Annotated in this window: 108 protein-coding genes, 2 tRNA genes, 1 pseudogene and 1 riboswitch (1 of these 112 cut by a window edge); of the genes and pseudogenes, 39 read left to right on the top strand and 72 right to left on the bottom strand. The window is 38.7% G+C overall.

Annotated elements, in window-relative coordinates; all coding sequences use genetic code 11:
* Positions 1-54 precede the first annotated feature (54 nt).
* Positions 55-744, top strand: a complete 690-nt coding sequence (gene aqpZ / locus I8T81_RS01360; RefSeq protein WP_004705093.1) for an aquaporin Z — start codon at positions 55-57, stop codon at positions 742-744.
* Positions 745-966: 222 nt separating this feature from the next.
* Here the strand turns inward: aqpZ and I8T81_RS01355 are convergent, their stop codons facing one another.
* The 3 genes from I8T81_RS01355 to I8T81_RS01345 form a co-directional block, all read right to left on the bottom strand.
* Positions 967-1,209: a hypothetical protein gene (locus I8T81_RS01355; RefSeq protein WP_000476056.1), complete on the bottom strand. Its 243-nt coding sequence runs from the start codon at positions 1,207-1,209 to the stop codon at positions 967-969.
* Between the two features lie 44 nt (positions 1,210-1,253).
* A complete protein-coding gene (locus I8T81_RS01350; protein ID WP_004705089.1) occupies positions 1,254-1,853 on the bottom strand; it encodes a LysE family translocator in 600 nt (199 codons plus the stop codon).
* A 98-nt stretch (positions 1,854-1,951) separates the two neighbouring features.
* The gene (locus I8T81_RS01345) at positions 1,952-3,034 is read right to left on the bottom strand and encodes a DNA/RNA non-specific endonuclease (RefSeq protein WP_039251040.1); all 1,083 of its coding nucleotides are present in this window, start codon (positions 3,032-3,034) and stop codon (positions 1,952-1,954) included.
* A 255-nt stretch (positions 3,035-3,289) separates the two neighbouring features.
* Between I8T81_RS01345 and I8T81_RS01340 the strand changes: the two genes are divergently transcribed.
* Positions 3,290-3,700: a hypothetical protein gene (locus I8T81_RS01340; protein ID WP_198071959.1), complete on the top strand. Its 411-nt coding sequence runs from the start codon at positions 3,290-3,292 to the stop codon at positions 3,698-3,700.
* Between the two features lie 55 nt (positions 3,701-3,755).
* Here the strand turns inward: I8T81_RS01340 and I8T81_RS01335 are convergent, their stop codons facing one another.
* Positions 3,756-5,633, bottom strand: a complete 1,878-nt coding sequence (locus I8T81_RS01335; protein ID WP_004705082.1) for a potassium transporter Kup — start codon at positions 5,631-5,633, stop codon at positions 3,756-3,758.
* A 117-nt stretch (positions 5,634-5,750) separates the two neighbouring features.
* Here I8T81_RS01335 and I8T81_RS01330 point away from each other — a divergent pair.
* Positions 5,751-5,840: transfer RNA gene (locus tag I8T81_RS01330), tRNA-Ser, on the top strand.
* Between the two features lie 78 nt (positions 5,841-5,918).
* On the opposite strand, the gene I8T81_RS01325 is transcribed toward I8T81_RS01330, so the two are convergent.
* From I8T81_RS01325 to I8T81_RS01310, 4 genes are all read right to left on the bottom strand, one after another.
* Positions 5,919-6,260: a DHCW motif cupin fold protein gene (locus I8T81_RS01325; protein WP_100192327.1), complete on the bottom strand. Its 342-nt coding sequence runs from the start codon at positions 6,258-6,260 to the stop codon at positions 5,919-5,921.
* 164 nt (positions 6,261-6,424) lie between these two features.
* Positions 6,425-6,997, bottom strand: coding sequence for a hypothetical protein (locus tag I8T81_RS01320; RefSeq protein WP_191001011.1), 573 nt, complete (start codon positions 6,995-6,997; stop codon positions 6,425-6,427).
* Positions 6,998-7,049: 52 nt separating this feature from the next.
* Positions 7,050-7,829: a hypothetical protein gene (locus tag I8T81_RS01315; protein ID WP_198071958.1), complete on the bottom strand. Its 780-nt coding sequence runs from the start codon at positions 7,827-7,829 to the stop codon at positions 7,050-7,052.
* A gap of 141 nt (positions 7,830-7,970) precedes the next feature.
* Entirely contained in the window at positions 7,971-8,528 is a 558-nt protein-coding gene (locus I8T81_RS01310) for an NAD(P)H-dependent oxidoreductase (protein ID WP_198071957.1), read from the bottom strand.
* Between the two features lie 116 nt (positions 8,529-8,644).
* Between I8T81_RS01310 and I8T81_RS01305 the strand changes: the two genes are divergently transcribed.
* The 3 genes from I8T81_RS01305 (at position 8,645) to I8T81_RS01295 (ending at position 9,666) form a co-directional block, all read left to right on the top strand.
* Complete coding sequence (locus tag I8T81_RS01305) at positions 8,645-8,980, top strand: winged helix-turn-helix transcriptional regulator (protein WP_005300806.1); 336 nt, start codon at positions 8,645-8,647, stop codon at positions 8,978-8,980.
* A 27-nt stretch (positions 8,981-9,007) separates the two neighbouring features.
* On the top strand, positions 9,008-9,226 hold the full coding sequence (locus I8T81_RS01300; RefSeq protein ID WP_005066974.1) for a DUF6500 family protein: 219 nt from the start codon (positions 9,008-9,010) through the stop codon (positions 9,224-9,226).
* 77 nt (positions 9,227-9,303) lie between these two features.
* Complete coding sequence (locus I8T81_RS01295) at positions 9,304-9,666, top strand: hypothetical protein (RefSeq protein WP_198071956.1); 363 nt, start codon at positions 9,304-9,306, stop codon at positions 9,664-9,666.
* A 34-nt stretch (positions 9,667-9,700) separates the two neighbouring features.
* On the opposite strand, the gene I8T81_RS01290 is transcribed toward I8T81_RS01295, so the two are convergent.
* Positions 9,701-10,015, bottom strand: coding sequence for a winged helix-turn-helix transcriptional regulator (locus I8T81_RS01290; protein ID WP_000654309.1), 315 nt, complete (start codon positions 10,013-10,015; stop codon positions 9,701-9,703).
* Between the two features lie 111 nt (positions 10,016-10,126).
* On the opposite strand from I8T81_RS01290, the gene I8T81_RS01285 reads away from it, so the two are divergent.
* Both I8T81_RS01285 and I8T81_RS01280 read left to right on the top strand, forming a co-directional pair.
* Positions 10,127-10,543: a carboxymuconolactone decarboxylase family protein gene (locus tag I8T81_RS01285; RefSeq protein ID WP_198071955.1), complete on the top strand. Its 417-nt coding sequence runs from the start codon at positions 10,127-10,129 to the stop codon at positions 10,541-10,543.
* A 101-nt stretch (positions 10,544-10,644) separates the two neighbouring features.
* A pseudogene (locus tag I8T81_RS01280) lies at positions 10,645-10,862 on the top strand (DUF6500 family protein).
* Positions 10,863-10,928: 66 nt separating this feature from the next.
* On the opposite strand, the gene I8T81_RS01275 reads toward I8T81_RS01280, so the two are convergent.
* The 3 genes from I8T81_RS01275 to I8T81_RS01265 are packed head-to-tail and all read right to left on the bottom strand — an operon-like array spanning position 10,929 to position 13,304.
* A complete protein-coding gene (locus tag I8T81_RS01275) occupies positions 10,929-11,810 on the bottom strand; it encodes a hypothetical protein (protein ID WP_198071954.1) in 882 nt (293 codons plus the stop codon).
* Positions 11,794-12,945, bottom strand: a complete 1,152-nt coding sequence (locus I8T81_RS01270) for a DUF2515 family protein (protein ID WP_087605998.1) — start codon at positions 12,943-12,945, stop codon at positions 11,794-11,796. The genes I8T81_RS01275 and I8T81_RS01270 overlap by 17 nt, the downstream gene beginning before the upstream one ends.
* Complete coding sequence (locus I8T81_RS01265; protein ID WP_002052154.1) at positions 12,942-13,304, bottom strand: hypothetical protein; 363 nt, start codon at positions 13,302-13,304, stop codon at positions 12,942-12,944. Before I8T81_RS01265 ends, I8T81_RS01270 begins: the two co-directional genes overlap by 4 nt.
* Before the next feature lie 80 nt (positions 13,305-13,384).
* On the opposite strand from I8T81_RS01265, the gene I8T81_RS01260 reads away from it, so the two are divergent.
* Complete coding sequence (locus tag I8T81_RS01260) at positions 13,385-14,035, top strand: Ntn hydrolase family protein (RefSeq protein WP_087606000.1); 651 nt, start codon at positions 13,385-13,387, stop codon at positions 14,033-14,035.
* 56 nt (positions 14,036-14,091) lie between these two features.
* On the opposite strand, the gene I8T81_RS01255 is transcribed toward I8T81_RS01260, so the two are convergent.
* On the bottom strand, positions 14,092-14,643 hold the full coding sequence (locus I8T81_RS01255; protein WP_198071953.1) for a TetR/AcrR family transcriptional regulator: 552 nt from the start codon (positions 14,641-14,643) through the stop codon (positions 14,092-14,094).
* A gap of 1,131 nt (positions 14,644-15,774) precedes the next feature.
* Between I8T81_RS01255 and I8T81_RS01250 the strand changes: the two genes are divergently transcribed.
* The gene (locus I8T81_RS01250; RefSeq protein ID WP_039246036.1) at positions 15,775-16,677 is read left to right on the top strand and encodes a helix-turn-helix domain-containing protein; all 903 of its coding nucleotides are present in this window, start codon (positions 15,775-15,777) and stop codon (positions 16,675-16,677) included.
* Positions 16,678-16,789: 112 nt separating this feature from the next.
* Complete coding sequence (locus I8T81_RS01245; RefSeq protein ID WP_198071952.1) at positions 16,790-17,791, top strand: aldo/keto reductase; 1,002 nt, start codon at positions 16,790-16,792, stop codon at positions 17,789-17,791.
* Between the two features lie 46 nt (positions 17,792-17,837).
* On the opposite strand, the gene I8T81_RS01240 is transcribed toward I8T81_RS01245, so the two are convergent.
* The 3 genes from I8T81_RS01240 to I8T81_RS01230 all read right to left on the bottom strand — a co-directional run bounded on the left by I8T81_RS01240 (position 17,838) and on the right by I8T81_RS01230 (position 19,296).
* Positions 17,838-18,233, bottom strand: coding sequence for a hypothetical protein (locus I8T81_RS01240; protein ID WP_019458474.1), 396 nt, complete (start codon positions 18,231-18,233; stop codon positions 17,838-17,840).
* 77 nt (positions 18,234-18,310) lie between these two features.
* Positions 18,311-18,508 carry a hypothetical protein gene (locus I8T81_RS01235; protein WP_019458475.1) on the bottom strand — a complete coding sequence of 66 codons (198 nt, stop codon included), beginning with the start codon at positions 18,506-18,508 and terminating at the stop codon, positions 18,311-18,313.
* A gap of 44 nt (positions 18,509-18,552) precedes the next feature.
* Positions 18,553-19,296, bottom strand: a complete 744-nt coding sequence (locus I8T81_RS01230; protein ID WP_198071951.1) for a hypothetical protein — start codon at positions 19,294-19,296, stop codon at positions 18,553-18,555.
* A gap of 230 nt (positions 19,297-19,526) precedes the next feature.
* On the opposite strand from I8T81_RS01230, the gene I8T81_RS01225 reads away from it, so the two are divergent.
* Complete coding sequence (locus I8T81_RS01225; RefSeq protein ID WP_198071950.1) at positions 19,527-20,414, top strand: DMT family transporter; 888 nt, start codon at positions 19,527-19,529, stop codon at positions 20,412-20,414.
* On the opposite strand, the gene sxtR is transcribed toward I8T81_RS01225, so the two are convergent.
* On the bottom strand, positions 20,411-21,331 hold the full coding sequence (gene sxtR / locus I8T81_RS01220) for a multidrug efflux pump transcriptional activator SxtR (protein WP_198071949.1): 921 nt from the start codon (positions 21,329-21,331) through the stop codon (positions 20,411-20,413). The two genes, I8T81_RS01225 and sxtR, sit on opposite strands and share 4 nt — an antisense overlap.
* Positions 21,332-21,470: 139 nt before the next feature.
* On the opposite strand from sxtR, the gene sxtP reads away from it, so the two are divergent.
* The 3 genes from sxtP to I8T81_RS01205 all read left to right on the top strand — a co-directional run bounded on the left by sxtP (position 21,471) and on the right by I8T81_RS01205 (position 23,252).
* Positions 21,471-22,715 carry a multidrug efflux MFS transporter SxtP gene (gene sxtP, locus I8T81_RS01215; protein ID WP_198071948.1) on the top strand — a complete coding sequence of 415 codons (1,245 nt, stop codon included), beginning with the start codon at positions 21,471-21,473 and terminating at the stop codon, positions 22,713-22,715.
* 23 nt (positions 22,716-22,738) lie between these two features.
* Positions 22,739-23,065 (top strand): gamma-glutamylcyclotransferase family protein, encoded by a 327-nt coding sequence (locus I8T81_RS01210; protein WP_151792178.1) that lies wholly within the window; start codon positions 22,739-22,741, stop codon positions 23,063-23,065.
* 111 nt (positions 23,066-23,176) lie between these two features.
* Positions 23,177-23,252, top strand: a tRNA-Thr gene (locus I8T81_RS01205).
* A 328-nt stretch (positions 23,253-23,580) separates the two neighbouring features.
* Here I8T81_RS01205 and I8T81_RS01200 read toward each other — a convergent pair.
* From I8T81_RS01200 to I8T81_RS01185, 4 genes are all read right to left on the bottom strand, one after another.
* On the bottom strand, positions 23,581-24,012 hold the full coding sequence (locus I8T81_RS01200; protein ID WP_198071947.1) for a GFA family protein: 432 nt from the start codon (positions 24,010-24,012) through the stop codon (positions 23,581-23,583).
* An 8-nt stretch (positions 24,013-24,020) separates the two neighbouring features.
* A complete protein-coding gene (locus I8T81_RS01195) occupies positions 24,021-24,848 on the bottom strand; it encodes an SAM-dependent methyltransferase (protein WP_198071946.1) in 828 nt (275 codons plus the stop codon).
* Positions 24,849-24,852: 4 nt separating this feature from the next.
* Positions 24,853-26,151, bottom strand: coding sequence for an FAD-dependent oxidoreductase (locus I8T81_RS01190; RefSeq protein WP_031944570.1), 1,299 nt, complete (start codon positions 26,149-26,151; stop codon positions 24,853-24,855).
* Positions 26,152-26,590: 439 nt separating this feature from the next.
* The gene (locus I8T81_RS01185) at positions 26,591-27,463 is read right to left on the bottom strand and encodes a pirin family protein (protein WP_191028801.1); all 873 of its coding nucleotides are present in this window, start codon (positions 27,461-27,463) and stop codon (positions 26,591-26,593) included.
* A 276-nt stretch (positions 27,464-27,739) separates the two neighbouring features.
* Between I8T81_RS01185 and ycaC the strand changes: the two genes are divergently transcribed.
* Both ycaC and I8T81_RS01175 read left to right on the top strand, forming a co-directional pair.
* Positions 27,740-28,366 (top strand): isochorismate family cysteine hydrolase YcaC, encoded by a 627-nt coding sequence (ycaC, locus tag I8T81_RS01180; RefSeq protein ID WP_198071945.1) that lies wholly within the window; start codon positions 27,740-27,742, stop codon positions 28,364-28,366.
* Positions 28,367-28,386: 20 nt separating this feature from the next.
* Positions 28,387-29,361 (top strand): LysR substrate-binding domain-containing protein, encoded by a 975-nt coding sequence (locus tag I8T81_RS01175; RefSeq protein WP_134262569.1) that lies wholly within the window; start codon positions 28,387-28,389, stop codon positions 29,359-29,361.
* Between the two features lie 104 nt (positions 29,362-29,465).
* Here I8T81_RS01175 and I8T81_RS01170 read toward each other — a convergent pair whose 3' ends face one another.
* Complete coding sequence (locus tag I8T81_RS01170) at positions 29,466-30,914, bottom strand: NAD-dependent succinate-semialdehyde dehydrogenase (RefSeq protein ID WP_004705037.1); 1,449 nt, start codon at positions 30,912-30,914, stop codon at positions 29,466-29,468.
* Positions 30,911-32,203 (bottom strand): 4-aminobutyrate--2-oxoglutarate transaminase, encoded by a 1,293-nt coding sequence (gene gabT / locus I8T81_RS01165; RefSeq protein ID WP_151682837.1) that lies wholly within the window; start codon positions 32,201-32,203, stop codon positions 30,911-30,913. The genes I8T81_RS01170 and gabT overlap by 4 nt, the downstream gene beginning before the upstream one ends.
* A gap of 156 nt (positions 32,204-32,359) precedes the next feature.
* Between gabT and pdxR the strand changes: the two genes are divergently transcribed.
* Positions 32,360-33,859: a MocR-like pyridoxine biosynthesis transcription factor PdxR gene (gene pdxR, locus I8T81_RS01160; RefSeq protein WP_198071944.1), complete on the top strand. Its 1,500-nt coding sequence runs from the start codon at positions 32,360-32,362 to the stop codon at positions 33,857-33,859.
* A gap of 65 nt (positions 33,860-33,924) precedes the next feature.
* Here pdxR and I8T81_RS01155 read toward each other — a convergent pair whose 3' ends face one another.
* Together I8T81_RS01155 and I8T81_RS01150 are read right to left on the bottom strand one after the other, a co-directional pair.
* Positions 33,925-35,367, bottom strand: coding sequence for an amino acid permease (locus tag I8T81_RS01155; protein ID WP_004705034.1), 1,443 nt, complete (start codon positions 35,365-35,367; stop codon positions 33,925-33,927).
* A 305-nt stretch (positions 35,368-35,672) separates the two neighbouring features.
* Entirely contained in the window at positions 35,673-36,221 is a 549-nt protein-coding gene (locus I8T81_RS01150) for a helix-turn-helix domain-containing protein (RefSeq protein WP_002117406.1), read from the bottom strand.
* A 68-nt stretch (positions 36,222-36,289) separates the two neighbouring features.
* Between I8T81_RS01150 and I8T81_RS01145 the strand changes: the two genes are divergently transcribed.
* The 4 genes from I8T81_RS01145 to I8T81_RS01130 all read left to right on the top strand — a co-directional run bounded on the left by I8T81_RS01145 (position 36,290) and on the right by I8T81_RS01130 (position 40,508).
* Positions 36,290-36,985 (top strand): AzlC family ABC transporter permease, encoded by a 696-nt coding sequence (locus tag I8T81_RS01145; protein ID WP_198071943.1) that lies wholly within the window; start codon positions 36,290-36,292, stop codon positions 36,983-36,985.
* Positions 36,982-37,305: an AzlD domain-containing protein gene (locus I8T81_RS01140; protein ID WP_198071942.1), complete on the top strand. Its 324-nt coding sequence runs from the start codon at positions 36,982-36,984 to the stop codon at positions 37,303-37,305. Before I8T81_RS01145 ends, I8T81_RS01140 begins: the two co-directional genes overlap by 4 nt.
* Positions 37,306-37,609: 304 nt before the next feature.
* The gene (locus I8T81_RS01135; RefSeq protein ID WP_198071941.1) at positions 37,610-38,617 is read left to right on the top strand and encodes a peptide arginase family protein; all 1,008 of its coding nucleotides are present in this window, start codon (positions 37,610-37,612) and stop codon (positions 38,615-38,617) included.
* Positions 38,618-39,059: 442 nt separating this feature from the next.
* Positions 39,060-40,508 (top strand): Eco57I restriction-modification methylase domain-containing protein, encoded by a 1,449-nt coding sequence (locus I8T81_RS01130; RefSeq protein WP_031982248.1) that lies wholly within the window; start codon positions 39,060-39,062, stop codon positions 40,506-40,508.
* Here the strand turns inward: I8T81_RS01130 and I8T81_RS01125 are convergent.
* The 10 genes from I8T81_RS01125 to I8T81_RS01080 all read right to left on the bottom strand — a co-directional run bounded on the left by I8T81_RS01125 (position 40,478) and on the right by I8T81_RS01080 (position 51,994).
* Positions 40,478-41,356 carry an MAE_28990/MAE_18760 family HEPN-like nuclease gene (locus I8T81_RS01125; protein WP_133056942.1) on the bottom strand — a complete coding sequence of 293 codons (879 nt, stop codon included), beginning with the start codon at positions 41,354-41,356 and terminating at the stop codon, positions 40,478-40,480. The genes I8T81_RS01130 and I8T81_RS01125 overlap by 31 nt on opposite strands.
* Positions 41,349-42,536: a DUF262 domain-containing protein gene (locus I8T81_RS01120; RefSeq protein ID WP_198071940.1), complete on the bottom strand. Its 1,188-nt coding sequence runs from the start codon at positions 42,534-42,536 to the stop codon at positions 41,349-41,351. Before I8T81_RS01120 ends, I8T81_RS01125 begins: the two co-directional genes overlap by 8 nt.
* A 195-nt stretch (positions 42,537-42,731) precedes the next feature.
* Positions 42,732-43,097, bottom strand: a complete 366-nt coding sequence (locus I8T81_RS01115; RefSeq protein WP_198071939.1) for an antitoxin Xre-like helix-turn-helix domain-containing protein — start codon at positions 43,095-43,097, stop codon at positions 42,732-42,734.
* A 224-nt stretch (positions 43,098-43,321) separates the two neighbouring features.
* Positions 43,322-43,798 carry a protein kinase gene (locus I8T81_RS01110; RefSeq protein WP_227602148.1) on the bottom strand — a complete coding sequence of 159 codons (477 nt, stop codon included), beginning with the start codon at positions 43,796-43,798 and terminating at the stop codon, positions 43,322-43,324.
* Complete coding sequence (locus tag I8T81_RS01105; protein ID WP_198071938.1) at positions 43,791-45,794, bottom strand: integrase; 2,004 nt, start codon at positions 45,792-45,794, stop codon at positions 43,791-43,793. Before I8T81_RS01105 ends, I8T81_RS01110 begins: the two co-directional genes overlap by 8 nt.
* Positions 45,791-47,371, bottom strand: a complete 1,581-nt coding sequence (locus I8T81_RS01100; protein ID WP_265091521.1) for a tyrosine-type recombinase/integrase — start codon at positions 47,369-47,371, stop codon at positions 45,791-45,793. The genes I8T81_RS01105 and I8T81_RS01100 overlap by 4 nt, the downstream gene beginning before the upstream one ends.
* Before the next feature lies 1 nt (position 47,372).
* Entirely contained in the window at positions 47,373-48,545 is a 1,173-nt protein-coding gene (locus I8T81_RS01095; protein WP_198071937.1) for a tyrosine-type recombinase/integrase, read from the bottom strand.
* Between the two features lie 217 nt (positions 48,546-48,762).
* Entirely contained in the window at positions 48,763-49,350 is a 588-nt protein-coding gene (gene ssb, locus I8T81_RS01090) for a single-stranded DNA-binding protein (RefSeq protein WP_049065869.1), read from the bottom strand.
* Positions 49,351-49,400: 50 nt separating this feature from the next.
* Entirely contained in the window at positions 49,401-50,765 is a 1,365-nt protein-coding gene (locus I8T81_RS01085) for an MFS transporter (protein ID WP_004705005.1), read from the bottom strand.
* Between the two features lie 146 nt (positions 50,766-50,911).
* Positions 50,912-51,994 carry a DUF475 domain-containing protein gene (locus I8T81_RS01080; RefSeq protein ID WP_004705003.1) on the bottom strand — a complete coding sequence of 361 codons (1,083 nt, stop codon included), beginning with the start codon at positions 51,992-51,994 and terminating at the stop codon, positions 50,912-50,914.
* A gap of 262 nt (positions 51,995-52,256) precedes the next feature.
* On the opposite strand from I8T81_RS01080, the gene tenA reads away from it, so the two are divergent.
* From tenA to I8T81_RS01065, 3 genes are all read left to right on the top strand, one after another.
* On the top strand, positions 52,257-52,931 hold the full coding sequence (tenA, locus tag I8T81_RS01075) for a thiaminase II (protein ID WP_039255497.1): 675 nt from the start codon (positions 52,257-52,259) through the stop codon (positions 52,929-52,931).
* A 64-nt stretch (positions 52,932-52,995) separates the two neighbouring features.
* On the top strand, positions 52,996-53,367 hold the full coding sequence (locus I8T81_RS01070) for a MerR family transcriptional regulator (RefSeq protein ID WP_004704999.1): 372 nt from the start codon (positions 52,996-52,998) through the stop codon (positions 53,365-53,367).
* Positions 53,368-53,470: 103 nt separating this feature from the next.
* Positions 53,471-54,277 carry an SDR family NAD(P)-dependent oxidoreductase gene (locus I8T81_RS01065; RefSeq protein ID WP_004884868.1) on the top strand — a complete coding sequence of 269 codons (807 nt, stop codon included), beginning with the start codon at positions 53,471-53,473 and terminating at the stop codon, positions 54,275-54,277.
* A 43-nt stretch (positions 54,278-54,320) separates the two neighbouring features.
* Here I8T81_RS01065 and I8T81_RS01060 read toward each other — a convergent pair whose 3' ends face one another.
* From I8T81_RS01060 to I8T81_RS01045, 4 genes are all read right to left on the bottom strand, one after another.
* Positions 54,321-54,662 (bottom strand): GlpM family protein, encoded by a 342-nt coding sequence (locus I8T81_RS01060; protein WP_068935246.1) that lies wholly within the window; start codon positions 54,660-54,662, stop codon positions 54,321-54,323.
* 52 nt (positions 54,663-54,714) lie between these two features.
* The gene (locus I8T81_RS01055; RefSeq protein WP_002053763.1) at positions 54,715-55,068 is read right to left on the bottom strand and encodes a DUF1304 domain-containing protein; all 354 of its coding nucleotides are present in this window, start codon (positions 55,066-55,068) and stop codon (positions 54,715-54,717) included.
* Positions 55,069-55,134: 66 nt separating this feature from the next.
* A complete protein-coding gene (locus I8T81_RS01050) occupies positions 55,135-56,112 on the bottom strand; it encodes a zinc-binding dehydrogenase (protein WP_198071936.1) in 978 nt (325 codons plus the stop codon).
* Between the two features lie 3 nt (positions 56,113-56,115).
* Positions 56,116-56,718 carry a TetR/AcrR family transcriptional regulator gene (locus I8T81_RS01045; protein WP_151750347.1) on the bottom strand — a complete coding sequence of 201 codons (603 nt, stop codon included), beginning with the start codon at positions 56,716-56,718 and terminating at the stop codon, positions 56,116-56,118.
* Between the two features lie 297 nt (positions 56,719-57,015).
* On the opposite strand from I8T81_RS01045, the gene uvrA reads away from it, so the two are divergent.
* A complete protein-coding gene (gene uvrA, locus I8T81_RS01040) occupies positions 57,016-59,847 on the top strand; it encodes an excinuclease ABC subunit UvrA (protein WP_191012292.1) in 2,832 nt (943 codons plus the stop codon).
* 40 nt (positions 59,848-59,887) lie between these two features.
* Here uvrA and I8T81_RS01035 read toward each other — a convergent pair whose 3' ends face one another.
* Positions 59,888-61,594 carry a GGDEF domain-containing protein gene (locus I8T81_RS01035; RefSeq protein WP_198071935.1) on the bottom strand — a complete coding sequence of 569 codons (1,707 nt, stop codon included), beginning with the start codon at positions 61,592-61,594 and terminating at the stop codon, positions 59,888-59,890.
* A 996-nt stretch (positions 61,595-62,590) separates the two neighbouring features.
* Here I8T81_RS01035 and omp33-36 point away from each other — a divergent pair.
* Positions 62,591-63,493: a porin Omp33-36 gene (gene omp33-36 / locus I8T81_RS01030; protein ID WP_004704985.1), complete on the top strand. Its 903-nt coding sequence runs from the start codon at positions 62,591-62,593 to the stop codon at positions 63,491-63,493.
* Positions 63,494-63,551: 58 nt separating this feature from the next.
* Here the strand turns inward: omp33-36 and I8T81_RS01025 are convergent, their stop codons facing one another.
* The 4 genes from I8T81_RS01025 to I8T81_RS01010 form a co-directional block, all read right to left on the bottom strand.
* Positions 63,552-65,519 carry a BCCT family transporter gene (locus I8T81_RS01025; RefSeq protein ID WP_077165905.1) on the bottom strand — a complete coding sequence of 656 codons (1,968 nt, stop codon included), beginning with the start codon at positions 65,517-65,519 and terminating at the stop codon, positions 63,552-63,554.
* A gap of 166 nt (positions 65,520-65,685) precedes the next feature.
* Complete coding sequence (locus tag I8T81_RS01020) at positions 65,686-66,378, bottom strand: ion channel (RefSeq protein WP_004704983.1); 693 nt, start codon at positions 66,376-66,378, stop codon at positions 65,686-65,688.
* A 170-nt stretch (positions 66,379-66,548) separates the two neighbouring features.
* Positions 66,549-68,264: a cation acetate symporter gene (locus I8T81_RS01015; protein ID WP_198071934.1), complete on the bottom strand. Its 1,716-nt coding sequence runs from the start codon at positions 68,262-68,264 to the stop codon at positions 66,549-66,551.
* 1 nt (position 68,265) lies between these two features.
* A complete protein-coding gene (locus I8T81_RS01010) occupies positions 68,266-68,598 on the bottom strand; it encodes a DUF485 domain-containing protein (RefSeq protein WP_000372818.1) in 333 nt (110 codons plus the stop codon).
* 184 nt (positions 68,599-68,782) lie between these two features.
* Here I8T81_RS01010 and I8T81_RS01005 point away from each other — a divergent pair, with 184 nt between their 5' ends.
* Together I8T81_RS01005 and I8T81_RS01000 are read left to right on the top strand one after the other, a co-directional pair.
* Positions 68,783-72,280, top strand: a complete 3,498-nt coding sequence (locus I8T81_RS01005; protein WP_039251860.1) for a hybrid sensor histidine kinase/response regulator — start codon at positions 68,783-68,785, stop codon at positions 72,278-72,280.
* Positions 72,281-72,651: 371 nt separating this feature from the next.
* Complete coding sequence (locus I8T81_RS01000; protein WP_019458510.1) at positions 72,652-73,419, top strand: hypothetical protein; 768 nt, start codon at positions 72,652-72,654, stop codon at positions 73,417-73,419.
* 43 nt (positions 73,420-73,462) lie between these two features.
* Here the strand turns inward: I8T81_RS01000 and I8T81_RS00995 are convergent, their stop codons facing one another.
* Positions 73,463-74,113, bottom strand: coding sequence for a response regulator (locus tag I8T81_RS00995; RefSeq protein ID WP_004704978.1), 651 nt, complete (start codon positions 74,111-74,113; stop codon positions 73,463-73,465).
* A gap of 375 nt (positions 74,114-74,488) precedes the next feature.
* Between I8T81_RS00995 and msuE the strand changes: the two genes are divergently transcribed.
* Positions 74,489-75,226, top strand: a complete 738-nt coding sequence (gene msuE, locus I8T81_RS00990; protein WP_039251864.1) for an FMN reductase — start codon at positions 74,489-74,491, stop codon at positions 75,224-75,226.
* A gap of 43 nt (positions 75,227-75,269) precedes the next feature.
* A complete protein-coding gene (gene sfnG, locus I8T81_RS00985) occupies positions 75,270-76,382 on the top strand; it encodes a dimethylsulfone monooxygenase SfnG (protein WP_004704974.1) in 1,113 nt (370 codons plus the stop codon).
* Between the two features lie 93 nt (positions 76,383-76,475).
* On the opposite strand, the gene I8T81_RS00980 is transcribed toward sfnG, so the two are convergent.
* On the bottom strand, positions 76,476-76,889 hold the full coding sequence (locus I8T81_RS00980; protein ID WP_198071933.1) for an Lrp/AsnC family transcriptional regulator: 414 nt from the start codon (positions 76,887-76,889) through the stop codon (positions 76,476-76,478).
* Positions 76,890-76,994: 105 nt separating this feature from the next.
* On the opposite strand from I8T81_RS00980, the gene I8T81_RS00975 reads away from it, so the two are divergent.
* Positions 76,995-77,537: a cysteine hydrolase family protein gene (locus tag I8T81_RS00975; RefSeq protein ID WP_077165908.1), complete on the top strand. Its 543-nt coding sequence runs from the start codon at positions 76,995-76,997 to the stop codon at positions 77,535-77,537.
* Positions 77,538-77,577: 40 nt separating this feature from the next.
* Here I8T81_RS00975 and acs read toward each other — a convergent pair whose 3' ends face one another.
* Positions 77,578-79,527: an acetate--CoA ligase gene (acs, locus tag I8T81_RS00970; protein WP_198071932.1), complete on the bottom strand. Its 1,950-nt coding sequence runs from the start codon at positions 79,525-79,527 to the stop codon at positions 77,578-77,580.
* A 294-nt stretch (positions 79,528-79,821) separates the two neighbouring features.
* Here acs and I8T81_RS00965 point away from each other — a divergent pair, with 294 nt between their 5' ends.
* Positions 79,822-80,397, top strand: coding sequence for a DUF805 domain-containing protein (locus tag I8T81_RS00965; RefSeq protein WP_198071931.1), 576 nt, complete (start codon positions 79,822-79,824; stop codon positions 80,395-80,397).
* 114 nt (positions 80,398-80,511) lie between these two features.
* Positions 80,512-81,483 carry a mechanosensitive ion channel family protein gene (locus I8T81_RS00960; RefSeq protein ID WP_198071930.1) on the top strand — a complete coding sequence of 324 codons (972 nt, stop codon included), beginning with the start codon at positions 80,512-80,514 and terminating at the stop codon, positions 81,481-81,483.
* Here I8T81_RS00960 and I8T81_RS00955 read toward each other — a convergent pair.
* The 5 genes from I8T81_RS00955 to prfB all read right to left on the bottom strand — a co-directional run bounded on the left by I8T81_RS00955 (position 81,472) and on the right by prfB (position 86,321).
* Positions 81,472-82,179, bottom strand: a complete 708-nt coding sequence (locus I8T81_RS00955; RefSeq protein ID WP_198071929.1) for a 16S rRNA (uracil(1498)-N(3))-methyltransferase — start codon at positions 82,177-82,179, stop codon at positions 81,472-81,474. The genes I8T81_RS00960 and I8T81_RS00955 overlap by 12 nt on opposite strands.
* Complete coding sequence (locus tag I8T81_RS00950) at positions 82,176-83,468, bottom strand: 3-deoxy-D-manno-octulosonic acid transferase (protein ID WP_191012302.1); 1,293 nt, start codon at positions 83,466-83,468, stop codon at positions 82,176-82,178. The genes I8T81_RS00955 and I8T81_RS00950 overlap by 4 nt, the downstream gene beginning before the upstream one ends.
* A gap of 168 nt (positions 83,469-83,636) precedes the next feature.
* On the bottom strand, positions 83,637-84,695 hold the full coding sequence (locus tag I8T81_RS00945; RefSeq protein WP_004704960.1) for an alkene reductase: 1,059 nt from the start codon (positions 84,693-84,695) through the stop codon (positions 83,637-83,639).
* 28 nt (positions 84,696-84,723) lie between these two features.
* Positions 84,724-85,026: an ArsR/SmtB family transcription factor gene (locus tag I8T81_RS00940; protein ID WP_002053977.1), complete on the bottom strand. Its 303-nt coding sequence runs from the start codon at positions 85,024-85,026 to the stop codon at positions 84,724-84,726.
* Positions 85,027-85,225: 199 nt separating this feature from the next.
* Positions 85,226-86,321, bottom strand: a protein-coding gene (gene prfB / locus I8T81_RS00935) for a peptide chain release factor 2 (protein ID WP_099143691.1) whose coding sequence is annotated in 2 segments (ribosomal slippage) — positions 85,226-86,248 and positions 86,250-86,321 — 1,095 coding nt in all. Because the reading frame shifts where the segments join, the coding sequence is not laid out codon by codon here.
* A gap of 391 nt (positions 86,322-86,712) precedes the next feature.
* On the opposite strand from prfB, the gene I8T81_RS00930 reads away from it, so the two are divergent.
* Complete coding sequence (locus I8T81_RS00930; RefSeq protein WP_004704957.1) at positions 86,713-87,480, top strand: putative porin; 768 nt, start codon at positions 86,713-86,715, stop codon at positions 87,478-87,480.
* Positions 87,481-87,522: 42 nt separating this feature from the next.
* Here the strand turns inward: I8T81_RS00930 and recJ are convergent, their stop codons facing one another.
* The 11 genes from recJ to I8T81_RS00875 form a co-directional block, all read right to left on the bottom strand.
* The gene (recJ, locus tag I8T81_RS00925) at positions 87,523-89,223 is read right to left on the bottom strand and encodes a single-stranded-DNA-specific exonuclease RecJ (RefSeq protein WP_198071928.1); all 1,701 of its coding nucleotides are present in this window, start codon (positions 89,221-89,223) and stop codon (positions 87,523-87,525) included.
* Complete coding sequence (gene pdxH / locus I8T81_RS00920; protein ID WP_198071927.1) at positions 89,224-89,880, bottom strand: pyridoxamine 5'-phosphate oxidase; 657 nt, start codon at positions 89,878-89,880, stop codon at positions 89,224-89,226.
* Positions 89,881-89,890: 10 nt separating this feature from the next.
* Complete coding sequence (gene glmM, locus I8T81_RS00915) at positions 89,891-91,228, bottom strand: phosphoglucosamine mutase (RefSeq protein ID WP_198071926.1); 1,338 nt, start codon at positions 91,226-91,228, stop codon at positions 89,891-89,893.
* A gap of 149 nt (positions 91,229-91,377) precedes the next feature.
* A complete protein-coding gene (gene guaB / locus I8T81_RS00910) occupies positions 91,378-92,844 on the bottom strand; it encodes an IMP dehydrogenase (RefSeq protein WP_002121951.1) in 1,467 nt (488 codons plus the stop codon).
* Between the two features lie 135 nt (positions 92,845-92,979).
* On the bottom strand, positions 92,980-93,345 hold the full coding sequence (locus I8T81_RS00905) for a YkgJ family cysteine cluster protein (protein ID WP_198071925.1): 366 nt from the start codon (positions 93,343-93,345) through the stop codon (positions 92,980-92,982).
* Between the two features lie 90 nt (positions 93,346-93,435).
* Positions 93,436-94,233 carry an oxygen-binding di-iron domain-containing protein gene (locus I8T81_RS00900; protein WP_100192299.1) on the bottom strand — a complete coding sequence of 266 codons (798 nt, stop codon included), beginning with the start codon at positions 94,231-94,233 and terminating at the stop codon, positions 93,436-93,438.
* A gap of 271 nt (positions 94,234-94,504) precedes the next feature.
* Positions 94,505-95,080, bottom strand: a complete 576-nt coding sequence (locus I8T81_RS00895) for a TMEM165/GDT1 family protein (RefSeq protein WP_004704943.1) — start codon at positions 95,078-95,080, stop codon at positions 94,505-94,507.
* Between the two features lie 15 nt (positions 95,081-95,095).
* Positions 95,096-95,292, bottom strand: a riboswitch (yybP-ykoY riboswitch).
* Positions 95,293-95,328: 36 nt separating this feature from the next.
* Entirely contained in the window at positions 95,329-95,601 is a 273-nt protein-coding gene (locus I8T81_RS00890; RefSeq protein ID WP_198071924.1) for a hypothetical protein, read from the bottom strand.
* A gap of 148 nt (positions 95,602-95,749) precedes the next feature.
* Positions 95,750-97,699: a 2-oxo acid dehydrogenase subunit E2 gene (locus tag I8T81_RS00885; RefSeq protein WP_198071923.1), complete on the bottom strand. Its 1,950-nt coding sequence runs from the start codon at positions 97,697-97,699 to the stop codon at positions 95,750-95,752.
* 2 nt (positions 97,700-97,701) lie between these two features.
* Positions 97,702-100,419 carry a pyruvate dehydrogenase (acetyl-transferring), homodimeric type gene (gene aceE / locus I8T81_RS00880; protein ID WP_004704938.1) on the bottom strand — a complete coding sequence of 906 codons (2,718 nt, stop codon included), beginning with the start codon at positions 100,417-100,419 and terminating at the stop codon, positions 97,702-97,704.
* Between the two features lie 250 nt (positions 100,420-100,669).
* Positions 100,670-101,362, bottom strand: a complete 693-nt coding sequence (locus I8T81_RS00875; RefSeq protein ID WP_004704936.1) for a M23 family metallopeptidase — start codon at positions 101,360-101,362, stop codon at positions 100,670-100,672.
* Between the two features lie 107 nt (positions 101,363-101,469).
* Between I8T81_RS00875 and I8T81_RS00870 the strand changes: the two genes are divergently transcribed.
* Positions 101,470-101,913 (top strand): DciA family protein, encoded by a 444-nt coding sequence (locus tag I8T81_RS00870; RefSeq protein WP_004704934.1) that lies wholly within the window; start codon positions 101,470-101,472, stop codon positions 101,911-101,913.
* A 97-nt stretch (positions 101,914-102,010) separates the two neighbouring features.
* On the opposite strand, the gene lpxC is transcribed toward I8T81_RS00870, so the two are convergent.
* The 8 genes from lpxC to gshB form a co-directional block, all read right to left on the bottom strand.
* Positions 102,011-102,913, bottom strand: a complete 903-nt coding sequence (gene lpxC, locus I8T81_RS00865; RefSeq protein ID WP_019458528.1) for a UDP-3-O-acyl-N-acetylglucosamine deacetylase — start codon at positions 102,911-102,913, stop codon at positions 102,011-102,013.
* Between the two features lie 110 nt (positions 102,914-103,023).
* Positions 103,024-104,199: a cell division protein FtsZ gene (gene ftsZ / locus I8T81_RS00860; protein WP_004704930.1), complete on the bottom strand. Its 1,176-nt coding sequence runs from the start codon at positions 104,197-104,199 to the stop codon at positions 103,024-103,026.
* Between the two features lie 164 nt (positions 104,200-104,363).
* Positions 104,364-105,626: a cell division protein FtsA gene (gene ftsA / locus I8T81_RS00855; protein ID WP_004704928.1), complete on the bottom strand. Its 1,263-nt coding sequence runs from the start codon at positions 105,624-105,626 to the stop codon at positions 104,364-104,366.
* Positions 105,627-105,686: 60 nt separating this feature from the next.
* The gene (locus I8T81_RS00850; RefSeq protein WP_019458529.1) at positions 105,687-106,541 is read right to left on the bottom strand and encodes a cell division protein FtsQ/DivIB; all 855 of its coding nucleotides are present in this window, start codon (positions 106,539-106,541) and stop codon (positions 105,687-105,689) included.
* 2 nt (positions 106,542-106,543) lie between these two features.
* Positions 106,544-107,470, bottom strand: a complete 927-nt coding sequence (locus tag I8T81_RS00845) for a D-alanine--D-alanine ligase (RefSeq protein ID WP_198071922.1) — start codon at positions 107,468-107,470, stop codon at positions 106,544-106,546.
* A 38-nt stretch (positions 107,471-107,508) separates the two neighbouring features.
* Positions 107,509-108,957 (bottom strand): UDP-N-acetylmuramate--L-alanine ligase, encoded by a 1,449-nt coding sequence (gene murC, locus I8T81_RS00840; protein ID WP_004704924.1) that lies wholly within the window; start codon positions 108,955-108,957, stop codon positions 107,509-107,511.
* A gap of 11 nt (positions 108,958-108,968) precedes the next feature.
* Complete coding sequence (murG, locus tag I8T81_RS00835) at positions 108,969-110,066, bottom strand: undecaprenyldiphospho-muramoylpentapeptide beta-N-acetylglucosaminyltransferase (RefSeq protein WP_174735653.1); 1,098 nt, start codon at positions 110,064-110,066, stop codon at positions 108,969-108,971.
* A 237-nt stretch (positions 110,067-110,303) separates the two neighbouring features.
* The gene (gene gshB / locus I8T81_RS00830) at positions 110,304-111,248 is read right to left on the bottom strand and encodes a glutathione synthase (RefSeq protein WP_107972308.1); all 945 of its coding nucleotides are present in this window, start codon (positions 111,246-111,248) and stop codon (positions 110,304-110,306) included.
* A 160-nt stretch (positions 111,249-111,408) separates the two neighbouring features.
* Here gshB and I8T81_RS00825 point away from each other — a divergent pair, with 160 nt between their 5' ends.
* The 3 genes from I8T81_RS00825 (at position 111,409) to I8T81_RS00815 (ending at position 114,660) form a co-directional block, all read left to right on the top strand.
* Positions 111,409-111,621 carry a DUF1737 domain-containing protein gene (locus tag I8T81_RS00825; RefSeq protein ID WP_191107277.1) on the top strand — a complete coding sequence of 71 codons (213 nt, stop codon included), beginning with the start codon at positions 111,409-111,411 and terminating at the stop codon, positions 111,619-111,621.
* 227 nt (positions 111,622-111,848) lie between these two features.
* Positions 111,849-114,041 carry a TonB-dependent receptor gene (locus I8T81_RS00820; RefSeq protein ID WP_198071921.1) on the top strand — a complete coding sequence of 731 codons (2,193 nt, stop codon included), beginning with the start codon at positions 111,849-111,851 and terminating at the stop codon, positions 114,039-114,041.
* A gap of 151 nt (positions 114,042-114,192) precedes the next feature.
* Positions 114,193-114,660: a surface-adhesin E family protein gene (locus I8T81_RS00815; RefSeq protein ID WP_086496467.1), complete on the top strand. Its 468-nt coding sequence runs from the start codon at positions 114,193-114,195 to the stop codon at positions 114,658-114,660.
* Between the two features lie 51 nt (positions 114,661-114,711).
* On the opposite strand, the gene pyrE is transcribed toward I8T81_RS00815, so the two are convergent.
* On the bottom strand, positions 114,712-115,343 hold the 3' portion of the coding sequence (gene pyrE, locus I8T81_RS00810) for an orotate phosphoribosyltransferase (protein ID WP_151792161.1). The gene runs 19 nt beyond the window's last position; only the last 632 of its 651 coding nucleotides appear in the window; its start codon lies beyond the right edge, outside the window; the stop codon is at positions 114,712-114,714.

The following is a 115,343-nucleotide window of genomic DNA, read 5'->3' as shown; positions in this document are numbered from 1 at the left end:
TTTGTGACATATTTCACACTAATTAAAAAATAGATCAATAGATGAGTAATCACAATGAATAAATATTTTGCTGAATTCTTAGGTACGTTTTGGCTAGTCTTTGGTGGTTGTGGTAGCGCTGTATTAGCCGCAGCTTTCCCTGAACTTGGTATTGGCTTTGCAGGTGTAGCCCTTGCCTTTGGTTTAACCGTACTCACTGGTGCTTATGCTTTAGGGCATATTTCTGGTGGACATTTTAATCCCGCGGTGAGTGTCGGTCTTTGGGTCGGCGGTCGTTTCGATATTAAAGATTTAATTCCTTACATCGTTGCACAAGTAGTCGGCGCGACTGCTGCTGCATTTGTTCTTTATATTATTGCTCAAGGACAAGCTGGCTTCACTGGTGTAGGCGGCTTTGCTTCAAATGGTTTTGGTGATTTATCACCAAATAAATTTGGTTTAGGTTCTGCTTTTATTATTGAAGTGGTCCTTACTGCTTTCTTCTTAATTGTTATTTTAGGATCAACACATGGTCGTGCACCTGCTGGTTTTGCGCCTATTGCGATTGGTCTTGCATTAACACTTATTCACTTAATAAGTATTCCAGTGACAAATACTTCGGTGAACCCTGCACGTAGTACAGGTGTTGCATTCTTTGCTCAAACTGGTGCTTTAAGTCAATTGTGGTTGTTCTGGGTAGCGCCGATTTTAGGTGCTGTGATTGGTGCGATTATTTATAAAGTGGTTGCTGGAGATAAAGATTAATTCTTTATATCTATAGCCTTAATCTGCTATCGCGGTGGGTGACATGGATGTCACCTGTTGAGCAGGGGTACACGGAAGTGCCCTCTGTTCAACAAAGCCTTTTGTTTACTTTTGGGCTTTCAAAAGTAAGAAATGTATATACAAACTCGATAAGACCTAACATGGTATTAAAGACTGTATGGCAGCATGACTATGCTCAACACCACACATAGAATGCATAAATTATAAAAATGGATTATTCACTTCTTGTTCAGCTGGTCGTTCAATTTTCTCAGGCAATTCTTCTTTTTCCAAAGCTGCAACCACATCGTTTAAAAAGCTCTGTAGTGCCTTTGCCTGCTCTAAACCTACTTTGTCTTTAGTAATTTGCAAATTGCCATAAATGCTCACGCAATCGACATCATTTTCTAATGTTAAATCTTCAATTGAAGAAGACTCTGTACCCTTTTCAAATGGCTTAAACATAAGTGTGTCTCGTTGTTATATCTTCACAGTGTAATACGATCAATTTAAAAAAAATCAATCAAAATTAAAAGTGCCGATAAAATTAAAAAAGCGCCCATCAAGATATTAAAATATTTCAAACGGTTGCCCTGATTGAGCACCACTGAAAATTTATCACCACAGAATCCCCAAAAGAACAAACACACATAACAGGTGAAAAAATAAATAACGATAAAAATCGGCAACGCCTGCGGGTTTTCAATGCTGGTAAACATGGTTATACCCGATACACAAGCTAACCACGCTTTAGGGTTAAGCCACTGTAACAAGAACCCATCTTTAAAATTGGGAATAATGATCTGTTCGACAGGATCACTTGAAATAGAAATATTTGCAGCAGAAAGAATAATTTTAATCCCGATATAACAAACAAAGAGCGTTCCACAAATCGCAAGAATTTTTAAGACAACTGGAAATTGAGTTAATACACTTTGCAGGCCAAACGCCATAAAAATCAAAAGCAAAGTAAAACCAATGGTAGCGCCTGAAATATACGGAACTGATCTTTTTAAACCATGATTTAAGCTGGTCGATAAAATGACGGTATTGACGGGACCCGGGGTAATAGACATAGCAAAAGAAAAAAGAAACATCGAGGCAAACATTGTTATTGTCCTTATTCGAATAAATGGGTAAACAGACAGATCTGTATGCTCATCTTATTGTATTGAATAAGAACTGTGCAACAATGTTTACATGCGAGTTATTTAATGATTTGCAAGAAATAGTTCACCAAGGCTTCTACTAATTGTTTCACAATCGCCTTTCTAGTTTCTTCATCAATACTTGGAACTTTTGATTCCATAGGTTCAGAAGATGTACTTTTTTGCTTTTTAAACTGATCTTGTAATGCGTGAATCTGATCTTTAGTTAAATCTTGTTCACACTGGCTTTCTCCATCCCAGTGCAAATAATCTAATTTCTGATTTGGCTTAACTTGGCTAGATGTTAATGGCAGACGATAAACATTACGTTTTTGTTGTTCGGTAAGTTGAGGAAATAAGTTAATTCCTAACTTTTCTTCCAAATAACAAACACTCACGACCTTAACCTGCTGCGAGTTGTTATTTGGTGCATAGTAAGCGCCAATTGCACCCGTTTTAGGATAATAAACAGCTTTATATACGGCGCTTGGAACAATAACACCACGCCCAATCGTTTTGAGTCGTTGACCTTCAAAAATTGGTCCCGTCACGATATAGGCATCTTGCTTTTGCTTAGTAACCACAGCACGTGTAGCGTCTTCAAGCTTACGCCAAACTTCCTGATTATTTTTAGGGGCCTGCGGAACCATATTACTGAGCGAGAAGCTATCGTACTGCGAGTCTTTAGTTGGCATATCACCATTTGGAGACATGTGCCCACGGTCATAGCCTGAGCCACGATAATCGCTTAACAATGAACGATGACGCTCAGGAACACGTGTTTCTTCGTGGAAATTATCTTCACGTTTAATTTTAGTGCTTAAACGTTCAGGACTTAGATATTCAGCTGACCATAACGGCGTTTTAGACATACCCGAGTACAGAACATTGAAGCCATTAAAACACAGCGCATAACTGTCTTTTTTTAAACTTTCTTTATTTAGGGCAGGTGGAACTTCACGATAAAACTGATTTAGACAAGTCGAGTTAGTACTTAAAGGCGAAAACCATTGTGAAATTTTTTCACCGCCAAAAGCGATGGCAAAGCTTCCTGCTGCCACTCCGGCAAGTACAATTTTGCCAAAATGCTCGCTTAAAGAAAAATCACCGAAGATGCCTGAACTACTTTTTTTGCTTGCCATGTTTCTATCAATACCACTGTCCACACGCAGCTTAACAATCCTGCTTTTTTAAGTATATCGCTTATCTTTCAAATGGTTAAAACATGGTCATCTTTTTTGTAACTCCATTTCCCCTTACGTAACAATCTGTTGGGATTGTGAGGAACTTTCACTATTGAATTGGGTTAATTGCGTATCTTTCATTGAAAAGCCCTCATGCCTTATGACATGGTTAGCTCCACAAATTTGGATAAAAATATAAACGGAGTCCATTTAATGATCCATTCAAAGATTATTGGTATTGGCGTAATTGCTGGACTGTGCAGTATGGCAGCCCTAGCTGAACCTGCGGTCCAACCAGGTGAAACTTTAGAAAGTTTGTCTAAAGTAAAAGTCACTACAACCGTCAATGGCCAGCCTGGCTCTATTAGTGATTTAGTGAATAGTGGGAAAGTACAACCTGTTTCTGCTCCGCCAACAGGTGCAGCTCCTACTGGCGCTCCTATACCAGCTGATGTACCTCCTGCTCCTCCAGCAGATGCACCTCCAGCGGGCGGTGATATGGCTGCTCCAGCGCCACAAGACCCAAATACTCCACCGCCACCAGCCGACCCGAACCAGTCTGCGGACCCAATGGCAAAAGATGGTGCTTTACCAGCAGATGCACCGATGTCACAAGCTCAATAAAAAGAGCCATAAAAAAACCAAGACTTATGTCTTGGTTTTTTTATACATTGAACTTTTATATTTCGATTTGACTACCTAACTCCACCACTCGGTTGGTTGGAATTTGGTAGAAGTCACTCACCGGACTGGTATTACGCTGCATCGAAATAAACAGCTTTTCTCTCCATGGCGACATACCATCACCCACCGAGTGAACAATACGATCGCGCGAAATAAAGAAGCTGATATGCATTAAGTCATATTCAAGACCTAACTGCTCATAAGCTTTCATGAGTGCTTTTGGCACATTCATTTCATCTTTAAAGCCGTAGAAAATTTTAATACGGTAGAAATGTTCAGCTAAAGCTTCTGTCGTAATACGCTCTTCTGGTGCTACGAAAGGCACATCTTCAATCACCACAGTGACCAGAATATTACGCTGATGCAGTACTTTGTTGTGCTTGATGTTATGCAACATGGCATGAGGTACAACGTTTGGTGTACCTGTCATAAACACGGCATCACCCGGTACCCAGTGCACGCTATTACCAATACTTTTCACAAACAAGTCTAAAGACAACGTGTCATGTTCGAGTTTAGCAAAGGTAAGCTCACGACCACGTTTCCATGTCATTAAGATAGTGACCGCAATACCACCAATGAGCAACGGCACCCAACCACCTGATAGCACTTTAAGTGAAGTTGCTGCGACTAAAACCGATTCTAAAATGAAGAATGGAATAATCAGTAACACCACTTTTGGCCAGCTCCATTTCCACGCCGAGTAGATAAAGATGGAAACCAAAATCGTGTCACACAGCATGGTTAAGGTCACTGCTAAACCATAAGCACTTGCCAAGTTTGAGCTGGTTTTGAAAATCAGAATTAAGATAATAATTGCGATTAAAAGTAACCAGTTTAAGAACGGTACATAGATCTGACCTTCTTCAGACTCAGAGGTATGTTTAATACTTAAACGTGGTAAATAACCCAATTGAATCGCTTGGCGAGCAAGAGAAAACACCCCTGAAATTACAGCTTGAGAGGCAATCACTGTTGCCATAGTCGCCATAATAATCATTGGGTAAAGTGCCCATTGAGGAACCAGTAAATAGAATGGGTTTTCAATTGCCGCAGGGTCACGAAGTAACAATGCGCCCTGTCCTGCATAGTTTAAAACCAAGCATGGCAACACCACAAAGAACCACGCAAGACGAATCGGAACTGGTCCAAAATGTCCCATGTCGGCATAAAGTGCTTCACCACCTGTCACGGTTAACACCACAGCACCCATCACAAAAAAGGTCATGACTGGATGATGGTAGATAAACTGGATCGCCCAATGCGGACTAAACATGCCGAGTACAATTGGTGTTTGAATAACGCTATGAAGGCCTAATGCGCCTAAAGAGATAAACCACACAAGCGTAATTGGACCAAAGAACTTACCTACAAACGCAGTACCGTGTTTTTGCACTAAAAACAGCGTAATGATAATGGCAATTGCAATTGGCATAATGAACGGGTCAAAAACATTGGTTGCAATAGACAACCCTTCGACCGCAGACAATACCGAAATTGCTGGGGTAATAATACCGTCACCAAAGAACAGTGATGCCCCAATAAAGCCAATGGCAATCATGTAGATTTTTTTGTTGTCGGCAATTTTTGCTTTACGCAAATTCAATGCGAGTAAGGCCATGATACCGCCTTCGCCATTGTTGTCTGCACGCATGACAATTGCGACATACTTGATGCTGATAATCAGCATTAAGCACCAAAAAATAATGGATAAAATTCCTAATACGTTTTCAGGCTGAATTCCCAAACCATGGGCAGCATGGAAGGACTCTTTCAAGGCATAGAGCGGACTCGTTCCGATGTCTCCAAAGACCACCCCAAGAGCTGCCAAAGCCGTGGCAGGCAAGGTCGCTTTTTTGGCCGTATTTTGCATTGTGTAATTAAACCAATAGATTTTTAGCGCAATCTTATCACCTCTATTATTTTTTTTCTGTAATGCTCGTCTTAAATCTTGGCAGAACCTGATTTTTTAGTTACTATCGCACGCCTTGGTGAGGTGTCCGAGTGGCTTAAGGAGCACGCCTGGAAAGTGTGTATACGTTTGCGCGTATCGAGGGTTCGAATCCCTCTCTCACCGCCAGAATTCAAAAAAAGACCTAATCGTTTTGATTTAGGTCTTTTTTATTGCGCTTTTTTAATAAATCTAAATAAAGACAATCTAATCAACGATAAGTAACTTCGCACCATTTAAGCTAAAAGACTGATGTGGCTCTGAATTATCTCCGACTTGATAACTCATGCCTGACGTTAAAGTAAATGTTCGCCCGTCTTTCAATCTACTTTCTAGCTCACCTTCTAGGCAAAATAAAATGTGCCCTTTTTCACACCAATGGTCTGCCAAATAGTTTGCAGAGTACTCGACAAGCCTCACTCTAATTTTATTTCCTTCTTCACCAAAAAATTGGGTTTTCCAATAAGCTTTTCCTGTTTCACCGCTATATTCAGTGACTTCAATTTTTTCCCAGTTTGTAATTTGAAATGGAAAAGGCGCGATATTCATAGTTTTTCCAGAGACGTATTATTGTATTTTCAACTTATAGACAAAATTGGTTTTTGCAAACGATTTATCAAAAATCAGAAAGATGGGATAAATATTTTTTGTTTTTTTAGAGACCTAAATCAAAGTAATTTAGGTCTTTTTTATTTTTAATAAAAATTAAAAGATTAGTTATTACCTAGATGCTTAGAAACATCTTTAGCGACTTGTACAGCAATATCATCCCACGCTTTATCTAATAAAGCTGTTTGTGAAGTACCACCAATTTTTGGATCCTTTAACTTAGAGTTAAATGTATTCGTCCATTTCTGACCTTTATATTCAAATGTAGCAACTAAAGTTACATTTGCCACATCAATTGCAGGAGTAATATTGAACATACCAGCTGAGTATTCAAAGCCAGATTTAGCATTTTCAACCGTAATCGTTAATGGGCTTCCATTTGGTGATAGTTTTGCTATCTGAGCAATCGCTTCTTCTATACGACTCGATAGAGCTACGCCTGTAGGAATACGTGTTCTAGAAGCACTCCCTACAAAACCATCTGCCCCTTGTATATCAATACGTTGAGGGAAAGTATCTGGATTCCATTTAATATGCACAGTATCTTGCACTTTTGGCAGAGCTGATAATTCTGAAACAGATGTATAGTTTAGACGGTTATTAAAAGGTAAATTGATCGCGCACCCTGTTAATGTAGTTACTAATACTAATGCACTTAAACTGAGTAGTTTTTTCATATTTTGAATCTCATGAGTTTTAAAAAATAAAAATTGGTTATCTCGAATTAACTTAATCCAAATCGAACACTTCTAATGACTCTACATAAGGCAAAATAAGATATTCATGATGAGATAAATGCTGTTCTAGCTGGTGGTGCGTTATTTGATTGAATTGATAAAAGTTGCTCAACTCATTAAGCAATTGAGGCGTTTTATTTGCATCAAATTTTGGTGTTTTCATAAAGAATAATAAGCTTGCCCCTAAACCCACATACTCTAAGCCATAGTTCTGATCTAAATGCTCAATCAAGCTAAAAGATTCAAAAGGGTTCAAATCACAACTAAAATATCCATTGAGGCAGGCTGCAAATTTTTGAGTTTCAGTTGGACTATTGACTAACTTTACTTGAATAACGGCATCTAAAATTTTGTCGGGTTCAGCATTAATCTGTAGCAGAGTTGCTTGATCTTCATCGCTATAGCTAAGTTTTTCAGGCAAGTTATTAAAGTCTATATAATTTTCTGGCTTTAATAATTGTTCAATATGATATTGAAGCTCTAAAGGTCGAGTATTTTCCCAACTTGCTGCACTGTCATCTTCAACGAATTCTGTAGTATCAAAATAAAGCCCATCTCCCATTGAAGCATGCATGGAGGTGTATTCACATTGCCCAATATCTTCTAAAAGTAATAATACTTTTTTAGGTAAATGCTTCTGCTTAATTTCAGAATATAAGTTAGCAACATCGTTCCATGAGTTTATTTCACTGATTGTTGCGTAGCATATTAATTCATGAGCATCGTCAGTTATAAGGGAATTTTCTTTTTCTTTAATATCAAGAATAGTCATAAATTTTTAAATTTAATCTATATTTAGCGGACATTTATATCATAAATAAATTTTATATTTAACTTAAAGTCTTAATGTAATTTTTTAAAAATCTTCTATATAAGAAGCCTAAACTCTCAAGTTTAGGCCTCCTCTTAAAACTTACTCAGACAACGCTAATAACTTCTGAACATACTGAACCGCATTATCCGCTATGTCTTGTTGAGTCGGAACATCGTCATCTTCTGATGGATTTGTATCTATACCATAGAATGCATGAAGTGGTTGATAGTCCGCTCCAACATATAAAGCAGTGAGCTGAAAAGAACTAAAAACTTGGTCCAACGTAAGTTTATATTCACCCTGCTCTGAATAAATATGTTCTTGGCCACCCGCAGACACAGCCAGCATAAATTTCTTATTTTTAACTTTGTCACCTGTTGAACCGTAAGCCCATCCATATGTTAAAACTTCATCAAGCCATTGTTTCAAAAGTGGTGGACAGTTAAACCAATACACTGGAAATTGAAATACTAAATTTTCATGTTCTTCTACCAGTGCTTGCTCTTTGGCAACATCAATCACCCCATCTGGGTAGGCTTGATAAATTTGGTGAACCGTAAATTGGTCTGGATGTTTTTCTAATTCTTCTATCCATCTTTTATTTACAACAGACTGGTCTATGTGGGGATGAGTAACAATGACTAATGTTTTTTTCATTATGAAAACACTCTTATCGGAAAGTAGATAAATCGATTATAGAAGTGTGCTTTCCTAAATATAAGTACGGTAATTTATGTTATATACTATACCAAAAGATAGTGTAGATTTTAAAAATGACTGAGTGCATTCCTTCATATACACCATTAGAAGATACGGGTTTTGGCTATACCCTTTCTTTGATTAATGGCAAATATAAAATGATTATCATGTATTGGCTGTATGAAAAAAATGTCATGCGTTTTAATGAGATGCAACGCTGCATTGGCAATATTTCATTTAGAACACTCAGCAATACACTTAAAGAATTGGAAAGAGATGGACTGATTACACGCAAGGAATATCCTCAAATTCCGCCAAAGGTTGAGTATCGACTTTCAGAAAAAGGGCAATCTCTAATTCCTTTATTAGATATGATGTGCCAATGGGGCGAGCAAAATAAGCCGTCTTAGTTTTATAGACTTAAAGTGATACTAATTATGAGAAATGAATTAAGAGAAATTTTTATTAAGGGATGCGACGATAAAATTGAAAAGAAGGGAGACAATGTCGGTCTATCTTTTTATGCTTTTTTTAAAAATAAGAATGATAACCCTGAGCTATTGATGGAAGCAGCGCATTGGTGGATTATGGAGCATAAGCTAGATCACTTTGAGAAAGCTGTGAAGATTAAACAATTGGTTTTAAGTGAGCAGTAAAAGTTAGAGTGAAAGACTATCCAGAAGGAGGATAGTCTGTGATTTTTATACTAAAAATAAATTGTGAAAGGATATAAATGTTTATAGATGTTTTATCTAGTTTTCTTGAAAAATTAGCCTCAAAAGAAGAATTGGATGAATGGTATTTATCTACTTTCATTGATGAGAATGTTTATTCGCTATTACCAGCAGAAGCTTTTGAATTTTCTTCACATGTTATAAAACTTATTAAAAATGACGCTCAGCCAGACTATACCTATGAATTACTAACAATTTTATTAGCACTCCAACATCAGTCTGGCACAACTCAGGTGCCTGAAATTCTAAAAAATAGTCCTAATTTTTTTGATGAAATTATTAAAAAGAATCCTGAAATATATATTCTAAATTTAGCTCATGAGTTGGCTCAAAATTATCGAATCATGAGTTCCCCACCTTAAAATAATCAAACAAATCCTCTTACGCCAAACAAAACTATCTCGACTTAAGCCATCCGCCTATTTCTTTTAATACATCAACTAGCTTTTCTAATTTTCGGCCTTCTTCAGTTAAAGAATATTCAACCTTAACAGGAACTTGTGCATAGACTTCTCTTAAAATAAAGCCTTCTTCTTCTAAAAAACGTAGCTCTAAAGTCAGCATTCTCTGAGAGATATTAGGGATAGCTCTGCGTAACTCATTAAAACGCATGGTTCTTTCTAATAAAAAAGAAATAATGAGCATACGCCAACGGCCGCCTAACACAGTCATGGCTTCTTCGACTGTACAGCCTGAAATGTTATCTTTCATAGATGATTACTAAGTATAATAAATATACCTACATAACAAAAAAATGCCTAATTTACAACCTATACCTAATTATAAATAATGCTTCTATCTAACCAATCGCGGATATTTACTGTGGAATATAAAGAAATTTCAAAGAAAACCATCGGTCATTTATATTCAGCTCATTCATCTATTAGATCTTCAGATTTAGACCCAAACCTGATTGCTTTAGCCGAGTTGCATGTATCTCAAATCAATGGTTGTGCGTATTGCTGTGCTTTTCATTCCAAAGAGTTACGAGATTTTGGTATAGCTCAAGAAGTTATCGACCAAATACCAGGCTATAAACATTCAAAAGCCTTTTCTGAACAACAGAAAGTCGTTTTAGAGTTTGCGTCCGCAATTACCTCTTTAGATGACCCTAAACAAATTGAGGTGACTCGAAAAAGTTTGGCTCAGCATTTTAGTGAAAAAGAGATTGTAGATTTGACAGCGAGTATTTCTTTAATGGGGGCATTAAACAGACTTCGAATTACTTTAGGCGATTAAGCCCCATGAAATATATGCTTGAGCACTCAACTTTTTAAGTTTAAAAAAGGCCTAAAGCTAGGCCTTTCCCCCTCAAACCCTTTTTAAAAAATACTCAAGCTATGAGAAATGAATTAAGAGAAATTTTTATTAAGGGATTCGACGATAAAATTGAAAAGAAAGGAGATAATGTCGGTCTATCTTTTTATGCTTTTTTAAAAATAAGAATGATAACCCTGAGTTACTGATGGAAGCAGCGCATTGGTGGATTATGGAGCATAAGCTAGATCACTTAGAGAAGGCGGTTAAAATTAAACAGTTGGTTTTAAGTGAGCATTAAAAGTCAAAGCCAGTTAAAAAGGCTTAAATTTAAATAACTTAAGCCTTTTTATTATTTCAAAAAAATTTACTTAACATATGACCAAACATCTGGATCTGTATATTCTTCATCGATATGATAGCCCTCAGCCTTGGCTTTTCTCTCTTCCTTTTCCCGATATTTTTTATTTTCACTTAATCTCTTTTTAAATGCTTGCTCGAATTCACTAGTTGTCATTTTATCAGAGTCAGGAATTGAGTCTCTTTCATTGTAACGAACACTCTGAAAGCTAAATCTAAGCATATATTGCTCTTCATTCCGCTCATTTTTAGCTGTTCTTTTTAAACTTATATCTAAAATAACTCCACTAGCATATAGACGATATCCTAATGATTTTGTAGGAATATTATTTATTATATTTTTCCATTCTTCAAAACTAAAAATATAGCTTGGATCAATAACATCACGACTTTTCGATAGATGCTTAATATTATCTTCTTTAGCTATACGCGGAGCATCTGTAAAGAAATAGTTTTTCCAGCCAGCCTGATTAATACGTTTCATTAAAGCTACATAGCTTTGATAAGCTTGCTCTGGAGTCGCAAATTCTTCTTTTGTGAGACCCGCATCGATATCTAAAACTTGAATCCCTTCATTTTTGTCATATTGAGTTCCTAATACTGAAAAAACATGTTCAATTAATAAACTGTTAGGCCCATTCTCTATAGTTAATTTTCCTAAGTTAGGAGGAGAAAATTGAAGTTCTCTAAAGCTAACGCCAGCTGGATGATTATCGACATTTCCATCACTATACTTTGAAAAATCTTGAATACCTTGTTCACCCATATGCAAAGTGTAGGTCTGCTGATTCATAGTCAAATTCTCATTATGTTCTGATGTTGGCTGACAAGCGGAAAGTAATAATCCAAAAAAAAAGATTAGGAAATATTGTTTAAATTTTGCCATCATTACTATCTTTCCCTACTTTAAACTCTGCTTTGCTATCTCCCCATCCTGAAATAACTCCTAATTCTTTTTCTAAGAAGTCTCTTCCTTTATCACTCTGCATTAATCGATGGTACTTAGAAGCTGCAACTTTAATCCATTTCATACGACTATCATAAACTTCAACCTGAGTACCCTCTAATGGTTCGCTATAAACCGTTTCAGGTAGTTGGGATAGAACACCTGCATGACGTCCTTTATACTGTCCTTGTTTATTGGGTTTAACTGCATCGACTCCATAATCACTAGTTAAAACAAGAGTACTATCTGGTAGACCTGTAATACGTTGCAAAGAAGCCTGTTTTTGGACTTTCCATTCCTTCCATACAAGCTCTTGTAAAATATTATATTGTTCCTGAACCGCAATCGCCATTAGATGGTCAAAAAGATTTTTAGAAGCCGTTTTAAAATTATCGTTTCGAGTCTTCCCTGCTCGCTTAAAAGTATTTTCAATATCAGGTAAATACCCAAAGCCTTCTTCTATCTGATCAGTCCATCCTAATTGTTTAATAGCTGATAAGGCGTTGGACCAAGGCAAATTTTCAACTTCTTTTTTAATATGTTTAAAACCAGATACATTTCTGGCTTTCATACAACTTTTAAAAGAGGCTGATGAAGCACTCCATGCATAATGCCATGGTGCAATATCCATAAATAACCATAAATTGCCCTTAGCAAAAGAATGTACAGGATCTCGAATCATAGAACTAATAACAGGGGCTGTTAAAACGCCGCCTACAGCACCAGAAATTACAGGTGCCCACTTATATCCCCATGCGGTCAACCCATGTTTAAAAATAGCAGCTACGGTTTTAGACGCAAATGCCCCAAGCCCCATCCAATAGTAACGACCTATAAATAATTTAGTTCCTGAAATTTCTTGTTCTAAATAAATTCGGGCATAGACAGAAGCAATACGCCTTGCTCTAGCCTCATAACCAGGTTCAAGTTTGTAATGATTCGCACTTTTAAGATTAGAAACTCTTTTTATAGCTTCTTGTTGATAAATTTCCCAAAAAGTTAAACAATCACATTTAACGGTTTTACAGCTATTTTCCGTAGTATTGGTATTACTGTCCCAATCAAGACTTCCACTCATTTAGCATCACCATCATTATCAGCAGAATCAGCCTCGAAACTTATCCAATTTAAATCCAACTTCAAATTTTCTTGCTTAGAAGAATGAATACGCTTAGACCTCCCTTTGTCATCTGCTTGAGAGATATACTCGTGCTCATCGGTAGAAATTTTATAGTCTACTTTTTTCATAGGCTCGCCAGAGGGTAATAGCATTTGAAACTTCTCGTTATAAGCCTCATAAGCAGGTAATCCTTGAATATTTACTCCGACTTCAGCCCCACCTTTAAATAGATGTTGCCCAGCTTTTACTTCAAACTTTGCTGGAGTAATTAATGTAATACCATTTTTATTAATAATAATCTGAGAACCGCCAGCCATATACAAAACCTTATCTGGTAAAATTTTATTTGTCTTCCTAAAATAGATTCCATGAAGATTAACTTAAAACACTTAATATTATGACCTTTATTCTTGCTATTCAACTTGAGGATAGTATTGTGATTGCAGCAGATACTCGCAGCACTATACCGCATCAGAATAATGGCTCATATTTATATCAAGATGGTATTCAAAAGCTTTTCCCATGGGAAAACGGTATTATTACAGGAACTGGTGAATTAAACCTTATCCAAAATGTTATATATTCTTTCAATAAAGTTAATAAAAATAGTATTGATGAACTGCCAAAATTATTGAAAGCATCCAAACTAAGACGTGAACAAGAAATCACACACTCACAGTTAGAAATCACAAAATTACTATATTCAACTTATAGTAAAAATGGGGCACAACTTTATTCGATTCAACCTAATAAACTAGAAGAATATGAAGTAATTAGATGCGAGAAAAATGAAATTTTACTATGGACATTTAATCCTAATATTCACCCTATCATTAATGCATTAACAGAACTATATACCAGCTTAAAACCATTAAATGTATTTAATAATATCACTGACTGTATCTACTACTATTTAGACCAAATATCTCCTATCTTTCATAAACAGGCACAATATGATTCTATGATGAGTAAAGAATTTAACTTCTTTTTTCAAACCAAAGATGAATATTTTTTTGGAGAATATTCAAATAATTACTCTCATACATAGAGTAATAAAATAAATAATTTTTAAAAGCAGACCCAACTCCCGTCGGGCCTTCCCCATCAAACCCGCTCTAAAAAATACTCAAGCAAAGCATCTCTTTCCCTTTCTTCATCTGAACTTAACAGCCCCAGAATTGTGCCATCAATCATAAATACAAATATCTCCGCTTCTGCATAGGAAACTGTTTTTTTGGTTTCCATGAGCAAGCAGAAAATTTCATTTTTAAGCCACCGCCTATATCTGAGTGCGGTTTGGTAGGCATTTGGATAAAGCTTTTTAATTTCAAAAATCGCCTTAAACAACAGGTAATACGCGCTTTTTAAGTCAGCATGTAAAAGGTAAATTTGCTTGAGTTGATCGGACAAATCTGCATTTTGGTAAAACTCACTCACCACACTCACTTTTTCTTGTAACTGCTCTTTTTGCGTGACCAAACATCTTTCAATAAATCTTTCTTTAGAGTGAAAGTAGTTGTAAAAGGTGCCTTTATTCATTTGAGATTCGGCAATAATTTGGTCTACCCCGACCTTATTAAAGCCATATTGTTTAAATAAATCTGTTGCTGTATCAATCACGTGTAATGCTTTACGTGAAGCGTCTAAATTTTTCATGTGTACCGTTTAAAATAATTTTTTGTTGTAAATAAATGAGATAGAAATGCCGTCACTCTTAAATTGAGCGCTAAATACAGGCATGTAAAAGCCGCACAAAAATGGTGTGCTCGCCTATCTCGGGTTTTATTGTTGCTATGATTTTTTAGTCGTAATGACCTATGGCTTAAAACCTAGAGTCGATTAAACCGTTTTAAAGACCAGTGCGATATAGAATCAAAGATTTTGGCAAAGGTTGCCAATGAGAGAGATAAAATAGTACGCATAATGGCGGACTCCTTTTGATTTAGAAGGGTCTTACCAATTACTGTCAAATAATGGTGGCAAGACTAGAAGGGTTGACAGACTGGTACAAAAGGAAACCAGCGCACGCAAGCGTGCCCCTCCTAGCCTCACCATAAAGGCGTGACTTAAGAGAACGCACAAAACGAAATAATACGTTGTTGTGCGCCTTTTGTTCCAGCTCTGTCAAAAGCTCACTGGCAATGTAGGCCAGCACGCAAAGGATAATCCGCACGTTTTTGAGTGTCAATCTAAGGTTGAATAGAAATTAGTTAAATAATTATTGTTGTTTATTCAATTAGATATTTAAGCTAAAAAGATCTTCAACTTAAATTTAACGATGTAATGATAATAAGAAATAATGGTGGCAGAACGAAAAGAGGTTAGCAGACTGGGCATACAGAACCAGCACACCTGAAGGTGTCCTCTTATCACTCTACCGTAGAATGGTGATAGAACGAAAAGGGGTTAGCAGGTGGGACACAAAGGAAAACCCAATACACCCGAAGGTGTCACCCTTTTCGCTCTACCGTAAAATGATGGCAAAACGAAAAAGGATTAGCAGACTGGGTACAGCACCAGCACACTCGAAAGTGTCCCCTTTTCGTTCTACCGCAAAATCGTTTGCAAACAAAGAATAGTTATCAAGTTTTTAAGTGTCAATGCTCATATATTATTAATTTATAAAATATTTTTATTTCCACCAGATCATTTTCCTATTGTTAATTTATCATTCATTTTCAAAACGGTTTAAATGAACAGATTGATCGCGCTATAAATAAAAGCTACAGTAAATAAAGTTTGAATTTTATAACTTTAAATAAATTGATAACGCACGCAGGCAAAGACATGGAAACCATACATGATTTTTATCGCCGCTTTTCTTTAACCAGAGATAGCGATTACTCGGTTCCATCGACCTCGTTTGGACATTTCAACGTGTTCCAACGCGATGCCTGCTCGTTCCTCACGCCTTATAGCCGCCGCGATTATTATAAAATTTCACTGGTTTTAGGCACAGGTGAACTTCACTATGCTAACCGCTGGATACGAGTCGACCGCCCTGCTTTACTATTTTCCAACCCAATGGTGCCCTATGCTTGGGAAATTAATTCGCCTGAACAGGCAGGCTGGTTTTGCCTATTTACCGAAGAGTTTGTAAACCAAGAATCAAGACAAAGCTTTTTAAAAGACTCACCGCTATTTAAAGTCGACGGCGACCCGCTGTATTTTTTAAACGACCAACAGGTTGAAGAAATTTCATTTATTTTCAAAAAGATGATGAATGACATAAATTCAGACTATATTCATAAATACAACGTTTTAAGAAACTATTTGCACCTACTTGTGCACGAAGCCATGAAAATGCAACCGACCCAACAGTTTGAAAAACATAGTAATGCTGCTGTTCGGATCTGCCATTTATTCTTTGAGTTATTAGAGCGCCAGTTCCCCATCGACTCGCCACATTTTCAGCTTAAACTCAAAACTGCAAATGACTATGCCTATGGCCTGTCGGTACATGTAAACCATTTAAACCGCGCTGTAAAAGAAGCTACAGGTAAAACCACCTCTGAGCATATTAGCTCGCGCATTACGCAAGAAGCCAAAGCATTGCTACAACATACCAGTTGGAATATTTCCGAAATTGCCTATAGCTTAGGCTTTGAATATTCAGCGTATTTCACCAACTTCTTTAAGAAAAATACCGGATTTTCACCTAAAAAGTTCCGCGAAGACTGTGTAGCCTAAAAACAGATTGTTTGAATTTTATAATTATTGGTTTGAATGTTATATGTCAGTTTGAGCCAAAGCATTTTATAGTTTTTCTACTCAAGTGATTTTGCAAAAAAGAGTGTGAAAAATGAAATATAGAACTTTAGGACAAACAGGCGAAAAAGTATCAGCACTTGGTTTAGGTTGCATGGGAATGAGCTTTGCCTATGGTGCCTCAGACGACACACAAAGCATTGCAACCCTAGAAAAGGCATTAGACCTCGGCATTAACTTTTGGGACACCGCCGACATGTACGGCAACGGCGCAAACGAAGTTTTGCTCTCAAAAGTTTTAGAAAAAAACCGCGACAAAGTGTTCTTGGCGACCAAATTTGGCTTCCGTTATAAAGAAGACAACCTTAACCCACAAAACTCTTTAGAGTCTTATATCGACGGTTCTCCAGAGTGGATTAAAGTTGCGGTCGAAAATAGCTTAAAACGCTTAAATACAGACGTAATTGATTTGTATTATGCGCATCGCATTGATCCAACCATTCCAGTTGAAGACACCATTGGTGCAATGGCTGACTTGGTGCAACAAGGTAAAGTTCGTTATCTAGGACTTAGTGAAGCGTCGGCGGAAACTATTCGTAAAGCGCATGCAATTCACCCAATTGCAGCAGTTCAACACGAATATTCATTGCTTACTCGTGAGCTGGAAGATACGCACTTTCAAACCATTCGCGAGTTAGGTATTAGCCTTGTGCCATATTCTCCGCTATCACGTGGTTTAATCACCAATACGCTTGATGTGGGTAGCCTAGATGAAAACGATTTCCGTCGTCAGTTACCACGCTATCAGGGCGATAACTGGAAAAATAACCAAAGCTTGGCGCAAGCATTTAGTGACTTTGCCCAAAGCAAAAATGCGACAGCGGCTCAACTGGCTTTGGCTTGGATTTTGGCGCAAGGTGACGACATTATTCCAATTCCGGGTACACGTAAAATCGAACGCCTTGTAGAAAATGCGGGTGCTGTAGACCTTCATTTAACAGCGGCAGATTTGGCAGAAATTCAAGCGATTATCGCGAGATACCCAAACATGGGCGCACGTTATAACGCTCAGCAACTTGCTGCGGTCAACCACTAATATACAAGCCATAAAAAAGTCCGACTCAGTGTCGGACTTTTTTAGTTTAGTCTTTGCTATATGTGCCTTGTTGGCGTCCACCGTCCCAGATCGCGTCTAAAGATTTATCTGAAATCGTTAGGCTTTCAGGGAAAATACTTAAACCCTTTTTAAATTTAGCTTCTGGCTTTAAACCAATACAGTCACCGTTTTTCCACCATGAGCCTTCGGCATATTGGTCTAATGCACCCACAGCAAGCATCCATTTAAACTTGCCGTCTGGCTGAAGTAAAAGTTCCGAACCGACTTCCATCACGCCATGTAAATAATAGTGCCCACTCCACGCTTCATCGGCTTTTTGAAATTTCACTTCTTTACATGTTGTATTTGCTACATCTGCATAAACCTGAGCAGACAAAATAACCGTCGAAAGAAGTAGTAAACGTACAAATATATTTTTCATTATTTAGTTCCTAAAAAATTAATCTTATGATTTTTCGCTACTCATATTTTTGAATTTATTCCAGTTTGTACATGCAGCTATCCCATATATGAATAGAGCAAACCAGCTATACCAATACATAATAGAATGATAAAGGTTATATTTTCTGTCTCAGACTTATTTTTACGCTTTTTACCGTATAGCCCAACAATTACTGCAATTATAATTACTAAGAGACTGACGAGCATTACAATGCCCATCATAATTCCATGGCCAATATTTGCCGAACTTAACATTCAAGTTTCCTTTTAAATCTTAAAAAATAAAACTAAGGAATTTATTATTTTCCAGACTCAACTTTTAAATAAGTGCCGTCTGCATAAACGTTATGTCCAAAGCCACAGCCCGAGTTACCCTCGTTTTGTTTAACTTGAATGTAATTGCCTAATTTCGCACTCGTTTTAAAATCGAGCTGAATGCGGCAGTCTTCGTCTTTATAAATAGTTTGCTTGGCATTGGTCGGCATTTTGGTATCGAACTGCCCCATGTTTGGGCCATAAATTAAGCTTCGTAAACCCATATAAACACCCGAATAGCCAATCGCATATTGGCCCTGTTTGCGACTTACCGTGATGTGATCCCACTCACCAAAACCCGAATAACGCACATATTCACCTGACAAGTCATTGGACGCTTTAGGGGCTGGTAACTGCTGAAGATTAAACAGGCTCGACTTTGATTTTTCATCGAGCATAAACCATGCTCTCGCCCAAAGTGGCCGACCCAGTTTGGCATAGGCTAAGCCCACGTTATTGTTGGCAACTTCAATATCTCGGTCGGTAAATTTAACTGTGGTTTCATCTTCATTGGCTTTACAAAATGCAGTCCAAGAGGCTTGGCTTTGGAAGTTTTCGAGCGCTTTTTTATATTGTTTTTGGTCGTAGTTTTTCTTACCTAAGCTCGCGTATTGCTTCACTTTATTACAGCCTTGTTGTAATTCTTGTTCAAAAGAAAACTCTGCATGCGTGACCGCCAAAGCCGAAAGTGTAAGAACCGCGCAACCTGAAATAATAGATTTAATCATTTTTAAAATTCTTTAATAATTAACTAATTATATAATATGAGTAAGTTTTATAAATCACAATTCTTTGAAACAAAAGTCTCTTACAATGCTTTTAGTCTTAAATAAAAATTTATTAAATCAATTCAAAATAAATCGTTGAAAATACCAAGCGTTAATTGGTTATTTTTGTTGAATATTCATCCAAAAAATATTGTAGACTTCATGCGTAAAACTTAGGAAGAATTATAAGAGTGAATAATTTAATTATCGGAACTCTATTTGCACTTTGTGCAGCAGCTTTAAATGCATCTATTGGTGTCATTAGTAAATTACTCATGCACAGTGGTTTAAATCCACAAGACATTGCCTTTTTAAAAACCATTATTGCCTTTTTCTTTTTAAGTGTTTTTTTGTTTAAAGTGCCTGTGAGCCACAAGATTGCCTACATCAGTAGCGCGCCAAGCAAGCTCAGTGTTTTTACTCAAATTGCCATCTGTGCCTTTTTAGGAATTTTCTCGCTATTCTTTTTTGAAACCATTGCCTATAACCACGGTGCTGCCGCCAATGTCGTGGTGGTACTCATGGCTTCGGCTGCTATTTCTGCCCTATTTTTTGGTCGATTCATTTTAAAAGAGAGTATCTACATTCACTCTCTTGTAGGAACATTATTAGCAGTTGCTGGTATTAGTATCATTTCATGGAAGGGTGAAAATAGCCTTTTAATGCTGATCAATGCCTCAATTGCTGGCACGGGTTATGGCCTATTTTCAGTTTTAGTTAAAAAGTTTAAATTAAACGGGGGGCTGTTTCTTACCAAGTATTTATTGCTCTTTGGCAGCGTTTATCTTGCCGTTCCGTTTTTAATAAACTTGCATAGTATTCATTTTAATACTGACATTGTTTTAGGTTTGATTGGTTTAGCTGTTCTACCGACCATACTTGGCTTTTTCTGTACCACCAAAGCGTTGTCTTATATGAGTGCCGCAAAGGTACAAGTGACCGAGCTTTCCGAACCTATTTTTGCAGCGCTTATGGCATGGGTTTTCATTCATGAACAACCGACTTTATCATTTTTATATGGAGCAATTTTCATTATTTCAGGCATCTTTTTAATGAATAAAGCGCCGAAATCAAACTAGCCAATTTCATCAATTTCGTTGGCGTGGTGGCAAGCCACTTGCACCACACTGGCAAAGTTAATCGCCATTTGTGAAGGGGCATGTTTTTTATAGGCAAGTCCTAAACCCACCGTAGGTACAGGTGCTTTTAAAGAGCGATACGCGACACCTTGTATTTGCAATTGTTTAGTCGACTCAGGCACCAAAGATACACCTAGATTTGCAGACACCAACGATAAAATAGACACAATTTGCGGGGCGTTTTGTCCGATTTTCGGTTCAAAACCATGCTCATGACAGGCTTGTTTAATTGCATCAAAAAGCCCTGCACTAATGGATGGTGGCGAGACAATAAAATCAAGCTCTCGCAGTGTAGTTAAATCAATTTCTTGCGTTGAATCATCTAAACTCAAAGACTCGCAAGGCAAAGCCGCAATGAGTGGTTCTGCTAATAATTCTTGAAGAATGAGACTATCTGGAATGTTGCGTGGTGAGCGAATAATTGCCACATCTAAACGGTCTTCAAGCAATAGGTCGATGAGCAACAAGGTATTGGCTTCTTCAAGCTTTAAATCTACTTTCGGATATTGCTGCTGAAAATAGCGAACGCATTTAGGAATGAGAGGGTTCAGCATTGAAGTACCTGTAAATCCTAATCGTAGTTGACCTACTTCGCCATTTGCCACTTGTTTAACAAGGTTGGCTGCATCTTCTACACGCTGCTGTACTGGCTGAATCGCATTTAAAAAGGCAAGCCCCGCTTCGGTCAGCTCCACCCCATGTGGTGAACGAATAAATAAATCTGCGCCTAATTCTTCTTCTAAGTCACGTATTTGCATACTTAAAGGCGGCTGGCTCATGTTTAAACGCTGCGCAGCTCTGGTAAAGTTTTTTTCTTCTGCTACTGCTAAAAAGTAGCGTATATGTCTGAGTTCCATTGCTATATATAAAACATATTATGACCTATTGTTAAATATATTAGAAAAATACCCTCTAAATTGCTAATTTTAATTCATCGAATTTTCTCGATGCAGCATGCCCTCAAGCACTGCTCTTTCTTTCTGTCATGGTCATGATATGAGCTCTTCATCTACACCCAGCACTTTAAACACAGAAGCGACTTCTCTGCTTTCACGTGAGTGGATTCATAAAGGTACTAAAGCCTATAAGCATGCAGGTTTCGCTTTGTTCCTTGTAGGTTTTGCCAGTTTCTCACTGATTTATTGTGTACAGCCGTTGTTGCCTGCATTTAGCCAAAGTTTCCAGATTAGTCCTGCGAGTAGCTCTTTAGCACTGTCATTAACGACTGCCTTTTTAGCCATTTCGATTGTGCTATCAAGCGCGTTTTCACAAGCGATTGGTCGTCGTGGTGTAATCTTTACATCGATGCTATGTGCAGCAATTTTAAATATTGTCTCAATGTTTACTCCGAACTGGCACAGTTTGCTGATGGCACGAGCGTTAGAAGGTTTGCTGCTCGGTGGTGTACCCGCAGTGACAATGGCTTGGATTGCCGAAGAAATTGCACCTGAACACTTGGGTAAAACCATGGGGTTGTATATTGCAGGGACAGCCTTTGGCGGCATGATGGGCCGTGTCGGCATGGGCATTTTGATTGAATATTTTTCATGGCGCACCGCTTTAGGTTTGCTGGGCGCAATCTGTTTTATTTGCTCAATTGCCTTTTTAAGCTTACTCCCTGCTTCACGTAATTTTGTACAGAAAAAAGGGCTGAATTTAGGCTTTCACATGCAAATGTGGCGTGCTCATTTAAGCAATACTAAATTATTACGCCTGTTTGCCATTGGTTTCTTGCTCACCAGTGTGTTTGTGACCTTATTTAACTACGCGACTTTCCGTTTAAGCGGCGCGCCTTATTCACTGAGCCAAACACAAATTAGCCTTATTTTCTTGTCGTATAGCTTTGGTATGGTGTCTTCATCGTTGGCAGGTAGCTTAGCCGATCGCTTTGGTAAAAAAACCATGATGATGAGTGGCTTCGCGCTCATGATTGTGGGTAGCCTCATGACTCTACTCAGCTCGCTTTTTGGCATTATTATTGGGATTGCCTTTATTACCACCGGCTTCTTTATTACTCACTCACTCACCAGTAGTTCAGTCGGCGCTGAAAGCAAACAAGCCAAAGCCCATGCGAGTTCTCTGTATTTACTTTTTTACTATATGGGTTCAAGTATTGTCGGTTCGGCAGGTGGTTGGTTCTGGTTACACGGTGGCTGGAGTGCGATTGTCACTTTGGCGGTTGTATTGTCAGTATTGGGAATATTTTTAGTGGTTTATACCGCACACGCAAAAGCACATTAATGAGTAATTTAAAGGAAAAACACATGTCGAGTTTATTTGTTTATGGCACTTTAGGTCCCGGACGTCCTAATGCCCATATACTTGAAAATATTGGCGGACAATGGTCGGAAGGCTGGGTAAACGGAACCCTACATCATGAAGGTTGGGGAGCAGATTTAGGCTATCCGGGAATTGTACTCGATGATAGTGCTAACCAAGTGCAAGGCTTTGTTTTTAGCTCAGAACATTTAGATGCTAACTGGAAATTACTGGATGACTTTGAAGGCGAAGAGTACGAAAGAGTACCTGTTCGCGTCACTTTAAATAGTGGTGAACATGTTGATTCTTTTATTTATATGTTGAAGCCTTAAGCCATTTTTAAAGCTCAAACGCATAAGCGCTTAAAAATTGATAGAAAAAATTCAAATGCTCATTTTTTGGCTTGTATTTTTTTTAAGAAACTGTAAAATTCACTCCACATTGCCGGCATAGCTCAGTTGGTAGAGCAACTGACTTGTAATCAGTAGGTCCACAGTTCGAATCCGTGTGCCGGCACCATCATTAAACCTCATGAATATTTGATTTATGAGGTTTTTTGTTGTCTGTAGGTTTTATATTCTGGCTTGTGAATCTATTATCCTCAGTGTGAAATAAATTATTTAATAAGAAATGAAAAAAAGCCCAACATCCTGTTGGGCTTTTTTCGTATTTCGTTACTAGGTATACATCCTGTAATACCTCACATCCTGATGCTTAAACTTATTATTGTTGTTTTACGTTTTGGAACTTCCTGTTCCTGATGAGTTCATCATAGGTAATTCATGAAGTCATAGAAAGACGTCAATTTCCTGAATGGACGTAGGAAAAAGCGTACGGGCTTGTCAGACTACCTCTGCCCTTCTTTCTTCTTCTCTATCATTTTTTCAAAGTGTCTAAGGTTTGGGTTCAACGTATCCCAAGCATAAGCTTGGCTCACAAATACCTCAGCTCTAGGCTCATAAAGACTTGGGTCATCAAGCGTACCTGCACGTATTGAAATCATTTCAGGGGCAATTTCAGGTAAGCCAAAAAGCTGAGAACCGCATGTCGGGCAAAACGCTCTTTTAATGGAACGGCCAGAAGAACCTACGGTCTCAAAATATTTAAGTTCACCATTCACTTTCAATTCAGATTGGTGAAAAAAAGCAATTGGTGCATATGCTGAACCTGTGGCTTTTTGGCAATCTCGACAATGGCAATTAAAGCTATAACGTGGCGCTGCTTCACTTTGATAGCTCACAGCTCCACATAAACACGATCCTTGATATTTGGCTGACATGGCTCATCCTATTTTTTTATTGCTGTTATTTGAATATAACGGACATACCCACTTTGGTAGAGTTGCTGGCATAACTTTGCAGTCATTTGAATTTTAAAATTCGCCAACCCTCGGCTATGAGATTGTCCTTGTTGTTTTTGAATATACTCTGAAAAACCTAATAATACTTGTTCAGATAAATCTTCAATTTGAATATCTGTAAAACCGTGCTGTTCCAAGGTTGTTCTTAGAGTTTGTTCAGTTGGTACAGCATCCCAAGCGACATCGGCTGCTTTGAGTAAATAACGATACTTTTGTTCTTGCAACATTGTCATGTTTTGACATGATTCAGCTCGCATTAAGTAGTGAAAACCTAAGCGACCTTTTGAATTTAAAACGGGAGTGACCGAATATAGAAATGAATTTAAAGAACTGTGGTAAGCCGCATCAATGCACATCACCACATCGAAAGCTTGTTTAAATTTAAATTGTTTTAAATTTAAAAATGAACCGCAAAAAATCTGACTTATTTCAGGAATAAGTTTTTGAATTTTATTCACACATTGAGCTTGTAGCTCAACGGCACTCATACTTTTGGGCTGATAGTGTTGTAACCAGTGCAACAAACTTGCACCCTGTCCGCAGCCTAAATCGAGTAAATAATCTTTTGAATTTAAATTGACAGCTTGTGCCAAATGGTCGGCCAATTGGCGACAAGCTTCAGGATAGTTTTGGGTATTTTTCCAAAAACCCAAATTTGTCCAAGCAAGCTCTCCATCATCCCCCAAGCTTGATGCATCAATGGCATATTTATGAGGAATGAATCGAGAAAGAGCTGCTCGAACTTTTGTTTTCACAATTTTAGTAGCCGAGTTCTGGAGCAACTTCAACCTGAGGTTTTAAACCTACAAATGGTAAAGGTGCACCTAAAATTTCAGCAATATGCATTGCAGAAGTCACGGCTGACTCTAAAATTGGCAAGCCATCACATGACCATGAACCACAGTAAAATACTTTACGATTTGGTTCTAAATGACGTTGCTGTAACTCTTTGTTTAGAGCAATGGTTTGCGAGTCTACAACTGCACGCGTTAAAGTCACTTTTGAAATGATTTTTTTAGGGTCAATATCAGTCACTGGACGCCAAGTTTGGAATACAGGATTTTTACCTACAAGTGATGGCTCAACAGCGTTCATCCAAACTGTAAACTGCTGACGAGTAAACTTACGATCCATCATATAGCTCAGCACTGACCAGTCTTTACGGCGTGGTGGCATCACTGTTGCGTCAGTATGAATAACTAAGTCACCTTGCTCAAAACGAAACTGTTTAAGCAGATTCATATCATCTGCAAACTGTTCAGGGTTTAAGAACTCTTCAATCTTAGATGTTGGTGTCGCCACAATGACGCGGTCATATGTGCCCTTATCGCCTTGCGCATTTTCAACCAGTACTTTTTCGCCTTGTTGCTCAACTTTCTTAATTGCCGAACCGCTATGGATATCGATGCCTTTAATTAAGCTGTCTACAAATGCAGGTGTACCGCCTTTCATACGCAATAGCATGTCGCCATCAGTTAAGTGACGCAAAAACTCAAGAAGGTTTTTTGCAGGCCAGTCACCAATTGTTTTTGGGTTACATGTACAAATGGTATAGAGCACTGGCATCACTACACCGTGCCAGAATACTTCTTCTATGTCGTTCTGATTAATAAATTCAGCGAGAGTAATATCTTGATTTTTAGATTTGAAAAACTGGTGGATCGCAGTTTTTAATTGCAACATCCCTTTCACAAGACGCCAGCCATACTGCTGGATGCCTTTACGGTTATTGATAATCGGGAAATTACCAATACGGCTACGAGATGTGGTTAACCATGTTTCAGTACGATCTTCAAATAACCAGCTACAAGACATATAGGTACGAACTGGGAAAGTTTTAATACCTAAGTGTGCAGCAAGGCTGAGTGTATTTTTCCATAGATGCGGGTTCATAACACGCAATGGCGCATCAATAATCCCACCATCGAACTCAATGCTATGGCTATCCATTCCCCGGCCAGGAAGTGCTTCAAATATCGTGATTGTATGTCCTGCATCTTTCAGAATTCTTGCTGCTGCAAGTCCTGCCATTCCACTACCAATAATTGCGATATCCAAAATGATGTCCCATTTTTCGAGAATTTTTTTGATTATCACTCATACCTAAAAAAAACACCGTATTAAAAACTACCAGATTTTTATTTTTTACATGAATTTATACAGAAAAATTTTCTCTGATGAATGCAAATTTATTTATAAAACTTTACAAAAGAAAATAAGTCGATAAAACTTTATATTTTTTAAAAATTTAAAAAAAATTCTTTTAAATAAAATGAGATAATTTAACTAAATTTATATCAAATATTTTACAAAATACTCTTTTTGCGATATCATGCCACCACAACAATGAGAACTAAGTCACATAAAACAATGCCCAAACAATAATGATATCTATCATAAAAATAGAAACTTTACAGCGAAAAAGCCCGCTATTCACACTTGATAGCGGGCTTTTTATTACTTTGCTTGAATAGCTAATTAAGCTCAAATAAACAATTTATGCTTCTTGCATGAGAGAACCAAATTTTCCACGATTAAAATCATTAATCGCTTCCATAATCTCGGCTTTGGTATTCATGACAAATGGGCCATAACCTTCGATTGGTTCATTGAGTGGTTGACCAGTCAACACTAGGAATTTAGTGTCTTCTTCAGCATTTAAACTAAACTCAACACCTTCACGAGATAAAATCGCAACGGTTTTACCTTCAAGACGGTTTGAATCATTAATGACCACAGCACCATCTAAAACAACAACAAGTGTAGTATGTCCTTCAGGCACATAAAGGGTGTGTTTTTGGCCTTTGACTAACTTACCATCCCATACGTTTAATGGGCTAAAGGTCGTTGCGGCACCTTTTGAATCTGCATATTCACCCGCAATCACACGTAAATGACTACCGTGCTCATCTAGCGCGATGTCTGGAATTTCTTTCGCTTCAATTGCTTGGTATTTTCCAGGGGTCATTTTTGAATGAGCAGGTAAATTTACCCACAATTGCACCATTTCAAACAGACCACCATGCTCTGCAAATTCAGGAGAATGGAACTCTTCATGTAACACACCTGCACCTGCAGTCATCCATTGTACGTCACCCGTTTTAATGGTTCCGCCGCCGCCGCTTGAGTCTTTGTGTGTTACTTCACCTTGATAGGCAATCGTCACGGTTTCAAAGCCACGGTGAGGATGCGACCCGACACCTTGTTGTTCGGTGGTTGGTGAGAAGTTATAAGGCGCTGCATAATCCAGTAACAAAAATGGGCTTAGGGTTTGGCCTAAACGGTCATAAGAGAACAGGTTATATACAGGGAAACCATCACCAACCCAATGCATGTGGTTATTTTGATATGCACCAAGAAATTTCTTCATCTGATCTCTCCTATATATGTAGGATTTTCTTGAACTGAGATTGATTTTACGCCTCAATAATTGCAGTTTATAGATCAGGTTTAGCAACACATTATTTCATATATGAGACAATCTTAAAGTTTGAGGTACGCTTCAAAAGATCGTCCTATTTTTAAAATTCTTAATCCTATTTTTTAGACTTAATCACGACAACAAACTCAACTAGCATAATTTTAGGCACTAACGACCTACTTAATAATTTTTAATTATTCATTTTGATAACATGAGGATATAAAAATGGCTCAAGATTACGTCCGTTTAGACAAGGATAATGCTGCGGTTCTTTTAGTTGACCATCAAGCTGGTTTACTTTCTTTAGTTCGAGATATCGAACCAGATAAATTTAAAAATAACGTATTAGCGCTTGCAGACGCAGCAAAATATTTTAATTTACCGACTATTTTAACGACCAGTTTTGAAAATGGTCCAAACGGTCCTTTAGTTCCAGAATTAAAAGAACTTTTCCCAGATGCACCATTTATTCCACGCCCTGGTCAAATCAACGCTTGGGACAATGAAGACTTCGTAAAAGAAGTTAAAGCGACAGGCAAAAAACAACTCATTATTGCAGGTGTGGTCACTGAAGTTTGTGTGGCATTCCCTGCTTTATCTGCACTCGCTGAAGGCTTTGAAGTGTTTGTGATTACTGATGCTTCTGGTACTTTCAATGAATTAACACGTGATGCTGCTTGGGACCGTATGTCAAAAGCAGGTGCTCAGCTGATGACTTGGTTTGGCATGGCATGTGAGTTACACCGTGACTGGCGTAATGACGTAGAAGGCTTAGGTGCTCTCTTCTCAAATCATATTCCTGATTACCGCAACCTAATGACAAGCTATAGTTTTAATACATCGCAAAAATAAGCTGAATTGACAAGATTAGAGTGCTTAAGCGCTCTAATCTTAAATTTAAATGGATTGATCGGACATTGATAAGCTCTTTTGATGATTTTTATTATTTCTATTTAGTCGTAAAACACGGCGGCTTTAGTGCAGCCAGTGAAGCTGAAAATATTAGTAAGTCCAAACTCAGCCGACGCATTATTGACCTTGAAAATAAATTTAACGTTAGCCTCATTCAAAGAACAACTCGCCATTTTAAAGTGACCGATTTAGGCCAAGAGTTCTACGAAGAATGCTGCAAAGTTATTGCCCAAGTTGAATGTGCAGAAAACGTTTTGTTAAAGCAAAAAAGTGAGCCTCAAGGAGTAGTAAAAGTCAGCTGTCCACCTTTAATGATGCATTTTCAAATTAGAAAAATTTTAAATCAGTTTTTAAAAACTTATCCTAAAGTTGAAATATCGCTTGAGCTGACCAGCCGTCGAGTAGATATTTTGCATGATGACATCGACCTCGCGATTCGGACCAATTTTGAACCGAATGAAGATTCGAATTTAATTGTTCGGGATGTAATTAAAACCGACCACTGTCTAGTGGCTTCGCCTGAATTACTACAAGGCCGTACCATTGAGCATTATTCTGAATTACAAGACTTTCCAAGTATTAGCTTAGGTACTCAAAAGCAAAATTATATTTGGCATTTATGCAATATTCGAAATGGTGAATCAGTTGATGTGCCTTATCAACCACGAATCAAAAGTAATGACTTGGCAGGTGTTTACTATGCCGTGATGGATGGTTTAGGCATTGCCGATCTTCCCTTTTTAACTGTCGAATCTGAAATTCGTAAAGGCACACTTGTGCATATTCTTCCTGACTGGAAGTCGAATATTGGCATGCTACAACTGGTTTATGTGTCTAGAAAAGGCCAACGTCTGGTGGTCGAAAAACTCATTGAAACTCTGATTGAAGAACTCAGGCGTTTACCCGAAAGCCATGAAGGGTATTTGCCGACTTAAATAAAAAAACCGGTCATGAATGGGCATGACCGGTTTTTTGTGAAACATCACATACAGCATAACTGCATGTTTTCGTTCAGAACAAAACGAACCCGCTTTGTTCTTTACTCAGATAAGTCTACGCAGAGGTATTTCATTTCGACATATTCTTCGATGCCGAATTTTGAACCTTCACGACCTAGACCTGATTGTTTTACGCCACCAAACGGAGCAACTTCATTTGAAATTGCACCCGTGTTAATGCCGACCATTCCATACTCAAGTGCTTCACCCACTCGCCATTGACGAGCTGTGCTTTGAGTAAATAAATAAGCAGCTAAACCAAACTCGGTATCGTTCGCCATTGCCACTGCTTCGTCTTCAGTTTTAAAGCGGAATAGCGGTGCAAGCGGACCAAAGGTTTCTTCTTTAGACACTTTCATGTCTTGCGTTACACCAGTTAAAACTGTTGGTTCAAAGAATGTGCCACCAAGTGCCGAACGCTGACCACCAATACGAACTGTCGCGCCTTTCTCAGTTGCATCTGCAATATGGGACTGAACTTTTGCAATCGCATCTTCATCAATTAAAGGCCCTTGAGTTGAACCTTCTTGACGGCCATCACCAACTTTCAGCTTAGACACAGCTTCAACCAAACGGTCTGCCAGCGCATCGTAAATACCGTCTTGAACATAAATACGGTTAGCGCAAACACAGGTCTGACCACTGTTACGATATTTGCTTGCCATGATGCCCTGAACAGCTTGTTCAAGATTGGCATCGTCAAATACCACAACTGGTGCATTACCACCGAGTTCAAGTGAAAGCTTTTTAATAGTTGGCGCACATTGTTGCATCAAGATACGGCCAACTTGGGTTGAACCTGTGAAGCTTAACTTACGAACAATATCGCTTTCGCATAGTGTTTTGCCTACTTCAACCGCATCACCACTAATGTTAATTAAAACATCGGCTGGTAAGCCTGCCTGTAAAGCCAATACTTCAAGTGCATAGGCGGTTAACGGCGTTTGTTCTGCTGGTTTAACCAACATTGAACAACCCGCAGCAATCGCTGGACCTGCTTTACGCGTAATCATGGCAGCTGGGAAGTTCCACGGCGTAATTGCAGCAGTAACACCAATTGCTTGTTTAATCACGAGCAGACGTTGATTTGGCAACGTAGGTGTTAATACTTCACCATCAATACGGCGAGCTTGCTCGGCAAACCAGCGTATGAACGATGCTGCATAACCAATTTCACCACGTGCTTCTGCCAATGGTTTACCTTGCTCAGCTGTTAAAATTTGAGCTAAATTTTCTTTGTGCTCAAGCATGAGGTTGTACCATGCCAATAACACATCAGCACGAGCCAAGGCAGTTTGCTTTTTCCAAGCAGCCTGCGCTTTTGCCGAACGGTTAATTGCAGCTTCAACCCCTGCGCGGTCATAGGTTTTTACCCATGCCAAAGTTTCGCCCGTAGCAGCATCATTTACCTCGATATAGTCATTTGATGCAGGTGCTTCTAACGCAATATCAGGATGTTTTAACAAATACTGCAAAGTATTTTGAATCATGCAGATTGCTCCGTTGCTTTTGCACTACCTGCTTTGAGTGTTGCAAAACCTTGTTTCAAGATATCAAGACCTTGACGGAATTGCTCAGCAGGAATGGTTAATGGATATAAGAAACGAATTACATTACCGTATTTACCACAAGTAAGAAGTAACAACCCGTTTTCCATTGCATAGTTTTGTACAACTTTTGCTTGTTCAGCAGTTTCAAGTTCTACTGCAACCATTGAACCTAAAGCACGAATATCAGTTACAACGTCACCTGTTGCTTGTTGAATATCTTTAAGGGTAGTTACTAACTCAGCACCTAATTCATTTGCACGGTCACATAAGTTTTCTTCTTCAATCGCATCAATTACCGCGTGCGCAGCTGCAACCGCAATCGGGCTACCTGCGTAAGTACCGCCTAGACCACCTGGGTTTGGTGCATCCATCACTTCTGCACGGCCTACAACACCCGAAATAGGGAAACCGCCACCTAAGCTTTTCGCCATCGTGATAAGGTCTGCTTTAGTCTCGTAATAGTTCATTGCAAACAATTTACCAGTACGCGCAAAACCTGATTGCACTTCGTCAGCCACAAGTAAAATGCCGTGCTTATCGCAAATTGCGCGTAAACGTTTTAAGAATTCAGCTGGTACCACATTGAAACCGCCTTCACCTTGTACTGGCTCAAGTACGATTGCCGCAACATCATGTGGTGCAATATCTTCACTGAAAATATCTTCAACGCTTTCGATCGCTGCGTCTACTGAAATACCTTTAGCAGGTACAGGGTAACGTGCGTGGAACACACCCGCTGGCATTACACCAAAGTCACGTTTGTAAGGTGCGGTTTTACCTGTCATTGCCATCGTCATAAATGAACGACCGTGGAAACCGTTACCAAAAGTAATAATGCCGTGACGACCTGTATAAGAACGAGCGATCTTTACTGCATTTTCAACAGCTTCTGCACCTGTTGTGAAAAACGCTGACTTCGCAGGACCAGCAATTGGCGCACGCTCATTAATACGTTCAGCCAAAGCCACATAGCTTTCATAAGGTGTTACTTGATAGGCAGTGTGCGTAAATTTAGTAAGTTGTTCAGTTACTGCTGCAATCACTTTAGGGTGGCGATGGCCTGTATTTAAAACCGCGATACCACCAGCAAAGTCGATAAATTGGTTGCCTTCCTTGTCCCAAAGCGTGGCATTTTCAGCTTTTTCCGCATACCACTGACACATCACGCCTACACCACGTGGAGTTGCTTGCTGTTTACGTGCGTTAAGTGCAGAATGTTGATTATCCATTTGATTCCCTCATATTTTCATCATCAGTTGCAGCTTTGGTTTCTTGCATCCTGTGCTTAATTTTCAGGGTGCTTTACAACGACTGCCTATGCATGTAATTTCGCTCGTCTGACGCCAACTGACGAGAGCCACTTTTTAACTGTAGGAGAGAGCCAATTGCGTAGTTTACTTGGAGATCATTTGCTACAACGACTCCAACAGGACACTGAAGGGAAACTACATCAACGCCTTTTCCGTTGCCTGCGTGGTGCCATTATTGATGGAGTCATCCAGCCCAAGACTCGTCTACCTGCATCACGCGACTTAGCCAGTGAAATTCATGTTTCTAGAAATACAGTGCTTACCGCCTATGAACAGCTACAAGCTGAAGGCTACTTAGAAGCCCGTACAGGTCATGGCACATGGGTTGCCGAAAAATTACCAGAGAGTTTTTTAAATACTCAAAATAAGAAAAAAGCGGTTTCAAGCCCGAAAGTTCAAAGCTCTTATGCCCTTTCGCAGCGTGGTTCTAACTTATTAGGCTATGCAGCAGCGTCGCCACACCAATGGGGAGCTTTTGTGCCGGGAGCACCCGATGTAACAGAGTTTCCACATCATATTTTTAGTCGTATTCAAGCACGCCTAAGCCGCGAACCGGACATTAACCGCCTGATTTATAGCAACGCTGGTGGCTGTATCGAGCTTCGAAGTGCTTTGGCAGATTACTTACGTGTTGCACGTTCGGTTCAGTGCGATGCAGACCAGATTATTATTACCGAAGGCATTCACCAAGCGATTGATTTGGTCTCGCGTGCACTGAGTGATATTGGTGATCGAATCTGGCTTGAAGATCCCGCTTATTGGGGAATGCGTAATACCTTACGGATTAATGGTCTCGATATTCAACCGATGCCTGTCGATGCTGAAGGTATTATTCCTAAAGAAAATCCGGCAAAGCCGCCTAAACTCATTTTTGTCACACCATCACATCAATATCCGCTAGGTTCACATTTAAGCCTAGATCGACGACGCAAACTGATTGAGATTGCACGCCAGCATAATAGCTGGATTGTCGAAGATGACTATGACAGTGAGTTTCGTTTCTCAGGTCAACCGTATCCGTCTTTGCAAGGCTTAGAAAATGATGCGCCTGTGCTGTACATGGGCACGTTTAGTAAAACCATTTACCCCTCTTTAAGAATTGGTTATTTGGTCGTACCTAAACCACTTTTTTCACCACTACGTATTGTGGCAGCCGAGCTTTACCGTGGGGGCCATTTGCTTGAGCAAAAAGCCTTAGCTGAATTTATTCGTGAAGGCCATTACGAAGCGCATATTCGCCGTATGCGCCTACTCTATGGCAAGCGCCGCGACTACTTGGTGAGCTTAATTCAACGCTACCTTGGCCCCGAATTTATTCATGAATATGATGAAGCCGCAGGATTACATCTAGTTTTAAAACTTCCAAACGCTTGCGATGATGTCGCGATTGCGGCGACTGCGCTTGAACGTGGTGTTAAAGTTCGACCACTGTCTCAGTACTACATGCAGTCGCATGCACATGCCGAACGTGGATTGCTCATGGGCTTTGCTTGTGTAAATGAAAAAGATATGGTGATGGCTTTTGGTGTGTTACTTCAATGCTTACGTGAAGCAGGTGTCCCTACGCTGAATTAAAGATTCTTCCGTATTAAGACAAATAAAAAAGAGCTTCACAGTGAGGCTCTTTTTTATTTAAAAATTTAAACTAACTTTTCTTCATGGCTATGAGTTAAATGAGTCGCTCTACGCTCTTTCCCCCATCCCAGTTTTTCAGACAGCAAACCGAAGAACACAATAATGCCGAACAATGCTGTAGTGTAAATCACTTCTTTAAAATAGGTGCCTTCAATCAGCATGGTAAGAATTGCACCAATAATTGCAAAGATCACCACGTAAGTTAAGTAAGGGAACATCCACATTTTAAAGTCAATTTTCACGCCTTCAGCTTCTAACTTCTTACGCATACGAAGCTGAGAATAAGCAATCGTCAGGTATACATACAATGTTGCTGCACCTGTTGTTAGCATGAAAAAGTCATACACATCCATACTCTTGGTTGCAGTTAAAATCACGGCAATTACAGAGAAGAAGCATGACACAATCACGCCCACCCACGGACTACTTTTACTGTTTACAGAGCCAAAGCTTTTCGGTGCATCACCACGTTTAGATAATGAGAACAACATACGTGAACACGTATAAAGCGCTGAGTTAAAGCAACTACATACCGAGGTTAGAACCACAAAGTTTACGATATGACGCGCGCCCGGAATACCAAGCGCAGACAACGTAACGCTATAAGTACCCCAAGTCGAATCTTTTAAAAGTTCATTGTTGTGAGGAATTAAACATACCGCCACAAACATTGAACCGACGTAGAATAAAATAATTCGCCAAACCACTGAGTTCGAAGCCTTACGAATTTCTTTAGATGGGTTTGCAGACTCTGCCGCTGCTACAGTCACAATTTCAGCGCCAATATAGGCAAACATGACCCCAAGTAAGGCGGTAATAACGGATGAACCGCCATTAGGCATAAAGCCTTGAGAGGTTAAATTACTGATACCAGATGCAGCTGGATTACCCCAAGGCCACAAATGCATGATGGCTAAGCTACCGATCACCAAGAAGATCACAATCGCAATGACTTTGATGAGAGCGAACCAGAACTCGAATTCACCATAGTTCTTTACGTTCTGCAAATTGACTGCAACCAGTGCACCAATGACGACAGTCATATAGACCCAGATCGGTATAAACGGGAACCAGTTATTTAAAATTTTACCTGCCACATAAGCTTCCCACCCCATGAGCATTGCCAGCGTACACCAGTACAACCACCCAATTGAGAAACCTGCCCAACGACCAATTGCGCGGTCCGCATAAGTTGAAAAAGAGCCACTGTCGGGGTTTAAAACGGCCATCTCGCCTAGCATACGCATGATGAACCAAACGAGTAGTCCACCTAAAGCATAGGTTAAGAAAACCACAGGACCTGTGTTGTATATGATACTGCCTGAGCCAACAAAGAGAGAGCCACCAATAACCCCTGCTATCGAGATCATGGTTAGATGGCGTGATTTAAGTCCATGTTTTAAACTTTGGGAGTGATTGGCTTCAGAACCATTTTGATGAGCTGCCATATCATTTTCCTTAATATATGGAGGATATCGGCTAGACTCGGAAATCCTCCGAAGCCAAAAAATATCCCCTAAAAATTTAGCCGTTTTGCTCAATTCCTAAAACAGAAAATTCACTGAGCTTATCCGGCGCTTCCGTATGCATACTTCCAATGGCTTTAATTTGTCGTTTCGGCACTCAAGAAACGAGAGCCATTTTTGTAATAAAAGAGAGAGCCAATTGCAAAATTTATACGCAAAATTGGCCCTTTTTATATTGGATGAGGGTAAGTAATTTTTAGTTTTTATTTTAATGAGCTTGAAATTCTTTAGTTTTGTTCAGAAATTAATAACGCCTTTGTTCCTGTTTCTAAGGCTCTAAATATATGCTTTTGATCGGCTGGATAACAAATATAGTCTCCGACGCCAAGCTCAACTGCCTCATCAATTAAACCCACTAAAGCTTTGCCTTCGACCACAATAATATGTTCTACAGAACCAACTGGATGCGGCTCTGACAGTCGGTCTTCACCCGGCTCCACAATCAATAAATATACATCACGGCGCGCATGCGGTGGACAAGTCGCCAACAAAATTGCTTTGTAATTGGCAATCTCGGAACTCACCGTTGGCCCATCGCCACAGCGAATGACTTGCACCTGATTACTCGGCTCTTCCATCAGGCGTGCAAATGGAATATTGAGCGCCACACAAAGTGCCCATAAGGTTTCAATACTGGGGTTACCTTGCCCTGCCTCTAACTGAGAAAGTGTAGATTTGGCAACACCTGCACGGCGAGCAACTTCTGCCAATGAAAGCCCTGCTCTTTGGCGTTCACGCGTTAAACCTTTGGCAATAATTTCAATTGGCTGAGACATTCACCACATCCGTTCTATAAAAAAAACGATCGTTCGTTTTGACAAAACAATCAGACTTATTCATTATAATGGAAAATCGTTCGTTATATCATGCTATGTCCACATACGCTCTCATTAAGAAACTTAGTAAAGACACCACTCGCTCGATTTTCTTTGTATGTCTAGCAACCAGTGTTGTTGGTATGTCTTTAGGTTCACTCGCTGCAAGCTATGGCTTGGCACTCTGGATTCCGCTTTGCCTATCTGTCTTTGTGCTTGCAGGAACTGCCGAATTTATTTTTATTGGCTTCTTGGCAGTTGGTGGTAGCCCAATTGCGGCTGCGATTGCAGGACTACTCGTCAATTTAAGGCACTTACCTTTTGGTATTGCAGTCAATGAACTGATCCGAGGCAAATTCTCTCAGTATTTTGGGGCTCATATCATGAACGATGAAAGCGTTTTGTTTGGCATGGCACAACCTGACTTAGAGACAAAAAAAGCTGCTTATTGGTTGTGTGGTATATGCATTATGCTGACTTGGCCACTTGGTGTCACGGCGGGTTATTTTATTGGAAGTGCTATTCCAGACCCTAAAACATTTGGCTTAGATGCAATTTTCCCAGCGATTTTGATTGCACTTACTTTTAATGCTTTAAAGAATAAATCTACACGAAAAGCTGCATTTGCCGGATCAACTTTAGCGCTGATGACTACACCTTTTTTAGCCTCAGGACTTCCAATTCTGATTTCGCTTTTTGGCTTGATATGGGGTAGAAAGAAATGAGTCAACAGTTACTTATTATTGTAGGAATAGCTCTACTTGCACTTGGAACGTACAGTATTCGTTTTGCTGGCTTTCACTTAGGTGCCAAGTTTTCGTTTTCTGAAAAATACCAAGTTTTACTCTCAAATGGCGCAACCGTTTTGCTCTGTGCCATTGCGGTGACCACTACATTTTTTGAAGGCCAACATTTCACAGGTTTTGCGCGTATATTTGGGGTGGCTCTAGCGCTTTTCTTGGTTTGGAAAAAAGTTCCTCTGTTATTGGTGATTTGTTTGGCCGCTGTTGGCACGGCAGTTCTACGTTTGCTAGGAATTGAATAATAAAAAAGGCGAGATAAACTCGCCTTTTTTGAAACTTTGATTAGAACGGAAGTCCATATATTTTTTATATATATTTTTTTAATTCAAATACTTAAAATTAATTAATAATTTTTTGTAAAGTTAAAAGTGGTTAAGAAGAGCTTTTTTTTGATTTATGAGATCTTACGTCTTTTTAACTTTACAAAAGTAGCTCAAATGAAATTATCTAAATATATCTTTTCTATATCTAAGATTGACTTATCACAAGTTAACAACAAGCTATTTAAGTTATCATAATTATGAATTGAATTTTTTAGAGATTAAAATGCAGACGGACTATTTATATAACAAAAAAGATTTTTTATTAGAATATATTAATAATAAGCCAGTTTATATATTCGAGGATCATGCTACAGCAGTTATACCTTGGTTGATGATTAAAGAGAGAATACAATCAACCCCACACCTAATAACATTAGATCACCATACTGATACGATGAAAGCTTTCAGACTTTATTATGGGACTCAAATACAACAAGCGAGAGATTGTGAACAAAAATATTACGAAATTGAGTCTAGAATTTCTTTGCTCATATTAAAACTTAAAGAATTAGCAGAAGTATATAATTATGATCAAATGGAACCATTGTTAAAAGATCTTCGCAACGATGAACATATAGATTTATCCATTAAATTGGGCATATTAAGTTATTCAATAACATTACCTAGTAGTAATATGATTGAACCACCTACCGAGTCAAATTTAATCAAAGAATATCGCCAAAAACAAACTGAGTATGATCGTAACATAAAGGAAGCATTTAACAGTGGGCAATTAGATAAACTAAAAACTCTCATTGAACCTAGCTATCCCTATGAAGACGATTTAAGTTTTATAAAAACCTATACTATGCCTACAGATAAAATGTTTATTGTTGAACCTAATATAAAATGTGATGGTCTTAGTAGTGCAGATGAAGATTCATGTATGCATGCATATAACAGTAACGTTATTGATGATTGTTTTTTATTTAATCAGATTGGGCTAGCAAGTAGCATGACAATTACTACAACTGGTAAAGTTGTTACAGAAGAGCCATACATACTTGATATTGATCTGGATTATTTTCATAACACTAAGTCAATTAATCCACGAAATTATGAATGTTTTTACGCATTGATACGGCATGCACAAGCTATCACAATTGCAAAAGAAAGTGCATGTGTTCTTATGGGTAAAGAAGAGGCTGAAAATGAGTACTCTTTTAACTCAGATTTTTTGCTACGCGAATTAAAAAAACATATCTACATAGCAACATCTCGCAATAAATAACATGAATACAGAGCAACTCTATCCAGCAAATTCAAATTTATCTCATATTGATATCTCGACTGGAATCATTAAATGGTAAGTTTTATAACTCAAAAAATTTAGAGATATTCTACAAAGACCACGGTGTACTTCGCGAGCTAGTCCCAAAGAGGTACACCTTTATTTTTAAGGGGGGTACCATTCACTTACATAGGACTACTCGACAAATATTAGCGATATCAGCTTGTTTCATATCATCAGGCAAAGTAATTTTGATGAAGGCCATATGAAATATAAATATTATTTTTTTCATAAACTTATATGGAAATTATCGATATTTGTAAATTTGCATAGGATGCTTATGAATTATTTTATGGTCAGGGCTTATGAAACTTTACACTTTTTACGAGCTATCAAATAGAATACTAACTTTCCTCACCCTTAAAACTTATACGTTGTTGATATGGATTTACATTTTGAAGAAGCAAATAATTTTTTAGAGCACTTAGAACTCTTACAAATTATTCATGCATCAAATACTTCAAATGAGTTCAAAAAAAATATTGGTCAATTTTTTACATCTAAAGAGATAGCTAGTTTCATGTCTTCCTTGATTTCAGTAGAGGGAGATATTTATAAGTTATTGGATTCATGTGCTGGGCTGGGAATGTTATCTATCAGTACAATTCTTTTTTTAGTTAGTAAGGGCGTGAAAAAAATACATTTAGATGCTTATGAAATTGATTTAGATACAGCAAAAAAATTACAGGATAATTTAGAAAACCTAAAAAAGTTACTAAATATAGATCTTAGCTTCAAAGTTTTTATTGAAGATTTTCTATTGAAAGAAACGAATGAAGAATATGATATTACGGTAATTAATCCACCCTACTTCAAGCTTTCTAAAGATAGTAAATACCGAACAAATAAGAATGGACTTATAAAAAAGAGTCCTAATATTTATGCATCATTTATATTAAAATCAATAAATCAACTCAAAAAAAATGGACAATTAATTTTTATTACACCTCGCAGTTTTACGAATGGTTCAAATTTTGAAGAGTTTAGAAATAAATTAATTAATGACAACTGTATAGAATACATACACTTATTTAATTCAAGGATTGCCATATTTAAAAATGATAAAATTCAACAAGAAAATGTAATTTTTAAAATTAAAAGATCAAGTATTCAACTTGAAATTACTATTAGTAATTCAGATTGTATTGAACAATTGACATCAGAAAATTTGAATATTCAAAAATATCCTTCAAGTATTATTTTAAATCAATCTCGAAAAAATATTATTGCTATCCCTAGAAATAAAAAATCTATGGATCTATATCTTCAGCTTTTAAATTTTACAGAAACATTTAATCAACAAGGATACAAGGTTTCAACTGGAAAAATTGTACAATTTAGGAATAAAAATATTATTGATGATTGGCAACCTAATTCTATTATAGTTTATAATTCACATCATATTAGCCCTAACAATTTTAATTTATTAGAATATAAAAACTCTAAAAAGAATAAATTCTTTTTAATGAGGGGAGAATACCAAAAATGGTTAATTAAAAATCAAAATTATATATTTTTAAGAAGAATAAGTGTAAAAGAAAGCCGCCATAGAATTGCTCTAGGCATATACTTTTCTGAAAAATCTAATGAATTTTTAGCCGTAGAAAATCATCTTAACTATATTTATCATACCAGTAGAAAAATAAGTAAATTAGAAATCTTAGGTCTAGCGATATTTTTAAAATCTGAATTAATCGATAATTATTTTTCAGTAATCTCAGGTCTTACACAAATTAATGCTTCTGATATTAGAGATATACCTATTCCATCTAAAGAATACCTTGAAAGCCTTGGGATTAACTATACATCACATTCTGCACTCTCTAACTGACTAATATATGAGCTTATTTTTTGATTTAAACTTGCTGATAAATTTAAGTCAACATCTAAGATATGTTGTTCTGCCTCAATACTTTTCTCTTGAAGAAAATATTCTTTTTCTGCAAAAGTTAGGATGGTATCTACAAAATTATCCATTAACAGAAAAATTAAATCTTTCAAAACATCAAACTTGTGTAAATCTATAAGTGTTTGAGGATCATTCTTGTTCCCGTGTGCGATATGATTTCGAGAATCGATAAGAGTTTTATCTAGGATCTGCACAAGAATATTAGGATTTAAATTTCCACTATTGATAAAAGATTTTTGTGGTGGAAGCTCAAAACATGGGTAAAATTTTATTCCTAGGCAGTCAAATATATTCTTATAAATACTTGAACTTAAATTACTATTAGTATCAATAATAGAGGAATCTCGCTCTTTATTCATATCAATATTTAAGAAAAATTTATTTTCCATTTTTTCAGCATAATCTTTAACTATTCTATTAAACAATTCCATAGATAAAGAATTTTTTTGACTTTGCTTTATTTGATCTGATGCTGAAAAAAAATGCCCTTTAATAACAAGAACATGAAAGTTTTCTGTTAATCTTTTAGAAGGAATTTCTTTATTTACAATATATTTTAAATACTGTTTAGCTGTCCTTTTTATAAATCCCTCCCAATGACTATAAATAAGTAATATCAAAGACTTTCTAACAGCCTTTTCAACTTGTTCCGTAATCAAACGATCAGTCGAAGGATATTTTATTTCTGTATTGAAGTCTTGAATTTCTGCTTTTCTCCAGCTCAAATCCCTATAAATTTCATTTTCGAATTCTTCAAAATTACTACACATTTTTAAAATACTCTCGAGAAAAGTCATTTAAAATTTTGAAGCGTTCTAAAGCTTTTCTTCCACGTTTAGATCCATTTTTAAAACAATCTTGATTCTCTATTTCTTTATAAATTTCTAAAAATTTATTTTTATTTTCAATAATATTATCTATATTGCTTGCCACTCCAACCAATAAAGCTTCATACTTACTTAAATTAAACGCCCCAATTTCTTTCTTTTTAAATATATTTTCATTTACTTCTTCTTTTAGGAATTTTAATGTTTTATCTAAAATATTAAGTTCCATTTCTAAATTAAACTCACTATTAATTAATAAAATAGTTTCATCATCAATAAACTCTTTCATCAACGTTGTTGTATATGGATACTTAGACATATCATAAATATTACCTTTCGCAATTAAATATCTTAAAAGTAGTTCAAGATGATAATCTGTTTCTATTTTTCCTTTTTTAATCTTTAACAAATCTTTAAATGTAGATGTTTCAACGAATTCTTTTAATCTATTATAAAAGTTTTCACTTTTCATAATAATTATACAATTCCTCTTTTCTTGATCAGAAAGAGAACTGCCTCCAGTATTTAAACGTTGGAACATTTCAAATTTTGTTTCTTCATACTTAACCGTTGATATTGATACAACATCTAAGTAATGGCGTTTAATTAGTCGTTGAATATCAACACCCAATTCGCCCCAACTTAAACCATTTAAATTATCTAATTTTTTTAAACCTGTTAGTTTAAATCCTTTCTTCTTTTCTATTTCACTTTCTTCTAATTCTGTATCAGTTTCAACTTCAACTTCCTCATCATCTTCATCTTCATCTTCATCTATATCATCATTATTATTATCTGCGAGTTCAGCTTCTAAATTATCAGTAAATTGTAAGATAGTAGATAAACGTTGTACACCATCGATAACAGTCCATATTGATTGTATATCAACAGACACAAATATTGGAGGTAAAGGTATACCTAAAATAATAGATTCTATTAATCTAGATTTTTGAATTAAAGACCATCTAAATACTCGTTGAAAATTTGGATTCAGAATTAGTTCATTATTTTTATAAATAGAAATAACCTCCCCAATTGAAAGCCTTACATTATCGGGCTTAATCTCTTCTCTTGCTTTTTGAATTGTATTTAGTATTTCTTTTTGCTGTTCATCAGTAAGCATGTTTAAACTCAAATAATTTTTTATTTAATCCTTTGAATGATAACACAACTTTCTTAACTTTCAATATATCAATATATTACCTCCATAATCGCTAGTAGCTTTCTATTTGGAGAAGCTGAAATAAAATATAGTACTCTAGAAATACCTTGCTCATAATCCATAATAATACTTTCAGATTCATGTAAATCATATTTTCTAATGAAGTGCATCAACAAAATTTAGAACCGTCACTAAACCACTGATGCTTTGAATCTGCTCAATCGGAATACCTTTAGTCACTTTATTATAGGAATTCATAAAGTAATGAATCCATTCTAAATCTCCGCCTGATAGCACGTATACTGCGTGATAAACACGAACGAGCAATAGTGCCAATTCCCCTTGCTTAGTCGCAGGGTCTAGTTCAGGATTGGTTTTTAAGCGACCTATAGTGCTACGATGTACTCCTATAACTGCTGCAAGCTGTGTCTGCTTTAGCCCGAGCTGAACGGCAGTATTTAGAAATGCTTTAGCTAGTACCACTTTAGGATCTGCGTTTGACTGCGTAATATCTATTTTCATAAGTTTCACTGAGTCTTACTAAAATTCCTATTCCTTCAGCTTTATTCTTCATCTGCTGCTTCCTAGGTGAATATTGATTACTTAAATATACCTTTTAAAGATAGCAATAGAAGTTTTAAGCATCCGCTCACTTAATTACCTTAGGTCTCAATTTTAAATATGGTTCTTTATTACCTTAAAGAATACTTCATATTCAGTTAATAATACTGATACTGTATTTATACTTATATATGGCCTGAAAATGGAATTTCTTTATCTAACTCCTTTAATATTTTTTCAGAAGTAGTATGACTTGGCAGAACAGCTTCAGGTTTAACAGGCTTATCAACATCAGTCATTTGAATACCTCTCTGTCGGACATGGTAGGCTATCTGCTGCCATCTCTTTTTCCATTTTTTCTCTTTCTCTTGGAAATTGCTAATTTGTATTTTTAAAGCTTCTATTTCAACCTTTAACTCATCAACTGCTTTATCTAATACCTCTTTTGACGTTACCTCGCCATTTGATAAAGATTGTTTAGCTACATCGTAAGCTGCTTTGACTGCGGGTTTTGCTTGCATTGACTGACGAGAAAATTTGAACCTATCTTCCAAAATAGCCCATGTTAATTTAGAACCAAAATAGCCCAATGCCCATTTATTAAGCTCATGAATGATTCTTGTCTCATCTTGTACTGTCATGCGTTGGAATTTACTAGGCATTTGAAATTTCCTTTAAATAAGCTTTCGGATCAAATTCAATTACGCCATTTTCATAAAGTTGCTTCGTTAGAATATTAATTTTTTTCTTATTATGTAGATCCCAATCTAAACTTTTTTTTACACGCTTAGATTGTGTTTGCTGATGCACTATTTCTTGCGCATGTACTGTCATAGCTAAAATCCGTTTTTGCTCTCCTAGACGTTGTTTATCATCTTTAACCCATACATAGTCCTTACACTCAGCCGAGCATTGTAAATGCCTTTCACAGGGTAACTGTGAGAAATTATGGATACATAATCCAGTACCTACATCATGAACTGCTTGAACTCTTGCTAAAAGTACAGCATCTTGTATCCCAATCGGTAGATTCACAATCTGCTCTGCTAATATCCCTCCGACTTCACCATTTTTTAACTGTTCTCTAATGATAAGTGCTTTCTTCTCAGGACTAGTATGTTGATAAGATTTTGTATCATTAGGATCCGAACGTCCAAACCACTTCGTTTGTAAAAGATCTGATAAACCACCTTCATCAAGCATCGTATTTAGAGTATGCCTAAAATCATGTGTTGTAAATTCAGGGATATCTTCTAAACCGACATATTTAATGACTAAATCATCTATATATCTTAAGAAAGTGCTTAACATAGAATGTGTACATTCTACAGGGAGCCAGTAGGCTTCACTTTTACCACCCGACATTGTGTAGTACCGCAAAAACATCAAATCATGTAAGAAATACTTTTTCCCAAACTGATCAATATGAATTGGGGAAAGACTCTTTGGATTAAAATTATATTCACAATATGTTTTAAGTCCTTCATGAGTCGTATAAGGTATTTGACGAGTAGTTTTTTGACCTGCCACTATTAAATTTTCATAGTCAAAAAACACTAAACCATCTTTAGTTAATCGGCTATCAGAATTCAAAATATTTGGGTTTATACGTAGCTTTATTAGGTGCTGTTTGTATAGTTTTTCAGGAAATTTTTTCAAGAATCTCATATCTACTGTTTGAGACTTATACATTTCAAGAGCACTTTCTCTACATTTTGCAGTAAGTATTTGGATTTCTGGAATAATATCTTGCAAAATCACTAATGTTTCTGACGGCAAATACAATTTTCTTTTAGGTGTAAATGTACTGCCTTTAGAGACTTTACGAGGAAAATATTCTAAGTAAGAACCACCATCCTTCTCAATTTGAATTTTTTGATTTGGTAATAAAGAAAGCTCTGAAAATCTACGACCAGTACAAGCGAATAAAGTTAATAACAAAATATATAATCGATATTTATGATCTTTTGGGATATTTAGATATAGTTGCCCAAGTACTTGGAAGACAACAGGTGCTAATACTTTTTCTTTTGTTATTAGAGTATTAGGGTCATCCAATCTTTTAGTACCGACAGCGTTCGCTGACTCAGGTCGCTTTTGCTCTGAATATTTATAGTTTAAAAAGTTCTTACATAAACCATTTGCATCTAGATGTCCTGCAAATTCCGCAGCTAACTTATGAAAATTATAGGCTGATGACTCCGAATAATCTTTTGAAATTTCATTACATGCACGATCTAGATCCTCTCTAGTAATATTAAAAATAGAGGAATTACGCTGATTAATAAAATAAGCAATATAAGCAGCAACTGCTACAAACCCTCGTTGATTCGATAAGTTCTGTTGTTTAGCATGTAGCCTTAACAGGAACAAAGCTTTTACTAATTGCTCCCAATCACCTCCAATTCGTTCTCCGCCTAATTTGGGTGGATAGCTGAAATTCATTGTGACCGAGAGGCTGTTTCTTCCACTCTGTTGTAATAAACGTCCTCCTGTAATTTCCCAAATTTCTTCCTCCCACTGAATAAATTCAAAGCCTCCTAGCTTTAATAACTTTGCCTTAGCAATGAGACTGTTAAAATTCGCCTGTCTATCAACCTGTAAGCTTGTCAGGAAAGGTATTACTTTTGATTTTCTTAAAACCTTTTCAGTTCTCATACATATTCCTTTTTACAAGCATCTGCTACTTGAGCTACTGCAAAAATAACTTCATCTAATTGAATTCCTAAACGAGCATTTTCATATTTTTCTAAACGTTCGTTTCTGCTATTAAGCAGACTCTCAAGCACATATTCGTGATCAGCATATTTATAGGGCTGAAATTTTGGACATAAATAGCATGAAAAGGGAGGATCTAAATGACATATAGAAGATTCACCACATACTCCAATATCCTCCATCTCGTCTTCAACGTTATCGCCTTTAAAAACTAAATATTTTTCAGGATTATCACCATTAATAGCATCTTCGGTAGATTCAATTATTTTCCCTGAAAAAAAGCTCAGATATTGAGCAAATCCCTTAGCAATTGCTTTATCAAGCTGAATAACAATTTTACTAGCTAACTCAAAATATACTTGTACATGCTGAGTGTCAGTGTGATCCAAGATTTTGGCTAGCGCAGCTTTGCTGATTCCTTCAGAAGCTAAACCTGTTGCAAGAGTATATCGAAGTCTTCGAGCTGAAACGTGCATTAACTCCTTGGTAAGAGGGGAAATAATATTATGTCTCTTTACGAACCCTTTAATTAATGAAGTGATCATTGCGGATGAAAAGTTATAAGCATTTTCATAATCACCAGATAGTAGGGCAGCCTTATTTCCTTCTAAATTTAAAAAAATTGGCTGTGGATTTGGTATTTTTTTACCATCATGATAGAGAACAGCCTTCTTTGCATTATTGGCATTGATTAAGCCATGAATATATTCTGCAAAAGTAGCATCCAGATACTCTTCAATATAATCATCTCGTGGATTTACGAGTCGTTTTTTGATTCGAGGAATTCTGAGAACATAAACAGACGCATCTGAGTCTGGTGTTAAATTAACAAGGTCTGAATGTCTTAAATACGTTAAATTTGCAGGGTTCCGCCCATAAGCAATTGATAAAGCTATAGCTGCTTTTTCTTGTAAATGTACAAATTCGTTACTTTGATCATTTTTTAAGGCTTGAATCAATAATGGTAGTTCAAGACTGTGATTTAAAGGGCCTGCATCTGGGTCTTCCATCCTCACAGCTTCTCCTTTAGGATTACCGGGAATAGACATTGTTTCTAAAACTTGAGCATATACAGTTGAAAAACCTAACTCAGGATAATGCTCAGCTCCATAAAGATACCATTGTATTGGTCTATACAGCGTCCAAAGCTTCTGTTCTGCTCGATTTAAGTTGATTGTATCTTCAACTACAGAAATTAAGATTTCTTCAATGTTTCGATGAGAATTCATAATTTCTATATTGTTTCGGAAAAATTTTGACCAAATATCCTGAAAATGCTGCAAACCAGCATGAGTAGAAACTTTTTCAATTTTCTCAATGATGAAAGATTTGAGTACCCATTTTAAATTTTCATCTGGAATTTTTGAAAAGTCTAATTGAGAACCATACGTATCAATAGAATATGGTAAGTTCCATAAATCGCTTGTTGTATTTACCTTTTTTCCTTCGCGACTAATAATATAATCCGGAATCTCTCTCCAACCTTTTTCATTAGCAAATAAATCATATTGCATCATTTCAAATTCCGAAAATTTCACGTTGATATTGTCCTAAATATTTATTGGCTTCTAATTCAGTTTCTTTAAATGTATACACGTCTTGAGAGGATAAAGAGCTATCTCCCCTTAAATATGCTAGTGCTTTTTTCCTATTATCTTCTTCAACACCCGCTTCTCTTAGCAATCTTTCCATTGATGCTGAGAAAGTATGTCTTAAGGTTTTAGGACTGAAATTAGTAGGCAAAAATTCGGCATTTTTTTCTTTCAAAATTTGAAAATATTGAGTAATTGATGCAAGAGAAAGAGGTTTTCCGTCTTGATTCAGAATTAGATAATCCCACTCAATGTCTGTTTGATTTTTTTCATCCAACATCTCTCTCCATTTTGTAATATAGGTATCTAATTCTTTAGCGAGCGATCTATCATTAATTGCTAATGTCCTTCCGTTTCTTTTGATTTGAGGTCTTTGCTTTCTTTTATCCTTAATATCAGGTGGACGACGATGTACACGAATAGAAGATATGCCTCCAAGTTGTATATCTTCAACTCTTAAACTGAGTAACTCTCCTGGGCGCAAACCAAAAGAAAGCATCAGCATCACCATAATATAGTTTCTATACTCAATCGGATTCTGGCTTCTTTTTTTAGGTTTAATCGCCTTGATAAGATTAGATTGTTCACGACTATTTAATCCTTTGGCGAGATTTTTATTTGTTGGTGGAGAATTAATAAAACAGCGATCAAGTAAAGAGATAAGTCTTGTTTTATATGTGATGTAGTATTGATAGTTATCTGATGTGAAAGATAAGGTTCCTATATACATTTCAAGATACCAGTTTAGAAACTGTTTAATTGTGATGAGCCTTTGATTAAAAGTATCTGGTCTGACTGCTATCTTTATCGTTTTATGCTTTTTTTCATGATCTTTTCTTAAAAACTCTACAAGACTTCCTGTGATTTCAGCTTCAGTAAATGGTCTCTTCCGAATCAATCGTTCATATAGATCAATGTGATGAATTTGCATCCATTGATAAAGTAATTTTATCTCTCTTAAATTTCTTATCAATGTATTAGAACTAGAATGTCGCTTTGAAAGAATAAACTCATTTGGTAAAGGTATAGGCATTCCTTCATCATCTAAAAGAATAGGTAATAGATCTCCTGAATCATGCAAAACTACCTCTACATTCATCTAATAAAACTCCATACCTGATAGATCATTTCTAACACAATAACTTTACAAAATAAATTATATATGCACTTTTAACTTAACATTTTTCATAGTTAAAAAAATAGCTTCTCTTATTTACAAAATAAAAGAAGCTACTTTCCTCATCAAGCTTTTGAGTTTAAAGAAATTTAAATTAAACTAACCTCAAATAACTTAACAAATAATTTAGATATATGATCTAGAACGGTAAATCATCGTCTAAATCAGCTGGTGCAGACGCTGGTTGTTGCGGCGCTTTAGGAGCAAATCCACCACCTTGCGGGCTGTTGCCACCATTACCAAAACCACCTTGATTACCATAACCACCGCCATTGTTTTGACCGTAGCCGCCACCTTGGTTGTTATTATTTTGATAACCGCCACCTTGTTGAGGTGCGTTAAAACGTGGTTGATTAAAATCATTACCGCCAGCGAAACCTTGTTCACCTTGTTGACGAGCATCTAACATTTGCATCTGGTCGCCACGGATTTCTGTCGTATAACGCTCTTGGCCATTTTGATCTGTCCATTGACGTGTACGTAATGAACCTTCAATGTAAACCTTAGAACCTTTACGTAAAAACTGCTGAGCAATTTCCCCTAAACGGTTATGCAAAACAATACGGTGCCATTCTGTTTGTTCTTTACGTTCACCTGTATTTTTATCAGTCCAAGATTCACTTGTCGCGATCGAAAATTGGGTCAACGAGCCCCCATTTGGAAAAGTTTTTGTTTCAGGATCACGACCCAAAGTACCAACCAAAATAACCTTATTTACACCACGCATTAGCTGTCTTCATCCTATAATTTCTATGTTTTACTTTATAAGAGTTATGCTTAAATGGCTACCTCTTTACCAAACAACTGCGTTAAATCACGTCGTGCAGCATCATCAAGAGTCTGTTTATCGACTTTAATATAAGCAACCTGCTGGTCAGGCATCACCACAACTTCTTCAATACCACGAATTGCCAATAGCTGTGTGGTCCACTCATTCACCTGTTGCACTTGCGGTAATGGCAACACAATAGATGACAGATACCGCGGCTGAGCTAAACCAAAACTAATTAGCAGCCATATTATAGCAATCCCTGCTAAGACACTCCATCCAATCGCAGTATTATGTAACATCAATAATTGACCACCTAGCGTGCCACCAAAAAAAGCACCTAAGAACTGACTACTGGCATTTACACCCATAGCTGTGGCTTTCGACTGAATTGGAGCTGACTTTGACAACCAAGAAGGCAATAAAGCTTCCATTACATTAAAGGCAATAAAGAAAATACCTAAGCCTGCGAGCAAGACATATTTAGACTGATAACCAAATATGAGAAGCAGCAACCCCACAATAATGCCTGTAATTGCCGTTAAGAAAATGCCTCGCATTTTGCGATATTTTTCAGCGATGATAATGCTTGGAAATGCAAAAAATAAACTAATCACCAACAGTGGCAAATACACCAAGCCGTGGCTCGCCAGAGGAATATGCGCAAACTCGATCAGCTGTGAAGGCACATAAATAAACATGGCTGTCAGCAATAAATGCAATGCAAAAACCGAAACGTGTAAACGATTTAAATCACCCATTTGAATGACTTGCTTAAGCTGTGCCATATAGCCTTGCTGATAATTACGATGATGGCGGGTCACTTTAGGCACAAGCAATAGCATCGAAATCGCGATTAAGCCCATAATTGTGGTCACAAAAAATAGACCAGAAATACCGACAAGACTTGTGAGCCAAGGCCCAAGGCTAAACGCGACAACAAAAGATAAACCAATACTCATGCCCATAGCAGCCATGGCTTTAGTACGCTGCTCTTCACGCGTCACATCAGCTAAAAGTGCCATGACCACTGCTGAAACCGCGCCAGCACCAGCGATGGCACGGCCAATAATGACGCCATAAATCGTGTCAGATAGACCCGCAATTGCACCACCAATAGCAAACAGCAATAAGCCAAAGACTACAAGCGGTTTACGGCTAAAACGGTCAGCCAGCAAGCTAAATGGAATTTGTAAAATCGCCTGACTTAAACCATATACACCTACGGCCAAACCAATAAGTGCCGGAGTCGCATATTGATATGACTGCCCGACTACAGAGAAGACAGGAATAATCATGAACAAACCCAACATGCGTAGCGCAAAAATACTACTTAAAGCAAAAGTTGAGCGGCGTTCCAAAGCATTCATCATATCAATACACGTTATCAAACTAGGCAAATTATAAGCCGATTCGTTTCTAAAAATACGGGAGAGATGATTTAAAATAACGATTTCGGTTTAAAAAAATAAAGAGGCATTTAGCCTCTTTATAATATCGAACTTTACTGAAAATTAGCTTAAGGCGACTCTTGCTCGCGCTTGGTATATTGAATTGAAGCAATGACAGCCCACACAATAAACGCTACACCAATTAACCCTGTGACCACTTCAGGTACATGCACACCCGTACCGCTTGCAATCATAATGAATGCTAAAGCACCAATTGCATAATGTGCACCATGTTCCAAGAACACGTAAGCATCTAGCGTACCTTTTTCAACAAGATAAACAGTCATTGAACGAACAAAAATAGCACCAATCGCAAGACCCAGCATAATCACAACAACATCGCTGGTAATTGCAAATGCACCAATCACACCGTCAAAACTAAATGATGCATCTAATACTTCAAGATATAAGAAACCGCCTAAACCAGCTTTAACCACACCAGACGCAGCACCCGAGCCATCTTGTAATACAGCATTACCATTTTCATCAATTTCAGGCTCACCACCTAGCAAGTGACTTAATACTTCAACACCAATATAAACCACAATGCCCCAAATACCGGCCATGGTCACGGCTAAACGTTGATGATCATCTACATAACCTGCCATCACAATTAAAGCGATTAAAGCAAGGAATACTGACATTGCTGGTACGCTAGCCAAACTCGTAAGTTTAGATTCAAGCCATCTAAACCAATGCGTTTCTTTTCCATCATCGAAGAAGAAGTTTAGGAAAACCAACAACAGGAATGTTCCACCAAAAGCTGAAATTTCAGCGTGGTGCGCCATTAAGCGCTCAGAATAAGTTTTCGGATCATTGAGTGCCAGTTTTGCAACTTCAATTACCCCCATATCTGCGGTTACAGCAACAATCACAACAGGGAAAATCAAACGCATACCAAAAACGGCGATTAAAATACCCACCGTTAAAAAGATCATTTTCCAGAACGGATCCCAATTACGCAAAACCGATGCATTCACGACAGCATTGTCAAAAGATAAAGAAACCTCCATTACAGCTAAAATTGCGGTAATGGTTAAAGCTTTAAGCATGGTAGACACGCCAGCTTCAGGCCCATGGGTAAAACCCCAATACGCGGATAGTGCTAAACACACCACCGTAAAAAATATCGAAAATCGGAAATGCTTCATGGATCAGACCTATACCAAGAACTAAATTTAATCTTTCTTAAAACCGCGGTTATTATATCGATAATTAATCACAAAACGATGTTGTTTTGTGCCGTTATTCTCTTTACTTTATCCCTCTGTTTAATAAAGAAATTTATAATTTTTAATTAACTGGTTAATCGTATTAAATATTTTCTTGCGATATATCTATTATTATTATTTTTGTATTTTAAAATTGATTTAAAATCCGATTCAGCTGTCTTATTTTAAATGGAATGAATTTATGCTTTTTTCTCAAGAACTCTGGCAACGTAATTTAAATTTATATCAAAAAATTCTCGACCTGCCTTTTAATCAGGAACTTGCTAGCGGTACTTTAGATAAAGAAGCATTTTGTCATTATGTTATTCAAGATGCTCAATATTTAGTGGCGTATGGGCGTGTACTTGCTGTTGCAGCAGCCAAAGCATTTGATGCCGACGATATTATGCAGTTCTCAGATGCCGCAAAAATCGCAATTGTGGTTGAACGTAGCTTGCATGATGACTTCATGAAAAACTTTGGCGTAAGCAAAGAAGAATTTCAAAATACACCATTAACCTTGGCAGGCCATCATTACACTTCATTTTTAACCGCAACGGCTTGGTCAGAAAGCTACCCTGTTGTACTTGCTGCACTTTTACCTTGTTTCTGGATTTACGCTGAAGTTGGTAAAGATATTGTAAGCAAATCAGTTGCTAATAATCCTTACCAAGCATGGGTTGATACCTATGCTGGCGAAGAGTTCCATACGGCTGTTCGTAATGTGATTGCAACCGTAGATAAAGTCGCAGCACGTTGTGATGCAGACACACTAGAAAAAATGCATGCCGCCTACACAATGGGTGCAAAACTTGAGTGGTTATTTTGGGACAGTGCTTACCATCAAAGACAATGGTTAGGTTTAGACCATATTTAAAACTTTAAAAGAATCGATCAGGTATCAACAAACTGATCGATTCTTAATAAAATGCGAGATAAGTATGTATATCGGCGAATTAGCATCTTTAACTGGAGCCACTCCCAAAGCCATTCGGCATTATGAGAAATTAGGCTTACTGCCAGTCGCAAAAAGAAAAGGTAATTATCGTATTTATGAAGAGATTGATGTCAAATCAGTTAAGATGATTCGCCTTGCACAAGCAGTAGGATTTAGCCTTTCTGAGCTTTATGAGTTGTCAGCTTTAAAATATAAAAATAATCGCTTTCCGGTAGAAATTGCGCAGCAGCTTATTCAAAAAAAGAATCAACAAATTATTGAACAAAAAGAAGCATTAAATCGTTTGCAACTAGATTTAAAACAACTGGAAGATGAGATTATTGAAACTTATATTACCAGTAAAATTTCTGCTTAAAATGATGCATAAAAATCTAAAAATAGCTTTTGAATTTAGCGCTTGACTCTGCCCTTAGGGACAAGGTTTATCGTAAGGACTTCATGTATTACGGATAAATAAAATGAGCGCTCATCTTTCTACATTTAAAAATTCAACAGCATTAATAACAGGAGCATCTTCAGGAATAGGTAAAGCGTATGCTAAAAAAATTGCATCTTTAGGAATCCACCTGATTTTAACGGCACGCTCCGAACAAAAACTAAATGATTTAGCCGATGAACTGAGAAAAAAGTATAGTGTAAATGTTGAGGTGATTGTTTTAGATTTAGCTCAACCCAATTCAGCTCAGACCTTATTTAATGAAGTGCAGGCAAGAAAATTATCGGTAGAAATTTTAATTAATAACGCAGGGTTTGGTAAATGGACCAAGTTCCTTGATCAATCGATTTCTACCTATCAAGAAATGATTACACTTAACATCAGCAGCGTAACGTCTTTATGTTATCTGTTTTTGCCACATATGCTTTCGAACAAAAAAGGCATCATGATTAATATTTCATCGACAGGTGCCTTCCAACCTCTCCCTTATATTGCTGTTTATGGCGCAACTAAATCTTATGTTTTACAGTTTACTGAAGCACTTGCAGGGGAATATGGCACTTCGGGTGTTAAGTTTATCGCTGTTTGCCCAGGCAATACCGAAACCAATTTTACTCAGGTCGCAAATGCCGATACCAGTGGAATGAAAAGCTCTACGGTAGATGATGTTGTCTCTGCCACAGTTCGAGCATTAGATAAAAATAAAGCGACGGTTGTAGTAGGATGTAGCAATTATTTAACGTCTCAATTGCCACGAATTCTTTCCCGCAAAAAAATGATTAATTTAGTTGAAGGCATGCTCAGAACGCGTGTTCTTGAGCAGTCATAAAAAATACTTCAATTTAAAAGATTAAGGGGTTTCTCTTAATCTTTTAATGCTGAAACAACTGCCACCCATAAATTAAACCTGCCGCAGCGACCACCCAACATAAGGTTGCCAAGCCCAGACACGACCACATCGACACGCGTGTTGCCAGCATGTAAACCGCAACTAAATAAATGGCATAAGGAATAAGTGACCATAGACCAAACAGAGCCGTTTTTTGTAATGCTTCGGCTCCTTTTTGCTGATAGACAATCACATGAGCAATTAAAGCAAAAGTAGGAAAAAGTGGGACTAAACCTGCAATATAAAATGCCTTACTTTTCGATAAAATCGAAATAATGAGGACAACCCCAGCCCCCAACATACATTTTAAAAATAACGCCCACATGTGCCGATCCTACCTGATCATTTCCATAACAAAACGCTGTATTGTGCGCTTTTTAAAGAAAATTAACAGCGACTAAAGCAATCAAAGCTGGAACTGCCTGAATGTAAATAATCTTTTTACTGGCAGTTAGACCACCATAAATACCTGCAATCAGTACACAACCTAAAAAGAAGTTGGCAATTGATGTGGCAAACGGCGCATCAGCCAATAAAGACCAAAATAAACCCGCAGCTAAAAAGCCATTATAAAGACCTTGGTTTTGTGCCATCACTTTGGTGAGCTTTGCTTTTTCAGCATTATTTCCAAAGGCTTTCATGCCATAAGGTTTGTCCCACAAAAACATCTCTAGCACTAAAATATAGACATGTAATATCGCGATAAGCGCAATGAATATTTGTCCGATCATACGGTTTTCCTTTTTATTTTAAAGATATGAAAAAACGATCAGTCTCTCGACTGATCTTTTAGTGTGTTACGGTTTTAACAATACTTTGCCTTGTCGAGCACCTTGCGTTGCTCTTTGGGCAGCTGTTTTAATATCATCAAAACTAAACACGCCTTCTACAGGCAAGATTAATTTTTTCTGAGTCGCTAGTGTTAGCAGCTCAACAATCAGTTCCTTTTTACGTTCTGCTGGCATTTCTTTGTTGACCACACTTGCCCAGAAACCTTTTACTGTCGCTTGTTTGAAAATTAAATCACCAGATGAAATCTGCATGGTTTCACCAGTCATACTGCCAAACGAAACCAATAGACTATTTTCACTGAGTAAATTCAGCATTTCACCACTTGCGCTGCCACCAATCGAGTCCACACCAGCAATCAGCGGTTGGTCACCGTGAAGTTGCTTAACCTGCTCTTTCCAATTCGGCTGATCGGTGGCAACAACATGTTGGATGCCTAATGCTTGCATCTCGGCAATTGCATCAGTACGACGAACCAGATTAATCACAGGTAAACCACGTGCCTGTGCAATCATGGCAACTGTTTTACCGACTGCACCATTTGCCGTGTTTTGAATCAACCATTGACCCGGTTGAACGTTAACAAAGTCTAAAAGCATGAGAGCACTAATTGGCATACCTATCAGCTGCGCTGCTGTTTCATCATCAATTTCATTATTTAAAGGAATAAGGCCTTGAGCTGGTGCAATAAAGTATTCAGCCCAACTTCCATGTACAGCTGCAACTGCAATACGCTGCCCTACTTGTACATGAGTAACACCTTCACCTAAGGCATCTACAATACCAACGCCTTCACTACCACCAATCGCAGGTAGGGTTGGCTTATAACCATAGCTTCCGCGTACTGTCCATACATCATGATTATGAATTGGAGACATGATGGTTTTAATACGCACTTCGCCTGCTTTCGGTTCTGGCTTTGGCATATCCGCCTGCTCTAAAACGTCTACAGGTTCGCCAAAATTACGATGGATAATACTTCGCATGCTTTATTCCTCTATCGGTTTTAAGAGTTGTTGGGTGGTTTCTAAGGCTAGGTGTAAATGTGCTTTGTCTTGCGACAATTTTGTGAGTAAAGCAGCACCTAACCATAACTGATACATGACTTGCGCAGTTTTTAAAGGCTCAATGTGTTTTGGAATTGACCCTTCTTGTTGCCCGTCTTTGAGTAGCAAAGCCAAACGTTGCGTCAGTTTGTGCACACCGTCATTCAGAATTTGGCGCATATCTTCTGATAAGTCAGAAACCTCTGCTGCCAGTTTCACAATTAGACAATTTTCAGCCCAACTACCGTTTACGGGATCATCAATCCATGCCTGCCATAAGGCCATTAACCGCGCATGGGCACTTTGCTCACTGTGTTGCCAAAGTTGTTCTACTCTAACTTTATAGTCAGCCATGTATTGCTCTAGCAAGGCACAACCAAATGCCTCTTTCGAAGCAAAGTAGTGATAGAACGAACCTTTAGGTACGTCACAAGCTTTTAAAATTTCTTGCAAACCGACACCGACAAAACCTTTGTGTAATACCAGCTCAAAGCTGGTATCTAAAATGTGTTGTCGCGTGCTTTCGCTTTTGTTTAATCGTTTCATGCATGTACCATACTCCACTAATAGACCAGTCGTCTAGTTAAATTGTGTTACGCGTTAAAATTTTGTTGAGAGTAGAAATGTAGAACGAGGAGTGTTAAAAATACAATCTGCTTATTTAAACAAATTTTGTCGATTGTCGTTTAACCGTCACAATTTGTCGCTTTAAATCATTTTGTAGCACTTGAACAATTTTAAATCGTTATCATATATAGGGTCTGTTGTTTATAACCAGTCACACCTCCCTGCGGCTGATCAATCAACACCTAAATTTTCATTAATACATAATTGAGATGTTTTATGAGCCAAAGTCATATCCGTATTCGAGGCGCACGTACCCATAACTTAAAAAATGTGTCACTCGATATTCCACGCGATAAATTTGTGGTGATTACGGGGCTATCAGGTTCAGGAAAATCTTCTCTTGCCTTCGATACCTTGTACGCCGAAGGACAGCGCCGTTACGTCGAATCGCTTTCAGCGTATGCCCGCCAGTTTTTATCGCAAATGGAAAAGCCTGAAGTCGACTCGATTGAAGGTTTATCACCAGCGATTGCAATTGAGCAAAAATCTACTAGTCATAACCCTCGTTCAACGGTGGGTACGATTACCGAAATTTATGACTATTTACGTTTGCTTTATGCACGTGTCGGCACGCCCTACTGCCCTGAACACGACTTACCTATGGTTGCGCAAACCGTTTCTGAAATGGTCGATGCGGTAAAAACACTTGAAGAAGGCACAGCACTCATGTTGCTTGCCCCTGTTGTTCGTGAGCGTAAAGGTGAATACAGCAACCTGTTCGAGCAACTACAAGGCCAAGGTTTTGTTCGTGCCCGTGTTGATGGTGAAATCATTGATATTGATACGCCACCCGAACTCGACAAAAAGAAAAAGCATACTATTGAAGTTGTCGTTGACCGCTTTAAAGTACGTGAAGATTTAGGTAACCGTATTGCCGAATCATTTGAAACTGCACTGCGTTTAGGTGGCGATATTGCTGTTTTGTCATGGATGAATGGCGAACATCCTGATCGCGTTTTTTCTGCGAAGCATTCATGTCCTGAGTGTGATCGTGCAGTCGCAGAGCTTGAGCCTCGCTTATTTTCATTTAATAACCCGTTCGGTGCCTGCCCTGTTTGCGATGGCTTAGGTACACGCAGTCATTTTAGTTCTGAAAAGCTCATTCCAAATCCAGATCTTGCAATTAGTGAAGGAGCTATTCGTGGATGGGATCGCCAACGTCCATATTATTATTCAATGCTACAAAAAGTTGCCGACCATTTTGGTTTTCAACTTGATACACCTTGGAACCAACTAGATAAAGACACTCAAAAGAAATTCTTACAAGGCACTGGCAAAGAAAAAATTGATTTAAGCTATATCGATGAACGCGGTCGTAAACATAATCGCGTGCAACCTTTTGAAGGGATATTGCCGCACCTTGAACGTCGTTACCGTGAAACTGAAAGTAACTATGTACGTGATGATTTAGCTCAATATCTCTCTAATGCAGCATGTGATGCATGTGATGGCTCACGTCTAAATGAAATTTCACGCCATGTTCGTGTGAAAGACAAAACAATTGCTGACATTACCCGCATGTCGATTGGTGATGCCGAAAGTTACTATCAAGATTTAAACCTTGAAGGTGCTAAAGGTGAAATCGCCGATAAAATCTTTAAAGAGATTCGTGAACGTTTACATTTCTTGGTGAGTGTTGGACTTAACTATTTAAGTTTAGCTCGTTCTGCCGAAACGTTATCGGGTGGTGAAGCACAGCGTATCCGTTTAGCCTCACAAATTGGTGCAGGTTTAATGGGCGTTATGTATGTACTCGATGAACCCTCAATTGGCTTACATCAGCGTGATAATGATCGTCTATTACAAACCCTGATTCGCTTACGTGATTTAGGCAACACGGTATTAGTTGTTGAACACGATGAAGACGCCATTCGTGCAGCCGACCATATTATTGATATCGGGCCGGGTGCGGGTGTACATGGTGGTGTGATTATTGCTGAAGGAACTTATGATGAATTGGCTGAACATGCCGACTCACTCACAGGACAATACCTTTCTGGCAAACTCAAAATTGAAGTGCCCAAAAAACGCACTGAGTCGCCACGTCCAGATGAAGTCATCAAACTTTCAGGTGCAGCAGGCCACAACTTAAAAAATGTCGATTTAACCATTCCACTTGGCATTATGACCTGTGTGACTGGCGTTTCAGGTTCGGGTAAATCAACACTAATCAACCGTACTTTGCTTCCATTGGCTGCAACACAGCTCAACGGTGCAACGACTTTAACGGCTGAAAAGTTCGACTCAATTGATGGTCTACAACATCTAGATAAAGTCGTTGATATTGACCAAAGCCCGATTGGACGTACACCACGTTCTAACCCTGCAACATATACAGGGTTATTTACACCAATCCGTGAGTTATTTGCTCAAACGCCAGAAGCGAAAGCTCGTGGTTATAGTGCAGGCCGTTTCTCGTTTAACGTAAAAGGCGGACGCTGTGAAGCCTGTGAAGGCGACGGCATGATTAAGGTCGCAATGCACTTCTTACCAGATATGTATGTACCTTGCGATGCCTGTCATGGCAAACGTTATAACCGTGAAACGCTTGAAGTCGGCTATAAAGGCAAAAACATTTCTGACGTTTTAGAAATGACCGTTGAAGATGCTGCAGAGTTCTTTAGTGCCATTCCAGTCATCCACCGTCGCTTAGAAACCTTAACTCAGGTGGGCTTAGGCTATATTCGTTTAGGTCAGGCGGCTACTACACTCTCTGGTGGTGAAGCACAGCGTGTCAAACTGGCTCGTGAGTTAGCAAAAAGAGATACGGGCAAAACCTTATATATCTTGGATGAACCAACAACAGGTTTGCATTTCCATGATATTGCCAAGCTACTCGACATTTTGCATGAGCTACGTAACAAGGGTAATACCATTGTGGTGATTGAACATAACCTTGATGTGATTAAAACAGCGGACTGGGTTGTGGACTTAGGTCCTGAAGGTGGTTCAGGTGGCGGTATGATTATTGCCGAAGGTACACCTGAACAAGTGGCTGAGGTTGAGATTTCCCATACGGGTCGTTTCTTGAAACCGATGTTGAAGTAACAAATTAAAAAAAGGCTGGAAATTAGTTTCCGGCCTTTTTTTATCCCTCTACGACATTTCGACCCCTAGCTTTAGCTCTTAAAAGTGAACGGTCTGCTTTTTCTAACAACTCCATCCAGCTTGTCGCTCCAATTGCAAAACCAATACTGACAGAGATATGCAATTTTTCATCCGAGCCAGATAAATCAATTCCTTCTAAAGAAATCGCAATACGAATTTTCTCTGCCAATAGACGCGCATCTAAAAACGGTATCTGCTCTAATAAGATTAAGAACTCATCACCACCATAACGAACAATTAAATCTGAAGCACGCACATTCGCTTTTAACTGATCTGCAATACGGCTAATGACTTGATCACCCACAATATGACCATATTGATCATTCACATCTTTAAAGCGATCTATATCAATAATCATCAAACAGGTTTTTGAAAATTTATTTGGATAACTCTCAACAATTTTTAAATATTCAGCTAGAGCCAAACGATTAGATACACCAGTTAAAGGATCTGTATTGGCTATATTTTTAAGTTGAAATTCAAATGCATCTCTTTGCTTGAGCATTTTTTGCAAACGATCAATTGCCTCAAACAATGAAATAAACTCACCCTTTTTAGAATTCAAATCATCTACTGGATAGTCTGTACTCTGAGACAGCTCAAGAATTAAAGTACGCGCTTGAATAAGAGGTTCAAAGACTCTTCTCTTTGCATAAATTAAAGTGAGTAAAGCAGCCGCTAAAGATATGCTCGAAATAAGCAAAGTCAGAAAGAATTTCTTTTTTGCTAAGTATTTCTCTTGAACCGCAATTGAGACACTCTTATTAAGTAGAAGCTTTTGTAAATCAATAACGGTTGTAAATTTACCAACAATATGGTCGGTAAGTTGATTAGCTGATAAGTGATAAGCCTCGTGTTTTTGACTTTCATCTAAAAGCTGACCAACAATAGGCACGCCTTTATCCAAAAACTCAGTTTTAACTCTTGAATAAAGACGATGATATTCTTGAGTCTTGGCTTGTTCAGACTGTAATGTGTCTACAAGCGCCCATAAATATCGTGCTTGTTGTTGAGTCTGCAAAGAACGGGCCCGATTGTCATTGGGAATCGTTTCTTTAAACGTGATCGGTGCAATAACATTGGATGCAGTGCGACCAGCCTGATCCCGCATATCGGTTAATACAACAATCAAAGTAAAATAGTTATTAATTTGGCTGTCTTTACTTTTTAACTGCAACATCAGCTTTTGCAACACATCTCGGCAGCTATCCCAAGCACCAAACATCGCTAAAATTGCATTATCAAGCTTTTCGGAAGTTCTCGCCTGCTGGGGTGTAGCAACATAATCATCTACAACTGTACGTGCGCGCTTTAAGTCACTCTTAAATTTAGTATTTAAAATATCAGCTAAATCCGAATAGCCCTCTTCTCTTAAAACTCGAATCGTTTCATCAATTTGTTGATCAACACTAAGACGATATTGTTTTAAATTATTTTGGTTTTTTAGAAAGTCAGCAGTGTTACTCGACATTAATTTATTTGCTGGTGCACGTTCTTTTGATACTTTATTTGCAACTTCAGCAATTAATTTTAAGCTTTTGATTTCAATCAAAGCTTGTTTGGTTTTTAAATATTCTTGATAGCTACTGACAATAAGAGGCACAGCCATAAACAGTAACGACAGAATAATGACCAACATAAAGAAAAATAGTCGATTACTGATATGTTCTGAACGTAATCCTGACATTTCTAGTTGGTACTCCGTAAATGTCCTACCATAATCACTGCTAAAGAATGAAGTAAGTAATGCGCATCCTAGCACTTTACTGAACAGAAGTTCAGCAACAAAGCTCAGGTAATATGATTAAGGGCGTCATCTTTACATTTCATAAAATATCTCATCGAATATGTAAATGATGGAATAACTATATTAAATCTCTATTTTACAAATACAGTAAGCTTCATAATTCTATAAAAACCTGCTTTTGTTGTTTAATGGCTCTCCAAACATCAGAAACCCAACATTAAATTGGATTTATTTTTATACAAAGAAAAAACGTTAAATTTCATGTAATTTTTTTAACAAATATTAATGTTTTCTTATAGATAAAAAAAAGCTCAACCTTGGGGAAAGCTGAGCTCGTAAAGTCTGATGTGATGCCACATCGTATCTGGTAAAGTCTTACTAACTTTAAAAATGTTAGGTAGTAAACTTTGCAATTGAATTGTGTGACTTATCTCTAATTTTGTAAAGTTGATTAAATTGATCAGAATTAATTTTTTAATCGTTTTTTTGATTTAAAAACGTATTTTTTTTGCCTTATTCAATTATATAATAATTCAAAATAGATAGATTATTTAGATAAACTTATCAAAATAGTGTTAACCATTACTCAAAATTTATAAAAACTGAAACAAGAACAATATTTGAGTGGTTATTTAATAAACAAATCGACACATTAGTTAACGTTAAAACCGATTAATAAAATCATTTTTTCCAATTATAAATGTAATTATTTTTAAATCATTTGATGCTAAATCCATATGAAGCTTAAGGTTTAGCTTCTTGTTAATGCTAATTTTTTTAGTTGGTTGACATAAACCAATTCGATTGATGGTTATTTAACCATTTTTAACATAAGTGTCAAATTTCCTTAACATTACAATTCAACTATTATTGACTTCATAAATTGTTACAATACAATGACCCCAGCTTTATCTCTTGTTAACGCTGGAAATGATTATGAAAAAACTTGGTTTAGCCACTGCTGTATTATTAGCCATGACCGGTGCTCATGCTTATCAATTTGAAGTTCAAGGTCAATCTGAATATGTTGACACAACTGCAAACGATAAAAACTTCACTGGTGACGTTGCTGGTACATACTACTTAAAAAATGTTGATACCACTAAAGGTCCTTTAGCTGAAGCAGCTTTCTTGAACCAAGCTTCTAGCGTGTCTTTAGGTTACAGCTACCAACAATATGACCAAAACAACGGCTTAAACTACCGTGTAGGTACATACGGTGTTAAAGGTGAGGCATACGTTCCAACTCCTTATCTTCCTGTATATGCTAGCGCTACTTATAACCACACTGACGTTGATGGTAAGAACGCGATTTCTCGTGATGACCAAGGCGACCGTTATGCATTAGAAGTTGGTGCAATGTTGTTACCTAACTTCTTGATGACTGTTGGTTATACAAGCGTTGCTAACCAATTCGCTTTAGATAACTTCGGTATCATCAGTAACGGTATCTACTCTGCTGTTAACCAAACTGCTGCAATCCAAAACGATCAAGATGCTGTTACAGCTCGTGCTAAATATGTAGGTCCAATCGACGGAACTAACATGGCAATCGGTTTTGAAGCTGCTGGTGCTTTCGGTCAAGAAAACCAATACGGTTTAAAAACTGACCTTTACTTAACTCCTAAGTTAAGCGTTGGTGCTGCATTCATCGGTAACGACGGCGTAGCAAACATCAAAGGTAACGACCTTGGTGAATTCCGCCAAGCTTGGGGTGGTAACGTAAACTACTTCATCACTCCAGCAGTAGCTGTTGGTGCGTCTTACATGAAAGCTGACGTTAAAAATGCAAGCAACGATACTCAAACTATCGGCTTAAATGCTAAATTCCGTTTCTAATTTAATTTAGAAATTGAATTCAAAAAAAGGACTCTATCGAGTCCTTTTTTTATGGTTGTTAACTTCGTACGATATTTAAGAAATGTAAATGACGCTCATACTGGTCAATAATATCCTGAATCAAATCTTCTTGAGTCCAGTCCATTACATCATAGTTTTGTCCGCCCTCTCTCAAAAACACCTCGGCTTGGAAATATTGCCCGTCTTCAGCTTCTGTACGTCCAATTAAAAAACTTGGGGGTACTGTTTCACGTGAAACAACTTTATAAATAAAATTAATTTCATGATGATGATCCACTCGAAGTTGCATACCATCTTCAACTTCACTAATCGATACCTCAAGGTGACGACGCTTAAACTCATGCTTAATATTTTCAAAAGCACTATAAACTTGCTTTTCAATATATTGCTTAACCTCTTCTTCACTATGTGGATAGTGCATGATTAGGCCTAAACGTTGCTGCCAACTTCTCGGATTATGAATTGCACGTGGGGTAATTCTAGCTTCCTGAATTGCTTGCATTTTCGTGACATCAAGATGCAAAGCTTTTATTAGTCCCCAGCTCATTAAAAGCATGACCACAGTAAATGGTAATGCACTCATAATGATTGAAGACTGCAATGCAGCAAGTCCACCTGCTAAAAGTAAAATAATAGCCAGCACTGCCATGAGTACTGTCCAAAACAAACGTTGCCACGTCGGTGAGTTATCAGTTTTTGCTGTTAAGTAATCAGTAACCAGCGCACCAGAGTCAGCCGAAGTCACAAAGAAAAGAATAACTAATATTGTTGCAATAACATTCATGACACCAGACCAAGGTAAGTGTCCTAAAAATTCAAATAATGCAACGGAAGAGTCCTGCTGAACAGCCTGAATGAGAGTGGTTTGATGTTCCTGAATAATACTAAATAATGCAGCATTTCCTAAAAAACCCATCCAGATAATGGTAAAACCGGTCGGAATAAGTAGAACACCCACAATAAATTCACGGATAGTACGTCCACGTGAAACCCTTGCGATAAACATACCCACAAATGGTGACCATGAAATCCACCAAGCCCAATATAAAATAGTCCATCCCCCAATCCATCCATTTGGCTGATAAGCATATAAATTGAATGTCATGGTAAATAGGTTAGAAATATACTGACCCGTGTTTTGAATAGTAGTTTGCAGTAAATAAATACTAGGCCCAGCGATAAAAACAAATACTAATAAGATTAAGGCTAAAACTAAATTTAGCTCTGATAAACGTTTGACCCCTTTATCAAGTCCTAAGAACACAGATAATGAAGCTAAAATACTCACAAAAATAATGAGCAAAACTTGAATATGAGTGCTTTGCTCTATACCGAGTAAATAATGTAAACCAGAGTTAATTTGAGTAACACCAAAACCCAGAGAAGTCGCTACACCAAATACAGTACCAATGGTCGCAAAGATATCAATGCTGTCACCCCAAGGCCCATAAATCTTTTTACCAATGAGTGGATAAAGAGCAGAACGGGTCTTTAGGGGTAAATTATGACGATAAGCAAAATATGCTAATGCTAAACCGACCACTGCATAAATTGCCCACGCATGTAAGCCCCAGTGGAAAAAAGTCACACGTAAGGCTTGCTGTGCTGCATCAATGGTCTGTGCATCTCCACTTGGTGGATTGACATAATGCATGACAGGTTCAGCAACACCGAAAAACATTAAGCCAATACCCATACCCGCAGTAAACAGCATGGCAAACCATGAACCGTTACCATATTCAGGCTGGCTATGGTCAGGCCCTAATTTAATTCGTCCAATCGAAGAACAGGCAATATAAATGAGCAGAATAAGAAAGAAAGCAACCGATAAAACATAAAACCAGCTAAATGAATCAGTGATCCACTGTTTTAAATGCTGCGTTAGAAGTTCGAAAGAACTCGGAGCAATCACAACTACTGCCAAGAACAAAGCAATAATGATGACCGTACCCAAAAAGACATTGGGATTAACATTTGCGAACCAACTCGTTTGTTTGGAAGGCATAAATCCTCCATGTTATTTTTAATGAAAATGACAGGCATAAAGCCAATAAAGACATTCAGAAATGAATAAAGCTATATCTTTCAATAGAGAAAGCTGATAATACTTTAAATAAACTTAAAAAATATTGCAGTTACAAAGGTGTAAATAAATTAAAACACCTCCTTCTTTATTTATCAGAATTCTTTTTGGGTGCATGTGAGATGTACTGTAATGCAATTAAACGCGTAACGATAAGTGCTAGATACATCACCCCACAAAACATTTGTAGCATTGCTAAAACACGTGCTGGTGGACTAAGAGGCATTAGGTCGGACAGTCCTGTTGCTGACTGCAAACTAAAGCTTAAAAACAATAAATCTAGCCAGGTTTGTATGTGATGGACATGGTTTGGATTTTGAAAGCTATTGGGAATTAATAGCTGACAAATGTTGTATAAAAACGCAAAACCCCAAGCAATTAAGGTAAAAACAGCTGCGGCTGCAAAGAGTTCATCTCGTGTTAAATATCGGTCGGCAAACATATAACGAAATAAACCATAAGCTGCCGAAAAATAAGCTAAAGCTTCACAAGTATGGGCAAAAATTTGGATCGTTAAATTGCCATAGCCTAATAAAATAAATGCTGAAGATAGAATTGCTCCACTTACAAATGTGAGACCTAAAAATGTAAACATCGGGGTTTGACGAATAACCTTAGCAATAATAAGTAAAGCAAGAACTCCCAACGCCCAAGTGAAGGTTCTATATGCCTCATTATCAAAAGTCAGCATGGCCAAAATAAGTAAAATGAATTGCACAAACAGCAACCATGCCGAAGGCAGCAATCGAAAGCTTGCCCAGAACTCGATGATAGATCGCATTTAATTATTTTCCGTTTTTTCGTTATGTTTTGAATTATAGAAAATCATACTGTACAAAAAATAGGATAAACAAGTTGTTCTTTATTAAGGAGCTTCTTATTAATAACTATATGGGAGAAACAAAAAAAGCCCCGCAGGGCTTTTTATGAAATATTTAATACGTTTTGATTTTAGTGATCTGATGCACCAGAAGCACCAATACCTGTCATTGAACGTACATATTGTGCATCGAAAGCAGCGCGTTCTTTTTTCGCACGTGCTGAGTTATCAGTCACGGAGAAGAGCCAGCAGCAAAGGAATGACAATGGCATAGCAAATAACGCAGGACCGTTGAATGGGTTGATTGGTGTATCAGAGATTTTTAACGTATCTACCCAAACTGCTTTAGATAAGATGATCAGTACAACTGCGGTTACCAAACCAACCACTCCACCGATAACTGCTCCACGAGTAGTTAAACCTTTCCAGAACATTGAAAGAACAAGTACTGGGAAGTTTGCACAACACGCTACAGAGAACGCTAAGCCCACCATGAACGCTACGTTTTGCTTTTCAAACAAGATACCCAAAATCATGGCAAAGATTGCTAAACCAAGTGTTGCAATTTTTGACATACGGAGTTCAGAAGCTGGAGTCGTTTGACCTTTCTTAAATACGTTAGCGTATAAGTCATGCGAAATTGCAGATGCACCTGAAAGTGTTAAACCAGCAACAACAGCAAGAATCGTTGCAAACGCTACCGCTGAAATGAAGCCCATGAATAAGTCACCGCCTAAAGCGTCACTTAAATGCACGGCTGCCATGTTGTTACCACCAACAAGCTCAAGCTTGCCTGTCATAGCCATTTTTGCAACATCAAGGAACTGTGGGTTGTTTGATACGAACAGGATCGCACCAAAACCAATAATGAAAGTTAAAAGATAGAAGTAACCAATGAAACCTGTTGCAACTACAACCGACTTACGCGCTTCTTTTGCATCTTTCACGGTGAAGAAACGCATAAGAATATGTGGAAGACCTGCTGTACCAAACATGAGTGCTAAACCAAGAGATAAGGCATCAATTGGGTTTGCTGCAAGTTTACCCGGACCCATAATTTTAGAAGCGTCTTCAAAGCTGATGCTATGAACTTTACTAAATACTTCAATTGATTGGGTAAACATGTTGCTGAAACTAAATCCAACTGCTTTCATAACCATAAATGCCATGAAGGTCGCACCGCTCAGTAACATCACTGCTTTAATGATTTGTACCCACGTGGTTGCTAACATGCCACCAAAAATTACATATGCCATCATTAAGAGACCAACGATGACAACCGCAATGTTGTAGTTCAAACCAAATAGCAATTTGATGAGCTGACCTGCACCTACCATTTGCGCAATTAAGTAAAATGCGACAACAACAAGTGAGCTAAAAGCAGCTAAAGTACGAACTGGTTTTTCTTCAAGGCGGAATGACACGACATCGGAAAGGTTATATTTACCGAGGTTACGTAAGCGCTCTGCCACCAAGAATAAAACGATTGGCCAACCGACCATAAATCCGAGTGAATAAAGCAAGCCATCAAAACCAGAGCTAAACACCATTGCGGAAATACCAAGGAATGACGCCGCTGACATAAAGTCACCTGCGATCGCCAAACCATTTTGGAAACCACTAATTCCCCCACCCGCAGTATAGAAGTCTTGTGCTGATTGAGTTTGTTTTGCCGCCCATTTAGTAATGAACAATGTAAAACCAACAAAGATGACAAACATGATGATGGCATGCCAGTTGGTCGCTTGCTGCTCAGCTTCACCTAAATCTGGGCCAGCCATAGCAACAGTTGAATATAGCGATGCTGCACCCATTAGGGCTTTCGCTTTTAATGAATTCCATTTCATATTAGTGTAGTCCTTTCTCGTGCGTGATGGCTTCAACTTCCTTCAACGCTTCTTCACTCAATTGGTCAAGGGTATTATTTGCGATATAGGAATAGACACCACAGAGTAGGAAAGATAAAACAATAATTCCTAAACCAAGCGGGATACCCCATGTCGTTACACCACCACTAAAGGAACTCATCAAAAATTCTTTGTTGTAGCCCACAAGTAGCATAAAGCCCACATATAGTACTAACATGATGATTGTGAGCGTCCAGCTTAATGCACTTTTTTTCTTGACCATTTTTTGAAACTTTGGATTGCGTAGAATCTGTTCTACTTGGCTTTGATCCATGACCAAACTCCTTACATAGTGCCCAACCTTGGTCACTTTTTTTTAATGTATTTTTTTCATTATTAAAGTTAGCAAGATTCAGGCTCCGTCGTAACTTAGACTTTGGTCGTTAAAATTTAATCAATTTATAGCTTTGTTTCGGCTTGGGTTATGATAGGCATAAGGTTTCACTTATGTAGGTCATATGAACAGCTGGCTGATTATTGGGGTTCTCACTCTTTATATTGCGCTTTTATTTGTCTGTGCTTTTTTTGGTGAGAAGCATGCCAGTCGTCTCGGCACACGTGGCCGCATGTTTTTATTTAGTTTAACTTTAGGTGTTTACTGCTCTTCATGGACATTTTATGGCGCAACTGGCGCTGCCGTACGTGAAGGCGTCATCTTCTTGCCTATTTATTTAGGGCCACTTTTATTTGTCTGGTTTGGTTATGACATCTGGCGACGTTTAGGCCGAGTTCGTCAGCACCATGCGATTTCCTCGATCGCTGACTTTGTCGCAGCACGCTATGGTAAAAGTGGTGTACTCGCCTCGTTAGTAACTATTCTTGCCGTTATCGCGATTATTCCTTACCTCGCATTACAGCTACGTGCTATTGCTTTAAGTACTTCTGTCATTATGGAGCAAAACTCGCACATTCATACCACTACCAATAGCGTGTTATTGCTCACCAGTGTACTCGCAATTTTGGCCATGATTTTTGGTACACGGCAAATTGCAAACACCGAACAACATGGCGGCCTTATGCTTGCTGTTGCATTTGAGTCGTTCGTGAAGTTATTTGCCTTATTGTGTGTGGCTTTATTTTTTATTTTTGAATCACCAGCTAACCTGAGCCAAATGACCTCTGATGTGAATCAGACTTTTCAGGAAGTACAGCTCTTTGGTGTCCCTGAAACTTTCTGGATTCAAACTTTGCTGGCAGGCTTAGCGATTATTTGTTTACCACGTCAGTTCCACGTGGCAGTGGTTGAACTACGCGATGAAAAGCATATTCGTGGTGCTCGTAAGTGGTTCGCGGTTTATCTCATTTTGACTATTCTTGCGATTATTCCAATCGCAAGTTGGGCTTTGCATGCTGCACCAAAATTCCTGACCGTACCCGATGTTGCTGTGCTGTCCTTACCTTTAAGTTATAACCAAGAGTGGCTCGCTTTATTGGCCTTTTTGGGCGGCTTTTCAGCCTCGACAGGTATGTTATTGGTGTCATCAGTTGCATTGTCTATCATGCTCAGTAACGATTTGATTATGCCTGCCTTATGGCGTTTTAAATTGCTGTCGCGTCACGACAAACATTTACCTAAAGTTCTAAAGTTCAGCCGTCGTATTAGTATTGTCGCAGTGATGCTACTTGGCTTTTTATTCTTCCATTTCTTTAATGATATTAACCAGCTTTCAGTTTTTGGTTTATTGGCGTTTAGTGCTGTAGCGCAGTTTGCACCTGCACTGATTGGTGGGTTGTATTGGCGAGGTGGAAGTCGTCAAGGTGTCTACGCTGGACTCATCGTTGGATTTTTAATGTGGAGTTACACCTTACTCTTTCCAACCATATTACGTAGCTTACCAGAAGCCTATCAGGAAACTGCACAAAGTATTTTGCTCTTCGGCCCATTTGGCATAAATGCTTTACGTCCAGAGTCACTTTTTGGTTTTGAGTCATTTGCTCCTTTAACTCATGGCGTGATTTGGTCGCTCGGTTTAAATATTCTGTTATACATCTGGATTTCAAAAATTTATCGTCCAAGTGTGGCAGAACAAATTCAGGCAGAAAGCTTTTTTTATTATGAAACAAAGCCTTTACCTTCACCGCATACCTCTACCGATTTAACTTACCTTCCACATGACGCAGCTCGCTTAAAAGTAGGTGATCTATTTGCCTTAGCCAAAAGAATTACAGGTGAGCAGCCAACCACACAAGCATTCGAGAACTTTTGTGAGCAAAACCATCTCACACTCAATCCAAATACGATTGCCAATGGCATGTGGTGGCGTTTTACCGAGCAATATCTAGCAGGTATTATCGGTGCAGCTTCTGCACGTACCTTGCTAACCACAGCAATGATCAATAACGGCCTCGCTTTAGGCCAAGTCGCTAATATTTTAGACCAAGCCTCACAATGGCAACGCTTTAATCAAAATCTGCTCATGACCATGATTGACCACATGACCCAAGGGGTGAGTGTAGTTGATAAAAATATGTGTTTGGTCGCGTGGAACAATCAATATTTAAAACTATTTGGCTATCCAAAAGACCTTGTTTATGTAGGCTGTCCTATTGCCGACCTAATTCGTTATAACGCTGAACGTGGCGAATGTGGTCCCGGTTCAGTCGAAGAACATGTGCGCAAACGTCTTCACTGGATGAAAGTCGGCAGCGCTCATGAGTTTGAACGTATCCGTAAAGACGGCCGCGTAATTCAAATGCGAGGCAACCCAATTTCAGGCGGTGGCTTTGTCACCACATTTGCTGATATTACCGCTTTCCGTGCGAACGAAGCCGTACTTGAAGCTCGCGTAAAAGACCGAACTCAACAGCTTGCTGATGCTTTATCTGAGCAACAGCTTGCACGTGAGCAAGCCGATATGGCCAATATGTCCAAGAGTCGATTTATTGCCGCGGCAAGCCACGATCTTTTACAACCCATGCACGCTGCTCGTCTGTTTAGTACTGTTCTTGAGCAAAGTATTTCGACAGAAGAAGACCGCCAAACCTTACAACAACTTGACCGAGCACTCTATGGTGCCGAGAGTATGCTGTCTGCCCTGCTCGATATTGCTCGTTTAGAAGGTGGCAGTATCCAGCCAAAAAGACAGCCTTATCCTTTGCATGATTTACTTAGTGACCTTGAGTTGCAGTTTAAATCGATCGCTGCACAGCGAAACATTTCCCTAAAAGTTCATGATGTATCGTTCTGGATTGATACCGACCCACAGTGGATTCGTCGTATTATTCAAAACTTTGTCAGCAATGCCTTACGCTACACCGCCAAAGGCCGAGTAGTCGTAGGTGTGCTCCGTTCTGCACAGCAGCCGAATCATATTCGAATTGGCGTTTGGGATACTGGCCCTGGTATTGCCGAAGAACAACGAGTTAAGCTGTTCCAAGAATTTGAACGTTGTGGGCATTTATCACCTTGGGGTGAACAAGGCTTAGGACTAGGGCTTGCGATCGTACAACGTATGACTGGCTTGCTCAATTACCCAGTTCACGTTTACTCAGAGTTGGGCAAAGGCTCATGCTTTATGATTGAGGTACCTATTGTCGAGCCACCAAAAGTTACAACACCAGCTGTACAAGCTGTGCCTTTAAAAACCAAAGCGTACCGTATTTTGTGCTTAGATAATGACGAAACGATTTTAGAGGGTATGAGTAGTTTATTAGGGCGATGGGGTTATCAGGTATTCAAAGCTACTGAACCTGAACAGGCTTTAGACATTATTCAAAAAGAGAATATTCAGGTTTGGCTCATCGACCAACACTTAAATAACAATCAACTTGGTGTTGATTTTATTAATCAAAATCGTCAACACGATGTTCCAGTTGCTTTAATTACTGCTGACTCTCATCCTGAGTTACCACAGCAATTAAAAGAATTAAATATCGTTTTACTGAAGAAACCACTTAAACCTGCCTCATTAAGAGCTTGGTTATCTGGACTTAAAATTGCCAACACAGCTGACTAATTATTTTCATCTCTCAAGCTTTCTAGAGGTTTGGGAGATATTTTTTGGCAAAAATTATGTGGTTAATTTAAGCAAATAGGCAGAACTGCTCAAAAAGTCTTCTTTTAGGCCATGAATGATTGACCAAAGTTTCCAATGCTTACTTTCCTATGGCAAAGCTCACCTTTTTTGTAAGTGAACACGTGTACACCTAGTTACAATTTGATAAGCCAATGTTTTTTAAAAATATTATTTACTTAAAAACACCATATAAGACTTTAGTCGTATTCTACTTGCATTCTTCATGGCACATAAATATTCCAAACGTATTTTATATTTGAACTTACTTCTGCCTATAGCCAGCTCTTGAATTAAAGCAAAGGACAACTGCCATGAATATTTCTGATAACAACCCGCAAGGGCAACTTTCATCTCAACAGTTTTATCGTCAATATAGTGCTAATGCCTTACTTCCAGAATTAGATTGGCAAAGTATTTTTCCTCATAGCAAGCTTAGCGAATCGCATATCAAAGCACTTAATACAATTTATCAGTGTGCTGTACCACTCGCGCTTAATGTATTTCATGATCTAAATTTTGATGTATTTGCACCTGCTGCTTATCATCCTCAAGGTTTAGGTTTATTTGATAAGTTAGCTCAACAGGAAGAGAATTTTCTAAAAGTTCTTAGTGCTGAAAGTGAAAATCTTGACCATGACACACGTCATCAAATCTGGAGTATGCTTCTACGTGGTGGCGCTGTTTTAGTTTTCAAAGCTTGGCTAGGTCATGTCAAACTTGGCGAAAACCAGTTAGATATGACTCAGTTTGATGAGCTTTCTGACTTACTGTTTATTAAAACACCTCCTCATCAACTTGCTGAACGTCTGCATGTTGATGAAAAAGCAAAACTCGACCATATCTTCTTAATGTATGGCAATGACATTTTCCTTGATCGATTCAACAGTCTGGAAACAGCTGCTCTGTTTGTTGATTTAGGTGTTTATGATGCAGCTTTCTTAAGCTTGCGTGATGACCGTGTAGCTGAATATTTAAAAAGTAAAGGCTATGTGACCCAAGAACAGATCGATGATTTGCAATGTGCGCTTAACCCACTGTACTGCGACAGCCTCACACCTAAGCAAGATTGCCTTGCCTAAGTGGAACATAAAAAAAGACCTCAATTGAGGTCTTTTTTTATTTTTAAATTTTCTTATCTTCAATATTTAATGCGCTAATTGCCAGTACAGCTTGGGTACGATTTTGTACACCTAATTTTCTAAAAATAGCGGTTACATGCGCTTTAATGGTTGCTTCTGAAACATCGAGTTCATAGGCAATCTGTTTATTTAGCAAACCTTCAGCAACCATCATTAAAACACGGAACTGCTGAGGCGTTAAAGACTGAATACGTTCCGCTAAAGCAGTTTCATCTGCCGCTCTTGGATCAAGATTAAGATTTGATGGAAGGTTAGGGGGCAACCAAATTTCGCCATCTAAAACTTGACGAATCGCTTCACCAATATGACTTGGATGAGCCGATTTAGGAATATAACCCATCGCGCCATGCGCAATTGCACGCTGAATAATTGAAGTTTCTTCATGCGCAGAAACTACAATAATTGGAATAGCAGGATACTGAGCTCTTACATAAACCAGAGCAGAGAAACCTGAAGCACCCGGTAAATTTAAATCGAGTAACACTAGGTCAGGTTCTGCCCCATTTTCCAAACGCTCATAAAACTCATCAACCGAAGCTGTTTCATGAATTTGTGCCTGTGGCAGGCTATAACGTACTGCTTGAATTAAAGCATGACGAAACAAAGGATGATCATCAACGATTAAAATATTCATAAGCGATTAAAGTAATCTTGAGCATAAGTATGGCCTATTGTAACCCTACTATTTAGATGAAAGATACGTTCATCGTATCCATTTTTATGCAAAATATTGATAAATGCATAACTTAGTCAAAATTTTGAGATGTTTTTTAACTTTTAATAAAAATTAATCTGTTTTTTATATAAGCTTCTTTTTTATTATAAAAAATATATCATCTATAATTATATAAAATAAAAACAGCAGCTTAATAGAAAACCAAACTATAAAAATCCATGATTAATCTTTTATATTTAAAATTGATAAGGTTGACCAATTTCGTTATTTTACAGTTTATCGTTGATGTTGATTAATAAGTCCAATGTTCTTTTTTAGGCTTAGGACCAAATTATGACTGGTATCACATCACCAAAACCTTTAAATATTGTTGCCGTTTCTGGTGGCTTAAATACCCCATCTAAAACCGAAAGTCTGGTTCAAGCCATTCTTGATGAATTATCAGAAGCAATCGATGTTAAAGTTCATTTTATTAAATTAAGCGAAATTGGGCCATTACTTGGTGGTGCATTTTATCGCAATCAACTTCCGCAGCGTGTACAAGATGATCTTGCAGCAGTTGAAGCGGCAGATGCGTTAATTGTAGGTACTCCTGTTTACCGTGCTTCTTTTACAGGTCTTTTCAAGCACTTCTTCGATTTTGTTGAACAAACTGCGTTGGTTGACGTGCCTGTACTTTTAGCAGCATCAGGTGGTAGTGATCGCCATGCTTTAGTACTCGAACATCAGCTTCGTCCATTATTTAGCTTCTTCCAAGCACAAACTTTACCAATTGGCGTATATGCAACAGATCGCGATTTTACCCCTGAATATACGGTAAAAAGCGAGCAACTATCTGACCGTATTACGCTAGCAGTGGCTCGTGCATTACCAATTTTAGAATGGGCACCAGCAAAAGGTAAACGTGCAGAGGTAATCAAATCTAAGACTCAGCAAGCAAATCAAGAACTTGGTATTAACAAGCAAATTGAGCAAGAAGAAGTATTACCTTCAGCAGCTGTACCAAATCTTGATGCAGCAGAGTCTCGTTTGCATCATAAGTCTGGCAAATCATTAACGCATGTTGCCTAAGCGCAATATCGCTAAATAAAAATAACGAATGGGAGAGCGCACCATGACGCAATTACAACAACCGATTAAATTTGCTTATTGGGTACCGAATGTAAGCGGTGGCCTTGTTGTGAGCAACATCGAACAGCGTACAGACTGGAGTTATGACTACAATGTTCGACTTGCTCAGGCAGCCGAAAACAATGGTTTTGAATATGCGCTCACTCAAATTCGTTTTACGGCGGGCTATGGGGCAGAAAACCAGCATGAATCCGTGAGTTTCAGTCATGCATTACTGGCAAAAACTGAAAAGCTTAAGGTGATTGCTGCTATTCTGCCCGGCCCTTGGAAACCGGCACTTGCAGCTAAACAGCTCGCGACAATTGATTATCTAACTGAAGGCCGTATTGCGATTAATGTGGTGAGTGGCTGGTTCAGAGGCGAGTTTGATGCGATTGGTGAGGAATGGCCAGAGCATGACGAGCGCTATGTCCGCTCTGAAGAGTTTATTCGTACACTAAAAGGAATCTGGACCACCGATAACTATAGTTTCGATGGTAAATACTACCAGTTCCAAAACTACACACTTAAACCAAAACCTCTGCAAAAGCCTCATATTGAAGTGTTTCAAGGAGGTAGTTCACGGGCTGCACGTGACATGGCTTCTCGTGTCTCTGACTGGTATTTCACTAATGGCAATACGGTAGAAGAAATTCAAAAACAAGTAGAAGACATTCGTACCAAAGCAAAAGCCAATAACCATCACGTCAAAATTGGTGTGAACGCTTTCATTATTGCTAGAGATACTGAAGAAGAAGCAAAAGCGGTACTTCAAGAAATTATTGATAAGGCCAACACTGAAGCGGTAAATGCATTTGGCGATGCAACTCGTGAAGCAGGTGCAGCATCTCCAGAGCAACAAGGTAACTGGGCAAAATCAACTTTTGAAGATTTAGTGCAATATAACGACGGTTTCAAAACCAATTTGATTGGTACACCTCAGCAAATTGCAGAGCGTATTGTGGCGCTTAAAAATGTAGGTGTCGATTTGGTTCTTTCAGGATTCTTACACTTTATTGAAGAGGTGGAATATTTCGGAGAAAAAGTTCTGCCGCTCGTTCGTGAGTTAGAACTTCAACAGGAAAAGGAGGTAGAAATCCAAGCGAAATCAGCCTAAAAAACTCCAGTTAAAAACAGCGCAAGATAATAAAAACAACAAACTAAAATAAAGATTTATTGGCTCCAAGACTCGGCTTGGAGCTTTTATTTTTTAAGGTTTCTCAACTTCTCGAATCACTGTTTCAACTGAATAGCGACACCATTTCGAAAGTACCTCAATAAATTCATTTAATGCTGTGGGCTCAAAATGACTGACTATCATGTAGCAAGCATTGCCCATGACTTTGAAACATTCATCTATTTGCTCATATTGCTTCACTAAATTTTCAATTTCTTCAAAAGCACGTTGTTCATTTAGATGCAAATGAATAAATTGTTTATACGAATATTGAACGGCAATGGTGTAATTTTTGATAACCCCTGCATCCATTAATTGAGCAATTCGAGTACCCACCGCCTGCCCCGTCCGGTGAACTCGCTGCCCGATTTCTTTATTGGTTAAGCGGGAATCTTGCTTGAGTAATGCAAGAATTTTTAGATCAATCGGGTCTAATTCAATATTCATTTTTCATGGCGAAAGAAAACTGGCGTTAATGCTTTCATAGGACTATAGCCGATTTTGCCAGTAGAGAATAACCTTGTTTTATCTTATACAAACAAGAGTGTTCTCATGAAACAAGCACTATTAGTTATCGATGTTCAAAATGATTATTTTAAAAATGGCAAAATGGAATTGGTTGGACCAGATCAAGCGCTCGATAAAATAAAGCAGCTTGAACAATATTTTAACGAGAAAAATTTACCGATTATTTATGTGCAACATATTAACCCGCCACAAGCCAGCTTCTTTCAAGAAAATACAGATGGGGTTTTACTTCATCCTGAACTTAGTGCTGGCAGTGATTCATTAATCGTGACAAAGCATTATCCAAATAGTTTCTTAGAAACCAATTTAGAAGAACTTTTAAAAGCACATCAAATTGAACAACTCGTGATTACAGGCATGATGACGCATATGTGTATTGATTCAGGGACACGTGCAGCCAAAGAACTTGGCTATCAACCCATCTTAATTGCAGATGCAACGGCAACTCGTGATTTAAGCTATGCTGGAAAGACTACAAAAGCTGAAGACGTACAAACAGCTTTTTTAACTGCGCTGAGTACATTTGCAAATGTACAAAATACTGCTGACTTTTTAGCAAACTCTTAATGAATCTCAATAAAAAAGCCCCAAATGGGGCTTTTTAAAATTAGTTTTGCTTATCGGGATAAACCGTTGCAATTAACTGATCTACCACAGCAGGTTCAGCCAAAGTTGAAGTATCGCCTAAACTATCAAGCTCGTTTGCCGCGATCTTTCTTAAAATACGGCGCATAATTTTACCCGAACGGGTTTTCGGTAATGCAGGTGCCCAATGCAGTGCATCTGGCGAAGCTACTGGTCCAAGTACTTTACGCACCCAGTTGATTAACTCTTTACGCAGTTCTTCCGACTCTGGCACACCCGCCTGTAAGGTCACAAAAGTACAAATGCCCTGTCCTTTAATATCATGAGGCATACCTACTACGGCTGCTTCTGCTACTGATTCATGCGAAACAAGAGCACTTTCAATTTCAGCCGTACCTAAACGATGGCCTGAAACGTTTAAGACATCGTCAACTCGACCTGTAATCCAGTAATAACCATCTTGATCACGGCGAGCACCATCACCTGTAAAATAAGTATTTTTAAAGGTAGAGAAATACGCCTCAATAAAGCGATCAGGATCACCCCAAATGGTACGCATCTGCCCCGGCCATGAATCTTTAATTACAAGGTTACCTTCAGCCGCACCTTCTAACTCATTACCTTCACCATCTACAATGGCGGGTTGAATACCAAATAACGGACGTGTTGCCGAACCCGGTTTTAATGCTGTTGCACCCGGTAATGGGGCAATTAAAATACCACCTGTTTCAGTTTGCCACCATGTATCAACAATTGGGCAACGGCCTTCGCCAACAACGTTGTAGTACCAGTTCCAAGCTTCTGGGTTAATTGGCTCACCAACCGAACCAAGTAAACGCAAACTGCTACGATTACTTTCACGTACAAACGAATCACCTTCTCGCATCATGGCACGAATCGCGGTTGGCGCTGTATATAAAATAGAGACTTTATGTTTATCGACCACATGACCAAGACGTGCCCATGTTGGATACTGAGGTACACCTTCGAACATTAAGGTCGTCGTACCATTTGCCAGTGGACCATAAATCAGATAACTATGCCCTGTAATCCAACCAATATCGGCTGTACACCAATACACATCATCTTGTTTTAAATCGAAGACTTCTTTAAAGGTACTGGTTACATAGACTAAGTAACCACCCGTGGTATGCAACACCCCTTTCGGTTTTCCTGTCGATCCCGAAGTATAAAGAATAAATAAAGGGTCTTCTGCCTTCATTGGTTCTGGAGGACAGTTTGCATCTACCTCCATAATAATGAGGTGATACCACAAATCACGACCCTGCTTCATTTCAATCGGGTTTGCATTGCGGTAAACCACAATCACATTTTCAACACACTCGGTACCCGGTAATGCTAAAGCCAAATCGACATTTTCTTTGAGGGGTAATAGTTTTCCAGCACGTAGGCTTGAGTCTGCAGTAATCACCAGTTTAGCTTGGCTATCTTCAATACGACTTGCCAACGAGTCTGGCGAGAACCCACCAAATACCACGCAGTGAACAGCACCAATACGGGCACAGGCTAACATGGCAATTGCAGCTTCAGTCACCATTGGCATATACAGTACAACGCGGTCACCTTTACCAATGCCATATTTCTTTAAAACGTTGGCAAAGCGGCAGACTTCATCGTGTAATTCTTTATAAGAAACGATTTTATGACGAGAAGGATGGTCACCTTCCCAAATAATGGCAGGTTTATGTGGATGTTCTTTAAGATGCCTGTCTAAACAGTTTGCTGATACGTTCAACTCGCCATCGGCAAACCATTCAATTTTGAAATTGTCTTTGTCAAAACTGGTATTTTTAACTTGGGTAAATGGCTTTATCCAATCGACAATTTTAGCTTGCTCTGCCCAGAATTCATCTGGGTTCTCGATAGAGTGTTGATAACGTTTAAAGTAGTCTGCTTCAACAGTACGAGCTGTTTTTTTAAATTCCTCTGGTACCGGATAGATCTCATTCATACGCAACTTCCTTGATCTTGTGCATCCCATCTCGAGACTGTGGCTATTATTTTACTGGATCTTATTTGTATGCCTTTTCAGTATGGTGACTGTTTCAAAGCCTAGACAATCCGACTTTGGTCACATATTAACCACTTACTCAAACATACGAAATTGTGAACATTTTTATAAAATTAAGTTGATTTAAAACATTTGTCTATAGCTTTTACTTTTATAATTTTTTAAAGATTTGATGGTTTTGATCATCAACAAAGATTATTTTGTCTCTCATATGCAATACAGGAATAAAATAATATGTTTGCCGAAACGCCCTCTTCACGTCCACCACAACTTCCATTTAAAGACAGCCCTTTTTCAATTCATGGTCGCTTTAACCGCATGAGTTATTTGGGTGGCTATGGCCTAATTTATTTAGTCACCCTCATAGGTTATTTCATTTTGGCTTCATTTCTTGGAAGTTTTCAGCTTTCAAGTAATCTATTTAATTTTGAGTTTTACAGTTCTCTTTCTGGCGTAAGTGCTTTAGTGGTCTGGGCTTTTTGGCTATTTTTGATTTATTTAAATATTGTTCTGGTTGTTAGACGTTTGCACGATTTAAATAAAAGTGGTTGGATGGGGCTGCTGTTATTTATTCCAGTCGTACAGTTCTTTTTCATGATCTATTTATTGCTTGCTTCCGGTACAGCAGGTCCAAATCAATATGGTCCAGCTCGACCTTCAACCTTTATAGAAAAACTGATGGCTTGGTTTATTTTATTCGCTATTTTGATTAGCCTTATTTCTACCGCAGGCTTTTTTTACTACTTCTCTAGTACCGATACTATTCAAACCCCAACACAAATTTTACAAAAAGGAACGCAATACTTTTAATTAAAAAACACTTTATTATTTAGTTGAACTCATTATAGTAGGCGCACATTTTATCTCCTACTATGATGGAAGCTGAAAAACAGCTTTCATGAATTTATTCAATCGAGACTTGTCGTGGCTGATGAACAAAAATCCTTAACGGATGTTGCAAAAAATACAGGCGAACTGTTGCAAGAAGCGGGTACTAAAACCACTCAAACGGTTTTAGCACATACCGAGAAATATCATGATGCATATACCACTATCGACAAAATTGTAGATAGTTTCTGGGAACGTGTACCTTATATCTGCATTGCGATTACCGTTTTTATTATTTTTTGGCTACTGACCAAATTATTTAAGTTCTTTGTTCGTAAGACTTTAGAAAATCGCTCTTATACTCGCCAAAATCTGGTACTTGTTTTAAACCGTGTCGGCAGTACAACAATTTTATTCTTTGGTTTCTTAATTGCGCTTGTCATCATGATCCCAGGGTTCACGCCGGGCCAACTCATGAGTGCCTTAGGTATTGGTTCGGTCGCAATTGGTTTTGCATTTAAAGATATTTTCCAAAACCTGCTTTCAGGTATTTTGATTTTATTGAGCGAGCCATTCCGTATTGGTGATTCGATTGTAGTGAATTCACTTGAAGGGACTGTTGAAGATATTCAGATTCGTGCAACCTTCTTACGCTCACCAGATGGCCGTCGTATTGTTATTCCAAACGCAACGGTTTATACAAGTGCCTTAACAGTAAATACAGCCTATCAACAACGTCGCTGCGAGTTTGTAGTCGGTATTGGCTATGACGACGATGAGCAAAAAGCGAAACAAATTATTTTAGATATTCTCAATAATGACCGAAATGTGCTGAGTCAGCCTGCTTTCTCGGTTAACGTAACAGCTCTAGCCGACTTCTCAGTTAACCTTACGGTACGCTGGTGGATTAATACCACTGAGACAGATATTTCATCATCTACAAGCACTATTCAAGCCGAAGTAAAACAAGCCTTCAATGCAAATGGCATTAATATTCCTTACCCAATTCAGGAATTAAAAATGGCTGCAAATCATTTGCCATTGAATGTGGATAACTCAGCTAAATAAACGCCCTAAAATATAAGAAATAGACGTTTCTGTTCTTAAAATACGGTTGCCTAAGCTCACAGCTTGGCAACCGTTTTTTGTGAGTAAATCAACTTCATAAGGAATAAATCCCCCTTCCGGCCCGACCACTACACTACAAGCATGGCTAATATTAATTGGCATACTCTGCTCGGCATAAGGGTGAGCCACATAGGCAGGAGATGTTTCTGAAATTAGGGTTGGCAAAACGTCTTCAACAAAAGGTTTAAAACGTTTATAGATCTGAACTTCAGGAACGATGGTATCACCTGCTTGTTCAAGTCCAAGCGTAACATATTGATCAATTTGCTGTAAAAAAGGAGTTTGCCAATAGCTTTTATCAACGCGATAACTATGAATTAGGCTTATCTTTTCAACACCTAAAGTCACACTATCCATAATTAAACGGCGCAAAACTTTAGGTCTTGGTAAAGCCACAATTAAATGAACTGGAAGTTTTACCGGTACTGCTTCTTCAAGAATAGGGCGTATACACACTTCTTGCTCATCAATCGAAACAATTTCTGTGACATAACGCGTGCCATTACGAATACCAACTTTCAGATTTTGGCCAACCGTAATATCAAGATGTTCACGTAAATGTTGCAATTGGCGCTTTGAATGAATCGACCAGATTTCTGACTGAGTATCTTCAGGTTCTAGTAAAACAATATTCATGGTTTTTCGGCCAAATACCGGTTAATCACCCCAATATGTTTTTGTAGCGAACCTTGATTACGCTGCAATACTTTATGCGCCTGTGTAACTAGCTGTTCAGTAGCTTCAGGTTCTGCCAGACAAGCCAACCAGATATCAACGACCTGCTGTGCATCTTGAGCAATAAGTACCCCATTTTCATCAATAAACTCATCAACTATTGTTTGGAAGTTGAAGTAACGCGGTCCCACTACTGTAGGTACATTTAAAACCATAGGTTCTAAAATATTATGTCCGCCACCCGGCTCATTTAAAGAACCACCTACAAAGCACACCTGACTTAAGGCGTACCATAACCAAAGCTCACCCATGCTATCGGCCAAATAAACCTGTGTGCTGGCATGAATACTTTGCCCCATGCTTCTACGATGCGTAACTAAATTTAAATTTTGACAAATTTCAAATACTTCATCGAAGCGTTCAGGATGACGAGGCACAACTATACATACCAACTCACGATTGGAATTTAAATGAGGTGCAAGTGCCTCCAAAATTTGTTGTTCTTCGGGTGCATGTGTACTGGCAATCGTCACAACCTGACGGTTTTCCAAATACCACTGCTGATGCAATTGGGCAGCTTGCTTAATAAAAGCCTCAGGCGCATGAATATCAAACTTAATATTTCCAACGACCTGACTTTTATGCTCATCTAAACCAAGCTCGACATAACGCTGACGGGTTGCACTATCTTGTGCTAATACCCAGTCGATTTGCTTTAACATACCGGCTGTTAAACTTGAGACTTTACTATAACCTTTTGCTGACTTTTCAGATAGGCGAGCATTAAGCAACAAACAAGGCACATGCTGCAATTTGGCTTGATCGATTAAATTTGGCCAAAGCTCTGTTTCAACTAGTGCTAAAAGTCTCGGTTGGTATGACTCGAAAAATTGTTTTAAAAGCGGTTTTTGGTCTACAGGCAAATAGACTGCTTGGAATAAATCTAGATAGGGTTCTTTTAAAAAAAGTGACTTGGCACGTGCCTGACCTGTTTTTGTAGTATTGGTCACTAAAACCGGCTGCCCAAGTTTGAGATAGTGCTCGATTAAAGGCTGTGCAGCATTGGTTTCCCCGACTGAAACAGCATGAAACCAGATGGCTTTTACATTCTTCGGATCTTCAAACGGCCCAAATCTTTCCAGACATTCCTGATGATATAATTCCAGACTTTCTGCACGTCTTTTTATTCGCCAGCGATAAAACGGTTTTAATAAATGGAGTGCTGTGTTGTACCAAAATGGGGTCGCCAAGCGGTTTGCCTCAAATAGTCAAAATTTAAAAACTGCGGAAAATATAACATAGATAAAAAAAATGGCAGAGTTTCGATACCTAAACTCTACCATATACAAGAAAAGTGATTGACTGAACTCACAAAAGAGCAAGTTCAGTAAAAAGAAAAACTTAATAATAAAATGTTTTTATGAAGCTTCTAAAGCAGGATAGTCTGTATAACCTTCAGCACCTTTAGCATATAAAGTCGTTGGTTGAATTTCATTTAATGGTAGACCTTGCTCTAAACGTTGTAAAAGGTCTGGGTTCGCAATATAAGCCTTACCAAAAGATACTGCATCTGCCTGACCTTCACGTAAAATACGTTTTGCCGACTCTGGTGTCAGATTTTCATTGGCAATCCATACACCATTAAATTTTTCACGTAATTGCGGACCAATACTATCGGCAGCTTCGTATTCGCGAGAGAAAATGAAAGCTACATTACGTTGACTCAATTGTTCAACCACATAACCGAATGTCGCTAATGGATTTTCATCACCCATATCATGAGAGTCGCCACGCGGTGCAATGTGTACACCTACTCGGCCAGCGCCCCACACTTCAATAAAGGCATCAACCACTTCTAATAACAAGCGAGCACGATTTTCAACCGGACCACCATACTCATCATCACGTTGGTTGGTATTACTTTGAAGGAACTGGTCAATTAAATAACCATTTGCAGCGTGCAACTCAACACCATCAAAACCAGCGGCTTTAGCCAGTTCTGCTGAATGTTTATATTGAGCTACAACTTCTTGAATTTCTTCAATTGAAAGTGCGCGCGGTTTTACAAATGGGCGTTTAGGGCGTAATAGACTCACTTCACCCGCAGGTTGAATCGCACTTGGTGCAACTGGAATATCACCATCTAAGAGTTCAGGGTCTGAAATACGGCCCACATGCCAAAGCTGAACTACAATTTTTGAACCCTGTGCATGAACTGCTTCAATAATCTTATTCCAAGCTTGTGCCTGCTCTTGTGACCATAGTCCTGGAGTATCTGCATAACCCACAGTTTTTGAACCAATCACTGTTGCTTCCGTGAGAATGAGACCAGCATTTGCACGTTGCTGATAATATTCCACCATTAAGTCGTTTGGAACACGGCTTTCGCCACTACGTGCACGTGTTAATGGGGCCATTACCAGTCGATTTTTAATTTCAAAATCACCAACTGTTAAGGGAGTATTGAGTTCAGCCATGATCGCCTCGACTTACACTTTATTTGTTTTAAAGTGTTTGTTTTAAATGTTCGATATATTGCTGAATCAAAGCTTCGTTACGTGAAAAATAAGACCACTGCCCATATTTTTGGACCTGAATGAGACCGGCCTGCTGTAATACAGACAAATGATTGGACATTGTAGACTGAGCTACTTTACCCAAACGTTCAATATGACCTGCGCAAACCCCTTTTTCAAAACTACCACCACACTCTTCTACCGGTAAATAATGCGCAGGTTCTTTTAACCATTGCAGAATCTGCCGACGCAGAGGATTGGCTAGGGCCTTGCTAATTGCATCAATATCCATAGGCTCAACACGTCTTTTAAACGAACAAAGCTTCGTTCAGCATTTCGAAAACATAATATCGCATTTTTTCGATATTCATATCCATTTTTTTCGATATTCATATCGTATTTTTCCGATTAACTTCCGATCACTGAACTGCTTTGCCGTTTTAATCGCTAAAAATTTAAGAGTTTTAAAGAACTAAAAGTTCGAAAAACTCTTATAACCCCTGCTTTAAACTCGCTTCAATGAAACGATCGAGGTCACCGTCAAGAACTGCACCAGTATTTGAGTTTTCAACACCTGTACGTAAGTCCTTAATACGAGAGTCATCAAGTACATAAGAACGAATTTGGCTACCCCAACCAATATCAGACTTCGAGTCTTCAAGTGCTTGAGCCGCTTCATTACGCTTTTGCATTTCTAGTTCATACAATTTTGCACGTAACTGTTTCCATGCATGATCACGGTTCGCATGTTGTGAACGCTGGTTTTGACATGCAACCACAATACCAGATGGAATGTGCGTCAAACGAACTGCTGAATCTGTTTTGTTAATGTGCTGACCACCTGCACCAGATGCACGGTAAGTATCGGTACGAACATCAGAAGGATTAATATCGATTTCGATATTGTCATCAACTTCCGGCGAAATAAACACCGCAGAGAATGAAGTATGACGGCGGTTACCACTGTCAAATGGTGACTTACGCACTAAACGGTGTACACCTGATTCTGTACGTAACCAGCCATATGCATATTCACCTTCAACACGAATCGTTGCAGATTTAATCCCTGCTACGTCACCATCAGATACTTCCATAAGTTCTGCTTTAAAACCGTGACGCTCAATCCAGCGCATATACATACGTAATAACATTGAAGCCCAATCTTGTGCTTCTGTACCGCCTGAACCTGCTTGAATCTCGACATAGCAAGGATTTGGGTCCATTGGGTTGCTAAACATACGGCGGAATTCAAGTTTTGCTAATTCTTCTTCAGCAGCGCCAAGCTCAGATTGGACATCTACCAGCAAGCTTTCATCATCAGCTTCAACAGCTAAATCGAGCATTGCTTTGGCATCTTCAAGCTGTGTAGACAACCCATCTAATACATTAATAACGTTTTCTAGTTCGCCCTTTTCTTTTGCCATTGCCTGAGCACGGTTTTGATCATTCCAGATCGCAGGGTCTTCTAACTCACGTAAAACTTCTTCTAAACGCTCTTTTTTCAGATCGTAGTCAAAGATACCCCCGTAGTGTTTGGCTACGATCAGTTAAGTCTTTCAATTGGTTTAGATAAGGATTAATTTCCACGCGAGTGTTCCCATAAAAGCAGATAAACAGTCGAATATTTTATCATAGCTATGGTTATCTTCGAACCTGCTTTAATCTTTAACTCATATTTTCAATTTAAAAAGTTTTTATTTCTTTCAGAAGATTTTAAGCTTTATTCGTAACATCCCCATACAAAATTGGGTACTTTTCCAGCATTTTTAAGTTTCTACACAAAATCTCCTCAATTTTAATAAAATAAAACATTATGTATTTATCAATTTAAATCAATGACTTAATTTAATTAAATTTACAAAAAAAGCACATGGTTACAGTCCAGTTACTCGTACAAGATTGACGCTAAATGATTTTGCTCTAGACTAAAAGTTGTAACAAAACATTTATAAAATCGTTTTTAGAGGGGAGAGATTCCATGAAAAAACTAGCAATTGCATCAGCTCTTTTATCTGCGCTTGCAGTAAGTGGCGCAGCAAACGCTTACCAAGCTGAAGTTGGTGGTTCTTACACTTATCTTGATCCAGATAACGGTAGCAGCGTAAGCAAATTCGGTGTTGATGGTACATATTATTTCAACCCTGTTCAAACACGTAATGCACCGCTTGCTGAAGCAGCATTCTTAAACCGTGCAAGCAACGTTAACGCACACGTTAACTATGGCGATAACAGCGGTACTAAAGATACTCAATACGGCGTAGGTGTTGAATACTATGTTCCTAATACTGACTTCTACCTTAGCGGTGATGTAGGCAGAAATGAACGTGAGATCGACAACACAAACTACGACCAGAAAGTTACAACTTATGCAGCTGAAGTAGGTTACTTACCAGCACCTGGTTTGTTACTTGCTTTAGGTGTTAAAGGTTATGACGAAAAAGACGGTAAAGACGGTGCAGATCCTACCGTTCGTGCAAAATACGTAACTCAAGTTGGTCAACATGACGTAAATCTTGAAGCTTATGGCGCATTTGGTGACCTTGACGAATATAAAGTTCGTGGCGACTACTACATCGATAAAACTTTAAGTTTAGGTGTGGACTACTACAACAATGACTTAACTGATAAAGACGAATGGGGCATTAATGCTAAAAAATTCTTGAATCAGCAAGTAAGTGTTGAAGGTCGTATTGGTTTCGGTGATAACGACAACACTTATGGTGTTCGTGCAGCATACCGCTTCTAATCTTACCTAGATTAAAAAAATCCGCTCAATTGAGCGGATTTTTTATTGTTTTAAATGCACAATTCGCAGCTGTAAACTCACATTACCATTAAAAACATTACGGTCTATTTCATAGACTAAATGTACATGGTCACGCATAGGATCAAACTCGAAGCGGCCTGCTGCGTTAAAAGCAATTGCATCGAAACTATATTGATCTAAAGCCAATTTAAGTTTTAAGTGTGTCTCTTTGAGCCAACGGAAATCGATAACTTTAAAATATCCTTCAAATTGAGGCAGTGGAAATTTTTGTCCCCACGGGCCTAACTGTTCAATCCAGTTCAAGGTATCTAACTGCAAAGCAGAAACAGGGAGCTCACCATCAGTCCATAATGTCGCTTGAAAGATAGATTCATCCATTGAAGCCACACAGTTACTAAATACTGTTTTAAAAGCCTCAAAGTTTTCTTTACGTATCGTCAAACCTGCTGCAGCAGCATGCCCACCAAAATGGCTCACCAACTCAGGATGTTGTTCGGCAACTTGCTCAATGGTATCTCGAATGTGCACACCGTCAATTGAACGTGCAGAACCTTTGATATGAATGCCATCTTCATCGGGTGCAAAAACAATTGTAGGCCGATGGAACTGTTCTTTTAAACGGCCCGCGACTATACCAATGACGCCTTGATGCCAGTTTTCTTCAAATAGAACAAGCGCCGCAGGAATATCTTGCTGTGAAAGTTGCAAAGTATCTAAGGCCGATAAAGCTTGTTGCTTCATCTCTCCTTCAATTTGACGGCGATCGATATTTAACTGGTTTAATTGCTGAGCAATGGGATAAGCCGTTTCCATCGTCTCTGCTAATAAACACTCGATCCCAATACGCATGCTCTCCATACGCCCTGCTGCATTAATACGCGGACCAAGAACAAATCCTAAGTCTTGAGCACGTATTGAAGTAGCTTCTCGACCTGCGATATCGAGTAAGGCTAAGATTCCTACTCGACAATGATGTTGCTGGATGCGTTTTACACCCGCATCGACTAATATACGGTTGTTATAGTCTAGAACAGCCACATCGGCATAGGTTCCCAAAGCGACTAAATCTAAATATTGTGTGACTTTACTGGTACTTTTGCCTTGTCTACTACGTAGACTCGCCAGATTGGCAAGCACATAAAAAGCAACCCCAACACCAGCAAGTGCTTTACTTGGAAACTCACAGCCTAATTGGTTTGGGTTTACCACCGCCTCAGCAAGCGGGGTCTCTTTGGTCGTTAGATGATGGTCGGTAATAATGACTTGCATGCCTAGAGCATGTGCTGCATCAACACCAGCATGGCTAGAAATTCCATTATCTACCGTAATTAATAGATCGGGTTGATAAGTTTGATGAGCAAGCTCAGCAATGGCTGGAGTAAGGCCATAACCATATTTAAAACGATCTGGAACCAAATAGTCGACTTGTGCTCCCATGTCGCGAAGCACAAGTATCATTAAAGCTGTGCTGGTTGCACCATCGGCATCATAGTCGCCCACAATCACAATTTTTTTCTGCTCATCAATGGCTTGGTCCATTAATGCGACAGCAGCATCCAATCCTTTGAGCTCTGGCGCAAGCAAATTCTTAAGTTTTAGCTCTAGTTCTTGTTCAGACTGCACTCCACGTCTTGCCAAAATCTCGGCAATAAACGGAGGCACGCCCTGAAACTGTTCAGGGCGTGTCAATAAAGGTCTTTGTTTGATTTGTATTTTTGTCATTTAAGGCATCAGTCGGTGCAATGTCCATTGACCGTCGATTTTTTCATAACTCAAGCGGTCATGTAAACGATTTGGTCGCCCTTGCCAGAATTCATAATAATCCGGTTGCAGACGATATCCGCCCCAAAACTCTGGCTTATCGAGTATTTCACTGCTTTGAACTTGTTGTTGCAAGTCTTGGAAGCGCTGCTGTAACAGCTCTCGGCTTTCGATTTTTCCACTTTGCGGCGTACTAATATGAGCTGCAATCTGGCTATCACGTGGACGCTTATGGTAATAGTCGGTAGATTCCTGTTCAGGAATCTTCACAACATGCCCACCCACACGTACCTGACGCTCTAAACTCGGCCAATAAAATAACAGTTCAGCATATGGATTTTCTGCCAAATCTGCGCCTTTCTGGCTGTCATAGTTGGTATAAAAATCATACCCTGCTTCTGTGGCACCACGTAATAATACAGTTCTGACATGCGGGCGACCGCTAGCACTCGCAGTTGCTAACGACATTGCATACGGTTCGTGCAAGTTCGCAGCTAAAGCATGATTAAACCAACCTAAGAATTGCTCATGTGGATTACTCGCGACTTGCGTCTCGTACAATTCACCTTGTTCATAACTTAAGCGTAATTCGCTTAAATCTTTAATGACATCACTCATGCCATACACCTTATGCGACTTGTGCTTGTGAACGAACTGCATTTGCTAAATGTTCAGCCAAAGCATTCACTTCTTGTTCGTCATCACCTTCAACCATGACGCGAATGACTGGCTCAGTTCCTGACTTACGAATCAGGATACGACCACGACCTTTAAGCTGTGCTTCTGCTTTATCAAATTCAGTAATCAATGCAGGAATAGAATACGGATCAAGCATTTGTTCTAAACGTATATTTACCAGCACTTGTGGAAATAACTCAAAGTCCTGAACTAGTTCATGGAGCGCTTTATTCTGTTCAACCATTACAGTTAACACTTGAAGTGCTGCAATAATCGCATCACCAGTTGTGCTCTTGTCCAAAGTTAAAATATGACCGGAAGGCTCGCCACCTATCACCCAACCATTTTCTTCTAAAGCTTGCAATACATAACGGTCACCAACTTTTGCACGAACAAAGCCAACATTTGCTTTTTCAAGTGCAATTTCAAGCGCCATATTACTCATGACCGTACCAACAACCCCTACTGGCTTATTTTTCGCCTGAGTCGCTAAAATGTACAAGATATGGTCACCATCAATTAAGTGACCAAACTTATCAACCATCACCACGCGGTCAGCATCACCATCAAAGGCAATACCTAAATCTGCTTCATGCTCAACCACCGCTTTTTGTAAGTGTTCTGGATGTGTTGAACCACAGTTCTCATTAATGTTTAAACCGTCTGGTTCGTTGTATAAAGCAACAACTTTAGCACCTAGTTCACGAAAAACTGAAGGGCCAACACTATAGGCTGCACCATGTGCACAGTCCAACACGATCTTTAAATTATTTAAATCGAAGTGGTAAGGGAAAGTAGATTTACAAAATTCGATATAGCGACCATTTGCATCATTTACACGAACACTTTTACCTAAATTTGCAGTGTCCTCAATGAATAAATCGTTTTCTAATTCTTTATTAATTTCTTCTTGTAATGAATCCGGTAGTTTTTTTCCTTCACTTGAGAAGAATTTAATCCCATTATCATAATATGGATTATGTGATGCAGAAATTACAATACCTGCATGAGCATGCAATGCACGAGTAAGATGTGCAATCGCAGGTGTCGGTAATGGGCCTAGTAAATGAACATATACGCCAGCTGCGTTTAATCCAGCCTGCAAAGCAGACTCTAAAATATAGCCAGATAAACGAGTATCTTTTCCTAATACAACAAGCGGTTTATTTTTTGGACTTTTTCGTTTTAATACCTTCCCTGCGGCAAACCCGAGCTTTAAAGCAAACTCTGGTGTAATGGGCATTTGCCCAAATTTTCCACGAATACCATCCGTTCCAAAATAACTCATAGCTTATCTCATTTTTACGCCACTTCAACCGTGGCCTATTTCATATATGGCTATTTTGCCATATCTCTTTTCATCAGATTTACTTTACACCAAAAACAAAAAGCCGTCAGTGTACTGACGGCTTTCTTACTTGATTTAGTTACTAAAATCTAACCAACACGATAGTTTGGAGCTTCTTTAGTAATCGTTACATCATGAACATGTGACTCAGACATACCCGCTGAAGTAATTTTCACAAATTTCGCATTTTGGCGAAGATCTTCAATCACAGCTGAACCTGTATAGCCCATTGATGAACGTAAACCACCCATCATTTGATGAACGATATTACCCATTGGGCCTTTATATGGAACACGACCTTCAATACCTTCTGGTACTAATTTTTCAGCACCCGCTTTTGAGTCTTGGAAGTAACGGTCAGCAGAACCAGTAGCTCCAGCCATTGCACCTAATGAACCCATACCACGATATGCTTTGTAGTAACGACCTTGGAAGAATTCAACTTCACCAGGTGCTTCTTCAGTACCAGCTAGAAGTGAGCCGACCATGATTGTGCTTGCACCAGCACCGATCGCTTTAGCCATATCACCAGAGAAACGGATACCGCCATCTGCAATTAAAGGAATTTGATCTTTTAGTGCGCTAGCAACGCTGTCAATTGCAGAAATTTGTGGCATACCAATACCTGCTACAATACGTGTAGTACAGATAGAACCAGGACCAATACCTACTTTTACAGCATCTGCGCCTGCATCTAATAACGCCAATGCAGCATCACCAGTTGCAATATTTCCACCAATCACTTGTACTTGAGGGAAGTTTTGTTTCACCCAACGTACACGTTCAATTACACCAGCAGAGTGACCATGTGCTGTATCAACAACAATAACGTCAACACCAGCTTCAACCAATGCTTCCACACGACTTGGTGTATCAGCACCAGTACCTACCGCAGCACCAACACGTAAACGACCAAGATCATCTTTACAACTGTTTGGATAACTCTCAGCTTTACGGAAATCAGTTACCGTAATTAAGCCTTTAAGTTCATTACTCTCGCCAACGACCAAGACTTTTTCAATACGGTGTTTTTGCAATAATGCTTGAATATTTTCTTTAGACTCGCCTTCACGTACAGTGACTAAACGATCTTGACCTGTCATGATGTTGCTAACAGGTTGTTCCAAGTTAGTTTCAAAACGCGTATCACGGCCTGTCACAATACCAACAACCTTGCCGTCTTTAACAACAGGTACACCACTAATGTTATTAGCGCTGGTAATTGCAATCAGTTCACGTACTGTAGTTTCAGGCGTTACAGTGATAGGGTCTTTCACCATACCCGCTTCGAATTTTTTCACACGGCGTACTTCTGCAGCTTGAGCAGCAATATCCATGTTTTTGTGCAAAATCCCGATACCACCATTTTGTGACATCGCAATCGCCATACGTGACTCAGTCACTGTATCCATTGCAGCTGAAACTAATGGGATATTTAAATGAATGCCGCGAGTTAAACGTGTCTTTAGAGAGACATCTTTTGGGAGAACAGTAGAGTAGGCAGGAAGTAATAAGACATCATCGAAGGTTAGCGCTTCTTGAACGATGGTCAGCATAACAATCTCACTGGTAAATTCCGTGAGCTATTATAAACAAATTTCAATGCAATTTTCATATTATCTTTGCCTTTTTCAGCAATAGATATTCACCTACTCTAAATATTTCTCACTTATTATAGTGTTAGTTCATATTTAACTCACCTGATCATAGTCATGATCATTTTCTGAATCTGCTGGGTTTACTTCAATCAGAGGAATCAACTGGTGCGCTAGACGCGCTTTGTTACACTGTTCATCAGCAACCTGCACCTCTTTACAGGTAGAACTACGGACAGTATAAATAGAGCAGCCCACCTCTTTACCAATTTCACCCTTCAAAGCCTGACATCTTGGCTGAGCCTGATTAGTTCCACGCATACACGAATAAACGGGTGTCAAAGGTTCAACGAGATGTTCATCTATGAAGTCGGCCTCAGCCCAGTAAAATGAAACCCGAAAATGTGCACAACATGCCCCACAGCGAAGGCACTCATCTGGAGTCGCAACTTGAGATAACATTTTTATTCAAATTCTCGTCATCAAAATTTTTCTGTGACGCAAAATCCTAAAAAAATTTCAAATTGGACTCAAGATATTGAACTTAACTTTTTATGTTGGACAGCTGAAAATTTGTTCAGTCATTAAGTCTACACCACATGGCAAGATCTCAATCCAGTCTAAAAACTGGTTAATCATTTCTTTGCCAATAAATGGAGTACCATGCTGAGGCACAATCATTTCAATATCCATTTGACGAACCATGTTGACCCATAAACGAATGACTTTATTTGAGCACATATAGCGCTGATGAAAAGCCTTCATTTTCATCACATGGGCATCGAAATCTTTGAGAGGCTGACTTGCATCTTCAACAATAGAAGCCCCCATATCGCCTGAAAATAAAATTTTGGCAACTGGATCATAAAACTGAAAATTACCCACCGAATGTAGAAAATGTGCCGGAACCATGACAAGCTTTGATTCGCCCAATTGAATCACTTGACCACGATCTGGCAGCTCAATGAGACGATCTTCCCAATTACCTTTCATACGCTCACTCATAAAAGACGAGTTTAAGTGAGGTAAAAATCGTGCCCATAATTTAGAGGCAACCACCTTAGCATCGGTATAAACTAACCAACGAGGCATTGAAGTAATAATATCTGGGTCTTGATGTGAAGCAATTACATAGTCCAGATTTTTAAGACGAGTATATTTATTAAGTTCCATCGTTAATGGAACGTAGGTCAAATCACCACCTGGATCGATTACAGCTGCTCGTTCATGATCAATAATTAAAAATTGATTGGCTTGTATGCCTTCCCCTTTAACCAAACTGGTAAAACTAATACATTTATGTACGCCATTATCAAATAGTATCTGCGATGTTGTTTTTTCAAACCCCATACAATTCCCCAAAAAAACTTTAAATATTAGATATTTTTATATCCATACTAAAATAAAGGGATTCTAAAGTACTTGCAATGAATTGATTGATATTTCTCATAATATTTTAAAATTGATTTTACTTTTCTTATTCTATAAATGAATCATCAAGAAATTGCATAATCTTCTAAAACTTTCTTAAATAAATGTATTTTGAAGTTTAACTACTAAAATGACCTATAAAAAAAAAGCACTCGAATTGAGTGCGTTTTTTATGGCAGCTTAAAATGTGTTAAAAGAAATAATGTTGTACTAGTGTAGAGACACCTACAATTAAGAAAATAGCAGCACCAATTTTATGAATAAGCGAGATAGGTAAACGTTCTGCCAGTTTATTACCGATAAATACAGCAGGAGCATTGGCAATCATCATACCCACTGTTGTACCTAGCATTACCCAGAAAATACTGTCATAGCGTGCAGCTAAAGCCACAGTTGCAATTTGTGTTTTATCACCAATTTCGGCTAAGAAAAATAAAATAAAGGTTGCACCAAAAACACCAAATTTTTGCCATTTATTAATACTATCAGTTTCATCATCAAGCTTATCTGGAATAAGCATCCAGAACGCCATTCCAATGAAACCAACAGCGAGCACCCAAACTAAAATTTCAGGACTGAGAACGGTCGTAATCCACTGCCCAAGCACAGCAGAAATACCATGATTAATGAGTGTGGCTAAAAGAATCGCAATTAAAATAGGAATTGGCTTACGGAAACGCGCAGATAGTAGCAGAGCCAATAGTTGAGTTTTATCACCCATTTCAGCGAGGGCAACAATCGAGGTAGAAATCAGAAATTCTTGCATATTAGTTCTCTGGCTAGCATAAATGCCTATGACCTACCCCTCCTGCTAGCCAAATATCATAAAATGATTGCAGAGTGGTAAATCAAAGGTCTTGCCAACTCAGGAACGATGAGACGTTTAAGCTATGATGACCATGTTCTGTTGAACAATTATGTTGACCATCACCTATTCACATTTGCTGTGAATAGCGGCTACTCCCCAATGAAGTATGCGTTTATTATATTCAAGTCACTTTATTTTTCAAATATTCAAGCAATAAATTTTAACCACGCCCAAACAAATAAGCGTGCAATACCTAATAACACTGCAAAATAAGCACTTATATGAATGAAACCAATATGGTTATTACTTACTCCTGTCTGATATTCAAAGGGTAAAATCAAGGTAGCTACAAACACCTCAAAACCCATCACCACATAAGTCATCCATTCCCACGGGAAGTGTAAAATACTGACCCATATTCCCATCAATAAAAATACAATCAACAGTAAGGGCAACATAATTTTAAGGAAACCCAACATTTACTATTTCTCCTTTACCTAATAACGAGAAATTTCTCCTCACGCTCAATAAGCCTTGCTTAACCTGTAGATTAACCCAAAATTTAGTTAAAGAGGTATCAAAACAAAACCCCGCCGAAGCGAGGTTTTGGTCAATAATTTAAAAGAATTAGATTAATAAAGTACGAATATCTTTAAGAAGTTTCGTAAGTTTATTTGTAAAGCGAGCAGCATCTGCACCATTAATTACACGGTGGTCATAAGACAATGACAACGGCAACATTAAGCGCGGATCAAAGTCTTTACCATTCCATACTGGCTGCATCGTTGCAGGTGAAATACCCAAAATCGCAACTTGTGGCCAGTTTACAAGTGGTGTAAACGCTGTACCACCAATTGCGCCTAAACTTGAAATGGTGAAATTCGCACCCTGCAAGTCTTTCGGTGTTAATTTCTTATCACGCGCTTTTTGACCCAACACACCCAATTCAACTGCAATTTGCTTAATTGATTTTTGGTCTGGGTTACGAAGTACCGGCACAGTTAAACCATCAGGTGTTGCTACCGCAATTCCCATATGGATTTCATTGCGCAAGAGCACTGATTTACCGTCATCAGATAAATGACCTGCGAACTCACGCTCTTCTTTCAACAAGTACGCAACCGCTTTGATAATGAATGCCATAATCGTCAGGCTGATACCTTCTTTTTTGAAGTTGCCTTTTAGCTCATTACGCCAATCTTCTAACTCAGTAATATCAGCCAAATCAAACTGAGTGACTTGCGGAATAAAGTTATTCAACGACAATTGCGGAATTGATACTTGCTGCAAACGCGTCAGTACTTTTTCTTCCACACCACCAAACGCAGTGAAGTCAGGCAGCTTTGGTAAACCCGAAACCGCTGGTGCAGCCGCAGCAACTGGTGCAGCTTGTGGCGCAGTTAAACGAGTCTTCACATAGGCAAAGATATCTTCTTTAACAACACGACCATGCTCACCAGAAGTTTTAACTTGTGACAAAATCACACCAAGTTCACGAGCAAGCTTACGTACAGCAGGGCCTGCATATACTTTAGCGTTTTCGGCTTCTTGCTCTTTGGTTAACTTATCACTACCAGACGCTGGAGCAGATACAGCCTGACTCGGAGCAGGAGCTGCCGCTTTAGGTGCTGCTGTCTGTGGAGCTGGAGCTACTTCTGCTTTTGCCGCTGGTGCCGCAGCAGGTGCTTGGCCTTCAGCTTCAATTGTTGCAAGCAATATACCCTGTGAAACCTGTTGGCCTGCTTGCAAGTGAATCGCTTTCACAACACCCGCAACAGTACTTGGAACTTCAACAGTCGCTTTATCTGACTCAACCACAACAAGGCTTTGGTCTACATCCACTTTATCGCCAACTTGTACCAAGATTTCAGCAACAACTGCTTTATCTACACCCAAGTCAGGAACGTTAATATCAACTGGACCAGATTGAGTAGCAGCCGCAGCTACAGTTTCTTGTTGAACTGGTGCAGGTGCTGCTGTAGAAGCAGGAACTTCAACTGGCGCACTTGATGCAGACGTTGTTTTCACTTTAATGAGCACAACACCTTCTTTAACTGTATCGCCTTCTTTAACTTGAATGCTTTCTACAATACCAGCAGTACTGCTTGGTACTTCTACAGTTGCTTTGTCAGATTCAACTACAACGATGCTTTGCTCAACATCAATCTGGTCACCCACTTTAACGAGGATTTCGCCAACCAATGCTTTTTCAACACCAATGTCAGGGACAGTTACGTCAACAGTTGCAGTTGATGTAGTGGCAGTAGGTTGAGCTTGTTGTGCAGGTGCTGGAGCAGCTGGCTTTTCAGCCGCAGGAGCTGGTGTTGGTTCTGGAGCAGCTTGCGCTGCACCTTCAGCTTCAAGTTCAAACAATACCGTACCTTCAGTTACGCTATCGCCTTCCTTGATTAAGATGCTTTTTACCACACCTGCTGAAGTGCTAGGCACTTCAACAGAGGCTTTATCAGACTCAAGCAAAACAAGGCTGTCATTTTCAGCAATGCTGTCACCAACTTTTACTAAAATTTCAGCAACAACTGCTTTATCTACACCAATATCAGGGGTCTTAATTTGCATGCTTAGTTCCCCTCACCTGTTTGCGTTTCATTGTATTCAGCAACTGGCTGAACTTCCGGATGTGCTTGTGGAGCCCATGCAACCGGACGGTCAGTATCTAACTCAAAGTTAGAAATTGCATCTTTCACTAAACGTGCATCTACTTCACCTTCGTCAGCTAATTTTTTCAAAGTAGCAACAACGATATGTGCAGCATCAACACCAAAGAAACTACGTAAGTTCGCACGCGTATCTGAACGACCATAACCATCTGTACCTAATGCAACAAATGGGCGGCCATCTGGAAGATAAGCACGGATTTGTTCGCTGTACGCACGCATATGGTCTGTAGCAGAAACTACAATACCTTCTGTACCACGTAATTGCTTAGATACCCAAGATTCTTTCACTTCTTCAGCAAGTGGGTGTAAGCGGTTGTATTCTTCACATGCCATACCATCACGAGATAACTCATTGAAGCTTGTTACACTCCAAACGTTTGAATGGATTTGGTATTCATCACGTAAGATTTTCGCAGCTTTGATCACTTCACGAAGAATTACACCTGAACCAAGTAACTGAACAGTTGCTTTTTCGTCTTTTTCGAATAAGTACATACCACGCTTAATGCCTTCCTCAGCACCTTCAGGCATTGCAGGATGCTCGTAGTTTTCGTTCATTACAGTGAGGTAATAGAACACACGCTCTTGGTTCACATACATACGTTGTAAACCGTCATGAACGATTACAGCTAATTCATAACCAAAACATGGATCATAAGATACGCAGTTTGGAATAGTGTTTGCCAAGATATGTGAATGGCCATCTTGGTGCTGTAAACCTTCACCGTTCAATGTAGTACGACCAGCAGTTGCACCTAACAAGAAACCTTGAGCTTGCGCGTCACCAGCTGCCCATGCAATGTCACCAATACGTTGGAAACCAAACATTGAGTAGTACATGTACATTGGAATCATTGGCAAATTATTCGTTGAATAACTTGTCGCTAACGCAGCCCATGCGCTCATTGCACCAGCTTCGTTAATACCTTCTTGAAGCATGTGACCATCACTTGCTTCACGGTAATGCATTAACTGTTCTTGGTCTTCCGGAGTATATTTTTGACCATGAGCGGCATAAATACCAAGCTGACGGAACATACCTTCTAAACCGAAAGTACGTGCTTCGTCTGGAACGATTGGTACTACGCGGTCTTTAATTGCTTTCTCTTTAAGTAAAGCAGCAATTAAACGAACCATTACCATCGTAGTAGATTGTTCTTTACCACCTGAACCATTTAATACAGCATCAAATACAGATAATTCAGGAATCGCTAAAATTTCACTCTCTTTACGACGTGCAGGAAGGTAACCACCTAATGCTTCACGACGTGCCTTCATGTACTTCATTTCTGGAGAGTTTTCACTTGGACGGTAGAATGGGAGCTCTTCTAATTTATCATCTGTAAATGGAAGGTTAAAACGGTCACGTACATATTTCAAAGAGTCGATCTGCATTTTCTTGATTTGGTGAGTTTTATTCACCGCTTCAATTTCTTCAGATAAACCATAACCTTTAACAGTTTTTGCAAGAATAACTGTTGGTTGACCTTTAGCTTTCATTGCTTCTGCATAGGCAGCAAAAACTTTGTATGGGTCATGACCGCCACGATTGAGATTATCGATGTCTTCGTCGCTTAAATCTTTTACAAGTTCAGCAGCTTCTGGGTACTTGCCAAAGAATTTCTCACGTGTATATGCGCCACCTTTTACTTGGTAGCGTTGGTATTCACCATCAACAGTTTCTTCCATTACCGCTTTTAAAGCGCCTGTGCTGTCTTTTGCAAGTAGCGGATCCCAATGACGACCCCATACTACTTTAATGACACGCCAACCTGCGCCACGGAATAAAGATTCTAATTCTTGAATAATTTTACCGTTACCACGTACAGGACCATCTAGACGCTGTAAGTTACAGTTAACAACCCAAATGAGGTTATCAAGTTTTTCACGACCAGCGAGTGAAATTGCACCAGTACTTTCTGGCTCATCCATCTCACCATCGCCAAGATAAGCCCAAACTTTACGATCTTCTTCTTTGATCAAGCCACGGTTCATCAAATATTTTTGAATGTGTGCTTGATAAATCGACATGATTGGACCAAGACCCATTGATACAGTTGGGAATTGCCAATAGTCCGGCATTAAATATGGGTGTGGATAGCTTGGTAAACCGTTACCGCCAACTTCACGGCGGAAATTACTTAACTGCTCTTCAGTTAAACGTCCTTCAAGAAATGAACGTGCATAAATACCAGGAGCACAGTGTCCTTGGTAATAAATCATATCTCCGCCAAAGCTATTGCTGTTTGCGCGGAAGAAATGGTTAAAACCTACGTCATATAATGTTGCACTTGATGCGAAACTCGCTAAGTGACCACCTAAATCATCACCTGTTTTATTCGCACGAAGTACCATTGCTAAGGCATTCCAACGAATCAATGCACGAATACGGCGTTCCATATCTTGGTCGCCTGGCATTGCAGGTTGTTCTTCAACAGAAATTGTATTTAAGTAAGGTGTATTGAGACGTTGAATTGGAACATGCTTAGCAATTGCTTGTTGGTAAAGTTTTTCCAACAAGAATGCCGCTCGCTCAGTTCCCATATGTTGTAAAACTGAATCGAATGCATCTTGCCATTCTTGGGTTTCTTGTGCGTCGGAGTCACCGTAAAACGCCATAATTCACCTGTTCCTTATTCTCTAATCTACTTTGTATTTTTACCACGTTTTGCCCCTCTCAAGTTATTGCCACGGGTGAATGTGAGGGGGCCCTATTATTTTCTGAATGAATAGTCATTGACCGAGCATGACTCAAAATAACAAAAAAACGCCAATATAGGCGTTTTTTTATACGATAATTGCGTTAAGAAAGGTTTTATCTCATTTTAGATTCAAAAATTTAATAATCCTAAATTTTAACAAATACGATTTAAGGCAACATTGCTAAGTAAGTTGATGGATTCTTACGTTGACCATCTTTTACTACTTCATAGTGTAAATGTGGCCCAGTACAACGACCTGTACAACCCACATTAGCAATATGGTCACCAGCAGAAACCTGATCGCCCACACGAACCATTAAACGTGAAGCGTGTGCATAGCGTGTTAAATAACCATTACCATGGTTGATTTCAACATACTGACCATAACCTGTGCCCCAACCTGATTTAGTTACAATACCAGGACCTGTTGCATAGATTGGCGTGCCACTTGGCGCAGACATATCTAAACCACCGTGATGCTCTGCACGACCACCCATGGTACGACCACCAAAGTTAGAAGAAACACGTACGCTATCAGGAAGAGGATGAGAAACTAACCAAGAATAAGGATTTGAAGAAGAGGTATTAAAAGAGTTTTTAGCGGTAGTATTACCATATTTTTTTGCCAGTGAGTCGTTGTTGAGCTCAACTGTTTTCGGGCGTAAAGTGACTGAAACTTTTGCACTTGCCGGAAGATCTAAATCATCAGGATGCGTATATGAACCTTGAGATAATGTTTTTGATAACTGTTCCAATCGATCTGAATCTGTAGATTGGTTAATATTTTGATAATCTGCAAAAGCAACCGATGCTGCCGAAGCGGCTAGTGAAAATGCTAATAAAATACGACGCGTGTGCATAAAAACCTCTTGAAACTGTTCTTACTCAAGTTCCTTATGATCTCTTCCTTGATATCAGTCGAAATGAACGCTTAAGATGGAGACAAGAAACCATTCGAGAATGATCAATGTCTAAACCCGATAACGTTTTTCAACAATCCGGAAAACACATAAAAACAGGAAACCTTACGTTTCTAACAACGCAAGTCGCGCAATGGCAAAGACTTACGAAAATAATCCAACCCTTATTGCCCCAACCGGAACAATGGCAGGTCGTGTGTTATCAAAATGGCACTTTAATTATTACTGGTGAAAATCAGGCAATGATTAGTCAACTCAGCTATTTACAGAGCCAATATATATCTAAATTATCTCAACTTGAAGGACTAAAAGACTTACAAAGAATACAAGTTCGCTTGAGAAATAAGACTATTTCTACAGCGCCCTCATCATCTGAGCCTTCTAAATCCATCCCCCCGGAAACACAAGAAATGTTACGTAGTGCCGCCGACTTCGTGAGCGACCCTAAGCTTAGCCAAGCTTTACTACGTTTGGCAAGCAATAAAAAATGATGAGCTTTCCATTTCTTAATTAGAATCGTTCTTATTTTGTGATAAAAATCACACTATCCATTGTTACATTATAACATAGACAAATAAAGACAATGACTTATGTCACACTCACATATGGAATTGGACATTCATTCTCGTCATTAAATGTTACAATTTCATAATTACTCGGATCACTTTGAACATTGCGTAACAGCTGATTATTTAAAGCATGTCCCGATTTATAGCCATCGAACTTGGCAATAATTTGATGACCAAGTAAATACAAATCACCCACTGCATCTAAAATTTTATGTCGAACAAATTCGTCAGCAAATCGTAAACCTTCTTCGTTCACAACCCCTGTATCATCTACACCAATAGCATTATCCAGACTTGCACCTAAAGCTAAATTATTTGCTTTGAGGTAATCCAAGTCTTTCATAAAACCAAAAGTTCGTGCTTCGCTAACCTCATACACAAACGTTTCGGTTGAAAAATCGATTGTCGCAGATTGATATTCTTTTGCAAAAGCAGGATGATCAAAATCAATGGTAAAGTTGAGCTGAAAACCATTATGTGGTCGAAAAATTGCTTTTTTATCTTCAATTAAAGCTTCAACTGGTTTTAATATTCTTATAAATTTTTTAGGGGCATTTTGCTCGCGCAAGCCACCTTGCATTAATAGATAAATAAACGGTCCAGCACTGCCATCCATAATTGGCACTTCGGATGCTGATACTTCTACGATTAAATTATCAATTCCTAAACCCGCAATCGCGCTCATTACATGCTCAATCGTACCTACTTTAATATCACCGGTAACAAGGTTCGAACACATAAATGCTTCTTGAATAAGCAATGCATTAGCAGGAATATCAACAGGTGGATTCAAATCGATACGGCGAAATACAATACCTCCATCCACGGTATGTGGAATGAAATTGATCATCACTTTTTGACCGCTATGAAGACCTATTCCACTCGCTTTTACCACACGATTGAGAGTACGCTGTTTCACCATGCTTTGTAACTTCTTTTTTAAAACCGCTATACGTTAGCATATTTAGTCATTGATCAAAAATAAAAAAAGGCAGTGTTTAAACACTGCCTTTTAGTAGATCAAAGACTGAATTACTTACGTTGCTGATTTTTCAAGTAATCTTGAATACTCATTGGCGAAGAACGCGGTGATGAACTTGGTGCATTATTTACATCAGTTTCAGCATTTTGGCGTTTATTAATTGCAGGAACATCATCTTCATCTACAGATTGTGCAGATTGAGTTGATGTATGGCTTACTGTATTACGCTTTCTCGGTTCTGCATCAGCAGCATTACGAGTCAAACCAGTTGCAATCACAGTTACACGTAATTCATCACGCGCATCTGGATCAAATACTGTACCGTAGAAGATTTCGCCTTCATCAAGGTCAACAATTTGGTTAACCACATCAGTAATGATTTCTGTTTCACGTAACGTGATGTCATCACCACCCGTAATGTTAATTAACACGCCCTTGGCATTAATAATATTTACGTTATCAAGTAATGGACTACGGATTGCCTGTTCAGCAGCTTGACGCGCACGGTCTTCACCACGACCCAAACCAGCACCCATCATTGCGTAACCGCGAGTACTCATTGCAGTTTTCAAATCGGCGAAGTCAAGGTTAATGTGACCGCGATTAACAACAAGATCAAAGATACTGCGTACAGCGTTTAACAATACATCATCTGCCTTTTTATAGGCATCTTTCATTGAAATATCACCATACACGCTTAACAAACGCTGGTTAGGAATAATAATCAATGAGTCAACATGTGCTTCTAACGCTTCAATACCGCGTTCAGCTGACTTTTGACGACGACGACCTTCAAAGTTAAATGGTGTCGTTACCACACCAACAGTCAAAATCCCCATTTCTTTAGCAACTTCAGCAACAACCGGAGCTGCACCAGTACCTGTACCACCACCCATACCGGCGGTTACAAACACCATGTCAGTCCCTTCAAGGTGCTGACGAATAATTTCACGACTTTCTTCTGCTGCAACTTGACCCACTTCTGGGTTAGCACCTGCACCTAGACCACGTGTACTTTGCTCACCTAACTGAATTTTGAAAGGAGCATTCATACAGTCAAGTGCTTGTTTATCTGTATTGGCACAAACGAATTTAACACCCTGAATATCAGACTGTACCATGTGCTGAACGGCATTACCGCCACCGCCACCTACACCAAATACAGTGAAACGGGCTTGACCGTTGCCATCGTTTAGTTCATCTTCTATAAATTCAAATGAGGCCATGACCTTTAGGGTTCCTAATACATTATGGCAGTCACTTCAGCCCGTATACTGCCTTGATTTTCAAAAACAACTAATTTTAAGAATGCTGTGCAATACAAACCTTGTCAAGTACAGTGGTTTTCTCTTACAACTTCCTAACAATTCTACCAATAAATCCATACATCCTAAAAAATGGCTTTAAGTTTGCTATTAAACGCATTCCAACCATTCACCATTCGTTCCCATACCGAACGGTCACTACCCTCTTCAGGTTCCTCAACAGCTTCTTGTAATTCGCTTTGGCTAAACATAAGCAAACCAGCTGCTGTCGCATACATTGATCGACGTAACGCAGCTTGATGCTGATCATCAGCATACACCTGTAACGGTGGATTACCTAAATGAGCAGACACTCCCAACATACGACGCGCTAAACTAACCATACCCTCAATCTGGCAAGCATCACCTGTCAATACAACACCATGATACAGACCATGGATTGCACCGCTTTGTTCTAGTTCTTCACGAATTTGACCAAAAATCTCTTCGTAACGAGCAATAATAATTTCTGACAACTCAATTCGGCTAATGGTTTGAGGACCATCAATACCCTGTACCTGAATCATATGGTCAGGCTTAACAGCACTTAGATCAACGCAGCCATGTAAGATTTTAATCCGTTCAGCTTCGTCGGTCGTTGTTTGTAACACAGCAGCAATATCACGTGTCACATGTTCGCCACCACGCTGTAATGTACGCGCTAAAGCTAAACGACCATCTAAATAAACTGCTAAATTGGTAATGCCTGCGCCAATATCAACGAGACAAACACCATACTCTTTTTCATCTTTAAGCAAACTTGCTTCAGCGGTTGCCAAGCAAGAAACTACCATTTTTTCAACACCAATGTTCGCACCTTTCATGGCACGATCAAGGTTCTGCATAGTAGCGATTGGCATCATCATGAGTTGATAGTGACCAGTCATGCTATGAGCAGTCATATTAATTGGATTTTGAACCCATTCAGCAGAGTCACCTAACTCAAACCCAAGTGGGACCGCACTCGCCAAATAATAATCAGAGGTCACATGGCTTGCTTTTGCTAACTCCAATGCACGTACAACTTCATTGGTTGTAATCACATGTGCGGGGTTAGCAACAGGCGTGCGTCCAGAAGCATAGAAACTTTGCAGCTCGGTACTTGGAATAGATACCCAAGCACTATGAATGCGACATTCAGCCATATTTTCCGCTTCAGAAACGGCGTTCTTAATCGCAGCAATGACTTTATCGAGACTTACAATTTTTCCTTTGTTCATGCCTCGATTGCGAGCAGTTGCCATACCGATAACCTGAATGTTATCCGGTGCATGAATTTTTCCAATCAAAACTGAAACTTTATGCGTCCCAATGTCAATCGCAACAACTGAGGGAACAGCTTCACTCATCACTCATACCATTTCTTTGTTGTCTAATACCAGGCAAATTGCCTATTTTAAAGCCACGTATTATGGCTTTGCTTTTGTACCACCTGCAATGCTTGTGTCATCACTCGTTACAACAAACTGACCATTCACAATTTTAGGTGGAGTTGCATTCTTCCATTGAATAGATAATCCATTACGATATCGCAAATCAATGGCTGAGATTTTCGTCCACACAGGTTTTAGGTCAGATTGTGCCAAGTGACTTAAACGTTGCAATTTATTCATTGTTTGGTCTTGGTCAACAATAATGCGTAAACCAGAATCAAACTGCATAAACCAAGTCATTCGTTCTGTTAGATATAACTCTTTTAAACGTAAATTAACAGGATGGAATAACTGATTAATTTCATTATAGCGTCGCATCATCATTTTAGACTGGCTTACCGGGCCGTGTAACAGCGGCAGCTCAGGATGAAGTTTCGGTTCTGCCTCACTAAATACGTCGCCACCATCGCTTAATAAGCGGCCTGTTCCCCAACGGGCAATCGCATGTTTAGGCATGATACGAACACGAATACCATTGGGCCAAGCACGAGATACAACGACTCGGTCTACCCATGAAATTTCTAATGCTTTATCACGAATCTGCTCTAAGTCAGACGTAAAATAATTATCTTTTACAATCGGCTGGACATATTGCATTACTTGCTGAGATTCAACTGGAGTCGTTGAACCCACAACTTCAAGTTTTGCAACAGTTGCATCAGTAATAACCTTATATAGCCCGTAAATTCCGACTGCCAGCACTAAAAAGGCAATAACCAGCAACATCCATCCGCCAGCGTTGGCAAGCTTTTGCTTACGCGTAGGCGGTTTTTCATGAATGGATGTAATTGCCGCACGTTTACGGCGCATGGAAGCCGGAAGTTGTGCCATATTTAAGCTGTACCTTCCAATGTTTGCTCAAGAATTGCAACACACAACGCTTCAAAGCTATAACCAACTGCTTTAGCAGCCTTAGGTACAAGCGAATGACTTGTCATACCTGGCACAGTGTTCACTTCTAAAAGCCAGAAAGTACCTTGCTCATCCTGCATTGCATCAATACGACCCCAACCTTCTGCGCCTACTGCTTGGAAAGCACGCAAACTTAAAGCTTGTAATTTTTTCTCGTCTGCATCACTTAAACCACAAGGAATACCATACTCGACATCATTACGTTGATATTTTGCTTCATAGTCATAAAAAGCAACATCTGCAGGTGGTTGCAAACGAATAACAGGTAAAGGCTGACCATTTAAAAATGAAATCGTAAATTCACGACCAGTGATCCATTTTTCTGCCATGACTACTGCATCGTGCTGAGTTGCTTTTTCAATTGCTGCCGCAAAATCTTCTGCTTTCTCAACCTTACTCATGCCTACGCTTGAACCTTCATGCACAGGCTTAATAATGACTGGTAGACCCAATTCCGCAATAACTGAATCGAGGTCAGTTTCTTCGGTAATAATTCGATATGGTGCTGTAGGTAAATCACTACCTTGCCAGATTTGCTTGGTTTTAACTTTATCCATACCAATGGCAGAACCTTGTACACCAGTTCCTGTATATGGAATATTCAACCACTCAAGCACACCTTGGATCTGACCATCTTCACCGCCACGACCATGCAATACAATAAATGCGCGATCATAGTTTACAAGTTCAGTTACACTACGGTCTTGCGGATCAAATGCCTCAGCCTGAACACCTGAACTTAACAAAGCGTCCAAAACTGCCTGACCACTATCTAAAGAAACAGCACGCTCAGCCGATTTTCCACCAAACAACACAGCAACTTTGCCGAATTTTGTAGCATTTGACACGTTTAAATCCTTAACCCGATAATTCAATACTTTTTTGTTTATTTCACATACAAATGGTGCTGTGCAAGTTCTACTGAAATTGCTCCCACGTTACCTGCACCTTGCGTTAATAACAAGTCATTTGGTTGTAACACATTTTGCATGATGTTTTGTAAATTACCGTCAACGGGATCAATCAAAATCGGTTCAACCTGACCACGCAAGCGGATACTTCGCGCTAAAGTACGGCTGTCTGCACCAACAATTGGTTTTTCACCAGCAGGGTAAACTTCGAGTAATAATAATTGGTCGACTTGAGATAAAACTTCAATAAAGTCGTCAAAACAATCACGTGTACGAGAGTAACGATGAGGTTGGAAAAGCATCACTAAACGACGATCTGGATGGCTCTGACGAGCTGCTTTAATCGTAGCTTCTACTTCTTTAGGATGATGTCCGTAGTCATCGACTAATTTTACATTACCCTCACCAAGCTCAAACTCACCTTGTACTTGGAAGCGACGCCCAACACCACTAAAGCCTTTTAATGCACGACTAATGGCTTCGTCTGAAACACCTTCATCAGTTGCAACACCAATTGCAGCCAAAGCATTTAAAACATTATGCATGCCCGGTTGATTGATCGTTAAACGAAGCGGCTCACGTCCTTTACGCAATACCGTAAAGTGCGAACGCATGCCATCTTGCTCTACATCAATCGCACGGATGTCATTATCTTCATTAAAACCATACGTAATAACCGGACGGCCTACGCGTGGCAAAATCTCACGAATGTTCGCATCATCACCGCAAACAACCGCTAAACCATAGAACGGTAAGTTATGTAGGAACTGCACAAAAGTATCTTTTAACTTATCAAAGCTACCTTCATAGGTATCCATATGGTCAGCATCGATATTGGTCACAATCGCTGCCATTGGCTGCAAATAAAGGAATGAGGCATCTGATTCGTCAGCTTCTGCAACAATAAAACGACTTTCACCAAGCGCTGCATTTACACCAGTACTGTTCAGCAAACCACCAATCACATAAGTTGGATCAAGGTTTTCTTCAGCCAACATTGTGGTTAACAAACTCGTTGTTGTGGTTTTACCATGTGTGCCCGCTACCGCAATACCATGACGGTAACGCATAAGTTCACCGAGCATTTCTGCACGACGTACAATCGGAGTACGTTGCTCAATTGCCGCTTTAATTTCTGGATTTTCCGGATCAATAGCAGTTGAAACTACAAGCACATTAGCGTTTTTAATATTTTCTGCTTCGTGTCCGATATAGACCTTAATGCCATTTTCTTCTAATTGTTGCGTAGTTTTAGAAGCTTTAATATCTGAACCGGAAATTTTATATCCTTGGTTAGCTAACACCTCAGCAATACCACACATACCTGCTCCGCCAATACCCACAAAATGAATGTGTTTGATACGGCGCATTTCAGGCACTTTAATCAATTTTTTTGCTTGGTTTGCAGCTGTTGTTGGAGACATAGTAAATCCGATTACATTTTTTGAATAAGATCAACCACATGCTGAGTTGCATTTGGTTGGGCATGTTGACGCGCTTTCACTGCCATTTCTGTAAGTAATTGGCGGTTCATCAACGTGGTAAACAATTGATTTAAAACTTCTGGTGTCATGGTAGACTGCTGGCAAATTTTTGCAGCACCGACATCGGCCAGAAATTTGGCATTTGCAGTTTGATGATCATCTACCGCGATAGGTAACGGTACAAAAACTGCTGCAACACCAGCGGTTGCAACTTCTGTCACAGTTAAAGCGCCAGCACGGCAAATAATCAGGTCTGCTTCGCTATATGCCTTCGCCATGTCTTCAATAAATGGCAAAACCTGTACAGTTAAATTTGCAGGTGCATCTGCGTACAATGCTTGTGTTGCTTCAACTTGTTGCTGACCACACTGATGAAAAATATTCAGTGGAACCTGCAGTTGCTTTAAAGCTGGGGGTAAACGTTCATTGAGTGCTTTGGCACCTAAAGAACCACCTACAATTAAAATATTTAACGGCTTACCCGCTTGTTCACGCTCATCGTAGCGCCATTTTGGGCTTAAAATATCTGTTATTTCACGACGCACAGGGTTTCCTGTGGTCACGACTTTGCTACCAGCAGGAAAAGTATTAGGAAATGCTTCGCATACCACTTCAGCTACACGTGATAACTGCGCATTGGTAAAACCAGCAACTGCATTTTGCTCGTGGATGAGAACAGGAATACCTAATAAGCGAGCCGCCAGACCACCCGGTCCTGCAACATAACCACCAAAGCCTGCGACTGCGTCAACTTTGAGCTGTTTCATATAACGCATAGCGCTAAAAGTTGCTTTTAAAATTTTAAAAGGCGCGGCGAGTTTACGGATGACTCCGTTTCCACGTACACCTTGAATATCAATTTGATATATTGGAATATTTTGATCTTTTAATAACCGATTTTCCATACCTGTTGGCGTGGCTAACCATGAAACCTGACAACCTTGTTGTTGAAGTTGTTTGGCTACGGCGAGGGCTGGAAAAACATGTCCACCAGTACCGGCAGCCATCATCATGACATGTTTAGGTTTGCTTTGCTGTGAATCTGTCACGGTCTAATTCTTCAACTCAAAAAACAATGGAAATTGTCATCTATTTTTGTAGCCGTTTATTTTAATCCTAAAGCTTCATTAACGAAAAGCGAATTTCACTCGTTTATAACAGAAAGATGTGCTTTTTTGAAAATATGCCTACAAAGCGCCAGCGTATTTCATATTGTGGTTTTATTAATTGATAAATTTTTAGGTGATTTCCCAATATTCGCTTAGGAAATCACCCAAAGTAGATGATTAAGCAGGACGACCAGCTTCTAATACGTCAAATAGATCATCGGCAATCGATGTACCAAATTGAGCATCAATTTCACGAATACAGGTTGGGCTAGTGACATTAATTTCAGTAACATAATTACCAATTACATCAAGTCCAACAAATACCAATCCTTTTTCACGTAAGAAAGGCCCGATTTTCGCTGCAATCTGCTTATCATTTTCAGTAAGTGGTCGTGCTTGACCTAAACCACCTGCCGCCAAGTTACCGCGCACTTCACCATTTTGCGGAATACGGGCTAGACAATAAGGAATAGGTTCACCATTCACCATTAGAATTCGTTTATCCCCTTCAACAATTTCAGGAATATAACGCTGTGCCATAATTGGACGAGTACCTAATTCTGTCAGCATTTCCAAGGTAGAACCAATATTTACACCGTCTTGGTATAAACGGAAAATTCCCATCCCACCCATACCATCAAGTGGCTTAACAATCACATCACCATGTTCTTTAATAAATTCACGAATTAAACTTTGTTGAGACGTTACAAGTGTAGGCACTTGTAGCTCTGGAAACTGCGTAGCAAAAAGTTTTTCATTGCAATCACGCAGTGATTGAGGCTTATTAATAATCCATGAGCCTTCACGCTCAGCTTGCTCAAGCACATAAGTCGTGTAGACAAAATTCATATCAAACGGCGGATCTTTACGCATGAGCACAACATCATAAGCAGCAATAGATTCTTTTTTCTTTTCGCCAAGCTCATAGTAATGACTGTAATCTTCAAATACTTCTAAAGGAGAGATTAGACCATAAGCTTTACCTTGATCGATATATAAATCTTGCTGTAATGCATAACCTAATTCATGTCCGCGACGGCTCGCCGCCCACAACATTGCCATGGTTGAATCCTTTTTCAGATTTACGGTTTCAATCGGATCCATGACGACAAGTACACGCATGCTCAAGCTCTTCTTAAAATTTAAATTAGCATGAGTATAACTGAGATTTTTCACTGGTTTTTCTTAATTTCAGTAAAACCTTATCTGTTATTTCTTTATCTTGAATTCAGGTAAATTCAGTTAAACTATGACCATAAAATATTATTTTTAAAGGCTAAAGATGAAACTTTATCGCTATTTAACTGGCCCCGATGACTCTACTTTTTGTGCAAGAGTCACTAAAGCACTCAATCACGGCTGGGAATTATATGAAGCACCAACCATGACCTTTAATGGTACTCAAGTGATTGTGGGCCAAGCCATTTGTAAAACGATTGATGAAAACTATGATCCTGAAATGGATATTTTAGATGTACTTAAAAACAATGCTTAACTCTAAGGGTGTTTTTTAATAATGATGCACCCTCCTCAAAATCTCATTTATAAATAAAACTAATTACTTACCTTATGTTCGCCCTTTAATATAAAAATTATATTTTTAAAATCAACAACTAAAAGCATACCTTGATAATTTCATAGGCAATAGTTCTTTTATTCTAAATAATTAAATGATTATAATTATCATTTATACTTTTATTTTTGTTAACAGACTTTATTTTTATGTTAAAAATTTCTATATCATCTCCCCAAATTAAAAGCTCATTCCCGCTTAGCTTACTCAGCTTAATGATCTTGAATATTCAAGGTGTCTACGCAGAGGAATTAGCTGACTCATCATCAAAAGTTGCAGCAGTCATGCCGACTATAAAAATTGAAGCGATGAGTGAGCTCGACCCGATTAAAAGCTATATCGACTATGACAAAGCCAATGTCACACGTAATGGTTTAGACAAAAAAGATATTCCTCAAACCATTGATACTATTGATGTTCAAAAATATAAAATTTATGGATCAAATGATTTAAGCGTCATGCTACAAGGTACCCCAGGTGTATCTACCAATTACGATATGCGTGGTGATGGAATTATCATTCGTGGTTTTGGTGCAGACACAGGTGATATTTACCGTGATGGCATACGTGAAAGCGGACAAGTACGTCGCAGTACAGCCAATATCGAACGTATTGAGATTTTAAAAGGCCCCGCCTCTGTTTTATATGGCCGTAGTGCTGGCGGCGGGGTTGTGAATATGGTGAGTAAGTTCGCCAATTTTGACTCTAAAAGTTCAGTTGGTGCATATGCAGGTTCTTACGACAACTATGGAACAACGGCTGACATCAACCAAGTACTTAACGACAATTTAGCAGTACGTTTGACTGGAGAATATGGCGAGTCAGGTAGCTTCCGCTCAGGTATTAAAAATAAAATAGAGATGCTCTCTCCAAGCTTTACCTATAAAAATGATGATGGAACACTCACTTGGACCACACAATATACCTATGACAAATTAGGTCGAGTGCCTGACCGCGGCCCAACGCGGGACAATCTACCTAGAGGTACATCTATCAAAACAGGATTTGCCCAAGATGGCGATTATGTTGATGATATTTTGCAAGTGGTCCGCACCGATGTAAATTATGAATATGCACCCGATTGGAACTTCCACTGGGCAGCAAGCTACCGCCAAGCAGAACAGAACTTTGACCACTTTTACTTTGGAACTTATTGTGGGTTAGATGGTAAAGATTTAAAAGGTAAAGCATGCACCACTAAAAAAGGCTATATCAATCAAATTTACTACTGGCAACAAACTAGCAATAAGACCACGACCAATACATTTGATATTAAGGGCAAGTTCAAAACAGGCTCGCTTGAGCACCAAATTATGGTCGGTACAGACTGGACCTATGAGCAACGAGAACCACGTCTAGCCAATAAGACTCAAAACGGTTCAGCCATTTATGGTTATGTTAATCCCCTCACTGGTGAACGTGAATATAGCCGAGGTAATGGCCCTCTTTTGATTAGCCAACATAACTACAATGAAGGCACCACTTATGGTGTATTTGTTCAGGATTTAATTGGTCTAAATGACCAACTTAAACTTATGATGGGTCTACGTTATGATTACTTTGACTTTTCGACTACCAACAAACTTATCAATGATCATCGTAATGTAAAAGACAGTAGCTTTAGCCCAAATGTGGGTTTGGTATGGCAACCCGTTCCAGAACATAGCTTTTATACGTCTTACTCTAAGAGTTTTGCACCCTTTGGCGGGCAAATGGGTGTTAACCAAGTTACTGGCAGCACCGATGTCACAAAAATGGATAAAGAGCCTCAATATAACGAGCAATATGAAGTTGGAGTAAAAAGTGAATGGTTAGATAACCGTTTAAATACTCAATTTTCTGTCTTTGATATTCGTAAAAATAATATTCGCTATAAACCAAATCCTGATAGTGAACCAGATGTATGGGCAACTGCGGGTCAGCATCAATCTCGTGGTCTCGAATTTAGCTTTATTGGCCGTGTACTCGATAATGTCTTTGTCCGCGGTGGTTATGGTTATACCGATGCAAAAGTAAAAGAAGACAAGCAAAATCCTGAACGTGAAGGCAACTATTTAGCAAACACATCTAAGAACACAGGTAATTTATTTGTTCGTTATTTACCAACTGAGCAGTGGTATACCGAAGTGGGCCTGACCTATGTCGGTTCTTATTATCCAAATATTAATAATCAAGTAAAAATGGAAGGCTTCAATCGTGTCGATGCAGCAATTGGCTATAGTGCAGCCCCATGGAATGTTACGCTTGCGGTAAATAACCTGACCAATAAAGAGTACTGGCGTTCGGACAGCATGCCAGGCACACCACGTAATGTGTTATTGCGTTTGAATTATCAGTTCTAAATAAAAATAAAAAAGGCATACCCTCCTATTTTAGAGGTATGCCTTTTGTTTTTTAATAATAAAAGAGACAAGTTTTTTTATCTTCAATAAATAAAATATTTAATTTTTAGATTATACTTTTTTCATTAAAGATACCAATTAAATCAACAATATGAATAAACAGTTTATTTTAACTTTTTTATTATTTTTTCTATCACTATCAACAGAGGCAAAAATCATTACTCTTTCAATTGATACATATCAAGACTTATCAAAACAACAGCAAAATAGTATTAAAGACAACCTCAACAAAGGATGGATCAGTTATGCTAGAGATGATAAAAAAATTCATTATTTGAGTTATCAACTAATTAAATCTATTTCAGACTCCGTCGTAATAGCTCCAGTTAAAACCACACCAGTTAATCTAGGAAATTTAAATTCTTTAGAGTTATGGCAATTTGACTGCAAAAATAAAAAAATGATGTTGTTGTCCGAAGCGACTTATTCAATTACGAATTCTGAAATATTTTCAATACAAGAAGTAGAGTTTCCACAAGAAGTACCGGCTATTCCTAATTCTATTGCAAATAGAATTCTAGAAATGGCATGTGTTCTGAACTACATAAAAAATCATTAGACATAAAAGGAAGGAGAGGTCAAGTGCTCCTTCCTTTTATATTATGGAAAATTAAATCCCATATTTCTCACGATAAGCTTGCATATTTGCTAGCGCTTCTTTTTCGCCTTTCGTCTCTAAATAATCCATTAAATCTTTCATGGTAATGAGTGCGTGCACAGGAATTTCTAATTCTTTTTGCACTTCTTGAATTGCAGAAAGTTCACCTTGACCACGTTCTTGACGATCTAATGCCACCAAAACACCCGCAATAGTTGCACCAGCATTTTTCAAAATCGTTACCACTTCGCGAATCGCTGTACCTGCGGTAATCACGTCATCAATAATCCAGACTTTTTTACCTTCAACCGCAGCACCAACTAAAACACCGCCTTCACCATGATCTTTCGCTTCTTTACGGTTAAAGCCCCATGGCACACTCTTGTTATGTGTTTGCGATAAAGCAACAGCAGTCGCAGCTACAAATGGAATACCTTTGTAAGCTGGCCCAAAAATCACATCAACATTTTCACATTGTGTTAATTTATCAGCATAGCCTTGCGCTAAAAGAGATAAAGCTTCACCATCGTTGAGTAGGCCTGCATTAAAAAAATAAGGACTCACACGTCCAGATTTTAAAGTAAACTCACCAAATTTAAGCACACCGCGTGATAATGCGAGTTCGATAAATGCTTGCGGGTTAA

The organism is Acinetobacter seifertii, from assembly GCF_016064815.1.
Lineage (GTDB): Bacteria > Pseudomonadota > Gammaproteobacteria > Pseudomonadales > Moraxellaceae > Acinetobacter > Acinetobacter seifertii.
The sequence above is the reverse complement of the archived record's forward strand: the minus strand, read 5'-3'. Positions and strand labels throughout refer to the sequence as shown.

Excerpts from the sequence above, each read along its gene's own strand:
- I8T81_RS00965 (WP_198071931.1), top strand. The coding sequence starts at position 79,822 with ATGTTTGCCGAAACGCCCTCTTCACGTCCACCACAACTTCCATTTAAA.
- I8T81_RS01025 (WP_077165905.1), bottom strand. The coding sequence starts at position 65,519 with ATGCCTTCCAAACAAACGAGTTGGTTCGCAAATGTTAATCCCAATGTC.
- I8T81_RS00815 (WP_086496467.1), top strand. The coding sequence starts at position 114,193 with ATGAATAAACAGTTTATTTTAACTTTTTTATTATTTTTTCTATCACTA.
- I8T81_RS01300 (WP_005066974.1), top strand. The coding sequence starts at position 9,008 with ATGAGAAATGAATTAAGAGAAATTTTTATTAAGGGATGCGACGATAAA.
- I8T81_RS00820 (WP_198071921.1), top strand. The coding sequence starts at position 111,849 with ATGTTAAAAATTTCTATATCATCTCCCCAAATTAAAAGCTCATTCCCG.
- I8T81_RS01045 (WP_151750347.1), bottom strand. The coding sequence starts at position 56,718 with ATGAAACGATTAAACAAAAGCGAAAGCACGCGACAACACATTTTAGAT.
- I8T81_RS00945 (WP_004704960.1), bottom strand. The coding sequence starts at position 84,695 with ATGGCTGAACTCAATACTCCCTTAACAGTTGGTGATTTTGAAATTAAA.
- aqpZ (WP_004705093.1), top strand. The coding sequence starts at position 55 with ATGAATAAATATTTTGCTGAATTCTTAGGTACGTTTTGGCTAGTCTTT.
- I8T81_RS01005 (WP_039251860.1), top strand. The coding sequence starts at position 68,783 with ATGAACAGCTGGCTGATTATTGGGGTTCTCACTCTTTATATTGCGCTT.
- uvrA (WP_191012292.1), top strand. The coding sequence starts at position 57,016 with ATGAGCCAAAGTCATATCCGTATTCGAGGCGCACGTACCCATAACTTA.
- I8T81_RS01350 (WP_004705089.1), bottom strand. The coding sequence starts at position 1,853 with ATGTTTGCCTCGATGTTTCTTTTTTCTTTTGCTATGTCTATTACCCCG.
- I8T81_RS01315 (WP_198071958.1), bottom strand. The coding sequence starts at position 7,829 with ATGACTATTCTTGATATTAAAGAAAAAGAAAATTCCCTTATAACTGAC.
- I8T81_RS01015 (WP_198071934.1), bottom strand. The coding sequence starts at position 68,264 with ATGAAATGGAATTCATTAAAAGCGAAAGCCCTAATGGGTGCAGCATCG.
- I8T81_RS01065 (WP_004884868.1), top strand. The coding sequence starts at position 53,471 with ATGAGCGCTCATCTTTCTACATTTAAAAATTCAACAGCATTAATAACA.
- I8T81_RS01085 (WP_004705005.1), bottom strand. The coding sequence starts at position 50,765 with ATGATGAATGCTTTGGAACGCCGCTCAACTTTTGCTTTAAGTAGTATT.
- I8T81_RS01325 (WP_100192327.1), bottom strand. The coding sequence starts at position 6,260 with ATGAATATCGCGCCTTTTCCATTTCAAATTACAAACTGGGAAAAAATT.
- I8T81_RS00975 (WP_077165908.1), top strand. The coding sequence starts at position 76,995 with ATGAAACAAGCACTATTAGTTATCGATGTTCAAAATGATTATTTTAAA.
- pdxH (WP_198071927.1), bottom strand. The coding sequence starts at position 89,880 with ATGAGTGATGTCATTAAAGATTTAAGCGAATTACGCTTAAGTTATGAA.
- I8T81_RS01135 (WP_198071941.1), top strand. The coding sequence starts at position 37,610 with ATGCAGACGGACTATTTATATAACAAAAAAGATTTTTTATTAGAATAT.
- tenA (WP_039255497.1), top strand. The coding sequence starts at position 52,257 with ATGCTTTTTTCTCAAGAACTCTGGCAACGTAATTTAAATTTATATCAA.
- msuE (WP_039251864.1), top strand. The coding sequence starts at position 74,489 with ATGACTGGTATCACATCACCAAAACCTTTAAATATTGTTGCCGTTTCT.
- I8T81_RS01355 (WP_000476056.1), bottom strand. The coding sequence starts at position 1,209 with ATGTTTAAGCCATTTGAAAAGGGTACAGAGTCTTCTTCAATTGAAGAT.
- I8T81_RS00995 (WP_004704978.1), bottom strand. The coding sequence starts at position 74,113 with ATGAATATTTTAATCGTTGATGATCATCCTTTGTTTCGTCATGCTTTA.
- sfnG (WP_004704974.1), top strand. The coding sequence starts at position 75,270 with ATGACGCAATTACAACAACCGATTAAATTTGCTTATTGGGTACCGAAT.
- I8T81_RS00825 (WP_191107277.1), top strand. The coding sequence starts at position 111,409 with ATGAAACTTTATCGCTATTTAACTGGCCCCGATGACTCTACTTTTTGT.
- I8T81_RS01240 (WP_019458474.1), bottom strand. The coding sequence starts at position 18,233 with ATGAAAAATATATTTGTACGTTTACTACTTCTTTCGACGGTTATTTTG.
- I8T81_RS01335 (WP_004705082.1), bottom strand. The coding sequence starts at position 5,633 with ATGCAAAATACGGCCAAAAAAGCGACCTTGCCTGCCACGGCTTTGGCA.
- I8T81_RS01275 (WP_198071954.1), bottom strand. The coding sequence starts at position 11,810 with ATGATGGCAAAATTTAAACAATATTTCCTAATCTTTTTTTTTGGATTA.
- I8T81_RS00980 (WP_198071933.1), bottom strand. The coding sequence starts at position 76,889 with ATGAATATTGAATTAGACCCGATTGATCTAAAAATTCTTGCATTACTC.
- recJ (WP_198071928.1), bottom strand. The coding sequence starts at position 89,223 with ATGACAAAAATACAAATCAAACAAAGACCTTTATTGACACGCCCTGAA.
- I8T81_RS01305 (WP_005300806.1), top strand. The coding sequence starts at position 8,645 with ATGACTGAGTGCATTCCTTCATATACACCATTAGAAGATACGGGTTTT.
- I8T81_RS01150 (WP_002117406.1), bottom strand. The coding sequence starts at position 36,221 with ATGTCTCAGCCAATTGAAATTATTGCCAAAGGTTTAACGCGTGAACGC.
- I8T81_RS01185 (WP_191028801.1), bottom strand. The coding sequence starts at position 27,463 with ATGAAGAAATTTCTTGGTGCATATCAAAATAACCACATGCATTGGGTT.
- I8T81_RS01050 (WP_198071936.1), bottom strand. The coding sequence starts at position 56,112 with ATGCGAAGTATTATCCATCGTAATTTTGGCGAACCTGTAGACGTTTTA.
- lpxC (WP_019458528.1), bottom strand. The coding sequence starts at position 102,913 with ATGGTGAAACAGCGTACTCTCAATCGTGTGGTAAAAGCGAGTGGAATA.
- aceE (WP_004704938.1), bottom strand. The coding sequence starts at position 100,419 with ATGGCGTTTTACGGTGACTCCGACGCACAAGAAACCCAAGAATGGCAA.
- I8T81_RS01060 (WP_068935246.1), bottom strand. The coding sequence starts at position 54,662 with ATGTGGGCGTTATTTTTAAAATGTATGTTGGGGGCTGGGGTTGTCCTC.
- guaB (WP_002121951.1), bottom strand. The coding sequence starts at position 92,844 with ATGCTGACCATCGTTCAAGAAGCGCTAACCTTCGATGATGTCTTATTA.
- gabT (WP_151682837.1), bottom strand. The coding sequence starts at position 32,203 with ATGGATAATCAACATTCTGCACTTAACGCACGTAAACAGCAAGCAACT.
- I8T81_RS01055 (WP_002053763.1), bottom strand. The coding sequence starts at position 55,068 with ATGATCGGACAAATATTCATTGCGCTTATCGCGATATTACATGTCTAT.
- I8T81_RS01105 (WP_198071938.1), bottom strand. The coding sequence starts at position 45,794 with ATGAGAACTGAAAAGGTTTTAAGAAAATCAAAAGTAATACCTTTCCTG.
- I8T81_RS01290 (WP_000654309.1), bottom strand. The coding sequence starts at position 10,015 with ATGAAAGATAACATTTCAGGCTGTACAGTCGAAGAAGCCATGACTGTG.
- sxtR (WP_198071949.1), bottom strand. The coding sequence starts at position 21,331 with ATGGAACTCAGACATATACGCTACTTTTTAGCAGTAGCAGAAGAAAAA.
- I8T81_RS01120 (WP_198071940.1), bottom strand. The coding sequence starts at position 42,536 with ATGCTTACTGATGAACAGCAAAAAGAAATACTAAATACAATTCAAAAA.
- I8T81_RS01250 (WP_039246036.1), top strand. The coding sequence starts at position 15,775 with ATGGAAACCATACATGATTTTTATCGCCGCTTTTCTTTAACCAGAGAT.
- ycaC (WP_198071945.1), top strand. The coding sequence starts at position 27,740 with ATGGCTCAAGATTACGTCCGTTTAGACAAGGATAATGCTGCGGTTCTT.
- glmM (WP_198071926.1), bottom strand. The coding sequence starts at position 91,228 with ATGAGTTATTTTGGAACGGATGGTATTCGTGGAAAATTTGGGCAAATG.
- gshB (WP_107972308.1), bottom strand. The coding sequence starts at position 111,248 with ATGCGTGTACTTGTCGTCATGGATCCGATTGAAACCGTAAATCTGAAA.
- I8T81_RS01345 (WP_039251040.1), bottom strand. The coding sequence starts at position 3,034 with ATGGCAAGCAAAAAAAGTAGTTCAGGCATCTTCGGTGATTTTTCTTTA.
- I8T81_RS01155 (WP_004705034.1), bottom strand. The coding sequence starts at position 35,367 with ATGGCAGCTCATCAAAATGGTTCTGAAGCCAATCACTCCCAAAGTTTA.
- I8T81_RS01265 (WP_002052154.1), bottom strand. The coding sequence starts at position 13,304 with ATGGCTGGCGGTTCTCAGATTATTATTAATAAAAATGGTATTACATTA.
- I8T81_RS01260 (WP_087606000.1), top strand. The coding sequence starts at position 13,385 with ATGACCTTTATTCTTGCTATTCAACTTGAGGATAGTATTGTGATTGCA.
- I8T81_RS01140 (WP_198071942.1), top strand. The coding sequence starts at position 36,982 with ATGAGTCAACAGTTACTTATTATTGTAGGAATAGCTCTACTTGCACTT.
- I8T81_RS01200 (WP_198071947.1), bottom strand. The coding sequence starts at position 24,012 with ATGTCAGCCAAATATCAAGGATCGTGTTTATGTGGAGCTGTGAGCTAT.
- I8T81_RS00895 (WP_004704943.1), bottom strand. The coding sequence starts at position 95,080 with ATGCAAGAATTTCTGATTTCTACCTCGATTGTTGCCCTCGCTGAAATG.
- I8T81_RS01130 (WP_031982248.1), top strand. The coding sequence starts at position 39,060 with ATGGATTTACATTTTGAAGAAGCAAATAATTTTTTAGAGCACTTAGAA.
- I8T81_RS01340 (WP_198071959.1), top strand. The coding sequence starts at position 3,290 with ATGATCCATTCAAAGATTATTGGTATTGGCGTAATTGCTGGACTGTGC.
- I8T81_RS00905 (WP_198071925.1), bottom strand. The coding sequence starts at position 93,345 with ATGTTATCTCAAGTTGCGACTCCAGATGAGTGCCTTCGCTGTGGGGCA.
- I8T81_RS00900 (WP_100192299.1), bottom strand. The coding sequence starts at position 94,233 with ATGGGGTTTGAAAAAACAACATCGCAGATACTATTTGATAATGGCGTA.
- I8T81_RS01210 (WP_151792178.1), top strand. The coding sequence starts at position 22,739 with ATGTCGAGTTTATTTGTTTATGGCACTTTAGGTCCCGGACGTCCTAAT.
- murC (WP_004704924.1), bottom strand. The coding sequence starts at position 108,957 with ATGTCTCCAACAACAGCTGCAAACCAAGCAAAAAAATTGATTAAAGTG.
- omp33-36 (WP_004704985.1), top strand. The coding sequence starts at position 62,591 with ATGAAAAAACTTGGTTTAGCCACTGCTGTATTATTAGCCATGACCGGT.
- I8T81_RS01270 (WP_087605998.1), bottom strand. The coding sequence starts at position 12,945 with ATGAGTGGAAGTCTTGATTGGGACAGTAATACCAATACTACGGAAAAT.
- I8T81_RS00870 (WP_004704934.1), top strand. The coding sequence starts at position 101,470 with ATGTCTAAACCCGATAACGTTTTTCAACAATCCGGAAAACACATAAAA.
- I8T81_RS01095 (WP_198071937.1), bottom strand. The coding sequence starts at position 48,545 with ATGAATGTAGAGGTAGTTTTGCATGATTCAGGAGATCTATTACCTATT.
- ftsA (WP_004704928.1), bottom strand. The coding sequence starts at position 105,626 with ATGAGTGAAGCTGTTCCCTCAGTTGTTGCGATTGACATTGGGACGCAT.
- I8T81_RS01145 (WP_198071943.1), top strand. The coding sequence starts at position 36,290 with ATGGAAAATCGTTCGTTATATCATGCTATGTCCACATACGCTCTCATT.
- I8T81_RS00940 (WP_002053977.1), bottom strand. The coding sequence starts at position 85,026 with ATGGATATTGATGCAATTAGCAAGGCCCTAGCCAATCCTCTGCGTCGG.
- I8T81_RS01070 (WP_004704999.1), top strand. The coding sequence starts at position 52,996 with ATGTATATCGGCGAATTAGCATCTTTAACTGGAGCCACTCCCAAAGCC.
- I8T81_RS00885 (WP_198071923.1), bottom strand. The coding sequence starts at position 97,699 with ATGCAAATTAAGACCCCTGATATTGGTGTAGATAAAGCAGTTGTTGCT.
- I8T81_RS01080 (WP_004705003.1), bottom strand. The coding sequence starts at position 51,994 with ATGAAGCATTTCCGATTTTCGATATTTTTTACGGTGGTGTGTTTAGCA.
- I8T81_RS00955 (WP_198071929.1), bottom strand. The coding sequence starts at position 82,179 with ATGAATATTGTTTTACTAGAACCTGAAGATACTCAGTCAGAAATCTGG.
- I8T81_RS01000 (WP_019458510.1), top strand. The coding sequence starts at position 72,652 with ATGAATATTTCTGATAACAACCCGCAAGGGCAACTTTCATCTCAACAG.
- ssb (WP_049065869.1), bottom strand. The coding sequence starts at position 49,350 with ATGCGTGGTGTAAATAAGGTTATTTTGGTTGGTACTTTGGGTCGTGAT.
- I8T81_RS01235 (WP_019458475.1), bottom strand. The coding sequence starts at position 18,508 with ATGTTAAGTTCGGCAAATATTGGCCATGGAATTATGATGGGCATTGTA.
- I8T81_RS01245 (WP_198071952.1), top strand. The coding sequence starts at position 16,790 with ATGAAATATAGAACTTTAGGACAAACAGGCGAAAAAGTATCAGCACTT.
- I8T81_RS01320 (WP_191001011.1), bottom strand. The coding sequence starts at position 6,997 with ATGAAAAAACTACTCAGTTTAAGTGCATTAGTATTAGTAACTACATTA.
- I8T81_RS00875 (WP_004704936.1), bottom strand. The coding sequence starts at position 101,362 with ATGCACACGCGTCGTATTTTATTAGCATTTTCACTAGCCGCTTCGGCA.
- I8T81_RS01100 (WP_265091521.1), bottom strand. The coding sequence starts at position 47,371 with ATGATGCAATATGATTTATTTGCTAATGAAAAAGGTTGGAGAGAGATT.
- I8T81_RS01010 (WP_000372818.1), bottom strand. The coding sequence starts at position 68,598 with ATGGATCAAAGCCAAGTAGAACAGATTCTACGCAATCCAAAGTTTCAA.
- I8T81_RS01035 (WP_198071935.1), bottom strand. The coding sequence starts at position 61,594 with ATGTCAGGATTACGTTCAGAACATATCAGTAATCGACTATTTTTCTTT.
- I8T81_RS00890 (WP_198071924.1), bottom strand. The coding sequence starts at position 95,601 with ATGTTGGGTTTCCTTAAAATTATGTTGCCCTTACTGTTGATTGTATTT.
- I8T81_RS01170 (WP_004705037.1), bottom strand. The coding sequence starts at position 30,914 with ATGATTCAAAATACTTTGCAGTATTTGTTAAAACATCCTGATATTGCG.
- I8T81_RS01295 (WP_198071956.1), top strand. The coding sequence starts at position 9,304 with ATGTTTATAGATGTTTTATCTAGTTTTCTTGAAAAATTAGCCTCAAAA.
- I8T81_RS01230 (WP_198071951.1), bottom strand. The coding sequence starts at position 19,296 with ATGATTAAATCTATTATTTCAGGTTGCGCGGTTCTTACACTTTCGGCT.
- I8T81_RS00930 (WP_004704957.1), top strand. The coding sequence starts at position 86,713 with ATGAAAAAACTAGCAATTGCATCAGCTCTTTTATCTGCGCTTGCAGTA.
- ftsZ (WP_004704930.1), bottom strand. The coding sequence starts at position 104,199 with ATGGCCTCATTTGAATTTATAGAAGATGAACTAAACGATGGCAACGGT.
- I8T81_RS01310 (WP_198071957.1), bottom strand. The coding sequence starts at position 8,528 with ATGAAAAAAACATTAGTCATTGTTACTCATCCCCACATAGACCAGTCT.
- I8T81_RS01125 (WP_133056942.1), bottom strand. The coding sequence starts at position 41,356 with ATGTGTAGTAATTTTGAAGAATTCGAAAATGAAATTTATAGGGATTTG.
- acs (WP_198071932.1), bottom strand. The coding sequence starts at position 79,527 with ATGAATGAGATCTATCCGGTACCAGAGGAATTTAAAAAAACAGCTCGT.
- I8T81_RS00850 (WP_019458529.1), bottom strand. The coding sequence starts at position 106,541 with ATGGCACAACTTCCGGCTTCCATGCGCCGTAAACGTGCGGCAATTACA.
- I8T81_RS01110 (WP_227602148.1), bottom strand. The coding sequence starts at position 43,798 with ATGCCTAGTAAATTCCAACGCATGACAGTACAAGATGAGACAAGAATC.
- I8T81_RS01255 (WP_198071953.1), bottom strand. The coding sequence starts at position 14,643 with ATGAAAAATTTAGACGCTTCACGTAAAGCATTACACGTGATTGATACA.
- I8T81_RS01020 (WP_004704983.1), bottom strand. The coding sequence starts at position 66,378 with ATGCGATCTATCATCGAGTTCTGGGCAAGCTTTCGATTGCTGCCTTCG.
- I8T81_RS01115 (WP_198071939.1), bottom strand. The coding sequence starts at position 43,097 with ATGAAAATAGATATTACGCAGTCAAACGCAGATCCTAAAGTGGTACTA.
- sxtP (WP_198071948.1), top strand. The coding sequence starts at position 21,471 with ATGAGCTCTTCATCTACACCCAGCACTTTAAACACAGAAGCGACTTCT.